Raw genomic sequence first — 115343 nt, 5'->3', positions numbered from 1 at the left:
TCCGGCTCTGCCAGCAGGATGTTGTCATGATGCTGTAACTCATAGGCTACCTTCAAGGGGTTCATGGAGTCGGGCGTAACGGCAACAATAAACGTTTCCTGTTTATTCCCGGCTGCATTTTCCTTTACCCTCGATGTTACGACCATCAGCTTGTAGGTGTCCAGGATGGCTTGTTTGGTGGCATCGTTGGTATCAGGAGTGAAGCGTAACGTGAGTTTACCGGTAGGGACATAAGGTACCTGGCTTTGGGGTGTATGATATACATGAGAGCCGGTGGCTATCATTTCATGTTCGCGCAACTGGTCCAGTGTTCTGTCGATATTTTCGGCGCCTTTGATATTGATCAGATGAAAGCCGCCGAGCTTTTTGTTGGTGTCGGACCATTCCAGGTCGCCACCCAGCGCGGGCATGGCAGCAGCCAGGTCCGTCGCTTTGTCCGGGCGTAATGCTATCTGGTCTTCGCTTTTATCAAGCTGAATAGTTGAGTTGCCTCTCTTTAATATAAAAGAATCCATGACCGTTGTTTGTTTAGAAATAACTTTTGCCTGCGGGTGATTCTCTTTTGGTAAACTCCTGCTGATAAGCGGGTTCGTAAAGATCAGTGATGATAAAAGTTCCGCTGGTCTCCCAGTCGTCTGCTTTCCAGTTGCCCTGCGCGTCCAGTTTTTTGTCGATGCGCTGTGACTGTATGTATATCTTTCCCCAGAACAACCATTTCCCGTTGATATACTGTACCAGGTATACCCGTACGGGATCGCTCTGGTAAATCCTCGCGCGTTCTTTTTTATAAAAGGAAAATATCTTTCCGCTTACCTGGTCAATGGTTACCGGCTCTTTTATATGTTTTCCCAGGTCGAGGACAGTATCCGGAAAGCCCTGCTCTGTGGAGATCACCAGGGTGTCGTTTATTTCTATCATGCTTCCCATAGGTCATTTATTTTTGTTTTAACCGCTGCAATGATGCTTCTCTGGCGGCTGTGATTTTTGCGATGTCCTGTAATTCGGGTATCTGCCAATGCTGCTGCCTGAGCTGGTCCCAGCTGAGGTCCAGCACGATCTGGTCGTTGTATAATACCTCGCCCTGTTCGTTCACTTCAAAAATAAACGCAGGTGCAACGATGTATAACACCTGGCATTGTTTGTCGCTGTTGTTGATCAATTGAAAAAAGGTGCCGGGCTGTGTCAGGACGGTCTCCCGTTCTTTTACTTCTATGTAATACATGTCGTTGCTGGCGGCATCTTTCATGCCTACCGTAAGAGTGCCGGACACCACCCAGGTAAGATGGGTGATAATGGGGTGAACATGCACATGCGATTTTTCGCCGGGGTCCAGCTCTCCGTAGGCAAGGCTTTCTGCATCTATGATGGGAAGCCTGGCCAGTTTGGATTGTATGGGGCCTATGATTTCATAAACAGTGGTGCCGTCTGGCACGACTACGCCATTTTCAATACGGTAAATTTTATTCATAAGGGTAAATTGTTATTCGTGATCACGATGCCATTCGAAGCTGGGGGCTGCATGACGTCCCTGAGGGTCGCCGGGAATAGGCAACTGTACAAGGTTGTAAGCCAGGGGGGATAGTTTATGCATGCCATTCAGGATAGCGGTATAAAAAGCCGCAGGATTGCCGTTAAAGCCTTCCTCCAGCTGAGAGAGCATGGTAGCGTAATTGGTGTTGAAGAGGTTGTTGAGATAACTGAGAGCCGGGAACTGTAGCAGATCACTGCTTTTACAACTGGTTTTAATGGGGAAGATAGCGTTATAGTCGATGTCTATAACATTCCCGGTAGGCGGAAGATGCGGATCGTCCTGCGGGGTGTACAACCGGCCGTGGTAGATTTCGTTGAAACGGAAATAGTGCGGCACCTCATCGGTGGTGGAGAAGTTAAAGGCTTTTACCGCAATGGGCTCGGTGGTGCCTTCCCCTTGTTCTATGATGAGGTCTATCGCGGCAGAAGCAGTACCGAGGCTCGTAATCACGATCGGGGTGCCGCCACCACGCCAGAAATATTCTTCTGATATCTGGTTTTCTTTTTTACCGGTAAATACGTTTTGTTCTCCATAGGTTTTACAGAGATCCATGAGGTCTTCTTTTATGCCCCGGTAAAACTCCCCGATAGTGAGACCGGGTACCGTGATTTTGTCAAATTCGAGTGGAGCGACTGCCCATCCGTCCGGCAGTTCTATCTGAAGGAACACGTTGATCGTGTCCTGGCTGAAGGCTGCCAGGTGTATATCGAACTGCCTGTTTTTAAACTGTTTCCCCTGAAATTCCATCTGAACGGGATATACAGGGATGTTATCCTTTCCCAGTTTCACATTGCCGCCTACAGCCGAAAGCAGGTTGCCTGCCAGCAGCATATGCAGCATTTCTTCCATGACCACACTCCTGATGATAGAAGAGGCCATGGCATTACTGCCGGGACGCATGCTGAATAAAGCGGTCAGGTAGGGGGGGATGGTGGCCAGTTCCAGCTCGATGGCCTTTTGCAGCTTTTCTTTGAGAGGTAACAGTTGGTCTTGCAGATTCATATGTAAAGAGGCCTAAGCATTTAATTGATGGAGTAAATGACTGCCGAGCCTTAAGGACAGGGCGGTAAGGGTGAGGGTAGGATTGACGGCGCCCAGTGAAGAAAAGACGGCATTGGAACACATGTATATGTTTGAAGTGCCGTGTACTCTCAGGTCGCGGTCTACTACGCCGTCTTCAGGAGTATGGCTCATCCTGGTGGTACAAGCCGCATGATCGGCCCGCCAGGAAATGGGGTTTTCTGTTCCGGGGTCTACTGCATTCATATGACCGAAGATGGTTTGAGCAACGGTAGCCACTTCTTTCATCCTGGTATCAAAATCTTTGCTTTTGGAGAAAGTAATTTTTGTCTCCCGCATGCCAAACCTGTTTTTCTTTTCTGTGTTTTCCACGCGGTTGCTGCGATCGCTGAAGACTTCTATCATGCCCTGTAGCTGAACGGTGGTATTGGTTTGAATGGATTTGATGATTTCCGCTCTTGTTTTGCCACTGGTAGCGGAGCGGACCAGGTTCACCTTAGGGGAAGTAGGGGGATTGATAAGGACGAATTTCCCTTTATGTTGTTCAGCCGGACTGTCGTAATGACGTGATACCAATGTAGGAAAACCCATTTCCGGCTGGAGCATTTGCGGGTTGCCGGGTAGTACCGCTTTGAAAAAAAAGTAGGGATGTGAAATGAGGAACCTGCCCACCAGGTCGTTGTCATTGCCGATCCCGTTTTTCCACCAGTTCAATGCGGAGCGTTGCAACAATTTGGGACCTTCGATAGCGCCGGAAGCATTGATGATAATGGTTGCCTGAATGGTTTCCCAGGCGCCTTTCTTTTTGTTGAGATACTTTACACCAGTAGCATGTGATTTGCTGTCCATCAGTATTTCATCTGCGATGACATTCGTCAGGACCTGGAGATGCGGATAGCGGGCAGATTGCACCAGGTCGTCGAGGTTGTTGGCTGCGGCAAACCGCGCCCCGAACGGACAGTATTTGCATAGCCCGGTAGTATGACAGGGGCCATGGCTGTTATTAGCGTGTGTATCGCCATAGCGGGCTATCGGCAAATGCGAATAACTGACTGGTTCAGCGAATTTTTTAAAGGCATCAATAAAAAGCCCGTCTTCCAGGGTAAATGGAAATGCCTGGAAAGGATACTTTCCGGACCTGGGCGTGGTGGCGTCTTCAGAATCGCCGGAAACGCCGATAAAGTGTTCCGCTTCGTGGTAATAAGGCTCCATTTCATGATAATCGACCGGCCAGTCGATCACATCTCCGGCGGTGACGCCTTTGTTTTCCAGGCTGGTACGCAGGTGGAAATCTTCCGGTTTTAAACGGAAAGCCCAGCCGCCCCAGTGTACAGTGGATCCTCCATACAGAAAGGCGCGGGCGCCTGTCATCGGAATTTCTGTGTCCCCTTCAAATTTATTTTCTCCTGGTCTGTCTCTGTCGGGATAAGACAGGTCATGGCAGGAGTCATAAATATTCTGGTTGTCGAAGGGAAGCTTGTTAGTGATCAGATAGTTTTGATAAAGCGCAAAATCACGCATCTTTATTTTCCCGCCTGCTTCCAGTACGGTAATGGCTGTATGGGGCCTGCCGGCCAATATTTTGGTTACCAGGGCGGTGGCGGCTACACCGGAGCCGATGACCACAATTTCTGTTTGCATGATTAATCTGCTATTGTACGATAAGGGGTATTATCTTTCAGGTTCATTCCTCCAATGTATCCGGGGTAGTTGATGGGTACGCCTTGCGCTACGGTAGGGTCACCAAAGGCTTTAAACCCGCCCAGGGCAAGGTTTAAGGCGATCAGTTCATTGACCACGAGCTGCTTCGCCCTGGCCAGGTTGGTAAAAGCGGGCGTTATATTGGCAGCGGCATCTGTAAACAGCCTTTGAAAGGCAGCTTCTTCTCCCAGTTCTTCCGTTAGCTCCCGGATCACATCTCCATAATTGACATATTCGGCCAGGTACCTGACATCGATCTCAATACGGTTGGAAATAAAGATCAGGAAGTCGGATTTCATCGCTTCCGGCGTATGGGTTGTCTGCCAGAATTGGCAGATTTGCGTAAACAGCTGCCAAAGGGTATCCAGCAGTGTATCATCCAGCTTACGTAAATTCTCCAGTACAAAGTACCTGGCTTCGAGGTTATACTTTGACATGTTGCAATTGTTTTTTGGTGTACCGGATAGCTGTAAAGATGAATGAGGCGTCTGTCTGAATAGTAATCATAGTGCGGGGTTGGTCAGGGCGGCAATTTATAAATTAAACATTATTGAAAATGTTAAGCAGGAGATTTTATCCGGGCATTATCATATCCCGGGCAGTCCTTTTTACTATCATTTTTATGATAGAATGCTACTATTTAAATTATTTTGATGATGTATTAAAGTGATGGAAATTTGCATCATTAATAATTAAAATTATAGAAATGAAGGTGTTCATTATCAACGCGGGACAAGTCTTCGCACACTCTGGCGGAAAGTTCAACGATTCGCTGACAGGCTGGACAATGGGGTTTCTGGACCGGAAAAGATTCGAATATCGCACCGTCAATATTAACGATGATTTTGATGCGATGGCTGAAGTGGAGAACTTTAAATGGGCAGATGTTATCATCTATCACACACCGATCTGGTGGTTCCAGGTACCTAATCAGTTAAAAAAATATATCGATGAAGTGTTCACTGCCGGTCATCAAAACGGAATGTATGCCAGCGACGGCAGAAGCCGGAAAAACCCGGCTATCAACTACGGGACAGGTGGATTGATGCAAGGTAAAAAATACATGGTCACCACTACCTGGAATGCACCGGAAACAGCCTTCACCCTGCCGGGCGAATTTTTTGAACAGAAATCAGTAGATGACGGGGTGCTGTTCGGTTTCCATAAGATGAACCAGTTTGTGGGCATGGACAGAATAGATGGTTTCCATTTTCATGACCTGGAAAAAAATGCCACACAGGAGCGGATTGAAAACTATCAGCAGGATTATCTGCTGCACCTGGAAAAAGTATTCACCTTTAAAAAACAATTGTCATGAGTATATATTTGATCGCTACTATCAAAGCTAAACCGGAACATCGCGATGAGGTGGCCGTTGTATTACAACGTATGGTAACGGAAACCAGGAAGGAAGAAGCGGCTATTCAATATGACCTTCACCAGGGGACAGCAGATGACAACCTGTTTGTATTCTATGAAATATGGAAGGACCAGGAAGGGCTTGATGCGCACAACCAACAGCCCTATATTCTTGAATTTGGCCGTCTGGCGGAAGGTAAATTACAGGAAGCGCCCACCATTCACCTGACCACGAAAATATAGGGAGTCTGATTGTTATTCAACAATCCGCGTAGCTATCTTCGCTGCAAATTCATCCAGACTGGCAGTCGCCGTATTACTAAGGATAATAATCGTGGAGCCTTCTTCCAGCACATGAAACAACATGGCCTGCGCGCCCATAATTGAGCCAGGCCTTTTAATGATAGTATAGTTCTTGTGGTGAATGTCATAATCCTTGTAAACCCATACGCCGTAGCCATATTCGCTCAGTCCGGAGGTGAACATCAGGTCGAGCGTGGCCTGTTTTAATAGTTTCTTTTCAAACAACGCATTGGCAAACTTCAGGATATCATCAACAGTGGAGTACATGGCGCCGGAGGCATACCAGTTTTCCATGTAAGCCGGAAGATCATTGACCATGGCTTTGATATCCTCCCGGTAGAAGTAGGTGTCCGCAAGGCGGGGGATCATCTTCTGCTGATAGGCGATGCCACTATTGGTCATCAGCAAGGGTTGCAGGATATTGGCTTGAAGATGCTCTTCAAAGGTTTTGCTGGTGATACGCTCAATTATTTTTCCTAGAATGATATAATCGGCGTTGTTGTAATCCCACACTTTGCCTGGTTCATTTTCCAGCTTGCCGCTGCCGTAGCGTGTCAGCATTTCATCGGAGGTATGCGGCAGTTGATACTGCGGCATGCCTTGTTTCAGCGCTGATTCGAGGGAGAGGTCAGCGTCCATGTTATGGATGCCGGAAGTCATATTCAGCAGCTGTACGACTGTTACCTTATTGGCTGCTTCTCCCTTATAATCGGGCAGGTAGGTACTGATGGTTTTATTTAAGTCAATTTTGCCTTGTTCGTAGAGCTGTAGGACCAATACGGCTGTAAAGGCTTTGGTGATGGAAGCGATTTTGTACCGGGTATCCGTGGTATTGGGTACCTGCTGCTGGAAGTTGGCTGAGCCGAAACTCTTTTTATACCAGGCTTTGTTCTTTTTGGCCAGCAGGATAGTGCCATTAAAATTGTTCTTCGTGACGAAGGAATCGATAAAAAGACCGGCTTTGGAAGACTGTCCCAAAACAGGACCTGTCACAAGGAAGAAGGCTACCAGGAAGAATACCTTTCTCATGATATAAGGAGTTGTGATAGAAAACGATTTCTTGGGAATGAAAATGTTGCCGTTACGTACAGCCGGAAATGTTAGATGATAAATATAGTTAATTTTTCCGACTGTCAAAATAACGGGTGAAATCGTATCTGTCAGGAGACTAAGGCAATACCTTTTCAAATGCCAGCCGTGACGCGCCACGGAAGAAAACTTCGCCGCAATACACATAGCCCAGTTTTTCGAAAATGCGCAGCATGCCTTTGTTGTCGTGGTTGGTATCTGCCCGGACGCTGTTGATATGGTTATTCATGGCGTAGTCTTCTACGTGCTTTAACATTTGTTGCGCCAATCCCTGGCCCAGGAAATCATCTGAAATGGCTACACGATGATACACTACAAAATCGCCGTCGGTCAGCCAGGTGCCTTTAATGTCGGCATAAGCTGGTTCGTCATTGATCAGCAGCGCAATATAGCCGGCTATTTTATCATCGGCGGCTAATACAAAGCCGTGGCTGTTTTCGATATCGCTGGCCACTACAGCGGGGTTGGGATACCCGTCCTGCCATTGGTCGCTTCCTTCTGCCTTCCTGCGTGCGATGGCTTTTTCCAATATGTTCCAAATCTGATCTGCATCTGCTGATGTCGCTTTTCTGAATTCCAATGCCATAATTCCGGGATATTTATAAATCAAAAGTACGAAACAAAAAAGAAACCGGCATTTACGCCGGTTTCCTTTTGACTTCAAACATTTTTTTCGATTAGAGTTTTTCCAGGGTCCAGCGTTGGTTATTACCGCCATTTGACAAGTACTGGATGATGCTGGCGCCGTTATCTGTAGAAGCGGCAGCTACGTCCAGTACTCTTCCGCTATTCCTGTTTTTAATGATAAAATTGCCAGTGCCATCCCAGGTCGAATATACTTGCCATTGCTGGTTATACCCTTCATGCCAGCTATATTGGATAAGGGGAATGCCGTCCGCCTGGGAGTTATTGTTAATGTCCAGTGATTTACCGCTGCCAATGTTGATGATACTGTAGTACCCGTTGCCCAGGTAATGAAAATACCATTGTTGGTTCTCGCCGCCGTTCCAGTCCCATTGTACAATGCTGCCTCCATCCTCTTTGGATGCGCCGTGTACGTCCATTACTTTGCCGCTGGATACGCTGGTGACTTTGTAGGTGCCATCGGGGATAGACTGCGTGCCTTGGCCACGGCCATACATAAACTGCAGTGCAGAGATATCATAAGAGGAGAATGGTCTGCTTTTTCCGGGTTCGATGCAGGCGAGCATCCAGCTGAAAGGGTCCTCACTGGTAGGGGTACCATAAATGGGAATAGCCCCTATGCCGGCATCGCCTTCATTGGGATCGGATGATGACCAGCCGCAACTAATGGCACGGTTGAAATAATCGGTGTGTCGGAAGCCGATGATATGGCCCAACTCATGTTCAATCACACTAGCCAGGTAATATTTCTCCGGATTGGTGCCCAGGCCATTGGCGTCTGAATTCATCCAGATAAGGTTGGGTGGGTTGCCGTTGGCATCCGGGAAACCGGAGGCCATGCCTAAAATACCGGTGCCCAGACTACGATAAGTGATGGTCACATTCGCGCCGGACGATACCCGCTGAAAGGTAAGCATCAGCCCCAATTGGTTGTAATGCTCAATAGCGATGTCTGTGGCCGTGGCGTAAACAGCCGGCAAGCCACTTACAGAAAGGGTAATCACACGCGGCAGGCGGGTGATGGCATAGTTGGTCCTGTACTGTTCTGTTTCGCCGGCACGCAGCGTTGGCGAATAGGCGTGTGTTTTGTCCAGGTCTGCATCAGACAGGAAGATATCGCCTTCCACAATATAACCGCTGTCTTGGCGGATAACGCCATGAGTACTGTATCCGAGCTTTTTAATTTTGGCTAAAGCTCCGGACGAAACGTCAACGGTGGTGTCTTTTGTTGGTTGTTGCTCTTCTTTTTTGCACGACAAGTTGAAGAGTAATGTCATGATGAACATGAGACAGCATAAGAGTTTCCGAGTTTTCATATAAAGTGGTTTGCGTAAAAAGGATAGCTGAAGTCGCCGCAAAGCTAGTCCGGTCCCCAGCGGCATATTCGCAGTGCGAAAAGCTTTTATTACTGGATAAAAAAAAGACGCAAAGTGATGAAAATCACTTTGCGTCTAAAAAACATATATACGTCGCCGTTAGTGTACGGACTCCTTGAAAATCCTGTTCAGCCAGCGTAGCATGAGGAAAATAATAGCGGCCGCACTTCCCAGCAACAGGAAGTTGACAAGGAAATAATTCGCTTTATTGTCATAAGTGTCCCATAACGTTGCCAGGATACCGGAGAGTTTGTTGCCGATAGACGTGGCGAGGAACCAGCCACCCATCATCAGGGAGGTGATCCGCGCGGGGCTCAGTTTGGACACGAGGGACAATCCCATCGGGCTAAGAAACAGTTCACCCACGGTAATGATGCCGTAACAACCGATCAGCCACCACGGCGATGCTTTGATGGCGCCGTTGCTGCATACATATACGGCGCCTACCATCATCAGGGTGGACAGGGCGGATATCAGCAGGCCCCAGGCTATTTTGGAAGGGGTGGAGGGTTCTTTGTCGCGTTTTCGTAACATGGCGAAGAACAGGACGATCAACGGCGTCAGCGTGATCACAAAAAAGGGATTAATGGACTGGAACAGCTCTGTATTATACAGGCTGATACTTTGTCCCTCGGCCGGCATTTTTTCCGGTGCCACGTTTTTGAAATAAGGGACCTTGTCCCATACTTTCTGTGGTTTGCCGGCAGCGTCGCGTACTACCCTGAACTCATCGTCATAGGCGGTCACGGAATCTGCTTTATTGACGACCGTTTCAGCCAGGTAGAGGCGCTGCGCCGGTTGCTGGATCGCGGAAGGAATTTCCCTGTCGGTATAGTATTGTGCCCAGGTGGTCAGCGCGGTACCGTTCTGTTTAAATACGGCCCAGAACACGATGGACACGGCGAAAATAGCCAGCAGCGCTGATAATGGCCTACGGTCTTTGGCATCTGCCTTGACCAGCAGCGATACAAAAAATAATAATATGGGGATGCAGGCAAAGATGAAGGCATCGGTGGAGTCGGAGCCGAAGATATTACCGGGAATAAACCATGCGCCCAAACCCACTACGATGGCCGGCAGGAACACGACGGAGAAAATTTTGCTCAGCGGCATATCACCTTCCTGTACGGGCTTGCGTACATCAGCGTGACGGTAATGTTTCATGCCGATAGTGAAAATCAGCACCCCGAGGAACATCCCTATACCGGCAGCGATAAAGGCTGCGCCCCAGCCGATGGTGTTACGCAGGAAGGCTGCAAAGAAGTTACAGATAAATGCGCCGATGTTGATCCCCATGTAAAAAATATTGTACCCGGTATCTTTCCGGCTACGGTATTTTTCGTCACTGTACACATTGCCCAGCAAGGTGGAAATATTCGGTTTAAAAAATCCATTACCAATGCAGATCAGCGCAAGGGACAGGTAAAAAACGGTGAGGTTATGTACTGCCAGCCCCATATAACCGATACCCATGAGTATCCCACCGATGATAATGGATTTGCTGTAGCCTAGTTTACGGTCGGCTATCAGTCCGCCAAGAAAAGGTGTCAGGTATACGAAAGCGATGAAAGTCCCGAAGATATCCGCAGCAGTAGCACGGTCCATGCCCCAGCCACCTTTCGCCGTGTCGGTCAGGTATAACTGGAAAATCCCGAGGATCAGATAAAAACCAAAGCGCTCCCACATCTCGGAGAGGAACAGGAAAGGCAATGCTGCCGGATGATTACTTGCTTTTTTCATGTAAAATCAAATGGTGTACGTGATATAGGTTATGCATGACAGCTCACTGCCAAACCGCTAAAATAAGGGAAAAGATGGGAATATCAGCGCACTGCGTGTTTCAGGCGGGTGGTGAATGGCATGCAGGGTGACGCTTGTTCAGGCCATAACAACAACCGTTTTGGGATGTTAAAAAAGCATCTGTTTGATACGGTTCTCTGAAGGCTTACTGAAGGGATATACGAAGGATAGGTGAGGGATAGGTGAAGGATACCACAACGATAGCTATACAAATGAATAATTATCAATGAGATATACGAATTTTATTAATTGTAATATGTTTGAGGTTGATGGTATTTTCTCCAAAAGTATAATTATGCGATAGCTGTTTCATTGTACTTATTACGATACTCCACCGGCGTTAAGCCGGTCAGCCGCTTAAATATCTCCCGGAAACTCTGGGTATCGGTATAACCCACTTCGTACATGACTTCGCTTATATTCTTACGGGTGGTTTCCAGCCGGCGTTTGGCGGCTTCTACTTTTACTCGTTGCACATATTCATTGACGGTGTTGTTGGTGGATTTCTGGAACCGGCGTTCAAAGTTGCGCCGGCCGATAGAGAATTTATTGGCGAGGAAATCGATGGTGATTTTCTCCGGGTAGTTTTCTTCGATGAACTCCTGTGCCATCCTGATTTCCGGGTCGTCGTGTGTTTTCTGTCCTTCAAAAATAATAAAGGGAGATTGGCTTTTCTTGTCTATATCTATGAGAAATCCTTTCGCGATGTCGATGGCCATTTCACGGCCGGCATATTTTTCAATCAGGTATACCAGCAGGTTCAGGTAAGCAAAGGCGCCGCCGCTGGTATAGATGCCGTCTTCGTCGGTAATGAGTTGAGAGGGCACCATTTTCGCTTCGGGGTACATTCGGGAGAACTGCTCCGCCAGCTGCCAGTGGGTGGTGCAGGGCCGGTTGTTCAGCAGGCCCGTGGCTGCCAGGAAAAAGGCGCCAATGCAAAGACAGGCGATTTCGGCACCCTGCTTGCGTTGCTCCAGTATCCACGGAATAAATTCCAGGTTGATTTCCGCTGCCCGCTGCTGGTCGCCCTGTAGGGAAGGGATAATGATCAGGTCTGTCTGATGTACCTCGCTGATCAATGCGTCCGGATTGATGGTGAACCGTCCGTTGCGCTGGCTGGTATTAGGGGAAAGCCCTACCAGCTGGATGTTGAATAACGGCGCCTCGCCTCTGGCCGCGCGGATGACATTGACTTCTGACAGTATTTGCAGGCTTCCTTCGATATTTACCAGGCTGCTTTGGCCTCTTGGTATCAGGATTGAAATGTGTTTCATACGGTTAGCTGTTGTCATAAACGGTGTTGTCGTTTTCGCCGTTCTTAATTGTCATTAAACCCTGCCGTAGGTTTTCCGGCGGCGGAGTAGTTTTGTGTCATCATCAAAAATAGGGAAATGATACAAATTAGCGCATACCTCACCTTTAACGGCAACTGTCGGGAAGCGATGAGCTTCTACCGGGAATGCCTGGGCGGTGACCTGAGCTTCCGGACAGCGGGGGAAGCGGAAGGGGGAGCGGTACTGCCGGAACCATTCAGGAGTGCGGTAGTACAGGCTACCCTGGTGAGTGGTGCGCTGGTGTTGACAGGCTCCGACATGGTAGGCGAGGAGGGGTTGATCAAAGGCAATGCAGTTTCGTTATTATTGCATTGTCATGGCGAAAAAGAAACGAGGGACTGTTACCGGAAACTGGCTGCCGGTGGCGTGGCGTCCCACCCGCTGCGGGACACAATCGCGGGAGGCCTGTTTGGGGTGCTGACGGACAAATACGGCCACCATTGGCTACTCAGCTGTAATGACATCTATCCAAAAAATATATAAACCACAAAAAACTGAAAAAATGAGAAAAGTAGTATTGTTCATGCACGTATCGCTCGATAATTATGTGTGCGACGTAAATGGTGGCCTGGGCTGGATCTCCTATGACAAGGAATTGCAGGAATATGCCGGACGGATAGTAGACACAGTAGGCATGCCGATGTACGGGCGCACCACTTATGATATGATGGCCGGCTATTGGCCTACCGTACTGGAAAAACCAGAGACCGCTGATGCACACAGCCTGCATCACGCCAGGTGGGTGCAGGAAATTCCCAAAGTGGTATTCTCCACCACCATGGAAAAAGCGGAATGGAATAATACCAGGTTGATCAAAAACAATATCGCTGAGGAAGTACAAAAGCTGAAAGCGGAGCCGGGGAAGGACCTGGTGATATTTGGCAGCCCCGGTCTGGCGCAGACTTTCGCGGACCTGGACCTGATCGACGAATTCCAGTTGACCATCCAGCCCGTGGTACTCGGCGCCGGCACCCGGATGTTTAAAGACCTGAAATCTCCTGTAAAGCTGCAGATGCTTAGCTCCACACAATTTAAATCCGGTGTCATCGGGGCGCATTATGAGGTAGTGAGAAAATAATGGTTTTAAACTGCTGTTCCGGTGCGGAAAGGACTGGCCTGTATTTAAAGTGCTTTTCTGCGGAGTGTCCGGCCGGATACAGCTTCTTTGATCCATTTGCGCCGGATAAAGAGCAGTCCTGCCCAAAAAGGTATGAAAAATATCATGGTCATGCCAAATATCAGATTGCTCCATTGTGTAAGGGCTGCTGCCAGCAGGACAGTGACTCCCCAGATGGCCGCCATGATCAGGTTGAACCGGATGGCGTATTTAGCTTCAAACCAGACCAACAATCCGGGGACCAGGTATATAGCCGCTACCAAGCCTTTCCCAATGAAGCTGCCAATCCAATAGGCTGCGTCTTTGATCTCGTTGGGATCGTCGTCCGGTGCAAAAAAGAATCCGTAGACAAAAACAAGTATCCCGATAAGAACAGTAAACCAGGTATAAACTTTCAGCCATGTCGGCATCAGTTCACGGCGGCGCGGTATTTCGGTACTATCAAAACTTTCGTCGAATATGGATGATTGTTCACTCATGATAACAGATACAGGATAAATAAAAATTAGGTTTTAAAATGTTTTTCAGCGGAATGTCTGACCGGATACACCATTCTTCCATTTCCGCAGGAGGGGGAACAGCCCTGCCCAAAAGGGAAGGAAAGGCACCATGCACCAGGCAAGGACCCAAAGTTTCGAATTCACAAGCAAAGAGCAATATAATGTGATGACCACCCAGGAGATAGCGATGATCAGGTTAAACAGAATAGCTTGTCTGATTTCCAGCCATACCAACAGGCCCGGTAAAACGTATATGCAGGAGACGACAATTTTTATGACCAGCCTGATAATCTGGTTATGCAGGCTGTTGCGGTCAGAAGATCCGCCTATATCATCAGGCGTCATGAAAAAGAGGTAACTGAAAACGTATATACCGAAACCGATGGCCACCCAGGTGTACACCTTTAACCATGCCGGCATCAGGTTGCGACGACGATGCGCCGGCTTATTGTCAAAACTTTTGTCAAAAATGGTAGACTGTTGCTCCATGGTATCAGGATATATAGGGGCCGCAAGGTAATAAATTCCGAAGCAAAATTGTTTATATTGGGCTGCCTTGATACCTTACAATAACGGCTATATGAATTTTAAAAATTGGATATTCCCGTTGACACTGCTGCTGGGAACAAATGTTAGCCTGGCGCAGTCAGCCCTGTCACGCCGGCAGGCGATAGCAGATATCGATGAATACACCCGCACGCTGGAGGCATCGCACTATGCGCCTTTTATGCATATCTCCCAGAAAGATTACAACGCCGGTGTGGACAGGATCAAGCGCTCCATCGGAGATTCGATCAGTACCCGCGACCTGGTATGGACATTCTACCGCATCACTGCACTGCTGGGCGATGCGCACTGTGCGCCGCAACTAGGGCAACCTTTTTTGAAAGACGAACTGAAAAAAGACCAGTTCTTCCCTTATAAACTGGTACAGGAAAACCACCGGTTGTATATTCCCGCTAAACTGGCGACTGATCTCAATATCCCGGCAGGGGCTGAAATTACAGATATCAATGGCAGGAAGATGACTGACCTTTACGAAGACATATTGAGCGGCATGGCCGGATTGCCAGCCTTCCGGGAAGAGGCGTCCAGCCGTTTGTTGAGCTACTTCCTGTTTTTAAAGGGAATACAACCGCCTTTTGTGTTAAGCTACAAAGACAATAAAGGTGTAACCGGTAAAACAACCATAGCCGCCGGAGTGGTGTTCGGACAGGCGCTTGCCGCCACTATGCCGCAAATCGTGCAGCCGTATACGTATGGTATATTGGACAATAAACTGGGTTACATCAGTGTTAATAGTCTGAGCGGCGACGTGAATATTTTCCGCACTTTCCTGGACAGCTGTTTCCGTGAATTAAAAACGACCAACATCCGTCACCTGGTGATTGATCTCCGGCAAAACAGCGGTGGCAACACGTTGCTGGGCGACCTGCTATTCAGTTACATCACCCATGAAAAATATTCCTGGGGACGGAAAAGCTGGAAAATCGGTCAGCCTTACAAAGATATGCTGACAGCCGGAGGGGATACCACCGACAGCTATCTGAAACATGCCAACGGCACCGTATGGGAAAGTGAAGACTGCATACCGGGAGACTGCCCTTTCAAAAGAGATACCGTATTTGACGGAAAAGTATATTTCCTCACGGGTCCGTTTACCTTCTCCAGCGCCATGTCCATTGCCGACGTGGTAAAAACCTATGAATTGGCCACTATCATCGGAGAACCTACCGGCGAAAATGTACAGGATTTCGGAGAGGCGTTCCCGATAGAGCTTCCTAACAGCAAGATGATGATACAGTCCACTACTTCCCTGAGCCACGGGGCGAATTGCAACAAAAAGAAAAACGGGCCTGTACTTCCGGATGTGATGATAAAACCTTCGTTGCAGGATAAAGTGTGGGATAAAGACCCGGTAATGGAGTATTTGATGAAAAATGCCCGGTGACCTTTCAAATAATAAAAGCTACTGTAAAAGAAACTTTTTTATATATTGACCGGCATTTAAAATTCCAGTTATACTATTACACAAGCAGTTAGCAATGACCAAACTTCCAATTGCGTTGGCCTGTTCTCTTACAGCGCTCATCGCAGTAAAACCATTTTCGGGGTATTCACAAACCACGCCCGCTGAATTAACCATCACACGATTTTCCGGTCCCGCTGTTACGCCCAGCCCGGCCTGCCTGGCGGTAGCGCCAACAGGAGAGGTGTTTGTCGGCGTAGATATGATTGGCTCTCTCGGCAAAGACCCGGGGAAAGGCCGGATATTGAAGCTGGTAGACAAGGACAATGATGGCAAAATGGACCAGCATACTGATTTTGCTGAGGTCGACAACCCACGCGGGATTATCGTGATGGGCAACCAGGTTTTTGTATTGCATACCACCTTTTCCAAGGAAACAGGGAAGGCCACAGGGATGGCCCTCGTAGTGTTTGAAGATAAAGATGGTGATGGTAAAGCTGATGGACCAGCTCAACCGCTTGTTGAGCATCTCAGCAATACCAAATACATCCAGGAGAGAGGAACAGACCACGCCACCAATGGTATCCGCATGGGTATTGATGGCTGGATTTATATCGCCGTGGGCGACTTTGGGTTCCATGATGCCACCGACCGTTCCGGTAAAAAGCTGACTATGTTGGGTGGCGGGATCGTGAGGGTACGTCCCGACGGTACAGAAATGGAAGTGTTCACCCATGGAACACGCAATGTATATGACGTGGCCATCGACCCGTACATGAATGTCTTCACCAGGGAAAATACCAATGATGGCGGTGGATGGAATGTACGGTTCTCCCACCACCTTCAATCCGGAGAATATGGATACCCCGTGTTGTTCCAGCATTTTACAGATGAAATAATACCAGCGCTGGCCGACCTTGGCGGCGGCTCCGGTACCGGTGCTTTGTTCATGGCTGAACCAGGCTGGCCGGAGAAGTATAACAATGTTCCGATGATGGCCGATTGGGGCAGGAGCATGCTGTATATTCACCGGGTAACGCCGGATGGACCAACGTTCACACAAAAAGAAGAAGATTTTATTGCGCTGCCGCAAATTACCGATTTGGATGTTGACGGATCAGGCAGGCTTTACCTCTCCGCATGGGATGGCGCCGGTTATTCCGGCAGCGATACCATCGGTTTTGTGGTGCGTGCAGTACCGAATAACTGGACTTATAAAGCATTTCCCGATCCGGCCAAAGCCTCTGTGGATGAACTGATTGGCATGCTGAAGTCAGCCAGTGCGGTGGCCCGGTTAAATGCCTCCCGCGAGTTGCTGCAGCGGAACGACCAGCAGGGAATTGCCGCTGCGTTGAAGATAGCATCCGATGCGCAGCAGCCGTTGTATGCCCGCGTGGCCGGCCTTTATACCTATGCACAGGCAGCAGGGAAAAACGGTATCGGCACTTTAGTGGAGCTGACAAAAGACGCGGCTATCAGGGAACATGCCCTGAGAGCGCTGGCGGATCGTAAAGGCTTGCTGGCGGATGTTCCGGAGCAACCTTTCCTGGATGGGCTGCAAGACGCTTCGCCCCGCGTACGTGCTGCAGCGATCGTAGGACTGGGCCGTTTAGGCCGTATGGATGCTGCCATTGCTTTGTTACAAACGAAAGTGCCGGCCTCATTTGTCGCGCCGGTGAAAGATAAGGAAGGCCCGCATGCTACGCCTAATGCCGCGATCGTATTGCCGCATCTCGCGGTGCGTGCGCTCGTGGAGCTTCATGCAGTAGATGCTGCGGTGGCAGCGATCAACGGCGCCAACGCTCCGCTTGCCTTATGGGCCCTGCGTTATATGCATGATGAGAAAGCGGTGAACGGGTTAATTGCTGCGTACCAGCAATCGAAAGACCTGAAACTGAAAAAACAGATCCTGACCACATTGGCCCGCCTGTATAAAAAAGAGGCTGCGTATGATGCGTCCTGGTGGTGGGGTACCCGCCCTGATTCCCATGGCCCGTACTACAAAGCGGTACTTTGGGCTGGATCACCGCTGATCGAAAAATTCCTGAAGAAGGAAGCGCTGAAAGCTGACCCGGCACGTATGGAACTTTTCAGGGACCTGGATGCCCGCCACAGAATGGAGATCGCTGCTTTTGCCCCGCTGAAAAAGACAGAACCCGTTGCGGCGAAAGAACCCAAGGTCGACCTGGAGAAAATAAAAAGCAAAAAAGGACAGGTGGGTAAATCATCGATCGAAGATGTGCTCCTGGCCGTGAAACAAATAAAAGGAGACCCTGCCAAAGGAAAGATACTGTTCGTCAACCAGGGATGTGTGGCCTGTCACAGCCTCAGCAGGGAAGAAAAGATGAAAGGGCCTTTTATGGGACAGATCGGTTCCATCATGAACCGTGAGCGGATCGCCGAATCTATCCTGAAGCCTAATGCATCTATTTCGCAGGGATTTGCAACGGTAACGGTTACGGCTAAAGGAAACAAAACCTATGTTGGGTTTATCACGGAAGAAACGGCCACTAAGGTGGTAATGAGAGATATCACCGGTGAAGTGTACACGGTTAAAACAGCGGATATTCTCAGCCGGAAAGAAATGAAAACGTCCATGATGCCGACAGGCCTCGCCAACGCGTTATCATACGAAGAGTTCGCGTCACTGGTCAACTTCCTGTCACAGCAAAAGAAATAAAGTATTACCATAAGATGCAACAGGGCTGGCTCAAAAAGTCAGCCCTGTTGCATTAATATCCCTTTTGCCATGAAAGAAATTGAACAACATCGTAGCCCAGGGCTTCAGCCCTGGGAACTGGGATTTGGATTGCGATTTTTGTTCCGTTTTGTACAATTCCCATCAGCAAAAGGAGATTATTTTTGACCCCGGACCGGATTTATTGTACCTTCCGGTACCTGCAATGGCCATGGAATACAAGGAAATAAAGCCGGGTGACAGGCTGAAACAGTATGTAAAGTGTTATTACACTTATGAATCAGATGCTGCCACAGCATTTAAAGACACTGTTTTCCCCAGCGGGAACATGGAAATCATCTTCAATCTCGGCACTGGTCACTGGCTGACCGATAATGGCGCCGGATTTACCACCACTCCTCCGGTGGAGTTGTGGGGCCAGATCACCAAACCGCTGCCGGTGCGTTCCGTTGGCCGTAACACCATGCTGGGCGTCCGCTTTTTTCCTCACGCCGCCGCTTTCTTTTTCCCCGAAAAAGTAGATCTCTTCAACGACCAGGTCAATGACTTCCGCGATGTATATGGCAAAGGCGTGGCCGCGCTACATGCTCGTTTGCAGGAAACGCCCACCTGGCGGGAACGCCTGCTGTTGCTGGAGGACTTTCTGTGGCAACAGATGTTGTGGTCCGAAAAGCGGCATACAAAAGTGACCATGCTTAATAGTGTGATGCATGAAATCCGCCAGCCTGGTTTTTTTGATAATATCGAGAATGTGGCTGCCCGCTATGGTATTACCTCCCGTTACCTGCAAAAACTATTTGTCCAATATACTGGTCTTACCCCCAAACTATACAGCAAAATCCATCGCTTTCAGAACAGCTTACAGCTGGTGATCAGGAATGAAGCGCCACTCACGGCCATTGCCTATGATTGTGGTTATTTCGATCAGTCACATTTTATCCGCGAATTCAAATCCTTCACCGGTCATACCCCTTCCGGTTATATGCCCGACCAGTCGCCTGTGACGCTGGCGGCATCCAACAGTTAAACTGTTCCGATCTGTACAATTTCACGCTTTCCTGCCGTCGTAGTTTTGTGTTGTCAAACAAACAACAATTATTTATTTCAAACGAACGACCATGTCATCAATGTTTAATGCATTTAAAGAACTACACCAGGAACGTTTATTGGTATTGCCTAATGTATGGAATCCGGAGAGCGCCCGCCGTTTCCAGGAGAAAGGTTTTCCGGCGGTAGCTACCTCCAGTGCGGCGGTGGCGGCAAGCCTGGGGTATGAAGACGGGGAAGGGATGCCTTTCGATGATTACCTGTTCATCGTGCGCCGCATGACGGCCATACTGCGTATACCCTTGTCCGTTGATATAGAAATGGGCTACGGTCATTCTCCCGAAGCGATCTATGCCAACATCTCCCGGTTACTGGAAGCAGGAGTGGTGGGCATCAACCTCGAAGACTCCACTATTGGCAGTACAGGCCGTGTATTGCAACCGGCAGCAACATTTGCGGCCACGCTTGAAAGTGTCCGTAACAGGCTGACAGCAGCAGGCGCTGATCTCTTTCTGAATGCCCGCACGGACACGTATTTACTCAATGTGGCCAATAAGGAAGCGGAGACGGAGCAACGGTTACGATTGTACGAAACATCCGGTGCAGATGGTATTTTCCTGCCTTGCATTACGGAGGAAGCGGCGATTACCACGGCGGTCAGTCAAACCAAATTGCCGCTTAACGTGATGTGTATGCCAGGCCTGCCGGCGCTGGACGTACTGGAAAAGCTCGGCGTGAAACGCGTCAGCATGGGGCCTTTCCTGTACAATAAAGTATATGACCACATTGGCCAACTGTCGGAGGCGATTACCACAGCGGGCAGTTTTGATCCTGTTTTTATCTAAACACCTTAAAAATCCTAACATGCAGTTACCAAAAAGGGCAGAAGATGTGCACGCCGCACTGGCGGCGGCTTTTAACACCGGCGACATCAATACGGTGTTCACCATTTATGATTATAACGGTGTCATTGTGCCGGAACCGGGGAAAGTAGTGTCCGGCAAGGAACAGTTTGAAGAGGCCGTGAAAGGCATCCTGGCTGTGAAAGGAACGATGGAAATCAAAACAGTGTATTGCCTGCAGACGGGTGATGTGGCGGTAGGCCGCTCTGAATGGAACATCACCGATGGCGGGGAGGTAAAAATCAGTGCCAAAGGGATAGAGGTAATGCGGCGTCAGGCAGACGGTACCTGGAAGATCGTGATAGACCATGCTTTCGGTGCCCTGGACACCCTGAAAGCATAATCACAAAGCTTCACTGGTTTCAAAACAATAGAATCCGTAAATTTGGCTGTTTTGAAACCAGTGAAGCCATGTTGTCCAACGATGCCGAATTTGTATTGCTGAAAAATAATGAATGCCTGAAAGCCGGTCAGCCGGTGAAGAATGACTATTACACCCTGATGCTGGGGCTACAGGGGGAGATGGACGTCACCGTCGGCTATCATAGTTTTACGCTGGGACCCGGCCATATGGCCATTATATCGCCCAAACAGATTTTTTCGGTGGACCGGATCACGCCTGATTTTGCCACGCAACAGTTGTTGTTTACCCAAAGTTTTTTATACAAGAGCCATATCAAGGAGCAGGTCATCGATGAGCTGCTGTACCTGAACCCTGAGTATCCGCCGGTATTTGAGCTGGAGGATAATGCGCTGCCTGGCGTGCACCGTAAGTTTAAGACACTCGCCGAAGAATATGGCGGCAGCCGGCCGTTTCATTTTGATGTCATACGCCTCGTGCTCACGGAACTGCTATACGATTACAACAGGGCCTGCGAATATTGCCTGCTGCGGTTCCGGAAAAATATGAACCGGCAGTATCAACTCACGTTTCAATTCAAGAAACTGGTAGAGGAGCAGTTCATTGAACTGCGGACCATCGCGGAGTATGCAGTGTTGCTGGGTATTACGGCCAAACATCTCAGTGAAACGGTGAAAGAGGAAACCGGCAAGACCGCCCTCGAAGTTATCCATGAAAGATTGTTGCTCGAAATCCAGTACCAGTTGAAGTATGCCTCTCTGTCTGTAAAGGAGGTGGCTGACTATTTTAAGTTTGACAATGCTTCCCATTTTACCCGCTTCTTTAAACTGAAAACCGGCCTTACCCCCAAAGAGTACCGGCAGCTTCCGTAAAATTGGTTGTTCTTTCCGCTGTTTGGAGATTGATGCCGCCTGAAAAACGACCGACTTTTGTAAACAAATCTGAATATACACAGTATGGATACAAAAGTACAGACAGCAGCAAATGCCGGTTGGGCCGATTTGTTTGCCGGGAATAATAAATACAAAGCCATTGCGCTTGCGTTGGGTGTTTTATTGCATGTGACCAACATTTATATTGTGGCCACCATTATGCCTTCTATTGTCCGGGAGATAGGTGGGCTTGCCTATTACGCCTGGAATACCACCATATTTGTGGTGGCTTCTATTATTGGTTCGGTAGTGTCGACACGATTATTATCGGTCAGCGGTCCCCGCAAGGCTTACCGCTGGGCTATTTTGCTCTTCGTGACCGGAGCGGTCATCTCCATGGCGGCGCCAACGATGTACGTTTTGCTGATGGCAAGAGCGGTGCAGGGACTGGGCGGTGGACTATTGTTTGCCCTTTCCTATGGAATGATCAGGATCATCTTTGAGTCACGGTTGTGGGCCAAGGCGATGGCCCTCGTATCGGGCATGTGGGGCGTGGGCGCTTTTGTCGGTCCCTTTGTAGGCGGCATTTTTGCCGAGTATGGCAATTGGCGTACAGCCTTTGCCGTTATCCTGGTCATTGGCGTGTTGCTGCTGGTGTTTACAGAATTTATTCTGCCCGCCAAACACGCGGTTGGCGCTAAAACGCCCGTTGCGGTCGGGAAGCTGGTATTGTTGTTATTTTCTGCGCTCGCGGTATCCATCGGCAGTGTCATGGAAAGCCTGGCGTATAACCTGGCTGGTTTGGTGATAGCGCTGTTACTGATCGTGTTGCTGGTAAGATCGGAGAGAGGAAGCAGCGTGAGACTGCTGCCTACCGGCGCTTACCGGTTATCTTCTCCGCTGGGCATGGTCTATCTGGTGATTGTGCTGCTGGCATTGGTAGCCGCCGTGGAAATATTTATCCCTTACTTCGAACAAACCATCCATGGTTTTACCGCATTGGAAGCTGGTTACCTGACGGTACTGGTGGCGCTGGGATGGTCGGCCGCTTCTATGGCTTTCTCCGGCGTGAATGCTGCTGCAGTGATGAAACTGTCGCTCATCGGCGCTTTACTGATGGTCGCCGGACTGGCAGGAATGGCCTGGCTTTCCGGTATGGCATACAATACCTATGTGCTGGCAGGCCTCTGCGTTTCCTTACTGTTGATAGGCGCCGGTATCGGGCTGCCATGGCCTCACCTGGTGGTACGGGTATTCTCACTGGCACCACCCAACGAAATAGAACTGACTTCCACGTCTATCACCACCGTACAACTGATGGCCATGACATTTGGCGCAGCGCTGTCCGGCCTGATTGCCAATGCCGGTGGCATGACGCATCCGGGCGGTGTGGCTGGCGCTATGAATGCCGCTACCTGGTTGTACGGCTGTTTCATTATCCCGCCTGCATTGGCCGTGGTAATGCTGCTGACAAAGATAAGCGTGCGGAAACCAGGGGTAGTGAGACAGGAGATGGCAGAAGCGGAGGTGGCGTAAAAATATATTTCCTCAACTAATCGTACCTTGCTGTTCCTGATTTAAAATGAGTAGCATGGAAAATTATTTTGAAAGCCCTTTTCGTGGCAAGTTATTATCAGAACAGGTTACCAATCCTAACATTATTGTAGGCGCCTATAGTTATTATTCCGGTTATTATCATGGTCACTCTTTTGATGATTGTGCGAAATACCTGATGCCCGACAGAACGGATGTAGATAAATTGATCATCGGAAGTTATTGTTCCATTGGTACCGGCGCGGCGTTTATTATGGCTGGCAATCAAGGCCACCGGCATGACTGGGTGTCGAGCTTCCCGTTCTTTTATATGCCGGAAGTAGCGGCCTTTGAAGGTAGTATTGACGGCTTCAGGCCTGCGGGTGATACGGTAATAGGCAATGATGTATGGATTGGCACGGAAGCGGTGATCATGCCGGGCGTGAAGATAGGCCATGGCGCCATTATCGGCAGCAGGGCGCTGATCACCAAAGATGTGGCGCCTTACAGCGTCATGGGTGGCAACCCGGGCAAAGAAATCCGGAAGCGTTTCGCGGAGGAAGACATTGCCCGTTTACTGGAAATGGAATGGTGGAACTGGTCCGACGATAAGCTGAAAGCAGCGATGCCTTTGCTTTGCAGCAGTGATATCAAAGCATTATATGATTTTTATAAAGCGCAGTCACGATGAAAAGGACAGCATGGTTCGACCGGTCATTTCCGGTCATCACAGACAATGGCGTTATGCCGGATATCATTGAACGCCTCGCGGGCACACCTGCCCGGTTGGAAGAGCTGACCCGCGGCATAGCGGAAGCGGTGCTGGTCAACAAATCCGGCGAACAATGGTCTATCAAGGAAGAAGCCGGGCACCTCTCTGATATGGAGCCGTTATGGTCCGGCCGGTTCGATGATTTTGTCAACGGACAGCCGGAGCTGCGTGTGGCAGACCTTACGAACCAACGCACCCATCAGGCGAATCATAACGCTGCCGCACTCCCGGAATTGCTGCAGCGTTTCCGGGAACTGCGGACGTTGCTGGTGAAAAAATTGCTGGCGCTGGAGGAGGCACAGCTGGATAAAACCGCGCTGCACCCACGTTTGAAGACGCCGATGCGCATCATTGACCTGGCTTACTTTGTGGCCGAACATGATGATCATCACCTGGCGGGTATCCGGGAGAAGGCATCAGCCTAAAAATTCCTCCACGGTGGCATCGATGAATACGAGCTTTAGCTCCATTTCATCGTCATACCAAACACCGGTAGTGGTAAATCCCAGTTGCTGATAAAACGGCAGGGGACTGGCTTCGCCTTCGCCACAGCTGGTATACAGCTCGTAAATTTTACGGGCGGCGAGGTTGCGCAATACCAGCCCGATGGCTTTTTTGCCATATCCTTTCCCCTGGTGCGGGCCGGCGATCATGAAACGCCAGAGGAACATACCTGGAAAATTGATGCCGTCGCTCCAACAGGCGCCGGTATGCAGCAGGATAAAACCCACAGGCTCTTCACCGGCATAGATGGCCCTGAACCAGGCGTCTTCGGAATAATGGGCTACCGCAATGGATTCACCGTTGTCGGCTACTTTATTGCGTTGTGCAGGGCTGAGGGTTTTGCTTAAATCGCAGATGTCTTCTACGTTGTCTACAGTAATACGGCGGAGGGTTACTTCCAGTTGCATGGTTTTCTTTTCGTTAAAATGCTACGCCGCGAATATAGGGAAGATACAGCAGAGCTGACCGGCAAGGCCAGCTCTGGATAATTTCAGATGGCCTGCGCTGCCTTGCTGATGAAGCCGGCAATCTCCACCGGTCGTGTGGCCAGCGAAGCGTGACTGGCATCGAGGGTGATGGTCTCTGCCTTCATGCGGTCTGCCATAAACCGCTGGGCATCGGGTGGTATCATACGGTCTTCGGAAGATACCTGGTACCATACCGGGAAATGTTTCCATCCGGTGTTGGTAGGCTTGTCTTCAAAACAACGGCCGGCGATAGGCCGCTGGGCGGAGGCCATTACCAGGGCTTCTTCGGCGGTGGCATCCTGGCAAAAACTTTCCCTGAACTTGTCTCTTTTGATCCACAGAAAACCAAACTCGTCTGGATAAATATTAGCGCCACCAGGTGCTGGTTGTCCCTTCTGTAACAGGCCGGCGAGGTTTTCTGTTTCATCCGGCGCAAAAGCGGCGATGTACACCAGACCTGCGGTACCCGGTATTTTACCGGCTGCTTCGGTAATGATGGCGCCACCATAGGAATGGCCTGCCAGCAGTGATTTGCCTTCCAGTTGACTGGCTGCGCGGCGTACGGTTTCGGCGTCATCTGCCAGTGATGTCAGCGGGCACTGGACTGCCACCACATTATGGCCTTCGGCTGCCAATAAAGGAATTACTTTGTTCCAATGCATGCCTTCGCCCCAGGCGCCATGCACAAGGAGAATATTCACTTTGTTAGCCATCTGTTTTAATTTTTAGGGTAATGAAAAATATTGGGAGAAAGGGGGATGATGATCACATGACTTCCTAATGCCTGTCGGGTGTAACTACCCTTACAATTTACACCAATCCCGCCAAATAATGTATCTTGACGCCTGATAATAAAAAAGAAGCAACATGTCTGAATCAACAGCCCTGTCCGCGAAGGACCTTATCGCACAATATGGCGGTATAGCACTGGATAAACAGAATGACCTGTCCGCCGTTATCGGCGATAACAACTGGACCGCTGACCTCAACGAAGGAGTGATCAGCTTCGGTGATCAGCTGACGTTTCCTATCCAGATCATGGGCACTTTCTCCCATTCGTCTGAAACCTTCCTCTGGGGTTGGGCCAATACCCAGTCCGATCTCCCGGAAAACCTCCTGCAAGAGGCCGCACAGCTGAAAGCCTATGGTGAACAGCATCAGTTGCCCTTGTTCACTACCGGCCAGTTCGACGGTTCTGTGAACGATGTACATTATATTGGCCTGATCGCTTCCGGTATGTTTGGCTCCAGCGCCTACTATGTGGCGGACTATGGCAGCGGCGCGCTGCTGGTGACCATCAAAAGTGACGTAATAGACAAAGTACGGACCGACAGCCCGCAACGGGTGCTGACCGTTTTTCCGCAACTGATCTCTTTGTTTGAAATGGACCATCAACAGGCATTGGCCAGTTACCTCAAAGCCAAAGCATTTGAAGTAAGCATGAAAGACAAGGAACTGTCTGCCACCTACAACGGCAGTACCATTGTAGCTACCTTCGACGAGCTACACCGGCTCGCCAGTCTCAACGGCCAACTCTCCTAAACATATGGGTCCGGGAAAATTCCCGGACTTTTTTTATACTGACATAAGGGTATTATTCCATCATCGTGTATTAGTGACAGTTAGTTAACAAACAGTAGCCCCGCGCAGGCTGTATCACGAATATTTTATGATGATGGAACGTGCTTTTTATTATGCCATACTATGCTGGAAGGCTGCTGTCAGGCTCCTGTTCTTACCATGGTACCTGTTAGTGGTGACCGTGAAATTTTTAGGGAGATGTCTGCCGTTTGTCAACAGGAATAGTGCTGGAAGAAAGTGATGATTCCGCTTAGCTATTTCTGCCATGACAGACAAAAAAACAGCGATTATTATAGGCGCAGGCCCGGCGGGACTGACAGCGGCCTACGAACTGCTTACCCGTACAGACATTAAGCCCATCATCCTGGAAGCATCCGGCGATATTGGTGGTATTTCCAAAACCGTCCGCTACAAAGGCAACCGTATAGACATCGGTGGTCACCGGTTCTTTTCGAAATCCGACCGCGTGATGGACTGGTGGCTGCAAATCATGCCTATCGGCGCTCCGTCCGAACAGGTACGCATTAGCTACCAGCGCCAGGAACGGACGCTTTCTGTAGCGGCTAAACAAAACACACAGCAAAATCCCGACCTGGTGATGCTGATCCGTGACCGTTTGTCCCGAATCTATTATCAACGTAAACTCTTCCTGTACCCGCTCACCATGTCGATGAGCACTATCTCAAAGCTGGGCCTGTTCCGGCTTTGCAGGATCATGGTTTCGTACGGGTATACCCGTGTCTTCTACCGGAAACAGGAAAAGACGCTGGAAGATTTTTTTATCAAACGTTTCGGTAAAGTACTGTACAAAACTTTCTTCAAAGACTATACGGAGAAAGTATGGGGAAAGCCATGTAATGAAATAGACGCCGAATGGGGACATCAGCGAATTAAAAAACTGTCGGTGTCTAAAACCATCAAACACGCCCTGCAAAAAATGACAGCGCGCAAAAAGCCGGCAGACATCCACCAGAAACAAACAGAAACCAGTCTGATAGAACGTTTCCTGTATCCAAAATACGGACCGGGACAACTCTGGGAAGAAGTGGCGGAGCGTGTTAAAGCGATGGGCGGGGAAATACTGATGCAGCAGGAAGTAAAGGGCATTCAAATGAAAGATGGCCGTGTAACCAGCGTGGAAACAGCCGGACAACATTTTCAGGGCGACTACTTCTTTTCCACGATGCCGGTAAAAGACCTGGTGGCAGCCATGAACGGCCCTGTGCCGCAACGGGTGCGGGATATCGCGGCAGGCCTGGAATACCGCGACTTTGTGACGGTAGGCTTGCTGCTCGATAAATTGGTAGTCGAACAGGAACACGGCCTTATCAAAGACAACTGGATTTACATACAGGAAAACGATGTAAAAGTAGGCCGGTTGCAGATCTTTAATAACTGGAGCCCGTTTATGGTCAGTGACCCGGACCGTGTATGGATAGGACTGGAATACTTCTGCAACGAAGGTGATGAATTGTGGAGCATGGAAGACCAGCACTTTATTAACTTTGGTATCGATGAGCTTCAGAAAATCGGTATCATCCGAAGGGAGCATGTCAGAGACAGCACCATCGTGCGCATGAAGAAAACCTATCCGGCTTATTTTGGTACCTATCAGCAGTTTGATGAATTACGGGAATACACGGATACGATCAGTAATCTGTTCCTCGTTGGCCGCAACGGCATGCATAAATACAACAATGCAGATCACTCCATGCTGACAGCCATGACGGCGGTGGATAACATCATCCACGGGGTCACCGGCCGGGACAATATCTGGGACATCAACACAGAACAGGAATATCACGAAGAAAAACAGGCAGTATGAAAAAATGGAAACAATACGATTATCTGATCTGCGCGCTGGTATTTGTGGTCGTCTCCCTGGTATGGTCGCAGCTCTCCAATTACACCTGGGACGATGATGCTATCAGCCGCTTCCTGAACGTACAGGACGCTGGTAAACATCCGAAGGAGTTCTTTTCTTCGTGGAACAGGCCATTGTTTGTGGTGCTGTTTTATTTGCCGGTACAGCTTTTCGGCAGGATGGGTATTGTGGTGACCATGGTGTTGCTGACAGCGGGGTCGGGTATTTTACTGTACAAGGCGCTCAAACATAAAGGTGTGCCGCATGCGCTGGTGGTCATGGTTTTCCTGTTGTTCCAGACATTTCTGTTTGGCATTTCAAGAGATGCGATGACAGAGCCGCTGGCATCTTTTTTAGTCTGTCTGGGCATTTATTTTTTCTACCGCAAACAGTTTGGCTGGTTTGCGCTGGTAGGAGGCCTGCTGCCACTGGCCCGTCCGGAAGGCGTGCTGTTCCTGCCTTTCTGGTTATTCCCTTTGATACAGCAACGGATGTACCGGTACGTTCCATTACTGGGCGTAGGTCTGGTTGCGTGGGGCCTGGGATTGTTCGCCTATACCGGTCAACCGCTGGCGCTGGTGCAGGAAGTGCTGGCCAGTGGCGAGAAGAAGAACCGCTACGGGCATGTCAGTCTCACCCACCATATTGGCAAGTACGTGTATGTATTGGGACCGGTGGCTTTTTTCTTTTTTCTCTGGGGATATATGGAGAATCTTAAGAAAATACTCGCAGATTATTTTATCGTTTTGCAGTTCACCGTTGGATTTCTGATCTATGTCGCCTTTGCCGTGTTTATGGATTTGGGGCAGTCAGGCGGCGCCTTGCGTAACCTGATCACGCTGGCGCCTTTTGCCGCAGTGATCTGTGTGTATGGCTTTAACTATTGGTGGGAGATGTTTACCGGACCTGCTGTTAGTAAAAAGAATGCCAAGCCGGTCAAGTCCCGCGATCGCAGGGAGCTGTGGATATTTGTCGTGTTTATTATCCTCGTGGCATGGCTGAGTTTTACCAACGAGTTGCATCTGCGGCAGACTTACAACCCTGACAAGAAAGACTATACGATATTTAATGCCTTGGTGGTATGCTGTCTGCTGGCTGTTTTGCCGGCGTTTTCAAAAAAGGGTAAGGCGCCGTATGGCATAGCAGCAGCGTTGTTGGTATGGCAGGTGTTGTTTACGCTTTACTACGAAAATCCGGGTAGTCATGGTAATGAAGAAAGATGGGGCATGAATGGGATGACCGCCTTTGTGGCCAAGGGACCGTTGCAGCAGCAGAAGGTCTATTGTAATCACCCGTGGTATTTCTGGGCTGCCGGGCGCCATCCCAATGATACCGTGCGCACCGGAGGGATATCGGCCAGCAGTAAAACGGTGATGCAGCCGGGGCAGCTGGTCATCTGGGAGTCGCACTATACCGGTGAGAACTATACGAATATGCCGATCGCTGCTTTTCTGAATGACAGCACTTTTGCACCCGTGTATGTCATACAAAACCGGGAAAGAGAAGCGCTGGCGGTATTGTTTGTGAAGCTCTGGCCACAGTCGGCGGACAATGACCGTTTCTTCGCCTCGCTGATGCAGGCCTATCCGAAAGACGAGCGGCTGTTGTATTTCAAAGGCGTGTACGAGCGTGACAGGAAGAAAAATATACGGCAGTCGATTGCTGACTTTACAGCAGCCCTGGCGCTGAAACCTGCTGAGGCAGATGTGTACCTGGGCCGCGGCGTGAGCTGGTTGATGCTGAATGACCGTCCCAAAGCTTGCCAGGACCTGCAACAGGCCGCGATACTGGGATCGCAGCAGGCCCCACAGCTGCTGAAGACTTATTGTAAGTAGCAGATAATGCAAACTGGACTACCGCTCCATTTGACAGTGGACTACTACTTACATTGGTGAGACTGCTATTTTTGTGGTCTTATCTAGACACATGGAACAAGAAGAGAAACATATTATCGGAAACCTGTTTGAACATTGGGCGTACGTAGGAGAGCGGGCAGGCCTGCTCACTACGGCGCCTTCCTTTAAAGCCATTATGCCTGAAGGGTCTGATTGGCCCCGGCGTGTATTTGATGTACAGGACGCAGCAGCACTGGCGGAAATATCCACACAAATAAAAGAAGGGCTGTTGCCCGATGCAGTCACTTTTACAGCGTCTGTAGCGGAAGCTTTTGAGCCACAGCTGACAGCAATGGGCTTTCAGCCTAAACTGACGTTGCAAGGCATGATCATCTACCTGCGGGAAAATCCTCCGGGGGAGTGTTCTGACAAGATCATTTTCCGGTTGGCAGAAAGTGAGGCGGATGCTTACACCTTCGCCACCATTGCGGCAGGTTCTTTTAATTATCGTGTAGACGGCGCCGTAGTGGCCTGTTTGCTTGGACAGGAAAATAAAATAAAAGTCTTTATCGGTACCGTTGACGGCGCCCCTGCATGCAGCGGGCTGATATTTTACGATGAAGCCGGTAATGCCGGTCTGCATTTTATCGGTACGCTACCGGAATTCCGGGGGAAAGGACTGGCCGCTGCGATGACAACGCGGTTGCTGAAGGAATGTGTGGAAGATGGCAAACGTTATTGTGTGCTGCATGCTTCCAAGGCGGGGTTGCCAATTTATACCCGCCTGGGCTTTGAACCGGTGAAAGAGGTGATTACTTACGCGCATACTATATAAACCAATAATAAAATGAAGGCTTCCCCCGTCTGAGGGAAGCCATTATCTGAATGGGTTAGTAAGTCATTTATTTAGCGGAAGAACCGCCATCAATCACATACTGGGCGCCGGAGATAAACTGGCTGTCGTCTGAGCCGAGGAACAGGACCAACTTAGCGATTTCCAATGGTTTAGCATAACGGCCCAAAGGAATGCCGGCCGCAAACATTTTCTGCATCTCTTCCCCTTTGCCGGGTTCATAACCTTCTTCAATGGAACGCATCATCCGGTTGTCTACCGGTGACGGGTGTATGCTGTTAACACGTATCTTACGGGGAGCGGCTTCCAGCGCGGCTGTTTTCATGATGCCAAGGGTGGCGTGTTTGCTGGTCGTATAGGCCACAAAGTTAGGCGATGCGCCAAGGCCGGCCACAGAAGAAGTGATGATCATACTGGCTCCGTCGTTCATCTGCGGCAGCACGTATTTACAGCCCAGGAAAACACCTTTTACGTTCACGGCCATCACTTTGTCAAACACATCTTCAGGAAACTCGGTGATAGGTTTTACCACGCCTTCGATACCGGCGTTGTTAAAGAAGATATCAATCTTTCCGAATTTTTTGACGGCTTCCTGGGCATATCGCGCTACATCAGCCGCCACAGTGACATCGGCCGCTATATAGGCTGCGTCTGGCCCCAGCTCAGCTGCTGCCTTCTTTAAAGCGGATTCGTCGAGGTCAACAAGCATTACTTTAGCACCTTCTTCAATGAATAATTTTGCGGTCGTCTGGCCAATGCTTCCTGCCCCGCCCGTGATAAGGGCTACTTTGTTTTCCAATCGTTTCATGACAATATATTTTTAAAGTAATACAATCTCAACAAAGAACAACAACAGTAGCCCAGGGCTTTAGCCCTGGGGGCATTTATAGATTTAGGCGTTTATAGATTGGTGATTTGTTCCACGCATTTTTCGATGGGTCAAATATACGACTTAATGCCAGGGGCGCCTGACCATTTACAGGAGTTTTAACGTTTTTGTAAGATATGTAAAGAATAGTCTATGGTAATAGTCAATAGTTCTTTCTTATCTTAGTACAAAACCTATTTGAACATGAAATACAAAGCAATGTTGTGCCTACTGTTGATGACAGCCGGTCTGGCTGCGGTAGCACAGCCCCCCAAAGGAAAAGCAACCCTCAATACCACTTACGGTGCCGGTACTACGGCAGCCGGTGCTGTAGATGCAGCCAAACTCCCTTCCCTGTTGAAGAATGACACTGGTAAAGTTGCGGTGAAAATCAAAGCACAGGTACTGGACGTGTGTCCTAAAAAAGGATGCTGGATGCAACTGAAAGTGAATGACAGTACCACGGCGTTTGTGAAGATGAAAAATTATGGATTCTTTGTTCCGCTCGATATCAAAGGGAAAACCATTGTGCTGGACGGTGAAGCTTATCAGAATATTACTTCGGTAGAAGAGTTGCAGCACTATGCAAAAGATGCCCGGAAACCGCAGGAAGTCATCGATGCCATTACAGCACCCAAAAGGGAAATAAGATACACTGCCAGCGGCATACGGGTAGTGGAATAAGAACAACTGCCGGTGGTATACACGGGTGGTGGAATAAAAAACAATTAGTTATATGCAGGACAAAGCCTCCAAAAGGGCCACCATGCCAAAAGGAACGTCCATCATTCTGGACGACAGAACATTACAAAGTAGTTACGCGACATTACTGCCATTGCTGAAACCCGGTATGCATGTACTGGACGTAGGCTGTGGCACCGGCGCTATTACCGCCGGGATAGCAGATATAGTAGGAGAGCAGGGCAGCGCTACGGGTATCGATAGCAGTGAGCACCTGATCGCTAAAGGACTGGAAGATCAACAAGATGTGCCCAACCTGCAACTGATCACTGCTGACCTGTACACCTGGCAGCCCAACAGAAAATATGACGTGATTGTTTCAGCACGGGTATTACAATGGCTCAATGATCCACTGGCAGCCCTGTTGCGCTTCCGCGAATTGTTAGTGCCAGGCGGCCACGTGTCTATCCTGGACTATAACCATACGAAACTGGAATGGGACCCGGTTCCGCCAGCCAGTATGCTGCGCTTCTACGAGGCCTTCCTCCAATGGCGCGCAGATGCCGGTATGGACAATGAAATAGCAGACAACCTGCCGGCCCTTTTTGAAAAGGCAGGTTATCGTAACATACAGTCCTTTAATGCGGACGAAAAATACAGCAGGGCAGAAGCCGGCTTTACCAATAAAGCCGCTATCTGGTCAAAGGTAGCGGAACTGAGAGGCCCGCAGGTGGTGGAACACGGTTTCATCACGGAGGCCGAAAGACTACAGGCAATAGAAGAATACGATGCCTGGACACTACAGTCCGCACAGTCCATGACCATGAAGCTGAAAGACATACAAGCCTGCCTTTAATAAGGCCATCACAAATAGTAACGGTCCCCGGTTTTACCCGGCGGACCGTTATTATTTTTATCTACTGGTTTCCCGGTATTTTTGGGGCAGGCCCTTCTCCATGTAAGGATATTGTAGCATTTTTACAGAAACTGTAGTGCCCATGTCGCTGATGAATGACAATATCGTACTCGCCATTGTTGATGATCATCCTATTGTGATCGAAGGACTGAGGACCCTCCTGAAGGAAGAACCGCAGATATCCATTGCGGGCAGCTTTACGCGTGGAAAGGACTTTATGGATTTTTTGCAACACAACAAAGTGGACCTGGTATTGCTGGACATTATGCTGCCAGACACCAGCGGAATGGACCTGTGCAGGGACATCAAAAAATTATCTCCCGACACGGTCGTGCTGGCATTAAGCAACCATACCGAACGCAGTATTATCCTCCAGATATTACAGAATGGGGCCAGCGGCTACCTGGTCAAAAATGTTTCCTCCACTGAATTGCTTAACTGCCTGAAAGAAGCGCTGAAAGGGGAAATCGCGTTCAGCAAGGAAGTAAAGGAAATCATTACCCGTCCCTCACAACATGAATTCAAACAGGTGCCCACGTTAACCAAACGGGAAAAACAGATATTGCAGTTGGTATCGCAAGGCAAAACCACGCCTGTGATGGCACAGGAACTGAATGTGAGCCCGTTGACCATCGAAACACACCGTCGTAACCTGCTACAGAAATTTGACGTGAAAAATGTAGCGGAACTTATCATGGCCGCCGTTCAGCATAAAATGATCACCGGTTTCTGAAAACGGGTTATCCCATTTTGACGCAGGTCCAGGAAGCTTCCATCACTGGTTCGTCATTGCAGTAGGCGATTCCGGACTGCTTGATGAGCTTCTCGCTCACGCGGATATTTTTGATCACATAACGCACCGGTGTATTATAATCGGCTCCTTTCAAAAACCGGGCGGTTTCTATGGCAGCCAGCGCGAAGAGGCCGTCTGCCAATCCCATTAACTTAATACCGGCACCGCCACATTGCGCCATGGATTCTATCAATATGGTGCCCGGAACAAAATGATGCGCCGGAAAACTACCACGCAGAAAAGCATTGTCGTCACTAAAGGTTTTCTCTCCAACAATTTCCGCTGTTGTGGCCGAAACAATTCTGTCGGCAAACAAAAAAGGAGCCCTGTGCGGAATGAGATCTTCTACTGAATCAGCAGTATGCATAACTGAATTTTTTTTCTACTTTGTATGATCTGAAATAAATGTATGAAGATATTCCCGACATTATCCGGGAACGCGTGGTATATGACGGCGTTCCTGTTATTGTGTTTTCCCGCCATAATATGGGCGCAACGTTATGTATCGCTGGATGGCCTGCCTTTACAGCAGGGGAACCCTGTTGAAAAAGATGACCTCGTCCATCTTGTCAAGCAACCATTATTGCAGTTGTTCCCTGCCAGCCACCGACCGGCGAAAGGCACTGTATTACTGTTCCCCGGCGGCGGATATGAGGTGCTGGCCGTCAAGTCAGAAGGCAACATGACCGCCGCTTTCCTCAATAAAATGGGATACGATGTGGCTATGCTGGAATACCGCGTGTCTGCCGGTCCGGATACACGCAAGCTCGCGCTGGCAGATGCCTTGAAGGCCTGGCAGCTGTTGCAGGACAAAGCCGGTAAGTTGGGGCTGCACAACAAAACACTGAGCATCATGGGATTTTCCGCCGGCGGGCATCTGGCAGCGCGTACTATACAGCAATTGCCGCTGGCAGCGCAACCGGCCAATCTGATGCTGATATATCCGGCCTATCTTCACGAAACCAGCCCCGGCTCCGTATATCCGGCGGTGTTACCGCCACCGGTATTGCGTGCACGGCTCTTTACCCTCATCGCCAAAGACGACCGGCAGGAATGGGTTAACAGCTGCATACAATACGGTAAGGTCTGGAAAGGCTACGACGGGAAAGGCAGCTATGCGCTGTTGCCCGACGGAGGCCACGGCTTCGGCATGGAAAAACCATTGCGCGGCGCTGCGGCAAATTGGCCGGCACTGTTGCAGTCCTTCCTCGAAAAACCAGACACGCTGTCATCCGGCGTGAACACGGCGGCTGTGCCTGCAGAAGGGGGTAACCGCAAACGTCATGACCAGAAACTGAACGAAGCCGCCGCTCAACAGTACGATCTGATCATGATCGGCAATTCCATCACTCATAACTTTGAAAAGCCGGCTTATCAACCGGTATGGAACCAGTTCTTTGCGCCCCGCAAAGCGCTGAACCTGGGCTTCAGCGGCTACCGTACGGAGAATATCCTTTGGAACCTGGAACATTGTGAACTGAAAGGCCAGTCCCCTAAAGTAGTGACGCTGGAAATAGGCACCAACAACGTTGACGAAAAGAATTACCCGGTGCGTCATACCGCGGGCCAGCTGGCAGGTGGCATCAAAGCTATCGTGCAGCTGCTGCGTGAAAAACTGCCGGACACGAAGATCATCCTGCTGCGCTGTTTCCCCGGCAGCTATGATGGGCCCAATCCCACCTCACACCGGATGATACTGGACCGGGCATCGGAACTGGTATCCAAACTGGCAGACAACGAGCATGTGTTCTATTGTGATGTAAACCATGTATTCCTGCATCTCGACGGTACCATCCGGCAGGACCAGATGCCCGACTGGCTGCATCCCAGTCCCGCTGGCGCGCTGGCCTGGGCTAAAGCCATGGAACCGCTGCTGTCTCAATTGATGAATGATCATAGCCGGGATACCGCCTTACCGGCCAATACGGCCATCATCCCGGTACCTAAACTGGAAAATGATAGCTACGACTGGTGGGCCAGGCATGCGGAGGTGTTACGCATAAAGGATTCCATCGATCCGGAAATTATCATGGTCGGTAATTCCATCACCCATTTCTTTGGCGGCTATCCGTTGTTACGATCTGCCGACGGGCAGCTGCGCAAAGCCAATGGCCCGGAAGCCTGGACCGCATTATATGGCAATCACCGGGTGCTCAACCTGGGCTTTGGGTGGGACCGGACGCAGAATGTACTGTGGCGGCTGGACCACGGACAGCTGGATGGACTGCATCCCCGTACGGTGGTAGTATTGATTGGTACCAATAACACCAGCCAGACCAACAATGCCCGCGCCAACACGCCGTCAGAAATTGTGGAGGGCATTGCCGCCGTCTGTGGCCGTATCCGTTCCAAAGTGCCACAGGCTAAAATTGTGCTGATGGCTGTTTTCCCGCGTGAGCAAAAGCCCGATCATCCCCGCAGGGTGGTCATCAATGAAACCAACCGTTTGCTGGCAGCATTCGCGGCAAAAGAAAATATCCGTCTCGTGGATATCGGTCCGAAAATGCTCACACCGGAAGGAGTCCTGCTGAAGGAAACCATGTATGACTTCGTTCATCCGACAGAGAAAGGTTACCAGATATGGGCAGAAGCTTTAAAACAAGAGGTGTTTTAATGGCGGACACGACAACTTCGGGCACGTTAATTGTTGCGGCATAAAACACCGATAACATATTAAGAAATTGATTATGAAGAGAATAGTTGCCCTGATTGTTGTCCTGCTTTATGGTTATACCGGTTTTGCCCAGTTTAGTGACTCCACGCACTACCTGTTCAAATATGCATCCACCGGGTCTATTAACCGCACCAACGACGGTAACTCGTACCTGTTGAACAATAATTTCGGGTTTAAAGTCAGCAAGAAAAGGGCTACGCTGAATGCCGGCGCCAGTTATGTTTACGGAAAAAATAATGCATCGCTGACCAATAATGACGTATCGGCAGCGGTGGATTTTAACCTGTATACCGATACCGCCCAGATCTATTACTGGGGACTGGCCAACTATGACAAGAGTTATTCCCTGAAGATCAATAACCGCTTCCAGGGCGGCGTGGGGGTTGGTTATGACCTGGTACGCCGGCCCAATGCCATACTTAATATCACAGACGGGTTGCTGTTTGAAAACAGCAACCTGTTCCTGCATGACACCATTCCCGACATCTACAGCACCGTACGTAATTCCTTCCGGGTGCAGTACAAGTGGACCATTCGCAACATGGTGGTGTTTGAAGGCAGCAACTACTTTCAGAATTCACTGATACACGGGGATGACTATATGATCCGTTGTGTGAACAGCATGTCTGTCAAACTACGCAGCTGGCTGAGCCTCACCGCCGCTATGACGTACAATAAACTGAACCGTACCGACAGGGAAAACCTGTTGTTCAATTACGGCGTCACTTTTGAAAAGTATTTCTAGCAGGCTAAAATACCAGCATCCTTCAGCAATTTGCTATCAACAATTGACCGTTAACCGGGATATCTTGGTGTTATTCAGTAAATACCCAGCTGTATGAAACACCTTATTTCCATGTTATGTATCGGCCTGTGTGCTCTTACTCACCTGTACGCCTATACGGATGATAAAGATACCGTTACTGTCAATTATGCTGCTATCGCGGGCGCTGCGGACCTGGACTATGTCCGTCCGGTGTTGCGTTCCGAAGAAGGAATGCCGGTCGGCAACGGCCGTATGGGCACGCTGGTATGGACAGTACCTTCCTCTCTCAAATTTCAGTTGAACCGGGTAGATGTATTCGGCAACAGTTCGGCTTCCAACAGTTTTTATGAAAGGAACACGGACTACTGCGGTGGCACCGGCTATATGGACGTGGATTTCGGGCAGGACGTGTTTACTGCGCCGGCATTTCATCAGCATTTGTCCTGTTATGATGGACTGACCACCATTTCCGGGAGGAACGTATCTGCCCGGGGGCTGATATGGGAGCAGGAAGATGTGCTGGCACTGGAGATCAATGACCGGCGTGGCGCATCACTGCCGGTGACAACAGAACTGCGTATGTTACGTATGCCCGTTACCCGCCGGGGGAGCCATGTAGCCACGTGCAAACTGCGGCAGGAGGGAGATTACATCATACTCACACAGGAATTCCGGGAAGATGGTTATTACTGCAGCAGCGCACTGGTGGCTGCCGTCAGCAACCGGTCGGTGGAAGCGGAGCAGAACGCGGCTACTTCCATCAGACTGAGGACGCTGCCCGGTAGCCCGGAGTTCACCGTATATGCCGCCACTGCGGCCAGTTTTGATCCTTCGGAAGATGTGGTGAAAGCCGCAATCGGTAAACTGGAAGCGGCAAGGAAAAAAGGCTTCACAGCGTTGCTGAATGATAATCGCGACTGGTGGCGGAAATTCTGGCAGCGTTCCTACATACAACTACACAGTGATGACGGGCAGGCAGATTACGTGGCGCAGCATTATGCCTGGTACCTGTATATCATGGGCAGCAGTTCCCGCGGAAAATACCCCGTTAAATTCAACGGCATGTTATGGTCTACCAATGGCGATGAGCGGAAATGGGGACACCTGTATTGGGGCGCTAATCAAAGTTGCCTGTACAATGCTTTGTTCCAGACCAATCATCCCGAACTGCTGGACCCTATGTTTGATATGTACAGCAGGGCCTATGATTCTTATGCAGTGGCTGCACGGCAGCAGTGGGGCAGCGCGGGCATCTACATCCCGGAAACAACCGGCTTTGACAATACGCCGGTATTACCGGACAGTATAGCAGCAGAAATGCGGGACCTCTACCTGGTTAGGAAACCCTGGGAGCAGCGCTCACAGGCCTTTAAAGATTATGCCTATACGCAGATGCCGTTCCTGAGCCGCTGGAACTGGAAAAAGGATGAAGGCTGGAAGGACGGCCGTTGGCGTACCGGTACCAAAAGCAACAGCACCTTTGGGCATGTAAGCCACATTTTTTCCCGTGGCGCTAAAATAGCTTATCAGTATTGGTTGCGTTATGAATATACGCAGGACACCGCCTGGCTGCGGCAACGGGCTTACCCGATGCTGAAAGGCGTAGCGGAGTTTTACCGCAATTTCCCGAACGTCCGAAAGGAAAAGGACGGCCGGTATCATATCTATCATATCAACGACAACGAATCCATATGGGACGGGCACAATACGGTGGAAGAGATATCCGCAATGCGTGGTATTTTCCCGGTAGTGATAAAAGCTGCGCGGCTGTTGCACACAGACAGCGACATGCTGCCTGTGTGGCGGGAGTTCCTGGATCATTTATCACCGCTGCCGGAGCAGAAAGAGAACGGTAAAACCACCTGGTGCCGCTCCTTGTTGCCCGTGCTACAGGGCAATCCGTCCTGGCATCCGGATGGTAATACCATGCCGGTTTGGTTCTTTGACCTTTGTACCCTGGAAAGCAGCCGCGACATACAGCAAACCGGTAACGATACCTACGATACTTATTTTGATAACGGTATCGACAGTACGGCGGGCATATATGTACTCTCCAAACTACCGTCCACAGGGGCGTTGCTGGGAAGACCGGAAGCGGTACAGTACCTGGTGACTAACCAGTTGCGCCGCCGTAAAAACGAAGAGGTGCTGGCCAATCGTATGGACCTTAGTGAAGGTTATCAGACTACTAACGTGCAACGGCTGGGAAGAGCCGCAGAGGCGCTGCAGCTGGCATTGTGCCAGAGCGTGCCCGCAGGGCCCGGACAGGAAAATGTGATCCATGTGTTTCCTGCCTGGCCTAAAACATGGGATGCGCAGTATGCCTTATTGTGCAGGGGAGGCTTTGTGGTGACCTCCGCCATGCGGCAGGGGAATATTCCTTTTGTGAAGCTGGAGGCCACACAGGGAGGGGTATGCAAAGTACATAATCCCTGGAATGGCGCAGTGGCGCTGTATCGCAATGGTAAAAAAACACAGGTGCTGAAAGGCGTACTACTGTCCTTTGCCACCACAAAAGGGGAGCAGTTGACATTGCAACAGGAACAGTAGTACGAAAAATGCTTATTCTGATCGGAGGCTTTGCCGGATTATGATTGGCTGCAACAGGTGCTGAACAATACGACAAAACTGCTTTTTAATTAAATGGATTTGAGCGCCCGTTTCACTGCCTCTGCATAGGGCAGGTTGGAGTTGTAGGTATAGATGAACATACCACCTTTTTTCCCTTGTACTGGAATCCATTTGGCGGTTACCACGTCTTTGCTCTGACTGGAGCCACCTTCTGCATAAGCGCCAAACAATATTCTGTTGGCCGCTATTTTTTTGGAATCTACCAGGTACTTCATGGTAATACGCAGCCTGTTGGTGTCTGCATTGTAGGTTTGTAATCCCACATAGTTGAATTTGCTGCCATAGTTTTTCATAACAGGTCCCCAGGCATATACGTCCACACCGGAAGCGATTTGCAGTTGTTGTGTGGTGCCCACGCCAAAGTACCTGGCGAGTGAACCTATTACCGCGAGGTATGGTGTATTGGCGGCCATGCTGGCGCTATACCAGTTGTAGTAGCCTGTGATGTTGTAACCCGGGAACGGCGGTATGGGACTGGGTTTGGCGCCGGAGTGTTCTACATCCAGGCTGATACCGTCCAGTTTCATTCTGTCTATCAACAAGGCTTTCAGCGTGTCCCCAAAAGCGTTGGCAGAAGCAAAACCGCCGGGCGTATTGGTTTGCCAGCTCTGCTCATCATCTATGTTCTGTATTACCTTGATACCTCTCGCCTGTAGCTGTTTGATTTGCGTATACAGGTCCTGGTATGATGTGAAATTGGCCATCATGCCGGTACCGGCAGCCAATTGGGTAGTGTCGCGGAGCGACCAGTACTTCAGCCCGAAAAGCACCACCATGTCTACACTGTCGGGCATGTCCTTCAGTTTAAATCCGGGGTTTCTGCCATCTGTGATGTAATACGCGATACATACCTGCGATGGCGCCAGTTCCGTAGATGCCTGCTGTTGGGTTTTCGTTTGTTTGGAAAGATCATTGGTGTTGGGTTTCTTACAGGCGAACAAACTTAAGAGCAACAAGCTGCCTGCCCATACGGGTGCGAGTAAAGAAGACTTCTGCATAGATTAGACTTTTTAGTGCTTAGGAAATGTGGAATCGGGTTTGAAACATGAAAAGAATAAACAAACAATGGAAATACAACCGCAGGGAATAATTGTTTGAAAATTTATCGGTATAAATTATTGATAATGATATAATATATTGATTGTCATATGTTGTATTCTGTTTTTAAATAAATAATATTAATAAATTAAAATAAAATATATATTTGAGTAGAAATAACTAAGCCCTATCCCTATACCCATGTGTAAAAAGCACTGTTGCCTGGCAGCATTGTCTGTCCTGTTGTTGCTGTTAACTTCTACTGTCGCACTGTCACAAGCCCTGGACCAACTGGGCGTGAAAAAGGGAGTGACCATGAGTGGCTCCATCAGTGCCAGTACTACCACGTACACTGCCAGTGGCATCGACAGCCGCCGTGATCCGTTTGCCTGGTATCTTAACGGTAATCTCAACATCAACCTGTTTGGTTATGATATGCCCTTTTCCTTTAGCTACAGTAATCAGGGCCGTAACTATTCCCAGCCTTTTAACCAATTCCGTTTTGCGCCTTCCTATAAATGGGCACGGGCTTACTTCGGCACTACCAGCATGCAGTTCAGCAACTATACCCTGGCAGGGCATATGTTCGATGGCGTAGGGGTGGAGCTGACACCCGGCAAATGGCGCGTATCGGCCATGTACGGTAAACTGCTGAAAGCAGTGCCCTATGATGTGCTGAACCCCGAGAGTTATAACCGCGCGGCTTTTGAACGTATAGGCTATGGCGTGAAGATGGGATATGAAGATAACGGCAACGCCTATAGTGTATCACTCTTCAAAGCAAAAGACAAAGCTTCTTCTATTCCCTATATCCCGGACGATGCCACCATCACGCCGCGTGAAAACCTGGCCATGGCTTTTAACGTCCGCCAGAATCTCCTGAAACGCATCTTCGTGGATGTAGAGTATTCTGTATCCGCCCTCAACCGCGACACCCGTTCTGAAAAGAACGCGATCGACAGCAGCAGAGGCACTTCCAACTTCCTCGGTAAGTTCCTGGCCCCCACAGGCAGCACCCGCTACTTTGATGCGATACAGGCCGGACTGGGCTACACCGGAAATTTTTATACGATACAACTGCGTTACGAAAGGGTGGCACCAGACTATGTTACACTGGGCGCTTACAATGTGGTGAATGATATGCGCAATATCACCGTGGCGCCAACTTTTCAGCTCTTCGGCGGTAAAGTGAATATCGCCGCCAACGCCGGGATGCAGGTCAATAATTTGGACAATAGCAAAAACAGTGATGCACAACGGCTCGTAGCCAACATCAACGCGAACATTGTACCGAATGAACACTGGGCCATCAACGGCGGTTATTCCAACTTCAGCAATTATACCCGCGTACGGCCGCTGATAGATCCTTACTTCACCAATCCGTTGGACACACTGGATTTTTACCAGGTCAACAACAGCTACAACGGTATGGTGATGTACCGTACCGGCACCAAACAGGTACAGCATACCATCTCCCTGAATTCTTCCTATCAGTATGCCAGCGATAAAAGCACGGCCAAAGATGCTGCTGAAAACTTAAGCAAATTTTTTACGTCCAACCTGAGCTACTCCTATAGCCTGCAACCACGGGCGCTGTCACTCAGTGGCGCGTTGAATTATTACCGTAATACCGCCGCCGGACTGAATACCACCTTCATGGGGCCCAGTGTGAGCGCCAACAAACAATACCTGGATAAAACACTGCGTACAGGCGTGACCGCTACCTATAACATGACACAGGCTTCTTCCCAAAATACCGGCGTAACCACCAACAGTAACAGCAGTGTGTTCAATACCGGTCTGACAGTCAACTATTCTCCCAAACCCAAATCCCAAAACGAAGCCGTGAGCACGGACAATAAACGGAGATTGTTGAACAACAAACGGACCCACAACGTTGGCGCATCTGTGATCTGGCTGTTGCGCAGCACGAGTGGCACGCAACCCGGATACAATGAGTTGACCAGCACACTTAACTATACCTATTCATTTTGATAACGGAAACCGCCTCTGCTCATGAGAAAGTTCTACCAATACCTTTTTTTTAATGCCTTCTTCCTGGTGCTGTGCCAGTCAGTGTACAGTCAAATCAACGAGAACGTGTTATTGCCCCAGCCGGTTACGTATTATCTCAATGTCAGTAATACAACGCCGGTTAATGGTGTACTGAAGCTGGGTATTCCTACTAAACCGGAGCGATATGATGTATGGGGCAATTCTCCCATCGGTAGTGGTGCCAGTACTTACAAGGGAGAAACAAATTATACGCCTCAGCTGGATTTCTATATTAATGGTGCCACTTCGGACGCGTTTTCACTGGAGATCTGTTATCCGGTAGATCAGACATGGGTCCAATCGGGACGGGACTTCCCGCAGAATTTTGTAAGCAAGAACGGATATCAGGTGAAACTGATGTATGTGATGATTGCACCCAATGCGGTGGAAGCCGCCTCCAATAATATCTGTGGTGATGCATTGACCAGTATCACATCGCCCGGTAACTGGGACTTGTTTCCCATTTCTAACGGTGAAATGGCTGTGGAATGGCAATACAGCCTTGGCGCTCCCAATGACTGGAAAGACTTACCTCCCTCAGAATATGGCTTTACTACTTATTACGAATACCGGTTCATCCCGGTAAAGTTGTTCCCGCAAATTGCTGCCGGAACTACTAACATCACCTTCCGCTGCCGTGCCAGAATCAGGTATGGCAGCGTTTATTGTTATTCTCCTTATTCCCCGGGCACGAAGGTGATCACTTTCCAGCCACCGGCGCCTAAGGTAGATGCCAGCCAGTTGACCGTTGTACCTAACTGTCCCGGGCAAATGAATGGTACTGTTACACTGCCTTACACCGCCATTACGAGCGGTTTTACAGAGATGCGCTGGATATTGCGCAAAGGCAACAGCAGCACTCCCTGTGATCCGGGTTTGCCCGGCCCGGTGTCCAACTGCGGCGACCAGCAGCAGTGGAGCAACGGGATAGTACCGGTGGCAGGGGGTATATCCATCACCAGTATCCCTAAAGGCGATTACACGTTATGGGTGATCAATCCTTCCGCTAACGCCGGTAACTGTTTTACTCCTTTGCCTGTATCGATGACCGAATTAAATGAGTTGTCTGAGACCCTGGGCACCACTACGAATGTCAGCTGTTTCGGCGGCAGCGACGGTACTATTGCGGTAACGGCTGCCGAAGGCAACGGCGCTAAGACCGGGTATTTTTTCACCCTGAGAAAAGACGGTAATATTTTCCGTGCGGAACAGCGTGCTGCAGGCAATGCCATGAGCTGGACCGGATTGCCGGCCGGTTCCTATGTGGCAGAGGTGAGAGATGGTACCTGTAACGCCATTAAAACCGTTCCAACCACCATTACCCAACCGCCGCAGGTAAAAGGGCAACTGACACCTCAGGACCCTACCTGTGTCTCCCCGGGCAATGGCAGTATCAGTATCGTGGCCGATCCGGGTGTCACCAACTATCAGTACAAACTGTATAAAGGCGCTGCATTGCTGCAACAGAGCGCTGTCACCACTTCCCGGAACTATACTTTTTCCGGCTTAGGGAATGGCGATTACTCCGTGGAAATACTCAACATGGATTATCCTTCCTGTACGGGGTGGACCGGGACCGTGAGCCTGAACGCTGTACCTCCATTGACGTTGACACAGGACGCGCGCAACCTGGTTACCTGTTTCGGCGGAAATGACGGCTCGCTGAAATACTCCGCTGGCGGCGGTTCCGGCAGTTACACGTTTCTGCTGCAACGTACCGGTATGCCTACCCTGAGCAACAGCACCGGTGTTTTTAACGGGTTGCAGGCCGGCACCTATACCATTGCAGTACAAAACAATGTGGCCGGCTGTACTGATGTCACCTCTCAACCAGTGACCATCACCGAGCCACCGGTGCTGCAGGTCAGCCTGCAACCCACCAATATCAGCTGCAACGGGGCACAGGACGGCGTCGTAAAAGCGATAGCCAGCGGCGGTTCCGGGTTCTATACCTACAAATGGGAACAGCTGAAAGGTGGCGTCTGGACCACCAACCCTTTCTGGTTTGATAGTGATACTAAAATCGATGCACTGAGTGCAGGTACCTATCGTGTAACCGTTTCAGATAGTAAATCCACCAACTGCTCAGTACTATCCGGTGCGGTAACGATCACGGAACTACCGGCGTTACAGTCCGGCGGGGTGACGATCACGCCGGCGGTTTGCCTCGCTGATGGCGCTACTATTAATATCTCCGCCAGTGGAGGGGATAATACCTATACTTATTTCTTTACCCTGAACGGCACGGACTATACGGCATTTACGCCGGGCAGCAAGGTACATACAGCTGGCAGCTACCATTTCCGTATCAAAGACGGCAAAGGTTGTACCGTTGACCTGCCGAATGCCTATGATGTGAGCCTGCCGGCCGCAGCATTGAGTTTTACCACACAATTGTCGGCCTACAACGGATTCCAGGTATCCTGTAACGGCGCGGCAGATGGTAAAATCACGATACTGGCAGCGGGGGGTAACGGTGGCACCTATACGGGTTATCAGTATAAACTGAATAACGGTACGTATCAATCGTCAAACATATTCCCTGGTTTAACTGCCGGTACTTATGCCCTCAGTGTAAAAGACGCCCGTGGCTGTGAGACCTCGGGCAGCGTGACATTGGTACAGCCACAAATGAGCATTAACGCCACAAAGCAGGACGTGACCTGCTTCGGCCAGTCTACCGGCAGCATCACCACCAATATCATGGGTGGCGCTGCGCCTTACCGGTGGCAGCTCAACGGCGCTACTATCACCGGCGCCACGGCAGCAAACCTGCCCGCCGGCAATTATACACTGCATATCACGGATGCCAACGGCTGCACAAAAGATACCACACTGACGATCGTTCATAGCTATCCGGCGCTGGCCTTCACGGCTGCTACGGTGACGGACATACAGTGTTTCAGCACTACCGGCAGCATCGCCATGACCGCTACAGGTGGTGACGGAAACTATCAATACAGCTTAAGCACAGATAACTGGACTACCTCCAAACCCTATTCCAGCGGAGCTGCACTGGGTGCCGGGGGGTATGCATTGAAAGTGACAGACAACCATGGCTGTAGCCTGAATTATAACAAACAGCTTACTATTACAACACCGTCAGCACCGTTGTTGCTCTCCGGTGTATTCTCAGACTACAACGGATACAACATTTCCTGCGCCGGTGGCGATAACGGCTCCGTGCAGCTGACCGCTACAGGTGGTAATGGCGCTACCTACAACGGCTATACGTATGCGATGGACAATGGCGCCTTTGGCCCTTCTTCCCTGATCACAGGTATCAAAGCAGGCATGCACCAGTTCACCGTAAAAGATGGCCGGGGCTGTACCGCCACCCTGAATTTCAGGTTTACCGAATCCGCACAGGCACTGACCATACAGCTGGTGAGCAAACAGGATGTTCGTTGCGCGGCTATTCCGGGCGGCAGCATCACGGTAACCGGCAGCGGCGGTACCGGCGCCTTACAATACAGCCTGAATGGCATTGATTGGCAGTCCGGCCCGGTATTTTCCGGTCTTACTGCCGGTAACTACACCGTCACCGTACGGGATGCCAATAGCTGCGGCAATACGCTGGCTGTACAGGTACTTTCTGTGAACCCGGCTATTGCCGTTGATAATATTACCAGGAACGATATTATTTGCTTCGGCACGCCTGGCACTATTCAGGTGCAGGCGCATGGCGGCAGCGGCCAACTGACAAATGAATATGCGCTGAACGGTGGTGCCTATACGTCTTTTACCAATACAACGCCATTGAGCGCGGGTAACTATACCATCCGGGTAAAAGATGCCATCGGGTGTTATTCTTCCGTGAGCAATATGGTGTCCATTACCGCACCGGCGGCGCCGTTAGCTGCTACGGCCATTACTTCAGACTTCCACGGAAAGCAGATATCCTGTTATGGTTTATCAGATGGCGCTTTCAGTTTTACTACCACTGGTGGTAACGATGGCGGTTATCAGGGGTATTTGTACAGTGTTAATGGTGGCGGCTATACAGGAACATCTCAATATACCGGTATGGTGGCAGGCAATTACGCGGTGAAAATAAAAGACGGTCGTGGTTGTGAAATCACTAAAAACATCGTGTTACAGCAACCGGCAGCACCGGTCTCTATCACGGTATCCGACATCACCCATCTGGCCTGTGGTGGTATCCCTACCGGCAGCATCACGCTGCAAACGGCCGGTGGTACTACGCCCTATGCCTATACGATGAATAACGGAACAGCCCAGGCATCACCAACATTTGGCTCCCTGCTGGTGGGCAACTACACCCTGGCGGTAAAAGATGTGAACGGTTGCGGGGCAACGGTTGTCACTACGGTGAAAGAAATGTACCCGTCGGTAACAGCCACGGCTACGGTGACGCCGGTACGCTGTTACGGCGAAGCCAATGGCGCTATCGTGTTGCAGCCCGCCGGTGGCGATGGTAATTATAACTATCAATGGAGCAACGCCGGGGTGAGCGGCGCGCAGGCGCAGAACATTACCGCCGGCAATTATACTGTCAAAGTCACCGACGGCAAAGGCTGCGGGCAGTCTTACAGCTACGAGGTAGCGCAGCCGGCAGCACTGGGCCTGACCGTCACCGGTTCACAGGTATGCGACGGGACAGATGATGGCACGGTGGAAGCTACCGTGCAGGGCGGTACCCAGCCTTACCAGTATGCCCTGAACAACGGCGCATGGGCTGCCGGCAACAGTTTTGCGGACCTTACAGCAGGGGAGTACGCCCTGAAAGTACGGGATGCCCGCGGTTGTGGCGCTAACGGTACAACGACCATCACTAAACGAAATATAAAACCGGATGTGAATTTCCTCGTGGCTTCCCGGAAAAATGCGCTGGATACGCTGGTGATCAAGGAAATCAGTCTCCCGGCGCCGGACCTGGTAAGCTGGACATTCGACCCGCAGGCTATCCTGCTCGGTTATGACCGTGGCACGCCACTGATCAGGTTTACGGCGGCAGGTTCCTACTGGGTGGCCATGAAAGCCACTTTCGGAGAATGTACTTATCAGCTGCGCAAAGACATTCAGATCAACGCGTACGATCCACTCGCCGGTCCGTCGTTCAGTGTGCCCGTCTCCGTGATAGATACGGTGATGTTGTCGCCTAATCCGAATGACGGCAATTTCCGTTTCCAGATAAAACTGAAACGCAAACAGCAGATGATGGTGACCGTTTTCGACCTGAACGGACGTATCCTCGCTAAAAAGCCTTACAGCCCTGCCTTACAGACGGACGACCGTATTGCGCTGGGAAGTGTCAACAATGGCATCTTCATCCTGCGGGTGGTCACCGAAAATGAGAGCAGGGACGTACGGTTCATCATCAGTCATTAAAACATTTTATCAACTATTATAATCAGCATCCGCGGTATGCCCAACCTATTCCGTTACTTATTGAGTTATCTGTTGTTGATCTGTATCAGTCAGACGGCGGCAGCACAGCAGTACCCTGTTACTGCCAGTACACAGATTATCCCGCCGTACAGTGTTTACCTTCCGGACTACGTAGTGCCGGGAAGTGACAAGTTGCGGGTGATTCTGGTGCAGAACGACCTGACCAAACCGTCCTATGATGTGAGACTGCAGATGACAGTGGAACGAAATGGCACGCTGATCATGCGTACGGCACCGGCTTTCACGCCGCGGCCGCTCACCCTGAGCGCAGGGGTGCCTACCATCATCAGTGGCACCGACCTGGCCGATTATCTTAATACCAGCAATATTGAATTCAGCGGGGGATTTAGCCGCGATAGCTATGAACGTACCCGTTCCCTGCCGGAAGGGTCTTACCGCATCACCTTCACGGCATTCGATTATCGCCGGCCAACGGTACAGGTGAGTAATACCGGCGCCAATATCTTTTTCTTCCAGAAAAATGATCCTCCCTTGCTGAACCTGCCTATCTGTGGCAGCCGTGTGGAGAAAAGAGATCCACAGTTCCTCACCTTCAGCTGGAGTAGCCGTAATACGCCCAATCCGCTGGAAGGAGGTGGTACGGAGTATATCTTCTCCCTTTATGAGATCAAACCGAAAAACAGTAATCCGGATTATATCGTACGCAGTACCCGGCCAATTTATACCATCACCACAGATAATACCACGATCCCTTATGGCCCCGGTGAACCGGCGCTGACAGACAGTATGGAATACGTCTGGATAGTGCAGGCGCGTGATAAAAGCGGCCGCGATATGTTCAGTAATCAGGGTCTAAGCCAGAGCTGCCGCTTTACTTATCTGGGTAACAACCCCTTCGAGACGAATAAAATCAGCAAACCGAAATTGTCTGGCGAAGCCACGGGAGAAAGGACGATGAAGCTGCAATGGGCGGCAGCACCGGCCAGTGCGGCTTACCGGGTGGAGACTTACCGGGTGCAATATCGCGCTGTCAAAAAAGACGGCGTGGAATACGATTGGCAAACCTCGGAATCACCAACGGATACCGCGCTCAACGTACATAGCCTGGAGCCGGGCCGCAGCTACGAGGCCCGCCTGCAATGGCGGGTAACCGGCGTTTATGGCCCCTTCAGTGATGTGGTAACGGTAACGACTAAACCGTTGCGTACATTCACCTGCGGCGACCCTGCATTGTTACAGGCGCCGCAAAACAATACGCCGCTGCCTTCTGCCGCCCGCGGCGCTATTTTCCGCATCGGGCATTTTGATGTACTGGTAAGCGACATCTCCGGTGGCGACGGCGTATATAGCGGTCGGGGTAAGGTAGTCACTCCCGGATTTGGCGGTGGTATGCTGGTGCAGTTCAAACAAATCAGCGTCAATACAGACATGGTGGTGACCCGCGGAGAGATGCAGGCCGTGACGGAAGGCATCGATAAGTTCATCAGCGATGAACAGAAAAACCAACGTGGAGGCGACGATGTAGGCCAGGTGAAAACAGGCGATGTGGTACCGGACATCGTTACCAAACTGCACCTGTTCACCAAGGAAAGCATCAAAGTCAATACAGAAGACGGTACTATCACGTTTACCGACTCCAATACCGGTCAGTCTGAAACCGTTAACTATAAAGACAAAGGTAAAGGCCTGCCGCTGGTGATAGAAGACACGGATGGTAACCTTTACAACGTAGATAAAAATGGCAAGGTAACGTCAGCGGGTACACGGGATAAGAGTCTCGCCGGCAACCCGGGTGCACTGGCAGCGCTCAATACGCTGGACCTGAGCAATGGTATGTTTACCTTCTCCGGCAAAAACAGCAAATATGCTTTCGATGCCTGGAAGGACAATTATTACGGCAAACCGGTACTCGACAGCAGCTATGAGAAACTGGCGGACGGCCGTTACCGTGTAGCTGCCAAGGCTATCCTGCCAGGAGAACAGGACCAGGTGATCGCTACGTTGTCAGGAGGAAAAGACATCGATACCAGCAAAATCAAATTTGTAAGTGGTAAAGGCATTGTGTACCCGTCTTCCCCATCACCGGAAGGTTTTGTCATTACCCTTACGGGCGGCCCTGCGGGCGATGCACAGGAAATATATGCGGTGTACGCCAAAGGTGGTAAAAACATCAGCATGGGCAAGCTGCTGGTGGCCAGCTACGCGCCCAAACAAAAACAGGTAATGCTCATCCCTGTAGGCAAAGCCACTATACAGCAGGAAGCCGTGGAAAAAGCGCTGAAAGATGCCTATGAAAAAATAGGCGTTACCTATACCGTGACAGTTGATGAGAGTTTCCGCGATAACAGAGCCTGGGACCTGAACAAGGACAGCCTGTTGCAGGACAGCCACAGTTCCTTCCTGGGTAATGGCTTTACCGGTGAGGAGAAAGCCATGCGCAAGGCTTACAGTAAAGATCATAAGATAGATAATAATACCAGCTATCTGTTTGTGGTAAATGAGGCCGCGTTGAATGATGGTGACCTTCAAGGTAAAATGCCGCGCCAGAGCCAGTTCGGTTTCATCTTTGCCAAAGGCGCTTCGGTTGAAAGCATTGGCCGTACAGTGGCTCACGAAACCGGTCACGGCGCCTATACGCTGGAGCATACGTTCAGCGCCGGCATCGGGCTGGACATACGCTCCACCGATAACCTGATGGATTACAGCAACGGCTACTCGCTGTTGAAATACCAGTGGGACGTGGTGCATGATCCGGGCCACGTATGGGGCATTTTTGAAAATGACCAGGAACAACAGCAGGTGTCATTCGGCAGTGTGAAGGTGTTTGAGAAATTCATCAACAAACCTTCCAATACCTATACCTTCCTGACACCGGCGGGAACTAAAGTTACATTGCCGGAGGATGCTGCCAATCTCTCGTTCTCCACGCTCGACCGGACCTTCTATAAGGTCAAAGATAAAGTGGACACAAATCAACCGACGGAAGACCTGGTGCCGCTGGGTGCACTGTTGTCCTTCGATGTTAAACAGGTGCGCTATGCCGTTAATTTCAGCGCTAACAGGTTTAATGGTTATTTGAATGCGGAAGGCAGCGTATACAAGGACGATGTTTCCAAGACATTGGGTGCAGACACTGGTATCGCGGTATTCCTTGGTGTAAAGGAAGGCAAGTTTATTACCTATGCTTCCCGCTTTAAACCGAAATCTCCTGTTAACGTAAGTGACTTCTCCGTTGTTGACCTCAACTTCCTGTTGGACGAAAACAGTATGAGAGAAGTATTGGAGAGAAAGAAAGTGGCTGGTGAACTGATGGAGCTGGATGCTTTCGGTCTGGCGTTTAGCAGTGGTACCGTAGCATTCCGCTACAAGGGCAAAGACGGAGGTTCAATCAGTAGCTTCTTGCTGGATGTACTGAATGAAAAGAGCCCGGTGAAGGATTATATGACCTTCTACACTATTGCCAACCTGAAGAAGGAAGACCTGTTGGCTTTTGCAGACTGTTTGGGAGAACAATGGGACATGTCCCTGGCGGAAGCGTCGCTCCGGAAGGTAGTTTATGGTCCTACACAGGGAATGGACGGTGGATATAAACTGTATCAGACCATCAGAGAGAAGACGCTGGCTGAAATGGCGAAAATTGCCGATGGGAAATCGATGTTGTTGGACGTTGTACATAAAGCCGTGCAGGCCAAGGCAACGGCTGAGGTTATCCGCGATCTGATTAAAAAGAACTATTCACCATGCGCATTGATGCAACTGAGTCTGTCAGACAGGTCGTATATTCTCAATCAGCTGTTGTCACCAGGCATGAATAACGATTATTGGTATACTGATCCTGCCTGGTACACCTCTGATGATGGTCATTTTATTCTGCTGGACCTGTTCAAAACAACACCGAAAACTGACAGGGGAGCTTTGCTGAAAAATGGTCTCATGACCAATAACTATCAATGGTTACGCACATTGTGGGAACAGGCACTGAAGAAATTTAACGGTGTAGGATATGAAGATGTGCGGGATGTATTTGACGAAATCAACCCGTGGATCGCGGAGAATTTCGCGAGCCTGGGTATCAAGCCTCAGGTCAAACAACATTATACGGGCATGTTTGGTCTCGATTCCATTCCATATTGCCCTGGCGAACAGGAATATCTGGTCGGCTTTGGTTCCAATTCCAATCCTGTACTGCATTATTATGAATATTCGGTGAAACGGGAAGGGGACGCAACTTTGTCTTCCAATGGTAAAATCCTCCTGACACAGGATTATACCATGCGTAATGTCTACCCGACCTTCTCTGCAGCCGGCAGCGGTTACTACAGCCCTGAAATTCCGGTGTCATACGATGAGGTGATGGACCCGTTTGAACCGATGACGATGATGGCTGTGTCCAACTATCATGAACTTGGTATCACTGCTGGGGACAAATACATCCTGCCTGCCTATATGGCCGTGGTATATAATAAAGACATATCACGTACCACAAACGATCGCAGGCTCCGGCAGGTGTGCGACGCTATGACGGTGGCGGCGGCAATATTGCTGGCGCCCGAATCCGGCGGCTCTTCCCTGTCCATGATCGCTACGGCTGCCGCCAGGGCTACGCAGGTAGTATCCAGGGTAAGCGCTATTGTGTCTGCCGCAGACTTCGCGATACAGGTGGAGAAAAATAACCTGACCCCGCAGGCATATGCGTTGAACAGGGATTTCTATGAAGCGTGGGATAAATTAAAAGCTACCGTGGACTATGCCGCATTGGGACTGGACGGCTATAATCTTTCTGTATGGGGTACTGGGAAGCTCAAACAATTGAGTCGTCTCAGCGCTACCGGCAATAGCGTCCGGGGTACGCTGGACCTCACAGCATCGTCGCTGAAAAACCTGGCGAATACCTGGCAGCAGCTGAAAACGCTGACCGTGGCCCAGGCTTCCAAACTGACTTTTTCTATTAAGAACTCGAAGTTGTTTAATAAAGTAACTAAAGCTGCGCTGCAGGACAATGGACTCGAAGCAGCAGCCGATGTTACCAATATTGCTGAGGAGTCTATCGGGGCCGCCTTTAAAATGGGCATGGAAAACGGCAGTTTTGAAAGTGACTTCATCGTGTATACCCCAAAACCGTCTCCGCCCAAAATACCCGGCTACTCAGCTGCCACCACAGCCGTATTGGTCAAACAAGAAGGTGTCGACCTCACGAGGAGATTGGCGGCTGAAGGTATTCTTCATGCTGCTACCAGCGATGCACAGATATCAGCCAAGGCATTGGAGGCGGAGTTTGGCCTGGTGGCAAAAATGAAGCCTGCGGAATTTACTGAGAAGCTATCGGTCCGTGTTTACGTGTCAGCAGCGAAAGCAGCGGTGAATGCAGAAGCAGAGCCCGAAGTAATGACCGCCGTTATGCCGGATGGCCAGGAAAGGATCATCTACGTAACACCGGGTACAGCTGTCGATATCCTGAACCGGAGAGAATGTAAACTCTGTACAAGACATAGTCAGGAAGTCTGCAGGAAATTTGAACGGCTGCTGGCCAAAGCGCCGTTACGCGGAGCTGGCGTTGATAAGTTGTGCAGGGAGCTGCCGGCTGCCAAGGTTAATGAAGTGCTGAATTATCTGCTGGACGATAAAATGAATGCAGCTGACCTGGATGTTTTCCTCGACGAAATCGTGGCTACTTCAGAAAAACAGGCGCATATAACCTCTCATGTGAGGGACCTCAATGCAGGTATAATGGCTGCCTGGAAACTGGTACGTCAGGCCAAAAGCAGCACGTCCAAAAACTATGAGGTGGACTACCCCGCGCTGGATGCGCTCCGGACCGCATGGACTGATACAAATTTCCAGACCAATGTGGGTGGTGAGAGCGGATTAAAGACTGCCTTGTTTGCCAACAAAGGATTGCCGTGCGGTACCTGTGATAATAAACCAGGAGCGTTTATACAGCCGCTGAAAGAATATATCCTGGATTTCAAATATTTTTCGGATAATTATAATTTCGCAGGGCTGTGGGCAGACCTGAAACAGGTTAACGCGATCAGGACAGTGTATGGAGCTGCTTACCAGCTACGCATTCTGAGAGCGCTGCAGGGTCGTTTTGCCGGTACGCTGAGATTTGACAGGAAACTGGACGGACCAGATGAGGACGAAGCGGAAGAAGATGCGCTGGCAGTAGAAGAGGTGGCGCAAGGAACAAGGACCAAATGCAAGTACGATATCAAGGTAATGGGAGCCGCCGGCGATCATTATTTTGAATTCAAAAGCTGGGGGGAGACAACCGTGCGGAATTTCTTTAATGGCGGGGCCAGCAAGCGCAAGGCTTTTGGAAGACAGATGGGGGCGTATTTAAGGAAGGTCCAAACGCTGGACCATCTTAACTATATGTTCGATGGCAGGAGAATGACCCACACCAAAGCGAAAGAAATTATCAGGCTGACGCTGAGGGAACATTTCAGAAAATGGTATGGCAGCACAGAGGATAACGACGGCCTCGGCGCAGCCAGGATGCAGGCTTTGTTTGGCCTGAATGAAGATGATTTTGCGGATGCTGTGGAGGATCTTAACAGCCCGGTTTATAATTTTGTTAAAGCAGAATAATGTTTAGACTAACAGCACAATTGCCCGGTATTAATATTATCAGTGACAGTGCGGAATGCCTGTACATCTACAAGGAAGGGGCATTATGGGAGATGAATAAAACAGACCTGACACAACGCAGGCTCATTGGTGATGTACAGGATTGCCATCCTGTTTTTACATCCGGGAATAACCGGATATTAAACTGCAACGGTTCCCTGACGGTATTGCAGCCCGATGGTACGCTACAGATAATAGGAGGGAGGCTTTTCCCGGACGTGCAACTTGGGGAAGACTTATTGATTACGGACAGAAGCCAGCGGCCTAACCAACTGATACGGTTAAACGCTGCGGGGAAGGAAGTCTGGCGAAAAGATATCGCGCTGGGCAACCAGCACCTGATAGTGGGAGACAAGCTGTATTACCTGCGAAAAGACAGCTATAATGTCCGCTTTAATATCATCAACCGGTTATCACTGGCAACAGGAGAGCACGATGAGTTAATAGATTTTGATCCCGGTTATCTGGACAAAGTACCGGACAAAGAGCGATATAAAAACGCTTTCTACTACCTGTTGATGGCCAATGAGGAGGTCATTGTCGCGTTGGTTAACAACAACAGGATAGTAGCGGTGGATATTCATACCGGTGCTGTAAAATGGGAGATAACCGTAGTGACAGATGCAAAAGGGCATGCTGCCGTGTTTCCATTCGCGGGGCCTGTCTGGGGCGGTATGTTCGATGGAAAGAGATACGTGCTGCAGGGACGGGCGTTCAGTTATATAGACCCCATTTCCCAAAGCGCTGTAGTGTTGCAATATCCGTTGCTCGACAATACAGGCCGGGAGCTGAATGTTTTTGCCAGCCGCAAGGAGGGAGAACAGCTGTTATACACCGCCAGCGTGGGCGGAAAAGATCTTAACTGCATCGGTGTTTTTGATGTGCATCAGGAGGCTGTTATCTGGCAGGAAGAGGTGCCCATCGCTCCCCGGGCAACGTTGCGGGACGCGCCACTGGCTGGTAGCCGTTACCTGTTTGTGGCAGACAGCAACAATGTGCTCTATATCTACGAACAGGGCTAAACTCTTATAAATCACGTAACTTTAAGCCGGCTTTGATACAAAGCCGGCTTTATTTTTGCCCTGCAAACACAAACTGTTACTCATGAAAAAGATCCTTTACCCGGCAGCTGCCTTGCTGGTAATGCTGATGGCTGCTTTTACCTTTATCACCACCCAGAACTGGAAAATCAGCAGCGGATATTCCATTAAATTCACCGGCAAGTATGCGGATGGCGCCTTTGAATCCATGAAAGGCACGGTGGTATTTGATGAAAAGGACCCTGCTTCCGCAAAGTTAGATGTGCTGGTCGATGTGTCTTCCATCAATACCGGTAACGGCCTTAAAAACCGCCACGCCCGTGGTGAGAAATGGTTTGATGTGGACAAGTACCCCTATATTCACTTTGTTTCTTCCGAGGTAGTGAAAACCGCTACCGGCTACGATGCTAAAGGCACCCTCGATATGCACGGCATTAAAAAACCGTTCACCATTCCTTTTACTTTCACACGTAACGGCGATAAGGGCGTATTTCAGGGATCGTTTAAAGTCAATAGGGGCGACTTTGGTATTACCACTCCCCGGGGCGACGAATCAGATTATACCCATCTTACAGTAACCGTTCCCGTTACCGCCAGGTAATATGCGGCCAGTACTTTTTTGGTGTGGCATCGCCACTGGCCTGATCGCGGCAGCACTGTCCGTGGGGTATGCTGTCTTTTACCAGGCGGCGCTGGGAGTGGATTTCTCCCGGGTGGCGCCGGTAACGGCCATCATCAGCGCTAATATGGGGGGCGCCATGGTGATCATGCTGGCCTGCTGGCTGTTGGAGCGTTGGAAAGGACAGGTGCCCCGCAGTTTCAACGGTTGGCTGGTGGTATTTTCAGTACTCAGTGCCGGTATTCCTTTCGGGGTAAGCCTGCCGCTGGACATACCCGCGCCGGAGCTGTTCCCCGGCCTGACAGCGCCCATGCACCTGTTGCCCGCACTGATCTGGCTGGTCTTACAGCCCTGGTGGACCGTTAAAAAATAACTTTTGATGTTCCATGGGTATTCCTATCTTCGCTATTGAACTTTGTTTGTGTACCGATAAGACTATAGAATGGACCTGATTATTAATGCCAGGCAAGCTGGCAGAAAACATGCACTGATAGAGAAACAAAAGATTGTCATAGATGATTTGCCCGTTAACCCGTCACTCCGCGCCTTGCTGGCAGCTGTTGTCAAACAACAGGTGACTGCCTATAACGACAAACCTTTAGAGAAAAATCTTTTGCCCTTTCTCTCCAAAGAACAAATTGCCGACCAGGCCGGCACCGGAAAGGTGGGTTTTGGCAGTATTTACAATGAAAATAAAGCCGATCTGGCCAAAGCGCAGGAGACAGCCATGCTGGCCTACGAAGATGGCCTGTACGCTGTTTTTGCCGATGAGGAGGAGTTACAGGGGCTTGATCGTACCTTTGTACTACATCCCGAAACCGTGATCACCTTCATCCGGCTGACCTTCCTCGCCGGTAGTTTCTGGTAAAAATCACTTATGCCGACATTCATTTTTTAACCCGATTACCATACCTTAATTTGTTTGACCATGGACGTTAAAGAATTCCTGAAGACCAGGACTAAACCCCATTACATCGAAAATCTGGCCACAGACCTGAAAGCCGTTTACAATGGCGAAACCACGCATCCGCTGCTGACAAAGGACGCAGCCGAAATAGTGTTGATCATGCTCAATGAACTACTGGAGCATGAAAAGAGAAATGGCTATGCTCAGACATTTGCAATTACCTATAAAGACAAAAAATATATCCGGCTGGAGGAACTGCTGAAAAATGGTTTCTGGGACACCACGGAAGGTGCCAATCTGTTGGAATACCTGTTCGGTAAGGAAATTGGCGCCTATGTTAAACATGCATGGGAGCAGACACCTCACCTGATGTACCAGACCGGTTATGCCCGTCGCTCTTTCCGGGCGCCGAGCGACCCGGAAGTGTATTTCGTTTTGCAGCTGGAATTCCTGCGGCAGGCAATCCCGTATGCACATCAGTTTTCATATTATCCCAAGACGGAGTTTACCTGTTTTGACCTGAGCCTGGAAGAACAGGTACGTTGTGAGGGCCATCTTTTTGGCGTAGTGATATACCGCATATGGTCTGCTGCCATCGACCTGGGCAATGAGTCCCTGTTTAAGGCATGTGAAGATATTATCTATAATAAAGACCCGGAAGGGAAGGTGAGCCGCGCACTCATCAAAGCCCTGCTGACCAGCAACAAACAGGCGGCGTGGGAACTGGTGGAGAAGCTGCTCCTCGCTGCACAGCGGCAGGAAGGGCTGCGGCAAACCATCATGGAAGCGCTGGACGAAACTTCCGTAGGCGCGCTGAAATACATGCTGAAGGTAGTACTGGACAATAAGCTGACCCGCTTCTCGTCCGTTGTCCGGGCACTGGACGTATGGGCCGGCCTCTTCTGGGAAGCAGAAAAAGAAACCACTGTCCGCACTTTCCTGGAGAAAGGGCTGGAATACCTCGAAGCCCCCAACACGATTCCGGCGGCCATGAAGAGTAAGAACAATACGGACGTATACATGGCGCTATGGGCGCTGGGCGTACTCGACGTAATGGCTACACGCCCGCTGGTATTTCAACTGCTGGAAGATAAGAGTGCAGAAAAACGCTCCCTGGCACTGAAGTTCGCCGTGGAAACCAGTTACTATAACGTGGACATGCCGGCTGCCTATGAAGGCCTGCTGGACACAGACCTGGCCGTAATAGCCAGAGCGGTGGTGATCATCAACAACAAGGTCCAGTTTAATGCAGCCCACTACGATACCTACTTCCCTGAGATGTTCGACAGGCTCCATGCGATCATTCAGAAGGTAAAGGAAAAGGAAAAAACATTTGAAGGAAATATTTTTTCATGGTTGACGATCAAATACGAACGCAATAATGTGTTCAACGCGATGATCAAAATGATCAATGACCGGGAAGACAGGCTGGAAATTGTGTTGGGGTATTTTGATGAAATGAATGTCTCCCTGCGCGAACAACTGTCCCGTAGCCTGCTGAAAGGTTATTCGCCATATAGTTACCATGACCAGGAGAAAGAAGGACCACTGACACCGTTCCAGCGGAATTTCGCGCTGCGTCTGCTGAAGGACAGAGGCGAATATGTGGTGTCCATCGCATTTAATGCCCTCCATGGCCAGCAGTTTACCCTGCAGGAAATGGAAACGTTTACGGATATACTAAAACGTAAAGGGGCCTCTGTCAGAAGCAAAACGATCGACATGGTGCTCAGTCAACAGGACGATATCGTGACAGCGGTAACAGAAAAGCTCCTGCAGGGCGATGTCGAACAACGCCTCGGTGGACTGGACATCGCGCTGCGCTTACAGAAAAGCAATCGTCTCGCTACGCAACGTACCGGCTGGGTCACATCCTTCAGAGAGCGGAAAAGCGTCTCCCAGAAAGAAGAAATATTATTATCACAACTCTCGGAAGACAATAATGTGTTGTCTTACTCCGCAGAGAATGGCTACGGATTGTACGACCCTGCTGTTATTTCACCGGTGATATTGCCACCGGTAGATCCTAATGACTACTACGGTAAATGCATCGCAGAAGGGCCTTACGGCTTCTCCATGCCGATGGAGGCGTTGCATGAGCAATTCATTAAACTCAATGACCTGTTTCAGCAACATGCCACTTACGAATATGAAGTAGAGAATTACGACAACTCCAAATCCATGGTGTTGCTGGGTAACAGCTTTCAGAACTGTAAGATATACACCTATAAATTCGCTTCCAACGAAGAGCAATATGCACATTTCCCGCTGCCGGAAGTATGGGAGGGATGGTACCAGGAAAGCGGCTTTACGCCACGGGATATTTTCATACTGACTTCCCTGATGGTTGACATGTATGACACGGAAGATGAAATGAAGGGAGGAAGCATCATGAAGCCTTATCAACCGACTTATGAAGAAGTGATACCAGTGGCGCTGAGAGGAGACCGTCGTTATAAATACAATGACCCGGTACTGAAAGTGACGAATGCCCTTCAGCTCATTCACCCGTTTGAACAACGGGCCGAGTTCCTGCTGGGTGGCTGCAAACGCGTGTTTAATGCACTGACGCCGGAAATGCTGCAATTCCAGCAAAAAGGGTACTACGGTTTGACGGGGTGGCAAAGCAGTACGCAGCTCGAACGCTTTCTGTCATTCCTCTATACGGTCCCCACGGAAAAACAGCCATTGGAAGACTGCTGGAATCTTTACCACTGGCGACAGTTCTCCGGCCTGCCAGAACTGGCCGCAAGGTACCTGCCACCATTACCGGTATTTATCAACGCGTTTGAAGCCGGAATCATATCTGAAAGTGAGATGTACCGCGGTCTGATCAGTGTAGAAAATATGCGCACCCTGTCCGGCAGCCGCAAAGGCAAAAACAAGGACAACTACTTTGAACAGCATCCATTTCTCGAAAAAATGTTCGTCAAAGTCAGGGAACATTTCCTGGACATTGAACTGAAAAGGGGAGACTCCGGTACGCCGGTAACCAACATGGTACAGGTGCTGGGAGCCATTTACGGCGTTAAACGCTTCGGTGAAATATGGGCCGGCCTTGGGAAAACAACGCTCAATCGTGGTTATATCTATACCTATAATACCGACGCTATGAGCAAACAGAAAATATTCAGCCTGTTGCTGAAATGCTGTTTCCCGCTGCCGGAAGACACACAGGAACTGTTCGATGAAACCGTAAAGAAAGTCAAGCTCACGGAAGCGCAACTGATAGAAGCGGCCGTATATGCGCCACAGTGGCAGAAGTTTGTCAGCCAGCATCTTGACTGGAAAGGCCTGGACTCCGCCATCTGGTGGATGCATGCCCATACCAAATCAGCCGGCAACGAACAAAATGCGGAAGCAGAAAGCGAAATTGCCCGTTACTCCGCAGTGGATTTACAGGACTTCAAAGATGGCGCGGTAGACAAAGACTGGTTCGTGAAAGCCTATAAAGAACTGGGCAAACAACGCTGGCCTATCGTATACGAAGCGGCTAAATTTATCAGCGATGGCAATGCTCACCGTCGCGCGCGTTTATACGCTGACGTTATCACCGGTGATCTCAAGATCAAGGAGGTGACACAGAAGGTAAAGGAAAAGCGCGACCAGGACTACCTGCGTCTTTATGGCCTGATACCCTTGAGCAAAACCAATCCGGAAAAAGATGTGCTGGCCCGCTACGAATATCTTCAGCAGTTTAAAAAAGAAAGCCGTCAGTTTGGCGCCCAGAAACAATCCAGCGAAGCACTGGCCCTGCGGATTGCCATGGAAAACCTTGCGCGTAACGCGGGATATGCTGACCCGCAACGACTGACGTGGGCCATGGAAACCCGGCAGGTGCAGGGTATCCTGTCTAAAGAAACACAGGTGCAGTACGACGATGTGACGATAGGACTGGTGATAGACGAGGAAGGTCAGGCCGATGTGGTGGCCTTCAAAGGGGATAAACAGCTGAAAGCCGTTCCGCCGAAATACAAAAAGGATAAGAAAATAGAAGAGCTGAACGAGTACAGGAAAACGCTGCGTGAACAGTTCCGTCGCTCCCGCAAAGGGCTGGAAGATGCCATGGTACGCGGTGACGTGTTTTCCTTTGAGGAAATATCCACGCTGTTCGATCACCCGGTGATTGCCAAACATCTGGAAAAGCTGGTGTTCATCACAGATAAAGCGAACGGTTTCTATCACAGCGGCAGCCTGGTAGATGCCAAAGGAAAAGCGACGAAGCTGACAGCCAAAGACGCCATCCGCATTGCCCACAGCAGCGACCTGCATCGGGCGGGCGTGTGGAGCGATTATCAGCGTTATTGCTTTGAGAAGTCTGTCCAGCAACCGTTCAAGCAGATCTTCCGTGAGCTGTATGTGCCGATGGAAGATGAACTGAAGGAGGTATCTGTGTCCCGCCGTTATGCCGGTCATCAGGTACAGCCTACACAGACAGCCGCCCTGCTTAAAACCAGGGGCTGGAAAGTGGACTACGAAGAAGGTTTACAGAAAGTATTCCACAAGGAAGGTTTTGTGGCTAAAATATATGCTATGGCCGACTGGTTCTCACCAGCGGAAGTGGAAAGCCCGACGCTGGAGACCATTAAGTTCCACGATCTTAAAACGTATACACCGGTAGCGTTTAAAGATATTTCCCCGCTGATCTTCAGTGAGGTGATGCGTGACCTGGACCTCGTCGTGAGCGTGGCCCACGTGGGTGGGGTAGACCCTGAAGCCAGCCATTCTTCTATCGAAATGAGAAAAGTGCTGCTGGAAGAAACCCTCCGCCTGTTTAAGCTCTCCAATGTGAAAGTGAACGGCAATCATGCTACGATCAAAGGTAAGCTGGGTGAATACAGCATACACCTGGGAAGTGCCGTGGTGCATCAGTTGCCGGGAAGATACATTTCCATTCTGCCGGTGCATTCGCAGCACAGAGGCCGGATTTTCCTCCCGTTTGTGGACGAAGACCCGAAGTCTGCTGAGCTGATCTCCAAGGTGCTGTTACTGGCAAGAGACCATGAAATACAAGACCCGACAGTATTGGAGCAACTTTCTCGAAATTAAACGAACAAATTGTAGCCCCGGGCTTTAGCCCGGGGTTTTTTAATGATCGTTTTTTTATCAGTAATATTCTGTATGTTTGGTTTTTACCAGTCAGGATGTAAGCCTAATACTGTCTGCTATGCAGGAACTACAGGATGTTTCCAACGAGTTGATGAACCTTTTTTCGCTAATGCTGGAATATGTAGCAGGTTTTAAAAATAACCATGCCGCATCCCTGAGCCCTGTCCTGCTGCTGGTGAACGCCGGAGGTCAGCAGATGGAGGAGGCGCCCGGCCTGGCAACAGCGGACGATTGGTTTGATCAACGCCTCCGGGAAAACGATCCCCTGTATGCTGTTTATGTAAAAGACGCCCTTTACACCGATGATAAAATACAGATCTCGGGAGAAGCGTTTATGTTCGTCCTCTACGATAAAAACTACCAGCACCGGGTTATATTGGCCCAACCTTATGCCGGTATGCCGTTTCAATGGACCGGTACGCCTGTGATGCTGGGCGTGTTGTCCAACGAACTGCTGTATACACAATCACCTACCTTGCCCCGCCCTGAGCCGCCTCCAGGAAAGCCTTTATGGAAATTCCGTTGAATTGTGGCAATTTGCAGCCACATGACGCACCGTTATTTTATTATTTATAAACCATATGATATGGTCTCCCAGTTTATCAGTTCTGACAAAGAAAAGGTGAACCTGCTGGGTGACCTGGATTTTCAATTTCCCGAAGGGACACATGCCATCGGCCGGCTGGACAACCATTCGGAAGGATTGCTGCTGCTCACGACCAACAAGAAAATTACCCGGTTGCTGTTTCAGGGAGAACGGCCGCATCAGCGTACCTATCTCGTACGGGTCAAAGGCCATATGTTACCGGAGACGCTGCAACGGCTGCAAACAGGTGTCCGGATCCCGATCACCGGTCAACTGGAGTATATGGCGGTGCCTTATAAGGCGTCTATTGTGTCCCGGCCTGCCGGCCTGTTGCTCCGTCCTTCTGAAACACCGGAGCGGGCGCCGCATACCTGGTTGCTGATCACACTGACGGAAGGTAAGTACCACCAGGTGCGCAAAATGGTAGGCGCGCTGAATCACCGTTGCCAACGCCTTATCCGCGTGTCCATAGAAGATATGGAGCTGGGGGATATGCAGCCCGGCGAGGTAAAGGAACTGGATGAAGCCACCTTCTTTGAGCGCCTGAAATTAGCGACTGACCTATAAAATAAAACCCGAAAATGGGAATATCCCATTAGGAAGCGCCTTCTTTTCTTGTTAGGTTTGCTTGTTGGAAATCATGCTATAACAAGAATTTTTTATGAGAAGAGTTTTCGTTCTGACGCTGTCTTTGGCGTTGGGCATGGGGCTTCATTCCGCCCGTGCCCAGGAAAAACGTTACCCGATTATTCCTTATCCGCAGCAGTTGGTCCCGATGGAGGGAACCTTTACCATTACGGGCAGCACCCCGCTGGTATTACCTGCCAATGCACGCGCTTTTACCAATGAGGTGGCGCAATTGCAGGCACTGGTGAAGCAGGGGATTGGCACCACGCTCAAAACTGCTACCGCAGCTTCCGGCAACGCTATCGTGCTGAAACAGGACCTCACGCTGCCCGGGGAGGAAGACTATACGCTGCAGGTAACACCGCAACAGTTGCAGATTGGCGCTAAATCACCCACGGGTTTTTTCAGGGCCATCGTTACCCTGCGCCAGCTGATGCCGTCTGCCATCGAAGGCCGCACCACCGGCAACCTTCGTTCTGTGGCCATTCCGGCGATGCAGCTGAAAGATCATCCGGTATACGCCTGGCGCGGTATGCACCTCGACGTGTCCCGCCATTTTTTCTCTGTCAGCTATCTGAAGAAATTTATCGACCTGCTGGCGTTGTATAAGATGAACAAGCTGCACCTGCACCTGACAGATGATCAGGGCTGGCGCATTGAAATTAAAAAATACCCTTTGCTGACCACCGTGGGCGCCTGGAGAGAGTTGAACAACCAGGATTCTGTATGTATGCAGAAAGCGAAAGAGAACCCGGATATGGAGATTGATCAGGAGCATATCATTCATAAAGATGGTAAAACCCTCTATGGTGGCTTCTATACACAGGCCCAGATGAAAGATATCATCGCTTATGCGGCCGCCCGCCATATAGAGATCATCCCGGAAATAGATATGCCGGGCCATATGATGGCCGCCATCCGTGCGTATCCTTTCCTCACCTGCGACGGTAAGTCCGGCTGGGGCAAAGATTTCTCCACGCCTATCTGTCCTTGTAATGAAAGCACCTTCCGGTTTGCGGAAGACATCTATACGGAGATAGCAGCGCTTTTCCCATCCAAATACATGCACCTCGGCGCTGATGAAGTGGAAAAGACCAGCTGGAAGGCTTCTCCGCTCTGTGCGGAGGTGATGAAGGCCAACAACCTGAAGAACGTGGAAGAGCTGCAGAGCTACTTCGTTAAAAGAATGGAGAAATTCTTCCATTCCAAAGGCAAAGTGCTGATCGGCTGGGATGAAATCCTGGAAGGCGGTATCAGTCCTACGGCCATCCTCATGTACTGGCGCGCCTGGGTGCCTGACGCCCCGGTGAAGGCTGCCCGCCACGGCAACAAAGTGATCATGACGCCGGGCAACCCGCTGTATTTCGATGCTACGCCGGACAGGAACTCCCTCGGCAATGTATACCACTTTGAACCGGTGCCTAAAGGCCTCACCGCCGCGGAAGCGACCACCATCATGGGCGCACAGGCTAATATCTGGACGGAATATATCCCTTCTGAAAAGCGCGCTGATTATATGTTCATGCCCCGCATGACAGCCCTGGCGGAAGTATTATGGACACACCGGCAGGATTATGACAACTACCTCCAACGGTTAAACGAACAATTTGCCCGCCTCGATCAGCTGGGCGTTCATTACCGTTTACCTGATCTGGAAGGTTTTACAGAAGACAATGTATTCGTAGACAAAGGCATGCTGGAAGTAAAAGCACCTTTAACCAGCATGACTATACGTTATACGACTGACGGGGCTGTTCCCGGTCCGCAGTCACCTGTTTTGCCTGCTGCATTACCGGTAACAGCACCGCAGACCTTTAAGTTGGCGGCTTTCAGCCCGATGGGCAACCGTGGGGATATATACACCCTTCGTTACCGTCAGGAGGCTTATGCCAAAGCATTGGCCAATAAGCCGGCTACGACCGGCTTCCAGCTGGACTACTTCAAAGGCGCGTTTAAAACCACGGCTAAAATAAAAGCCACACCAGACAGCACACTGCACACTGATATGGTGGTCATCCCGGAAGGACTGGGCCATGGGGAAGCCTTTGGCGCCCGTTTGCAAGGTTACTTTTATGCGCCGGAAACAGCCATCTATAGTTTCTATCTCACCTGCGATGATGGTGGCATGCTTTATATCGACGACAAAACGATCGTCAACAATGACGGCTGGCATGCTCCATTGCAGAAAAGCGGCCAGGTAGCTTTGGAAAAAGGCTGGCACGCGCTGAAAGTGGACTTTGTGGAAGGCGGCGGCGGATACACGCTGAAACTGGAATACAGCGTGAAAGGTAGTCCGCTCCAAAAATTATAGTTATTATGATCGTGATACCCGGGGTTGAAGCCCCGGGTCACGTTGATGCGCGGTTCTACTGTCGTTTGTTTATATTGCAGGATGTTTCTGCAAGAAAATGAAATGTATGAGTATTAGCTGTAGGCTTCGATCAGCAGTAATCATGGTCATCATTGTTATGTTAACCTGTTCTGCATACGCCCAAACCAGGGATTATGACCTCGCACAGACCTTGTCGGGGCTTTCTGTTTCCCAAAAGAAATTATTGTATCAATACGGTACGTTACAGACGTACGCCGGTCAGCCTGTGGCTGACAGTTTCTGGCAGCAGCATGCGCAGGAGCTGAAAGCAGTAGGCCACGAGGAGGCGGGCATACTGGCAAAGGAGTTATTAATTAATACAGAGCTTGTATATAAGGTAAAGCAACCTTCCCGCTTACAGGCGTTGCGTGGGGTATTTACCGCCTCCCGGATGCTGATAGGGCTGGCAGGGCTCATTGCGGCCTATTCCCTGATTCATTTGCTGAGCCGTTACTGGAGCCGGATATATGGTTGGTTATATGCAAAGCTGTATCGTTTGTTCCGCCGTATTTTCTCACCGCGCATGCTCACATGGGAGCTGCTGCTGCTTAGTGTGGCAGGTATCTATTGGGGTGTGCTGATCGGGGACCAGATGCTGCGGACCGTGATTTTACAGGTCTCCGTTTTCACCTTGTGGGCACAGCTAACGGCGGTGGCTACACGGCAGGACCTGATCAAACGTTATTTAGAGCATGTAGTGGACACCCTGGAGAGGCGCAGCACAGCTAAGAAAGCCATCGTTGAGGTGGGACTGCCGGCATTGGGAGCCACGCTGGCGTTGGGGTGGCTGATGTTCCGCGCTCCGGAGGACTGGTACGCTTATGAAGTGATGGTGCCTGGCATGGTGGCCTTGTTTACACTACCGCCTGTTATCTATCTGCATAAAGTACTGAGACGGCTGGTATTGCCGTTCCCGGTACAGTCGCTGCGGGCGGATAAACTGCTGGCGGTGTATACCGCCGCGACCCTGTTGTTATGGATCGTGCTGGTATTGTTGCCGGCCGTGCGGCCGGAGCTATTGATCGCGGTGTCGGTGCTGCTGGCATGCATGCTGCTGCCCATGTCCATCGAAGAGGTGACCAGGTGCGGGACGAAGAACTACATCTGGCTGCAGTTGCTGACGGTGGGCTGGTTATGTGCCTGTGTACTGGCTGGCGGGCAACGGACAATTCCCATGCTCAACTGGACCGGTCTTGGTGGGCTGCTGCTGTATGTGATCACCAAATATTGGGAGGTGCCGGTATTATTAGGTTACTCCTGGAAAAACCGTAAGGCGCTGGGCAGTTTGGGCATGGCCGTGCTTATCTGGGCTGTCGCCAGCCTGATACGCTGGCAGCCACAGTGGTTTATCTGGTTTTAATTGAAAATTTATTTTAATTGTTTATTTTTGCGCTCCGAATAATCTGACTCAAGATACGCGCAGATCTGAATAACGTACTAAAAAGGCTTCTCAGGGCCTCCAAGGCGTTTGCAGGGTCTGCGTTTTTTTGTGCCGGTATTTGTTATGCCCGACATATCCCCCCGTAATTCATGCCGTATGCATCCCGGAACGCATCCCGGAATCCCAGGGCTGAAGCCCTGGGCTACGATGTTCTTCAGGCTTGTTTAAAGGAAGGTTGCATCCGGAATATGTGGAGCATGTGAGGCCGTGTTATTCCGTAGACCCATATATTGAAGGATGTTATCCGGAATGAGTAGGGCATATTGCCCTGCGCGATAATATGTCTTCTCTGACAGCACACTCTCAAGCATGCTGTTTAATATCAGCCAAGTATTGTAATCTTCGCACTGATTTCTGATCTATTAGTTTTAATATATACCAATAAGATGCTTTGGTATCTACACCGCTCTTCGCTATCAGGCGAATCAGTAGTAATCATGGCCATCATAGTTACCGATCATCACTTTTCTGATTGGTTCCTCAAAAAGGTTACTATTTTTCATAACTGTAAAAAATACGCTTAATATTCCCGTTATGAAGAGAATCCTGGTCCTTTTATGTATAGGTATCACCGGATACCATGCCCAAGCCCAGCAGAAAGCGCCCGCTTATCCGCTGATAACCCACGACCCGTACTTCAGCGTCTGGTCCAATACCGATGCGCTTAATCAGTCTGCTACTGTTCATTGGACAGGAGCGCAGCAGGCATTGTCTGGCCTGGTGAAAGTGGACGGTGTGACTTACCGGGTATTGGGCGCCCCTGACGATGGGGCGGAGACAGGCATTGTGCCCGCAGAACAGACCGATGTGGCGGTCCATGCCACCCAGACAGTTTACCAGTTCCGGTGCGGACAGGTAGCCCTTACATTGACCTTTACATCGCCGTTGCTGGTGCGTGATCTTATGTTGATGTCCAGGCCGGTATCTTATATCTCTTACTGTGTACATGCGACCGACGACCGGCAGCATGCTGTGGAGGTATATTTTGGCGCCTCCACCGACCTGGCGGTCAACGGGCCGTCGCAGCCGGTCACTACGAAGCAGTTCACGAGCGGACAGTTGTCGCTGTTGAAAGCGGGCACCGTGCTGCAACCGGTATTGCAGAAAAAGGGCGATGACCTGCGTATTGACTGGGGCTACTTGTATGTGGGCGTTCCCTTATCGGCGAAAGCTACCCAGTACATCAGTTCCCCTGTCGAAGCGGTGCAGCGCTTTGCGCATAAGAAAGCCAGTCCGGTCAAAGGTGACCGCCACCAGGTGCTGAGCACCAGCGTGTCTTTAGGCATGGTGGGCACGGCGCCGAAAGAACAGCTGTTCCTGATCGGGTATGATGATCTTTATGCCATTCAGTATTTCAATACCAATCTGAAAGCGTGGTGGAAAGATACCCCGGCTGCCACTATCGAAAATGCGCTCAATACGGCGCTGAAAGACTATGCCTCCGTGCAGCAGCAGTGCGAAGCATTTGACCGGGAGCTGCGTACCGACGCCATCGCTGCCGGTGGGGAACAGTATGCCGCTTTGTGTGAACTGGCCTACCGCCAGAGCGTGGCGGCCCACAAACTGGTGAGAGGCCCTAAAGGAGAGTTGTTGTTTCTCTCAAAAGAAAATTTCAGCAATGGCTGTATTAATACGGTAGACGTTACCTATCCTTCGGCTCCTCTTTTCCTCCTATATAACCCTGACCTGCTGAAAGGCATGATGACCGGCATCTTTGAATATTCCGAAAGCGGACGTTACACCAAACCATTTGCAGCACATGACCTGGGTACTTACCCGTTGGCTAACGGGCAGGTATATGGGGAAGATATGCCCGTGGAGGAATCCGGTAATATGCTGATCCTGGCAGGGGCTATTGCGGTGGTCGAAGGCAATGCTGGTTACGCCAAGGCGCATTGGAAAACACTGACCACCTGGGCCGACTACCTGTTGCAGGCAGGCTTTGATCCGGCCAACCAGCTATGTACCGATGACTTTGCCGGACATCTTGCGCGTAATGCCAACCTTTCGCTGAAAGCTATCATGGGTATTAAGTCATATGCTATGCTGGCTGGCATGCTGGGAGAAACGGCAACGGCTACACGATATAACGATCAGGCGCGTGATATGGCTAAAAGATGGCTGGACCTCGCTGCTGACGGTGACCACTATACGCTGGCCTTCGGCAAGCCTGGCACCTGGAGCCAGAAGTATAATATGGTATGGGACAAAGTGCTTGATTATCATCTCTTTCCGAAGGCTGTTTACAGTAAGGAGATAAGCTACTACCTCGGAAAACAGCAACCTTTCGGCTTGCCACTCGACAGCCGGAAGACGTACACAAAATCTGACTGGATCATGTGGACGGCAGTGTTGGGGGATGATATGGCACCCTTCGTACAACCGCTGTATAAGTATATAACTGAAACGCCTACACGAGTTCCTTTGAGCGACTGGCATGAATCGGTAGATGGTAAAAAAGTAGGGTTTCAGGCGAGGAGTGTGGTCGGTGGATACTTTATGAAGATGCTGGACGTGAAGCTGCACAAAGGCAAATAGCAGCGGCAATTCAAAGTCAATAATCTAATTTGACACCGAAGCCCTGGAAACGGGGGAATGGAAAACGTAATCATACATTGCCCAACGTATAATAAAACGGCCCGGAATTTCCGGGCCGTTTTTTATATGAACACTGGTTCTATTTTCCTTTACGGTGTTCACCATGTTTCTTAGGTGTTTCGATGGGTTGTTCCCGATTCTGCGGGTTCTGTTCGGATGTCGGGTTATTGATCCGTTCATCCGGTTCGTGATGAGAACGGCTACGGTTCATTTTAGCTGTTCTGCTGTGACGGTTGCGTTTCATAAAAACGGATTTTTAGATATAGCCGGGAAAAACATGCCGAAATAAAAGTGATTGAAAATGAATTGTTTACAAAGGTTGATGCTACCAATACTGATGCAATTATTTCACACAACGCTGTCTACAGTTCCCGCTTTTATACTGCCTGGGATGCCTCCTGGCTACTACCCAGGGAAGCCAGGTATCCGGTCCCCACACAGATCACCACCGCTACTGCGGGGTACAGGAAAAAGTTGATAGTCGTATACCGTTGCACAAAATAGAGGCTTACTGCGCTGATGGTAAAGCCGATGATAATTCCCCGTGCATTCACCTTCGGAATAAAGATCCCTGCGAGGAACATCCCTGCCAGGCATCCGCCAAACAGCCCGATGATTTTCAGGTACTGGTCCCAGATAGAAGTGTTGTGCAACGACACCAGGTAGAGCGCAATGCCACAGCCCAGGGCACCCAGCATCACGGTCATCCGGCGGGCGAATATAAATCGCTGTCTGTCATCGGCCGAAGGCCTGAACAAAGGATAAAAGTCAGTGGTGATCACCGTGGCGATGGCATTCATACTGGAGCTGATAGTGGACATGGTAGCGGCAAAAAGGCCGGCTATCACGAGCCCGGCAAGTCCTGCCGGCAGCTGCTGGGAGATATACCATGGAAACACATCGTCGGTATTGCCATGTGGGTTCAGGTTGGCCGGATGATGCCGGAAGTACACCCAGAGCGCGGTGCCCACGAGGAAAAAGATAAGCGAAGCCGGGACCACCAGGAGGGCGTTGGTATAGATAGACTGGCGGGCCTCCTTCTCTGTGGAGGTGGTCAGGTAACGCTGTACCACCACCTGATCAGACGAGTAGGTGACCAGCTGTGTCAGGAAGCCGCCTACAAAGATCACCCAAAGCACCGGCTGTGTAATGTCCCACTGCAAAATGGCCAGCCGGAACTTGCCATTGGCTGCGGCTTCGGTAAACAGTTGCCCGAAACCGCCATCCAGCGAGCGGGAGATAAAAACAAGACTGAGCAGGGCACCCCCCAGTAACACGCCCACCTGCATCACTTCGGTCCAGATAACGGCCTCTATGCCGCCGGAAGCGCTATAGGCGGTGGTTATGGCACTGGTGGCCACGATACAGATGATGATGTTTACCCCGGTAACGGCGCTTAAAACCAGCGCAGGCAAGTATATCACAATGCCCAACCGGCTGAGCTGGAATACCAGGAAAGTAAAGCTGCCTAATAGTTTTACACCGGGACTGAAACGGATGGCCAGGTATTCGTAAACACTGGTGAGTTTCAGCTTGCGGAAATACGGCAGGTAAAAATAGACGATGAGCGGGGCTACCACCACGATCATCATATTATTAAGAAAGTACACCCAATCAGTGGCGAAGGCTTTGGCCGGAATGGCGATGAACGTGAGGGCACTAAGCTTGGAGCCAAATATACTGAGGCCGGCAGCCCACCATGGTATTTTGCCACCACCCAGGAAGAAGTCGCTGGTGGTGTTTTGCATGTTGCGGGACACGACCACACTGATGCCCACCACAAGCAGGAAATACAATCCCACTACCAGCCAGTCGGTCAACCGGAAGCCGCTGGGCGGCTGTGTAGGCGTAGCCGTTAGTACCCGTGGTGTCCTGGTGGCGGGTCTTACTTCTCCACCGGGAATGATCAGTTGTCCCTGCCAAACCACCGTCGGTGTGGTCACTGGCGCCCACGTACTGCCGTTTGGGTTAGTGACGCTGTCACCGGCTTTTTGTACCGGCATACCGCCGGTAACAGCCCAGCTGTCGGTGATGGTGTTGTAGCCTAGTATGTCATGGGAGAAACCCGGATGCTGTTCTTTTAGCTGACTGCTTTGCTCAAAATACCGCCCATCATCGCCGCCGAAGATCAGCAGCTGCGACTGGCCCGCCGTGAAAGCCGGGCTGGGTGCGGCTGCAACCGGATGAGGCAACGGCGCAATACTGCGCCAGCCTTTACCCGGTTCATAACACCAGGCATCTGTGAGGAAGGTGCGGTGTATGGTAACGTCACCGGGTAACGTATACGTATGTACGCCGCTGAACAGGTAAAAGTGATGTTGTTGCACTCCCGCTACCGCCAGCATACGCGCTGGCCCGGGAAAGGGAGGGAGCGTTTGCCAGCGGCGGCTCACAGCAGGCTGCGAAAGATCTATGGACCAAAAGTACCTGGTGGCAGTGGTATCGGAAGGTGCTGCCGTGCCGCCGGCAACATACAGGATGTCGCCATCCATCGCGCCGCTGGCATTGGCGCTGGGAACAGGGAGGTCCGGCAACGGTTCCGTTTGTACCTGACCGTTAGTATAACGAAGGAGGAACGCTTTCGTGGTATGGCCGTCCTGATTACTGCCACCCACGCATACCAGGGCATCCCGCCAGGTGGCGGACACGCCGTAGCCCAGCGGCACCGGCAGTTTACCCACCTGTTTCCATTGCCCGTCGGGCTTTTCCAGTACCCATACCTGGTCATACCATTGTTTAATGCCGCCGTTCCAGGGTGCGCGCCCATCGGGGAAATTAGCGCCGCCGGCCACCAGCAATGCATTGTTGGACACGCCGGCAAAAGACCCGGCAAAGCCATGATCATCCGGCAGGGCTGGGAGCTGTCCCCAGGAGAAATAGCCCGCCGGTGGCTTCTGGCCACGGCTGACGGCAGTGCGGAAAGACATACCCAATATCAATAATAAAGGAAGAATCAGTTTTTTCATGACGTGTATTTTACGCTGGTCATGGTATCCAGCTATTGGCCTGCATCCAGTGCAGGCATCGCTCAAACCAGTCGTCCTGCGTGGTTTTGTTGTACAGCCCGAAACCATGCGCGCCGTTTTGATAAAGATGCATCTCTGCCTTTACACCGGCATTGACCAGCGCATTGTAGAACAGCAGGCTGTTTTGCACCGGTACTACTTTATCGTCCTGTGCGTGCAGCAGGAAGGTGGGCGGTGTATTGGCGGTTACCTGTAGTTCGTTGCTGTACAGTTTTATCAGGGCTCTGTCGGGTTTTTCTCCCAGCAGGGCCTTCCTGGAACCGGCATGCATATACGAAGTAAAGCTGATCACCGGATACACGAGTATCATAAAATCCGGGCGGAGATTGAGCTGCGCGGGATTGTCGATCACCGGTTGTGCGAAATGCGTACCTACGGTAGAAGCAAGGTGGCCACCGGCCGAAAAACCGATGATGCCGGTCTTGCCGGGCTGCAGGCCCCATTCAGCCGCATGTTGCCGTACAATTTGTAAAGCACGTTGCGCGTCCTGCAGCGGACCTTTGGACTTATCCGGCATAATCCGGTCGTCCGGCAGACGGTATTTGACGATGAAAGCGGAGATACCTGCTTCCTGGAAACGCCGTGCGATGGCATACCCCTCGCGGCCTATCACCACACTGCCGTAGCCGCCGCCAGGACAGATCACTACTGCTGCGCCGGTGGCTTTACCGGCAGGTGCGGGAAAAGGAATCAGCTCCGGCCGGGTGACCATCCGCGCACGGTTGCTGTCGCTGTCTTCCTGGTAGTCTGCCGGCGCAGGTTTGGAATTAGGTACGCCTTCCGGGTACAAGGGGATGGGTTTGCCCTGTTGGGCTTGCGCGATATAGGCACCGGTTGTCAGCATGCTGATCAAAAGAAACTTTTTCATGAACGTGGATTTTATGGTTTGGTAACCCGGGTACACCAGTCGAAGAAACCGATGGCGCGCAGGTCTTTTTCCATGGAAATATACTCGTTCTCTTCAAAAGGTTGCAGCGGTAATCTAACGTTGCCGCAGTCGAGGCCTATCATGTGCATCATGGCTTTCTGGGCGCGCAGTCCGCCATATTTGACGATGAGGCGCACCATTTCCACGGAGCGCAACTGGCACTGCTGCGCTTTCTGTAGCTGCCCGTCAGCGAAAGCCTGTATCAGATCGTTGTATAGCGGGGCAGCGAAGTTATAGGTGCTGCCGATGAAGCCATGGGAACCGGTGGCGAGCGCGCTCAGGAGCATTTCGTCGGTGCCGTAGAGCAGTTCGTACCGTCCTTCACTGGCATGCATACACGCCTGGAAATCGTGAATAAAAGGCGCGGTGTATTTAATACCGGCAAGGGTAGGCAGTTTGCCGGCGGCCTGTTCGAGGAACGCCACCATGTCGAGCGAGATGCCGGTGAGCGCCGGAATGTTATAATAGAACAGCGGCAGCTTAGGTGCGCCCGCCGCAATGGTAGCCAGGCTGTCGATCAGGCCCTGTATGGTCTGTATCTTAAAATAGGTGGGCAGCGTGGCGGAAATGAAATCGGCACCGTGTTCCTGTGCGTGGGCTGCCAGCTGTTGGGCCTCCTGCAGACTGTTATGCCCCACGTGTACAAATACTTTCAGTTTTTTATCTGCTGCGCGGATGAAAGCCGCGGCGGTTTCCATTCTTTCGGCCGTGGTCATGGAAGGGCCTTCACCGGTGCTGCCGCAGACGAACATCCCTTTGATGCCGTTGCTGATCAGTGTTTGTACTATTTCGTGTATCCGTTCGGTATGGATACGTCCGTCGGCGTGCATGGGTGTAAATGGTGCGGCCACCAGTCCCTGGATACGTGTTGCTGTCATGTCGTTCATATGTTCGTTGTGCTTATTGTTGATGGATATGGCTGATGATTTTTTTGTTGATTTTTTGGAAGATGAGATGGCTGTAGGCGCTTTTATCCCCGGCTTCATACAGGCAGGCGATGTCACCATTGGGCAATATGGCCAGTGAGGAATAGGCTGCCGGCCCGGCATGCAGCACGCGTAGCGGTTGCCAGCTGTGCCCGTCGTCGGTGCTGGCTTTGAGCGTCATGTTCATCCTTTTGTCGCTGGACGGATTGAGGAACAGCAGGATGCCGCTGTGTTTACGGGAGGGCCAGCGGTAACGGATGATGCTGGCCTGGCAGATAGGGTCTGTCAGGGAAGGTACGTCAGCAGGAGCGCTCCAGCTAAAGCCTCCGTCGTGGCTGACGGACTGGGAACGCAGCCCACGGCCGAAATAGGAGCGCAGGTTCATGAGCAGGCCACCCTGGCCGTCGGCCAGTTCGGTCAACTGGCACTCGTTCACTTTAGGGTGGATATTGCCGCCTCGTTGCCATGACTTCCCGTGGTCGTCACTATAAATAATGTGGGAGCCGTATTCATATGGCCCTTTGGCCACGTGGCCGCTGCTGTCATCATAGCTGTGGTCACAGGGAACAACGAGCCTGCCTTTATGTGGACCGTGTTGCAGCTGAATACCGATACCCGGCCCGGTGGCATACCAGCCCCACGAAGGGTCTTTGGTGGTGGCGGTAATGTCGTCCGGCTTTGACCAGGTGGCGCCGTTGTCGTCACTTTTACAGATCCGGACGGTGCGTGTATGCGTAGCCGTTTTATGAATGATGTCGTGTTCTTTGTCCAGCCCATCGTTGCGGGTGAGCAACAGCCAGATGGTGCCGGTAGCGGCATCTACCACTGGGCAGGGATTGCCGCAGGTGTGAGCGTTATCGTCCCATACCACCTGCGTGGCTGACCATGTCAGGCCACCATCGGCGGAGCGTTTCAACAGGATATCGATATCCCCTGCGTCGGCGGCGCTTTCTTTCCTGCCTTCGCAGAAGGCCAGCAGGTGGCCATTGGGGGCGGTCAGGAGTACCGGGATACGGTAACTCCTGTAACCGTCGGCACCCGCGTTGAACAGTACCATGCTATCGTGCTGGCCCAGCAGCATCTTCGGGAAAAACAACATCCATAACAGGCAGGCATATACGGTAGTCTTCATATCTCTCTATTTAAAATCGGTGACAGGTATTACTTTGTAGGCAATGCCTTCATATGGTTTTTTATAGCCAGCTTCATAGAAGATAGCGATCTCTGTGTCTGACAGCATCACGATATCGGAGTAGGCCGAAGGGCCGCTGTATATTTTACAGGACTTGCTCCAGTTGTTGCCGTCATCGGTGCTGAGCCGGATGGTCATGTTCTCCCGGGCCGTGCTGGCCGGGTTGGAGAAGAACAGCCATTGTTTGTAGGAGAGCAGGCTGCCCTGGCAGATGGGTTCCACCAGCGTATAGTCAGCCCGGACCGGCAGCCAGGAGGCGCCACCATCGGTGCTGTTGGCCACCAGTCTGGCGCCGCCGGCGCTGTTGCGGATATTGAGCATGAGCTGTCCGTTTGATAGTTCCGCTACTGTGCTCTCCGCGCCACGGTCTTTATTGGCGACGCCGCCCAGTTTCCAGCTCTGGCCATGGTCATCGGAATAGATGACATGGGCTGAGTCACGGGAAGGGCTATCCGTTGTTTTGAGCGACATATAATCACAGGGGATGACGAGCCTGCCGGCATAGGTGCCGCGTTTGAGCTGTATCCCATGGCAAGGCCCGGTGCCGTACCATGCCCATCCGGGTTTCTTCACGTCTTTCGTGATTTCTTTGGCAGACGCCCAGGTAAGACCTTCATCGTCGCTGCTGGTGACGAACACGCGACGGGTGTCTTTACTGGTGCCGGCATTGATGGCGCCGATATTGTCTTCGCCCAGGTTCCAGGTCATCACCAGGTGAAGGCGACCGGTTTGTTCATCGAGTACCGGTACCGGATTGCCGCAGGTATTGGCGCCGTCGTCCCATACCATAATGGGATTGCTCCAGGTCTTACCGCCGTCGGTAGAGCGTTTTACCAGCAGGTCGATATCGCCTTCGTCCTTGCAGTTGTTTTTGCGTGCTTCCGCAAAAGCCAGTAGTACGCCGGTTTTAGTTCTAACGATGGCGGGTATACGATAACAGCTATAGCCGCCGGTCTTCTCCCGGAAAATAAACGGGATGCTATCGTTGGTATTGCCGCCATTGTTGCCGGGCGGTGGCGCTGGCGTTACGTTTTCGCTGCCGCCGCCTTTACAGGAGGCCAGCAGGAAAAGGCTGGCAGTGAGTAATAGTAATGTTTTACAGGTTGTCCGTTTCATGGTGAACTGTTTATTGGTAGCCGGCAGTTTGTTTCAGGTTCGGGTTCAGGTCTATCTGTGCTTTCGGAATAGGAAAATACAGTGGTACGTTTTTCCCGTTCAGGTTTGGCACTTCCGTGTATACGTTGATGGTGCCCGCATAATGGAAACGCAGCAGGTCGGGCCATCTTTTCTGTTCCAGCCACAGTTCCCGGAAGCGTTCATTCAGTATCTCTTTTTCCACGCTCGTTTTGTCCGCGGGACCGGCGTAGTTGCCGATGCCGGCCCTTGTCCGGGTGCGGTTCAATGCGGTAACGGCATCGGATACACGGCCCAGGGCGGCCAATGCTTCCGCTTTCAGCAGGAATATTTCCGCGAAGCGGTAGATGACGATATCGGCATCATAGAACCAGTCCGTGTCTTTGGTGCCCCTGAACTTGTTGTCGAAGACACCGATCAGTTTATTGTTAGGGCCGATAGCTTTGATAAAAGAGGCATTTTTTCTTTTGTCGGCCGCGTCGGTGAACATGGATTCAAACTTCGGGCTGGGCATATACTGGCTACGGGCGCCGTTTTTGGCTGCTGCAATGTCATTTTTGTTGACGGCGTCCTGCACAAAGATATCCCGTGGTTTCAGTTGACTGCCATACATATCGCTTCGTTCATCTTTCTTAAAATAAACAGAAAAAATGATTTCTGCATTTGCCCGGTTGTTGGTGGCGAAGACGGAAGCAAAATTGTCGAGCAGGGTAAGCCCGGCAGTACTTTCCACCTGCTGCAGCGCCGTCAGCGCATCCTGTAAGTCGGCGTCGTTGCCTTTGAGCACTTTGAACTTCCAGAGCAGGGCATCGGCTTTCAGCGTGAAGGTAGCGGGCCTGGAGGCCCGGCTTTTGTTGACGAAAGTGCCTTCGGGAAACAGCGCTATGGCGGCATCGATGTCCTTTAGTATCTGAGCCATGATGTCTGTGGCGGCGGCCCGGGAGGGCTGTTGCTGGTTGCTGCTGGCCACCGGTTCCAGCATCAGCGGCACATCGCCCCAGGAACGTATCAGCCAGAAATACGTATAGGCGCGAATGAAATAGGTCTCGGCCATCGCGCGGTCACGGTCGGTGCTGTTAGGGAAATTGATGCCTGGCGCATTTTTCAGCAGCAGGTTGCAGTGGTAGATAATATTGTAATAGTTAAGCCAGTTGGGCGCATTGGCATTGTTAAGGTTCTGTTGCCAGGCGGTAGACATACCCCCTTCAAGGCCGGCGATAAAGGCATCGCTGCGGTCTTCCATATAATAAGTGGTGTTGAAATAGTTTTTATCGTTGACAGTGCCGCGCAGCAAGGAGTAGATACCCGTCAGGTAACCGGTCACGTCGCCGGGTGATTTCCAGTAGCTGGCGTTGGTGATGTCTGAGACGGTTTTTACATCCAGCACCTTGTTACAGGAGAAGGCTGGTAGTAAAGCGATCAGGCAGCTGTATACCAGGAAGCGTTTATTCATGATCGTTAGATTACGGTTAGAAATTGACTTTTGCACCGAGGTTGTACTGACGGGGACGTGGGTACAGGCCAGGGTCTGCGCCGGTGAATACTTCGGGCGACAAGCCATCGTATTTGGTGAAGTAGCAGATGTTGTAGATACCGCCAAACACATCAATGCTGCTGATGCTGGCCTTTTGCAACAGTGCAGCGCGGATACTATAGCTCAGCGATATTTCACGGAGCGCGAGGTAGTCGCCTTTTTTGTAGTAGAGGGAGTTGTTGCTCGCTGTTCCATCATTGCCCAGGCCATTGGTGGCGCGGTTATGGTTTTTGAAATTATAATCATAATCGCTTTGCACGGTGTATTTGGGAATGCTGGCATGGTCGCCCTGTTGTTTCCAAATATCATCGCTGATGACATCTGTGAGCGCCTGGTTATTGTTGCGCGAGCTGCCATTGGCTTTCCCTCTGAAACCGTTGTCAATCACATGGCCCAGGGCATAGTCAGCCACGATGCGGAGGCTGATGCCTTTGTAGGTGAGGGTATTGACGATGGCGCCTTGTTTATCAGGACGGATGTAACCCATAAACGTCATATCGCGGTAGTCGATGGTATCGTTTTTATCGAAGTCGTGCCAGATGGCATCGCCACCAGTTTTCTTACGGCCGTTGGCTTCCACGTCGAAAGGTGCGCCGGCAGCGTCTTTATCGGTGGAGTATACACCATCGAGCTGGTACGCCCATCTGCCGCCGAAACGTTCGCCTTCAGCGAGGCCGCCTACTTTTGTGTATTGACCGGTATTAGCGTCGAAGATGTAGTTGCCGCCAATCCTGTTCTTTGCTTCGCCGTTGCCGGGCAGGGAAACCACAGTGCTGCGGTTAAACGCGAAGGTGATACCGGTATTCCAGGTGAAGTTGCGCGTTTTAACGGGGGTAGCGTTTAGTTCCACTTCGATGCCACGGTTGCGGATGGTGCCGTAATTGCTGCGGATTTTACTGAAGCCGGTAGTAGCGTCCAGCGGTTTATCGAACAGGCGGTTGTCGGTGATTTTATTGTAGAAATCCAACAGGATCGTTATGCGGTCTTTCAGTAAACCGATATCCAGACCAGCGTCCACGGAGGTAGTGGTTTCCCATACCAGGTCATTGTTGGGCAGCGTGGTATTGAGGATGCCGGTGTTGCCCATATAACTCAGCAGGTTGCTGTTCAGGGAAGTGCTGTATTGGCCTTGTGAGTCGAAGATAGAGAGCGCGTTATTGCCTGCCTGGCCCCAGCTGCCCCTGATCTTGAACAGTGATATGATTGGTTGCAGCGGTTCCCAGAAATTTTCGTGGTGCAGGTTCCATCCGGCGGATACGCCCGGGAAGGCCGCCCAGCGGTGGTTGCTGGAGAAGCGGGAGGAGCCGTCGCTGCGGATGCTGGCGGAGAACAGGTATTTGTTGTCGAAATCGTAGTTCAACCTGCCGAAGTAACTCATCAGTATTTCCGTTGATTCGGAAGTGGAGGTGCGTTGCGTTTCCACTTTGGTGGCATTGAGGGTGGGAATGTTATCATTCGGCGCACCATAGCCGCTGCCGCTCATGTTGTAATCGTAGTCGTTGATATAACTGGTGCCGGCCATAGCATTGAAGTGATGGTGGCTGCCGATGGTTTTGTCGTAATTGAGCACCGCGTCCGCCTGCGTATGCCTGTTAAGGTTATGTGCGGCAGAAGCGTTCCTGTTGGGATTGGTTTCATTGTATGCCTCAAATTTGTTTTCCTTTCCTTCTGTCGTGAACCAGGCAAAAGAAGGGGAGAAGCGCAGTCCCGGCAGGATGTCCCAGTCGGCGCCCAGCTGGAAGGTGGTGCGGTACACTTTGATATCGGTGTAACGTTCCTTGTAATAGATTTCGTGCAGGCGGCTGCGGAAGGAGGCGATGCCTTCCCCTGGCGCCGGGATACCGTCTTCATAATAGAGGCGGTAGGTAGGCGGCATGGTGACGGAGCGGCTCAATACGTTGTTGTCGTTATTGGGTGAATTGGAATAACGCACCTGGTAACTCATATTGGTATTGAGTGTCCATTTGTTGCTCAGCTTATAGGTACCGTTGAACAGGCCATTGTAGTTTTTATAGAACGTACCTGCGATGATACCATCCTGGTTGGTGTGACCGAGACCAAGGTAGTAGGTGCCTTTGTCGCTGCCACCGCTTACGCTGACATCGTATTGTTTTTTATGGCCGTTGTTGAAAGTGATATCCTGGTAATCGGTGCCTTTGAACAGGAGTTGTTTCCCGGTGACCGGGTCTGCCATGGTTTCCCAGCCTTCTTCTTGCAGGAGGCGGTCCACATAGGCCTGACCGTAGTTTTGTATATAGGTGTCGAGGAATTCCAGTGTATTTTTTGAATTGCGTGGATTGCCGGTAGACATGCCATAGCGGCCGCCGGTAAGATAAAAGTCAGGATTGGTTTTATTATAGTCCATCGTGTTTTTGCGGCTTACGTAGATGTAATCGCGTGCACTGAGGAACTTGTATTTTTGTGCCTGTTGTTCCAGGCCATAGTTGAAACCGAAGCTGACGCGTGGTTTGCCGGCTTTGCCGGATTTTGTTTTGATGATGATGATACCGTTGGCCGCGCGTGCACCATAGATGGCCGTGGAGGCCGCGTCTTTGAGCACCTGTACCGATTCAATGTCATCGGTGTTCATGTCCGAGATGCTGCGCATGCCCTGGGAGATCATCCCGTCGATGATCAGCAGGGGAGCGTCTTTTTCCGGTGAGGTGGTAGTGCCGCCGCGGAGGAATATTTGTGGATCGGCGCCAGGCTGGCCACTGTTGACCTGTAAGGTAAGTCCTGGTACTTTGCCCTGCATTTGCAGCAGTGGATTTTGTCCGGGTGCGTGTTCAAACTCTTTGGAATTCACGCGGGAGATAGCCGTGGTGAGGGTTGCGCGGGATTGTTTACCATAGCCGATGGCCACCACTTCATTGAGGGCAGTGGATTTTTCACTGAGTGACACCGATAGCTGCGGGCGGCCGTTGACAGGCATCTCGCGGGTGTCCATGCCGATGATGCTGAACAGCAGGGTAGCATCCGCGGGCACCTGCAGGCGATAGTTGCCAGTTGCGTCGGTGATGACGCCGTTCTGTGTGCCTTTCTGGATGACTGTCACACCGGGCATAGGGCGGTTGGCAGCATCGGTGACCCTACCGGTGACGGATATATTTTTTCTGGTGGAAGATTCCTGTGGTGGTTGTTGTCTTGCCGCTACCGGTAAGAAAGAAAACCAGGTAAGGGCTACCAGCAACCAGCTTCCCGGCCAGTGTAAACGTGGTAGATGTTGTTTTTTCATAACCGTGAATATTTAGATGTTGGTTGGGTTGTTCACTTTAGATATTACATATGCTGCAGCAGGAACTATAAACAGGCTGTTTTGGCAATTCCTTTGTATTATGTAGTACTTAAAGTTGAAAACTGACGAAATATTAGCCTTATTTCGTTCTAAAAGTATATAAATTAATTTATTTGTAGTACATAATAATGAAAATTAATACCTTTATTGGTAGAAAATTGTCTGTGATTCAGCAAAAAGATTATTTTTAGGATCAATTAAAAACAATAAATACTACTTAATCGATGCAAAAGGACCTTACCCTGGCGGAGCAGATTGAAAGGAAAATACTGAAGTATATCTCGGAGAAAGGCTATCAGCTGGGTGATTCGCTGCCTAAGGAGAACGAGTTGGCGGAAATACTGGGCGTGAGCCGGGTAGTATTGCGGGAAGCATTGAGCCGGCTGCGCATCCTGGGCTTTATCGAAACAAAGCGCAAACGGGGCACCGTGCTCACGTCGCCGAATATATTCTATGGGTTCAAGACCATCCTCTCATCCGGCACGCTGGACAAAGACTCGCTGAAAGATCTGTATGAAGTGCGCCTGATGCTGGAAATAGGAATGGCCGATTTCCTGTTCCTGCATAAAGAGGAACGTTACCTTGATGACCTGCAGCGTATCATCGAAGAAGAGAACATGACGGTGGACTCAGAGCAACTAACGAAACTGGATATACGTTTTCACAGCACATTATATAAAATGTCCGGCAACAAATCGTTGTACGCTTTCCAGAACCTGTTGAATACGTTGTTTGCTACTTATGCTCCCCGCCGTAAAGACTGGAAAGTGAAACAGATCATCTCACATGAATCCTTGCTGGAAATCCTCAAATGCGGCACAGCAGACGCTTTCCGTACAGCTATGCGCTTACATCTGAATACCCGGTTTGAAAATATGGGGACGTTGTTCCCGGAGAAAACAGTCAAGGCAGTGATAGAGGAAGAAGAAGGCGAGGAGTAAGGTGTGTGCTGCTACTCGACAAATATTTTTATTAAGTAGTTGCAAAATATGTTGTTATATATTTGGTTGGAATAAATAATTTTCTATCTTTGCACTCCCTTCAGAAAAGGGAATGATTCCGTAGCTCAGTTGGTAGAGCAATACACTTTTAATGTATGGGCCCTGGGTTCGAGTCCCAGCGGGATCACCACCAAGAGTAAAAAGAAATACTCTTATGTAATTAAAGCCTTGTAGAATCTGATTCTACAAGGCTTTTCTGTTTTTTGTCGTAAAGTTTTGTAAAGTTAAATAAGGATAGAAAAGTGAGCGTTGAGGTTAGCAACAGAATGATTAAATTGTGCTAACCGTCACTGGCCTTAAATGCTATACTGTATTGCGTTTGACCAATGTTAAGTGATGTCAGGATAAGTGAAGTTGAAACAATTTTGGTTAACTTAAAACAAGTGTTGTATGACCAGTTTTTCTGTTCTTTTCTGGCTTAATAAAAGCCGCTCTAAAAACAGCAAGCCCGCTATTTATCTACGTCTCAGCGTAGGCGGCAAACGTGCAGAACTTTCCACGTATCAGTATGTAACCCCGTCGTTATGGAATGCCTCCGGCCAATGCGTTAAAGGAAGTTCCGAAGAAGCGCAGGCGATTAACCGCCAGTTGGTAACCCTGAAAGCCAATCTACACAAACATTACAGCCATTTAGTTACATCCGGAGAACCGGTAACCGCTTGTTCTGTTAAAAATTCTTTTGCAGGAATTACGGAACACTCGCGGACATTATGCGAGGTGATTGACTTCCATAACCGCCGGTTTGCAGAGAAGGTGAAAGCCGGGATGAAGTCCGGACGCACGCTGAAACGCTTTGAGATTACGAAAGAGAAGGTTATTGCTTTTCTTAAAGCTCATTTCCATGTTTCAGATAAGCCGCTTTCTGAAATCAGGTTTTCTTTTGCCCCGGATTTTGAATACTTCCTCACGACCGTGCAGGGGATGGGATCTAATACCGCAATGAAGTATGTGAAGATTTTAAAACAGATGCTCAAATTGGCCGTAGATCAGGGTTGGCTAGTCGTTAGCCCACTAAGCGGATTTAAATGCAGCTACGAAGAACCGCAACGGGAGAGGCTTACAATGGATGAAATTATGTCTTTGTATAATAAAGAGCTGATTCCGCGATTGGCAGAGGTGAGAGATATTTATTTATTCTGCTGCTTTACTGGGTATGCTTACACAGATGTACTCCATCTTACCCCGGATAACCTTGTCATTGGTATTGATGGCGAAAGATGGATCATGAAAGACAGGATGAAAACCCACACAGCCGAACGTGTACCACTTTTGCCGATTGCATTGGAGATAATAGACCGATACAAAGAAAGCCTGTATTGCAAGGCATATGGCCGTTTATTGCCCGTTAATAGCAACCAGAGGTATAATGCCTATCTACAAGAAATAGCCGTTCTATGCGGCATTTAAAAGCATTTAACCACACATACCGCCCGGCATACTTTTGCTACCACAGTGACCCTTGAAAATGATGTGCCGATTGAAACGGTGAGCCAGATGTTAGGGCATAAATGTATCCGTACAACGCAGATTTACGCCAAGATCACGCAGCAGAAGGTTAGCAATAATATGCGGGCGTTGCGTGACCGGTTGACTGCTCCTGTAGTGGGATTGCAGCGGACCGTTTAACCTGGTATCGCTGCCGCGGGCTGGTGCCTTATAAACAGATGTTTTTTGCAACAGTGGTTCTCTATTGGGCCGCATCGGAAAAAACATCTGCTCATAAGGCACTTGTTTTTTGTGGGATGCCTATTTTTTCTTTTCACCGGCAGACCGCGATAAACTATATTTACTGGGAGGACAGCCAATTTTAATGGATTGGACCTACAACACAATCAAAATAGGCATATATGAGTTTTATTAGTTATCAAGGTTTATTAAAGAAACTGGGGGACGCAAAACCATCTTACAAGGAGTTGCTTCTGACAGTGGAATGGAGGGCTTTTCGAGAAAGAATTATTGATAGAGATAATATTACTTGCCAGAAATGTAAGATAAAAGCCTACCCTTCAAGTGGTACTGATAGATATTACACCAAAATGGACCCTAACGAATATGAACAATTGCTAAAAGAAAGGACCGAAGAAATTAAGAAGAATCCTTTTATTGATCTTTTACCGGAAATGGAAGGAGGCTTCCACATAAAGAACAATCTTCCGTATCCTGCAAATGAGATAGATGTCGAAATTCATGTACATCATACTTATTATGTTTTAAATAATTTACCGTGGGAATATGATACAGGCTCTCTAATCACTGTATGTTCTGATTGTCATAAAGCAATTCATAAAAATGAGATTATCTATGTTTATCGGGATAAACAACTTTCATCTTCTGTAAAACTTATTTCTTGTACTAAGTGCGAAGGAACTGGATATCTTCCAGCTTACGATTATTTTGAAAACGGAATCTGTTTTGCATGTGGTGGTTCAGGTAGTCTAAATTTGGAGATAAACGGATAGCTCCGCTACCCGTTGCGAAAAATCAGGACACGGTAGCTTCGCTACCTGTCCTGCGAAGATTAAACGGGCGGCGTTGCCACCCGTCTGCGAAGGTTGAACGGTTCTACGCTCCGTTAGCGAGCGGTGTTTTTGCTGCGCAAAAACCGCTCGCCCCTCGCTCCCGATGGTCGCAAGGGGGGAAATGCAGCGAAGATTTAGGGCGAGATCGGAAGACTAGATCATAATATCTAATGAGGCTATCTTTTCTATGCAAATGCGTTCTGTAATCATTTGCAACTGTTTTACCTTCTCAATAAGAATCGCGACTTCGTCCTCCGTTATTTGGTAGTTCCTTTTGTAACGTGCGTCTATGTAAGCCTTCTTTAAGATAGTGAATAAGGCATTTTCTTTACTGTCATTGGTTTGGAAAACACTTGCCAGTTTCTGGTGAGAAATCTTTACATAAGCGTACTAGTCTACCTAAGTTATGTGTACGTGGCCGGTAACCTGTAAGTACTAAAATTGCCGCGCTGTAGGTTCGTTCGGCAGCTTGATGCAACATAAAGGCGGCCATATTAAGATCGTTTTCTTTGAAGTAAAGATCGACTCCTTTTAGAAATTTAACCGCAGTTGTAAACCAATGTTCAAAGTCCTCTTTAGCTATATCATGCCTTTCTCTTGCTGACAATTCTTTAAGTTCGGCAAGTGGGATATTACCACCATCATACAATAAAATACCTTCTCTTTTTATATCAGAAAAGAAATATTGGCCTTCAGAGAGCCGTATATTTACAAAGTCAATGCTATGGACAATAACTGTTACAGGAATACGAAAGTGGCAACGGGCTTCTATTTTATCTTGTAATTCATGTTCATGTCTATCATCCCCCTTTGAAGTAACAACTAAAATATCATAGTCACTTACATATTCATGCAAGGTACCGCCTTCCATATGCTGTTCGTCAACCCATTTGCCCCTTGCATAACTTCCAAAGAGAATAATCTTTTCCGGTGAGACGGATTCCACTATGATTTGAACAATTAGTGCGAGTTGTTCTTGTTTGTCTTTGGGCAAGTGGTCAAGGGTTGTTTTCAAAATGATTAATTTTTGATTTACCTAAAAATAGGCAAATTATGTGAATGTATTAAATTTTAATAATAAAACTTATCGAATAATAATAACTATTCTTTCGTTTTTGTTGGCACTAAAAGCTCCCTGACATCAACATTTAAAACATAGGCTATATCTCTCAATAATTTAATACTAGGCTGGGAATTGTTGTTACAATAGTTAGTAACAACTACATAACTTTTTTCAATCTTGTCCGCTAGCCATGTCTGTGTACGGCCTTGTTCCTTTAAGACTTCCTTTATTCGATTCATGCGCTCACTCTGGGACATAATAAGGTTATAAAGAATTATGATATAAATAAATATTGTTCTGATTTACATTTTATTATACTTTATAAAAGTAAAATTTTAGTTGTTTTTTGAAAATATTGAATATTGATATATTTTTATACTGAATTATGATATAATCATACCTTGATCTAATGGCCTTGGTGCCTGCAAAAACAAGGTATATGCAAAAAGATATTAAATACAAGCTCAGTAAAAAGCTTAAGAAGGAGCTCAAAATATTTCTTGAAGATCATCCCGCAAAACGGGTTAATCGTAATCTACGCGAAGTTTTTATGACCTTCGTGGCTCATTGTTTACATGTTAGTCCCCTTAACATGAAAGATATTATTTGGGATATGACTTGCCTGATGGAATTATTTGATTTGGCAGAAGATGAAACAGTTGATTGGCCGGAACAATGATTGTCGGGGTACAAAAGCATGAGTATAGCCAGTTAGTTTTGGTATTACCCAAACATAGCTGGCAATTTCTTATTTCTTCTTAAATTTCGATTTTAAAAATAGTTATCTATAAAATTTTATTTTTGTTTTTAAATTCTGTTTACCTATGAATTCTGGAATTGACATGAAATATGTACAAGAGAGATATGAGAAAATGTCTAATAATGAGCTAATCTACCTTGTTACTCAGAATGCGGGAGGGCTGACCGCGGAAGCATTGGATATTGCAAAGAATGAAATAAGAAAGCGCGGTTTAAACCCTCGTTTTTCTAAAGCACTAGATGTACAGAATAAGACATATACTATCGAAGAAATCGATTCCTACTGTAACCTGATCAATAATTTGAATTGCCCAATATGTGATAGTGTTTCTGAGAAATTAAACGCTACTTTAACAGCAGAAGTAATGAGTTTTATCATCATTACTCAATATAAAAAGAAAATCCATGTTGGTTGTCCAGATTGTCTAGACGAATTGAACAATTCGGCTTTGAATAAAACGATTGCGTTAGGCTGGTGGGGTTTTCCATGGGGAATAATACGATCGATCCAAGCAATTACCTTGAATATAAAGAGTAAGCGTAGTAATCACATGGATTCCCCAAATCAATTTTTAAGGAGTTTCATCTTATCCAATATTGGGCAATTAGAAGTCCACAAAGGAGATCGAACTAACCTTCGGCACGTGATAGCTAAAGTATTAGAATAGAGCTTCATGCTTATTCCGTTCGCTGAATTTTATTTTAATTTACATATATTTGCTCATCACTACTCCTGACTATATCGGTTATACGTAATCAGGTTAGCGTTATGGTTAGCAAAAGTGCTCACCACTATCAAATACAGATTTTACAAGGCATTGCGAAGATAAAGGTGTTCCCAGCGGGATCACTGGAGAAACTTGAAACCTGCGCGTAGCGTGGGTTTTTTGTTTTTGGTCGGGAGTTTAGTTGAGTTCCTTGTGTATGGTGTAAAATTGTTGAAAGATTTTGTAAACCAATCACTCCAATCTTGTGGTTCTGTAGGTTGTATTTTGAAATACCGCATTTACTCTTCCTTTTGACCTTTATTATATTTTCTTTGGCTATCATTCCACTCGATAAGTGATTTTGCCTTTGGGATATCTGGATCATCTTCACCTGATATTCAGTCAATTCGTTTAAAGATTGATTAATTCCAGGAAAGCTTACAACCCTCTACAAATCGGGTTAACGGATACCGTTGTCTCGATCTTTGAAAAAAGTTGTAGCATATTTTGCAAAGTCTTTTATTTGTAAAAGCTTATCACGTAGGGAATTTATTTTTTGAAAATCTTTAGATTTTGTCAAGACACCAAATGCACAATGTCTGATATTTTCATCTTCCTCTTCGTTTTCAACGGTGTCCATACAATAGTCAATAACATCAGGAAAGTTGCTAAAATTCCAAGTCAAAGCATTGAAACCATATTCTTTAACCATGTCATCTGTTTCCACTTTTAACGCTTGTAAAATTCTATTTTTTATGTCCGTTATATCAAGACTGGTAAGATCTGCAATTTCAAGAATCTTGTAGACGTTCACTTTGATAAGATCATAAACTTCCCTATTTTCAATTAAAGGCAATAAAAAATCCCACTTGTTATTGTCTGAGAGAAAATCAAAGTCAGCGCTGATAATTTCTGCTTTTTCGTCATCGTCAGTCGCCGCTTGGTATTTGTCTATAAGTTGCTCAAATAATGTCATAAATACAGTGTCTATAATTATAAACTAATGCTCGACGATTGTGTCATTTAAATAGTATACAAATATACCTATTGAAGGTTTTTCCCTCGACAAAAGGATACATGACGGATATTTTAATTAAGCCTTTTTTATTAATACTTATGTTGTGTTTTTTAGATTCCCCAAGTCGTCTTTCTTAACTAAATGCAACCAAACAAGTGGTTAAAAGCAAGTTTTAACTTCATGATTAGTTGGCTTTAAGGTCAACCGCAAGGCGTGAAGACTTACGCAATTTATCTAAATGTACTATTTCTGCTAATTTGCGCAAATCGGATATAAAAAGGTTCGAGTTTTGTACCATAGGGATCACTGGAAAGTTTCAAAGCTCGCGCTAGTCGCGGGCTTTGTTGTTTTGGTCTGTTTGTTAGTCTATCAAAGTGCGGATTCGCTGTTCTTGTTTACTGCAGATATCACCTTAAATCTGGGATAACCAACAACCCCACGAGGTTTATGAACATACTTCGACTAAGTGAAAACTTTCAAAATATTTCCTATAAGGAAATAGGTAAGGGCCTTCCTTAAATCTAAATCTTTTTTACTAATCGGAACAACTTGTAAAAATTCATTGCGCGCAAATCAAAAAAACAATCTTCCCTGGCAACGCACAAAAGAGAGGACCATAGTCCCCTCTTATTAAACCTTATAGTACTGCTCCCAGCCTTTCCTTGGTGGAGGACCTATCAGCAATTCATTTGCATGTTTGTTATTAGTAATGATCTTCTTTTCCCGATCGAACTGTAATTTCTCACCTGTCCATTGCGCCAGTACACCAAGACAGAATACCTGACTGAGTGGACCTGCAATGGCGAATGGAGATCGTGTTTGCTCCTCGCCTTTACAAGCCAGCAGGAAGTTCTTAAAGTGGTTAGACGGACTTACCGGTACTACTGGCAGTTTACCCGCCATTTCTTTTGCATTTTCTTCAGGAATGATAGAGAGCGTACTACCATGCGAGCCTCCTTTAAATGTAAGATCCTTACTGTAGATAATCTTACCAGGATTCAGTTTAGAAGGTGCGACAGGACCATTGCTTGGAGCTGGAATATTAGGATCGAGCCCCGATATACCGTATCCGGCAGGAATCGGTGGCAGGTTATCCACTCCATCGTACCAGGTGATATCCAGTGCGGGCATATTTCCTCTTTTAGGGAATTTGAATGCCAGTGTGGAAGACATTGGGTAGAAGAAGTTATTGTGACCCGTGAGCTTGATCGGATCAATTTCGTATGGTAAGCCAAGATCGAGGAACTGGTGGGCTGTATCGATGATATGTGCGCCCCAGTCGCCCAGTGCACCCATACCGAAGTCGAACCAGCAGCGCCACTGGCCGTTTACAAAATCTTTGTTATAGGAGTGCCCCTGCGTTGTCATCTGCCAGATATTCCAGTCGAGGGTAGCAGGTGCCTGCTCTGCTGCCGGGAATGAGGTTATATTTGGGTTCCAGCCATGCCAGCGCCGTGGAGAGTTCATATGGGCGGTAATGGCTGTTACATCTTTGATGATACCGGCTTCTGTCCAGGCTTTAAACTGGAAGTAATTAGCTTCCGAATGTCCCTGGTTGCCCATTTGAGTCACCACTTTCGGATGCTTCCGGGCAGCCTTCATCATCAGTTCCACCTCGTTGAATGTGCGTGCCATTGGCTTTTCTACATATACATGTTTGCCCAGGCCTATTGCCATCATCGTGATCGCGAAATGCGAGAAGTCAGGTACGCCGATGGACACAGCATCAATCTGGTTGTCCATTTTATCAAACATCTGGCGGAAATCCTGGAAACGAGGTACGTTAGGGAACATTTTCATTACCTCCAGGGTATGCGGTGCGCCCATGTCTACGTCGCAGAGTGCTACAATGTTTGCCAACCCTGTCTTGTAGAGCGCCTGGGCGATCTCTCCGCCTCTGTTGCCTATACCAATGAAGGCGAGGTTTACTTTTTCGTTAGGCCCGATTTTACGGGTATATGGCTTCGCTGCGGCCATCAGCAGGCCTGGAGTAGCGGTGGCTAGGGTGGCTAGCGCCGCCTGCTTCAGAAAGCTCCGTCTTGAATTATCGTGATTCATTGCGTGGGTTGTTGATTATTTATTTCAAATGTATAAAAATGAAATTGCAATCGAAATCATAAACAGTAAAAAGCTGAAAATTTTACATGAGTGGTAAAATAATACAAGTGTTGCCCCAAATAAAAAAACCTGCGGTTCCGGGAAATCCAACTGTATTAGATGCTGAGGGCGTGAGAGACTATAATTATCGTTTATCGCCATGAATTTACACTCAAGTGTAGGGTTTTATAAGGAAAAAGTCTGGATTTTTGGCGGAAATCCAGATTATGAACCTATCAAGTGCTGACACTAATGATCTATTGAAAAGAAAAAGCCGTATTCAGGGAATGCTAGCAGGATTCCTGGTACTGTGTATGATAATGATCGTATGTGTGCTGATGATTAAAGAAAAGAAGGTGGTGTATATCGCCCCGATGTTTTCATTGTCGCTGGTCTTTTTCCCTTTATTTCAACAGCTGAAAGCTATTAAAAAAGAGCTGCAATCCCGTGCAGCTGCTTCCGCTAAATAATTTTTTACTATGAATTGCAAGTCATGTAATGCGGCTGTTACTGATAAGTTTTGCGGACACTGCGGCAATCCGATAGCATTGAAGCGAGTGGATAGCCATTATATCATTCATGAGGTGCAGCACGTGCTGCATTTTGAGAAGGGAATATTGTATACGATCAAGGAGCTGTTGATACGCCCCGGAGTAAATATCAGGAGGTTCCTTACAGAAGACAGGAGCCGACTGGTGAAACCGGTCATTTTCCTTGTCATATGTTCGCTGCTGTATACGCTGATTACCCATTTCTTTCATATCGAGAATGACCATTACGTAGACGGGTCCATACGGTACGAAACCTTTGCTGCCCTCACCACATGGATAGAAGGGCATTACGGCTATGCCAATATCATCATGGGCCTTTTTATCGGCGCCTGGTTGAAATTGTTTATGCGCAAAAGCGCGTACAATTATTATGAGGTACTAATCATGTTATGTTTCGTGATTGGTACGGGGATGTTGATATATACGTTGTTTGCACTGGTGCAGGGAATCAGCGGGAAAAATATGAAGCTGGCATCGGAAGTGGTATCGCTGTTATACAGTATGTGGGCCATTGGTCAGATATTGGGTGGGAAGAAGATAAAGGGATATGTTTTGTCACTGGTGGGTTATATATTAGGCATGGGATCGTTCTGGATGGCAGTAGAATTGTTGGCCTGGATAATAGATCGGTTCAATGATTAAGTATTGCGCAGTCACCTTGTTGTCTACCTCCAAACTCCATGAATTTTATCCGGATGAACTTCACGTTTTGCAACCAGACAAGCCGGTTTTGTTGTAAGTCAGCATATTTCAGCTAATTTTCGCAAATCAAACATAAAAAGGTTCGGGTTTTGTATTATAAGGATCACCACAAGATTATCAAAGAAAATTAAAGCCGCTTAAATCGTAGGATTTATGCGGCTTTTCTGCTTTTATCATAGAAAGGTAAACCCATAGGTTAGTTGGCAATAATGATCTTACCTTTTGCCAAACAAAAGCTGCTGAATGAACCTAAAACAGCAGCTTAAAAAAGCCCCCAAAAGTTAGATACTTTTGGGGGCTTAGCAATTGGAGACCCGTTTTATATTCTGATAACAAGACTATTTAATCAGAATCAGTTTTCCATTAATGGTCTGGTGGCCGTTTGATACCCTGTAGATGTAAACACCTTCAGGAAGAGATGTTCCATTTACTTCAGTTTTATACCAAACATTTCCTTTGACCTTCTTGTCAAACAGTGTCAAAATTTTGAATCCCTTTATGTCGTAAAGTTCAACCACAACATGTTCATTTGCATCGTGAGTTCGGAACTCTATTACTGCTTTTCCGTTAAATGGATTAGGATATGCTTTAGCTGCCATTTTATCTGAATTGACAGATAGTGGCGCGTCGCTTATCCAGGCTCCCTGTTTAGCAGTCTGATTTGTTGTATCTGGCGTAGCCTGCTTATCTGAATTGACAGATATTGGCGCATCGCTTATCCAGGTTTTCTGTTTTGCCGTCTGGTTTGTTGTATCTGGCGTAGCTCGCCTGGTTGTCATATAATGTGAGGTTATATACTTACTGGCGGTTGTGTTGCATCCGGCTGCATTGGTAACGGTAACGGTGTATATGCCGCCCTGTGTGACGTTAATACAACTTGTTGTTGCACCCGTGTTCCAGAGATATTTTGTGCAACCTAAAGGTGCGCAAAGCGGAATTGATTTTCCCGGCTCGCAAGAGACTGGACCGGTAATGATACAGTCAGATGGCACAAAAACAGTAACTGTTACACTGCAGGTACTGGTGCAACCTGCTGCATTGGTAGTGGTAACAGTATACGTTCCTGGGGTGCTTACATTAATACAGCTTGTTGTTGCTCCCGTACTCCAGAGATATTTTATACAACCTGCTGGTGCACAAAGTTTAGTGGTTTGACCCTGGCAAATTGTAGTATTACCGGTGATGGAACACATTGTCGGTGCAACAGTAACTGTTGTACTGCAGGTACTGGTGCAACCTGCTGCATTGGTGGTAGTAACAGTATATGTTCCTGGGGTGCTTACCGTAATGCAACTTGTTGTTGCTCCCGTACTCCAGAGATATTTTATACAACCTTCCGGTGCACAAAGTTTAGTTGTTTGACCCTGGCAAATTGAAGTGTTGCCGGTGATGGAACACATTGTCGGTGCAACAGTAACTGTTATACTGCAGGTACTGGTACAGCCTGCTGCATTGGTAACAGTAACGGTATACGTGCCTGGGGTGCTTACCGTAATGCAACTTGTTGTTGCTCCCGTACTCCAGAGATATTTTGTACAACCTGCCGGTGCACAAAGTTTAGTTGTTTGACCCTGGCAAATTGAAGTGTTGCCGGTGATGGAACACGCTATCGGTACAACAGTAACTGTTATACTGCAGGTACTGGTGCAACCTGCTGCATTGGTTATAGTAACAGTATATGTTCCTGGCGTGCTTACAGTAATGCAACTTGTTGTAGCTCCTGTACTCCAGAGATATTTTGTACAACCTGCCGGTGCACAAAGTTTAGTTGTTTGACCCTGGCAAATTGAAGTATTGCCGTAGATGTGACAAACTATAGGTGCACTAACAGTTACAGTTTTGCTGCAGGTGCTTACACATCCGCCCGCATTGGTAACAGTAACAGTATATGTTCCTGGTGTGCTAACTGTGATGCAATTTGTGGTGGCACCTGTGCTCCATAAATAAGAGGTGGCACCTGCGGGTACACACAGTTGTGTTGATTGGCCCTGGCAAATTGAACCACTGCCGGTGATCGTACATTCTGGTGTTGTGCTTGTGGTTACAGTTTTGCTGCAGGTGCTTACACATCCGCCTGCATTGGTAACAGTAACAGTATATGTTCCTGGTGTGCTAACCGTGATGCAATTTGTGGTGGCACCTGTGCTCCATAAATATGAGGTGGCGCCTGCGGGTACACACAGTTGTGTTGATTGACCCTGGCAAATTGTACCACTGCCGGTGATCGTACATACTGGCGTTGTGCCTACGGTTACAGTTTTTCTGCAGGTGCTTACACATCCGCCTACATCTGTAACAGCAACTACATATGTTCCTTGGCTGTTAACGGTGATACAATTTGTGGTGGCACCTGTGTTCCATGAATAAGAGGCTGCACCTGCTGGTACACACAGTTGTGTTGACTGGCCCCCGCAGATGGTATCACTACCGGTGATCAGACAACCTGGTGTTTGACTCACAGTGATTGTTTTACTACATGTGCTGGTACATCCGGCTGCATTGGTAACAGTAACGGTATATGTTCCTGCTGCGTTAACCGTGATACAATTTGTGGTGGCGCCTGTGCTCCATAAATAAGAAGCAGCGCCTGCGGGTACACAAAGTTGTGTTGACGAACCCGGGCAAATAGCACTATTGCCGGTGATCGTACATACTGGCAATGTGCTTGTGGTTACAGTTTTGCTGCAGGTGCTTACACATCCGCCTGCATTGGTAACAGTAACTGTATATGTTCCCGGTGTACTAACCGTGATACAATTTGTAGTGGCACCTGTGCTCCATAAATATGAAGTAGCGCCTGCAGGTACACACAGTTGTGTTGATTGACCCTCGCAAATTGTACCACTGCCGGTGATCGTACATTCTGGTGTCGTGCTTGTGATTACAGTTTTGCTGCAGGTGCTTACACATCCGCCTGCATCTGTAACAGTAACAGTATATGTTCCTGGCGTACTAACCGTGATGCAATTTGTGGTGGCACCTGTGCTCCATAAATATGAGATTGCACCTGCTGGCACACACAGTTGTGTTGACTGGCCCCCGCAGATAGTTCCACTACCGGTGATCAGACAACCTGGTGTTTGACTTACAGTGATTGTTTTACTACATGTGCTGGTACATCCGGCTGCATTGGTAACAGCAACAGTATATGTTCCTGCTGCGTTAACCGTGATACAATTTGTGGTGGCACCTGTGCTCCATAAATAAGAAGCAGCGCCTGCGGGTGCACAAAGTTGTGTTGACGCACCCGGGCAAATAGCACTATTGCCTTCGATCGTACATACTGGCAATGTGCTTGCGGTTACAGTTTTGCTGCAGGTGCTTACACATCCGCCTGCATTGGTAACAGTAACAGTATATGTTCCTGGTGTGTTAACCGTGATACAATTTGTGGTGGCACCTGTGCTCCATAAATAAGAAGTTGCACCTGCCGGCACACACAGTTGTGTTGATTGACCCGGGCAAATTGTACCACTGCCGGTGATCGTACATACTGGTGCCGTGCTTGTGGTTACAGTTTTGCTGCAAGTGCTTAGACATCCGGCGGCACTGGTAACAGCAACTATATATGTTCCTGCTGCGTTAACAGTGATACAATTTGTGGTGTCGCCTGTGTTCCATGAATAAGAAGCAGCGCCTGCGGGTGCACAAAGTTGTGTTGACGTACCCGGGCAAATAGCACTACTACCCGCGATCGTACATACAGGCAATGGGTTTACGGTAACTATAATATGATTAGAGATTACAGAGCCACATGCAGTCGTATTTGTTACAGAATAATCACCGGCCTGGGTAACCGTAATTGTTGGAGTTGTTGCTCCTGTACTCCATGTGCCGCCAACATTTCCTGAAAGGGTAACACTACCCCCGGCGCAAAATGTTGTTGGCCCACCTGCTGTAATTACCGATGCAGTAGGTTGAGCACTTATGTTAACTATATTATTATGTAAAGAGATTGCTCCTGCTGTTGAAAGAGCGCGGCCGTTCAATTGTGCACCATCCAGTAAATTGATCGCTCCATTTACCAGGAGTGTTCCCTGGAAAAGGGAGTTATTACCTAAATCAACCTCGCCATTTACCTGCCAGTAAACATTGCATATTGAAGCTGAATTCGTCAATATAATTCTGGAATTAACAGTGGTAGCCAAAGCCCCGTTTATTTTAAAAATAAACAGGGAATTGGGATTACCCTGTCCGTCTAAAATAAGATCTCCATTAACGGTAGACGCTGCTCCCAGGCAATAAACATTTGGAAGAAGTGTTTGTCCGCCTCCCATCGTTGTTGAAATTACACTGCCGCAGGTTATCGTACTCATCTCGCCATAGGCAAGATTCACATCCGTAGCAGCCTGTGCTGAGGCTGGATCTGCTATATGACGTTGGCCCACCAATACTCCGGGGGGAAATGCGCTAAACGCACCTACATTAGTCCCCACATCACCTGTTACAGTTGTTGAAGCACCAATATTACTGAACGCCCCCGTCGCTGTAAATAATGCAAAGCTGGCAGTGGAACGCAAGTTAGGGGGAGATTGCGCCAAAATGGTAAAGGGCAATAAAAATAGTAACAATGCGCATAATGCGCCGGGGAGTAGCTTTTTTCTCATTTTTAACATTTTTTAAAAGTGGGGCAATCGTTAAAATTAGACAGCCTGGAGAAAGCAATCGTTACTGGGGTTAGAATTAAAATGTTGTATAATTAAGCCAGTCTGGATAATATATTGTTCAATAGTAATGTTACCGGGGCTAGAATTAAAATGTTGTATAATTAAACCAGTCTGGATAATGTATTGTTCAATAGTAATTCCATTTATTTATGAAAAAGGATTGGGAATATATTGATGATAGCATAAAATAGTAATGTTTACGTAGTTTACGACATGATGAAATCAGAGGGTGTAAATCGGACGGTATCCTAACAATGAAAAATCCGTAAGAAATTGGCCGCCTATCTTAAAAAGAAGTTGGGTGCTCAAAGGGAGGGAGGAGGAATATTGGGGTTGAGCCTTAGTGGGGTGGGAAAGATTTGGTGGTCGTATAAGCACTGGGGACAACGTGCGATATCAGAAAAGAAACGTGATGTTCGGGTGGTAAGAAAATAAACGATGTACAATCGGCAGAAATAAGGAGATTGATTAAGGATGAGCTACCTGATCAAGATCGGTTTGTGCGCCTGCAAATCCCGCTGCTGATAATTTTTCTTTAATCTCTCCATATAAAGCAGATATTTTATAGAAGGTGCGTGATGAAAGGTCGAACTTTCAAACTGAAACAAACAGATGATCAATACACTTATTCAAACAGAGGCAGATTATATTTATTCTTTCCTGAGGATTATTGCGGGGATCATCATATTTCCCTATGGCATGCAAAAGCTTTTTGGTTGGTTTGATGATCTGGGAGGCGGTGTTGGTATTAAAGAAACCCTGATTCGTATGAAATCCAGGAATATTCCTGTAGTAGTTACCTGGTTAGTGGAAGTGTAAAAGTTGGTGAGCAAGTCATCAGTGCTGAACAGGCTGGCTGGATGCAGGCTTTATCGAAGCTTTCCGCCTGCTTTCACTTTGCAGGACCGCTGGATAATATCCCCTAAACCGATAGCTCGTGTTTGAAAGGGAAGGACATTATTTTACAGGTTCTTAACGAAAGAATAATATTGGTTAAATAAACCGCAGCCAGGTTGAAAAGAAGTGATCACGGCAGCCGTGTTCAGACAACGCTGTCTTTCGAAGATTGGTATCTGAAGTAGAAAAATAATTACTTTGCGGTAATTTTATGAGCGTCAGACGTACAACTGAAATAGGTGATACTGAACTTTTTATTGGTGTTCAACGCTCCGATATGGAGGCATTCAGTTTGTTGTACCATCAATACTGGCATCCGTTATTCAGTTTTGCCAATAAATTACTCCGGTCTTATGACGATGCGCAGGATATCGTGCAAACAGTATTCCTTTCCATATGGGAAAGGCGCGATGCCATTGTCATCCAACAATCCATTGAAAGTTATCTTCACCAGGCGGTACGGTTTCAATCACTCAAAAAACTGGAATCAATTTTAAGTTCCCCGGAACAAATTGACCGGATTCAGGAAGAACTGTTACCAGCCTTTAATGATATTCTGCACCGTTTGCAGGAACAAGATTTGGTTAAACAGCTGGAAAAGGAGATATCCGGTCTTCCTCCCCGTACACGGGAAATATTTCTGTTAAGCAGACAATACAAACTAAGTATTGCGGAAATAGCCCTGAAGTTGGGCATTTCAGAACAAACCGTTAAGAATCAACTGCATATTGCGCTAAAGGCGCTGCGACATAGCATCGCCGTAATGCTGATCATTGATTTGGTAACAATTCCTTAACCTGATTTTACCGGTACTACCCATTCTCTTTCAGAACATACTAATAGAGAATCATCTATTATGCATCTGCAGAGGTTAAAAAAAATTGTCGGCAATTATTTGTCCGGGCAGTCTTCAACAGAAGAAAAGGTCATTATCGAACAATGGTTTAAGGACGCCAGGGCGGCGGCTGATGAGGAAGTGGACCTGGGGCAATACGATGAAAGAAAAGCGCTTGTTTTCGGTAATATTAAAACCGTCATTGAGACCAATTCTATCAGGAAGACCGGTGGTTCACCCAGGTCCAAACTGCGCTATCTGCGGTGGGTTGCGGCAGCGTGCATACTCAGCGTTGTATTCCTGGCATACAGGTTCAGAAATGAACTAAGCGATATGATCGCTCCCCCGATGATGTATACCATTGTAACTGACCAGTACCAGATTAAAGAAGTTATATTACCCGATAGTTCGGTGGTTGTGTTGAATGTTAACAGCCGGCTTCGTTATCCCCGGGAATTCAATAGTAGCAGGAATGTAACGCTCAGCGGAGAAGCTTTTTTTGACATCAGAAAGAATCCGGATACCAGGTTTACCGTGAATGCCTCGCATCTGCGGGTTGATGTATTGGGAACATCGTTTGTCATATCGGATGCAGGTACCACTGAAACTGCCCGGGTAGGGGTTAAAACGGGGCGTGTACAGGTGAACATCCCCGACGAAGAGCAGGCGCGGCCTTCCATATTGTTACCACGCCAGCAATTTTCCTACACAGTGGGGAAGGAAGCGGGAAAAATAGAAGACAATGCCGCAATCAATACGGATTGGACTGCACAGTTGCTGGTATTCCGAAATACGCCTTTAGCGGAAGTATTCTCAGCTATAGCGGAAAGCCTGCATGTAAAGATCGTTTCCAATAATCATGAAATTAACAAACGGACTTTTACCGGCTCTTTCCTGAAAGAGGATGATATCACCGAAGTCCTAAAAATTCTTTCCCTCTCGTACGGATTGGAAATAAAACAAACCGGCGACCTGATTGAGGTAAACTAATTCCGATACATACAAAAAACGAATATTTTTTAAGTCATGATTAATGATGGAGGGAAACTTATGTCCATAACTAAACAAAAAAAAATGAAAAACGGGTCTATTCATCATGTTTACCGGATACTATTGAAAAGGAAGTGTTTTTTTCTGTCATCCCTGTTCCTGCTGTATGCAATTTTTGGTTTTTCACAGGATGGCATCAAAACCATAAAGTACAATATTTCATTTTCAGATAATTCCCTGGTGGAATGTATAGATGCGCTGCAAAAACAAAGCGGCGTGCGGATTTTTTACGATGCGGCTGAAGTAAATAAAGTAAAAAAACGTTATGCCAAAAGCTTTAACCAGGCTACGTTAAAGGTAATTACCGACTATTTGCTGGATGACACTCCATTGACCTATGACATCATGGACGATAAAAAAATAGTCATCCGGAGGCGGGCGCAAATGACGGACGCCTACCCACAAAACAAAACAGCCCTTTCCGATGAATTGTTTACCCTCAAAGGGCGGGTAGTGGATTTTGAAACTTCGGCGCCATTGCCAGGGGCTTCCGTTAAGCTGACCGGTGCTTCCCGGTCAGTCGCCAGTGACAGCAAAGGTTATTATGCTATCAGCGACGTAAAAGCCGGCGAATATACCCTGGAGGTAACCTACATCGGTTATTCCGCTTTTACAGAACCGGTCACGCTACATAACAGCCTTATTTTCGATGTACGCATGCTGGCGGGCGGCGGAGCATTGGGTGAAATTGTGGTAAGCGCTGCAGGAAGGAAAGTACACAATGTCACCCATGCCACAGACAGGAACGTGCTGGAGAGCATCAAAAGCGCCCAATCGGTGGTTTCGGGTATATCTTCCCAGCAGATCGCAATGAGCGCCGACCGTAACGTGGCTGAAGTGGTGAAGAGGATTTCCGGCGTTACGATCAAGGACGACAAATTTGTCATCATCCGTGGGATGAATGAGCGCTATAATCTAACTTATCTCAATGGCAATATCGCGCCCAGTACGGAGTTGTATTCCCGCGCCTTTTCACTGGACCTGCTTCCCAGCAGGATCATTGACAGGATCATGGTATACAAATCCCCTGCGCCTGACCTGATGGGTGACATGACGGGCGGCGCTGTAAAGATCTTTACCAAAGATGCGAAAGCGGTAAAACATTTTGATGTGGAGCTGCAGATGGGCTACCGGTCAGCTACCACCTTTAACGGCCAATTCATGACCTACCAGGGAAGCAACACTGATTTCCTCGGCTTTGACAACGGTGTGCGGAAGTTACCTTCCGTGGTGCCGGGTTATGGCGATTTTACAAGAGCTGGTATTTCTCAGAAAGATTACGTACAAAACTTCAGTCCTTATTTGCAATATGGTTATAAAACAGCATTACCCATGATGCAATTGACGGCCAACTATTATAATACGTTTAAAATTAGCGGTAAAAGCCTGGGGATGTTGAGTTCACTGAGCTATAAAACCGAAAGTCAGCAATTGAACATAGACCGTGCAGGCAGCTTTTGGGGCAGCGATGGTAATGGCAGGCGGACACATGAAACCGCCCGGGAATCGCAAAGCCTGGAAACCGTGCAACTGAATCTGTTACAGAACTTTACTTACAAGCTTCGGGACAGCAGCCGGTTGTTTTTTAAAAACTACCTGTTGCAACAAGGGCAGAGCACTACCGTCGTGCGTACCACCCGGAGCAACCAGTACGTAGTGGGGGATTCCACTACGGACCTTTCCCATCTTACAGGAATAAACTGGAAGGAACTCGTTTACGGCTATAACCCCTATGAGCGCAATATTATTTTAGGCTATACGCAACGGTTTTTATATGCCGGCAACCTGGGTGGAGAACATTACTTTACGAAGGGTAAACAACAACTGGAATGGAACCTGGGTTACACTTTCAGCCGTCAGCAGATACCTGACCAACGTGTGATCCGTTTTAACCAGAACCGGCAGGACGGAGGAGGGGTCCAGGGACTGGGGCAAACGCAGGACCTTGGCTGGGTGGCATCTTATCGGTACATAAAAGGACCTGATGACATCGAAAACAGGAACAATAACCTGGAGCGGGGGATGATATCCCGTACATGGTCGCGGAATAACGAACATGTCTATAACGGCGCTATTGACTATACCAATAAACTAACTTCCTGGATTACGCTTAAAGCAGGTACCTACCAGCAATGGAAGTCAAGAGTTTTGTTCCGCAGGGCATATACTGTTAATGAGGGGGACCTTAATTCTGCCGGCTACCCGGAAAATGAGAACGCCAACATTGGAAGCAATGGCCGATACATGGACTTCAATAAGGTGTTTTTTACAGAGCAGGACCTGGGCAAAGTCTGGAGCAACGACTATTTAAGGGACGATGGCAGCGCGCTCAAAGTATTTGACCGTACCAGTGGGAATGATGCCTATACCGCTACCGAACAACTCAACGCAGGGTATGCTGCTCTCAGCCTGCTGCCTTTTCAGGGTAAACTGGATATCTACGGCGGCCTTCGGCTGGAGTATGACCGCCAGAAAGTAGCCGGCGCTATACCCGGTTCTATCCCCGGCAGCATCAATCATCCGGTGCTGGTAGACAATAAAACCACCAACTACCTGCCTTCCGTTAATATCAGCTACCACCCATCCCGGCAATTCGTGGTACGCGCAGCTTATGGGAAAACGGTGAACCGGCCTGAGTTCCGGGAGTTGTCACCCTATCGGGAACTGGACCAGTTAAACAATCAGACAGTAGGGGGAAATCATCTCCTGAAACCTGCCAACGCTACCAACTATGATACGCGGATAGAGTGGTATCCCAAAAACAACGATAAGGCCGAAACCTTCAGTGTCGGTTTTTTTTATAAAGCACTAACCAATCCCATTGAGAGAATGATCACACGGGACCTTTTTTTTGGAGGCCCTGCCAGCATTAGTTTTGGTAATGCGGATAAAGCAACTATAAAAGGGCTGGAAATTGACCTACGTAAAAACCTTGGGTTTATACCGCTACCCTTTTTCAGAAATCTCTCCTTCATCGGTAATCTCAGTATCATTAAAAGTGAAGTGACTAAGCGCCTGGATACGTTGGTGCTCAAAAATCCGGACCCTGCTGTCAATCCGCATTATACCCGCCAGTTACAAGGACAGGCGCCCTATGCGGTGAACCTGGGCCTGTATTATGACAACGCTGGTACAGGGACAAAATTGGCGCTTTCCTGGAATAAAGTAGGGCCACGCATTTATGCGGCAGCCAACGGGGCGCCTTTCAGCGTAAAATACCAGGGCACGGTACCCGTGGTGATACAGGGTAATCAGGGAAGCCTTATTGAGCTGGAACGTGAGATGTTGGACCTGGCATTGACCCAGCGTATCATTAAAAGCCTGCAGGTAAAATTCAGTGCGCAGAACATCCTTAATCAGCCGCTCAGGATAGCAGAAGATGAAAACTTTACCTATAAATATGAAAAGGCTTTTATTAAACGAACAGGCGATGCGTATCAAAGTGATACCAACGGTGATATGATTAGCAGCGAATATAAAGCGGGGGCCCATTTTATTTTATCGATGACCTATTCCTTTTAACATTCAATTCCATTCAGATGAAATATAACATCATACATCAGTTGACAGTCCTGCTGTTGGGCAGTTGCCTATTTAGCTCCTGTTATAAGGCTGATAATTTTAAAAACACGCTGGACGCACTGCCGCAGGTGAGTTACCAAACAGGGTATAGCTATCGTACCAGCTATACCGTTGGTGATACCATGAAGATCACCGGCAGGCTGCAGCCCAACAATGGTCTTAAGATACGGATCGGTAATGAAGATGCTGTTATTGTAGCGGCTGATAGCCTTCATTTCAGGCCTTTTACCGGAGATACTGCTACGATTTTCATGGATTGGGTGAAGGTGTTGATAACCGGTAACATGGGCTCCGGCGCTGAGATACCGGTAACCATTACTTCCGGGGGGCGTACCATCAACGCCGCCAGCATTAATATCTTTGGCCAATATGGAGAGGGTAGTTTTAAGAAAAGCCTGGCACTTACAGCACATGCTGACATCACCAGTCCTTACAATATATTCCTGAACTGTATCAACGGAAAAGGAGATCTGTACTTTTATGAATATACTACCGGCAACCTGCAACACGTCAGAAAAGACGGTACCATTGAGACGCTGTTGACCCGGGAACAACTAACCGGAGGCGTTTATAATATTCAAACATTTATTGCCGGCGGTGTCAATCCGCAGGGTACCAAAGCCTGGATATCTGCACAGGCAGATACCACCTACGCCTTTGTGGAGCTCGACCTGGGGACTAAAAAAATTAAGGTGTTAAATCATACTAAAACCTACACCGCCCCTTACACAGGCGGAATCGGGCAGGTGAACGTGAAAGTTAAAGCTGTTTATCCTGATAGCAAAGGAAATGTTTTTCTTGTAACACCCGGAATGCAGTGGGGACAGGAGAAGGATTATAGTGCTGTTGCGAAATATAACGTTACAGATGGTATGATCAGCTATCAATTCCGGACAGCCGTGTCACCGGAGGGTTTGCCCGGGGTAGATATCACCGATCCCGATAACCCCTCTGTACTGAAGTTACCCCTTATATTGCCCGATGAATCCGTGATGTATCTGCCGGGTAGTAACAAGTTGACCGTATACGATCTGCAAAGTAGGGTAGTGATCAAAACCCTGAAAATACAGGCAGAGGCATGGGGTGTTTTGCCCAATAGTTATACTGGTAGCTTTAATGGCATTAAAATTAACTTCAATAGTTACATAGGGAATAATAGCACTCCGGAAACCGGCTTCGGCTTTTTACCCAGGCCAGGGCAAAAATTAATCTTCCTGCTATACCAATACCTGGATGGAAGGACACTAGGCATGGGGAATAATAATATAGCCCCGTTGGTGGGAGGCCCTAAATGGATGGCCTTTGATTTTGCTGAAAGCCGCACTTATCAATATGCACCGCAGGCAGATTTGTCAAACTTTGTTTTTGAACCATTTAATGCTCCTGGTAAGCCGGCAAGTATATTCTCTGATCAATTGCTGAATTATGATGAGGAAGGACATTTGTATGCCACTGCCAATGGACGTAAAAAAATAATAAGGACCATCTTAAAATAAAGTCATGAGAATGCGTTTATATAAACTCGTTTTATGCTGTGTTATGACAGGGATATTCGCCTGTAATAAAGACGTACAGCCGGCGATACCGGAAAAAGGGGACATCAGCAAAATAAATTTTTATTCCTCTTCTGATGTACTGGCGTTATATAATATGGGAGGCATCGGGTTGTTTATTGATTCACCGGTAAGCAAAAGAAGTGCATTCACGCCTTTTTTAAACCTGAGCTCCAAACCGCAGAAAATGGAATACCCTATGGTGTACAGTTCGATGCGCGGTATTGTCTATACGAGTATCCGCGCTGGTATGCATCAATTTCGGTTTAGCTATATGGTGCCGGATACTACTATCACGATGGAAGGTATAACGCCCTGCAGGATGCTGATGGATACTGCCTTTTCGGCCGACCGCGGGGTGGAAACGCTTCTTTGGCTGGCGGATAAACCGCTCGCCGCAGAAAACCAGGAACCGGCTTTTCAGCTGCTCAGCATACGACTGAACGAAACCGTCAAAATAGACACCAATACAGTTGCACTTTATATCCTGCACCAGGCTGCGGACGCAGGGCGCCTGCGTTGCAGCAGGGTGCTGCCGGACGGCAGACTGAGCACAGATCAGCTGCCTCAAAAGCTGCCTTACGGACAAGCCACGGATGTGATCCTGTTTAACATCAAAGAAGCATCAAATGGTCTTTTAGGATTACGCTTCTACGATACAGTTACGGGAGAGGAACTGGTGAATACTGCTATCCCGGCTAATGGTGGACATGGCTATGTGCTCGCTGTGCAGGGTTTTAGAAACGAACACCAGTTTAAGATACCGGTAAGCGTGAACGAAGATAAAACGGTTAACTACAGTACAAAAAGCCTGACCGCCAATTTACGCAGCAGCCTAAGGCAGCTATGGTAATGAAGCAATCGCGGGATACGCATTAATAAAAATGATATACATGAACAATATAAAATACAATAAACAATTGCCGGCGTTAGTCATGGTATTACTGTTGTTGGTAACAGCCTGTAGGAAGACGGATGCACCTGATCTTAGTCCTGCTGCCTTCGGTACCAAAACCATTAGTATCACCCAGTTAAAAGCCCTGAGTACGGCCGCAGAGGTACGCGTGCCGGATGGGGCTGAAGGGCGGCAAATAACAGGAGTGGTGATTTCTGACCGGGAAGCGAAAAACATCGGTCCGAAAACGTTTATTCTGCAAAGTGACGGAGCAGATACTGCCGGAATCGTGGTGCAATTGGATTCGATATCTCCTTTTTACCCCGGTGACTGGTTGGTGATCAACGCTTCCGGGCAGAAGCTGCAACAGCAGGACGGAGAAGTTGTATTGAAAGACATCCCTCTTTCCAGTATTGAGCATATAGGGAAGGGTGTCATAAAAGTAATATCTGTTTCAGTGGCGGAAGCAGTTGCCAATGCCGGCAGATGGAATGGTACCATGATCCGGTTTTATGACGGAAATCTAAGTGGCAGTAGCGGCAAATACAGTGGTGTCCTGAGCTTTAGGGAAGAGGACAGCAGCGCGGTTATCCAGGCGCCGATATTACCGGGTGCGGTGTTCGAAAACACAAACTATCCGGCAGGGCTCAGTACTTTTACCGGCATTTTAAGAGGCCGTGGCACCAATCCCTATGTACAAATCCGGAATACTGATGATGTAATCAGTTCAAGGGTAACCCGTGTGGTAACAGATGAAATGCATATCTATGGGATGACTAATCCGAGCCCTTATTGGGAGAACCCTAATATCATCTCGGGCAGTGCAACCCTTGAAACAGGAGTGTCCAGGTATTCCGTTGGGGATGTTGTAGGCAATGTGCCAGCCTTTACATCGGATGCTGGTTTGCTGCCGCCTAAAAGTAGTTACTGCTATCTTATACTGAGGAAGCCGGAATATGTCTGGGACTTTAAAAGCTCATTGGGTTTAACGACGCGGCCTGGTATTAAGGAAATCCGTGTAACCTTCATGGGTAGCCAGGTAACCGGTTTGATTACCAAAAGTAGTTATGGAGACGTTATAAAAGTAAATCCATTTAACCCGGCAACGGATAGTTTTAAACTGGCGTTGAATTACACTGTTGGCAGCTTTGTGGCTGATACCGTATCGGCTGCTTATGCTGAGACAGGCAAACTGTACACTGCTGTATTCCGGGTGCCCTCCAGGCGGGAATTATTGAAGACGGTATCGGCAATGGACCCTTATTTTTACAAAACCTCGGTCGACCAGTTTCTTGAAGAACCCAAGTTTAGCATCGTGAATTATTCGGACCGGGTTGACCCTGATATAGACCCATGGTCATTACCACCATCGGCCCCTGTGGTTATTACGAAAATTGAGTATGGTTATTAGCGACCTGGTAACTACTGCCGGTAACGATGATATAGACCAAATTAATTTTTATAAAGGATGGAAAGGGCTACTGGATGATGTAGAAGAACCGGATCCAGGAGGGGATTGGATTTTAAGGCGCTAAACAGAACAGCCGTGGGGAATCTGCCTGCGGCTGTTCTGTTTAGCTCACTTTAAATTCCATCGACAGGCTGCCTGGAAAAACAGGGCAGCATGATAATTTTGGTGTCTCCTGTTTCGTCTCAACGAGGGTAGTTATGGAAAAATCCTTTTCCAATGTTTCATTTATATATGACAACTCAATGAATGCAGGGCTTCTTCAAACCGTGCAGTACGCATCTGCTGCAAGGCCTCGTTCATCAGTGCTTTGCCATACATGAACTGTCCTTCATAGGTGGCGAGTGATAGTTTGCCGGAGCCGAGCAGCGGACCAACATCCTTCAGATACACGCCCTCCATATGCTGGTCATGTGCATAGTCCGCAGATTTAGCCTGAGCGGCGAGTTGCATCATCATCATAGCATAAATGATCCGGCTGATCTGGCGCATCACATAGAAGCGGGAAATTTTATAATCATTCACTTCGCCAAAATATGTCTTCAGGAATACAGCCTCCTGTTCGGGACTATGGATGAAAAAGTTTGCCACACCTGCCAGGTCTATGAACCTGTCATTAACGAAGGCAGTATCCCAGTCAATGATCCAGACGGCCTCTCCGTCACACAGAATGTTGGAAGGGTTCAGGTCATTATGACTGAACACTTTGTCTGTGTCCTGCCATGGATATAACGTCTTCACTTTTTCATATCGTTTCAGGCATTCGTCCGGTATAGGGCCGGACAGAATATTATTGTGACGGAACCCTGCCAGCATATGATCAATCGTTTCTTCCAGATTGCCGCCTGGTACAGCATGAGATATGGCATGTATCTTCTTCACTGCCTCTGCCAGTTTCACGGCGAGCACTTCGCCGCTGAAAATGCTCCTGATCGGCTTGTTTTCGACGAACTCACTAATGATAATACCTGCTTCTGCATTGCTGTAGCACAGCAAGGGAGCAATACCTGCTTCCGCCGCCCGGGCTACTTTCTCAAAGGGATCTGCCGCCGTATTGGCGTGGGGGAGATCGAGCTTTATCACATAAGGACGATTATCTGCAATGACCTTATATACAGAAGCAGAAGACAATCCACCTTTCAGTAGGGTCACTTCACTGATAACAGCGTTGCCGAATGTTTTCTCAAGGGCCGCAGTTGCCGCGGCTCTGCGATCAGCTGGAAATACTTCTGAATAATTTAATGACATAGGGGAAATATTGATACGGGTAGCAGCACCCGGCAACTTAAACAAAGCTGCCTGCGCTTTTGCCTGGGTCAAATATAAGTAACAAATATAAAATCATTAAAGGGTCTCGTCCTAAAAAAGGTTTACACCCCCTCGGATAGGAACCCGTCGGATGTTGGAGATGCTACAGCCAATTCTTGAGCAACATCAGATAAAAATGGGAAGAGACAAGCTCTTCGATCTGTTGGCATCCCATCGAGTAGGAATAAATATCATCTGTTGATTTTGAGAAGAATTGGAGAGTATTAATTCTATTTAGTGGTTTAAAAAATATCTCAGAAGGATATAAGCTCATTAGACATACATCACAAAATGGCAACGCGAAATAATGGATTGTCGCTCCCCGATAAGCTCTATCTGTTCGAATTAGTTCTATTCTACGGCTAACTTTATCAATTCTTCATAACAGATCAAATGCGCTTAAAGAATCATGAACATCTGCTGCTTACACTTATTGCTATCGGCAGACCTAAGCTATCGACCGCCGGGTACCTTTTCCATCCGTTTACATTCTTGCCTCCATCAATACCGACAAGCGCTTAGGTCCCAGCGCTTCGTGGGTTTTTATCAACTATCGGATTACTAAATCACTCTATTTCAGTGGTGCTTTCGGCACGATTTCAGGTTGAACAAGCCCCGCCTATTCTCCGCCTTCGGGATCAACTGGGGATTTGACAGCGAAAAAGTAAGTTTCTAAAGCTAGATAAGCGGGCACTCGCGTGCTTATCTAGCTTTAGAATTGTCATGAAATTGTCGGTGTGGAGCTTTTTTAATAATGCTATATAAACCAGGATAATGAAAAATTGACTGTCGAGCAGTGTAAATTCTACAATTTAAAAAACATAATCAATTAATTATTAGTAACTTATATTTCGTTATATTATCTTGTTTGGAAATCAACCCAAAAGTCAATTTTCCAACATGAATACCCAGCGTCTCTAAAAGAAATGTTAAGATTTATATTTTGTGCAATAGAGAGCATGTAGCGCAACCAGAATTGAAACAGTGAACAACAGGTAGCAAAAGTAAGAGAATTGAGTAGCAACGATAAGTAAAAGCATCTGTAATAATGGAGCCAGACAGCAATACGGATTCGTGTGCCGCCAATGTCGTGTAAATCAAAAATTGTACAGAGCATCAACCAAAGGGCTACAATTAGCCTGTAAACCATTTGTGAACAATTAAAAAACAAAAGCCTGTAAAAAGCTTGGAATGAAGTGAACAATAATACACCTGACAAAGTCGGGCTGTAAACCGATGACTTATCTCTAACAATTTCCATTTTATCTCAAACCAAAGATCATGCACAAGAAGCTACTGCTCATTGCGCTACTGGGATTGCTATGCCTATACGGCAGTGCCCAGGGGCAAAAAATTTCGGGAACAGTAAAGGACGACAAAGGAGTGGCCCTGCCAGGAGTTTCCATCCGCGAAGCAGGAACTACAAATGGTACCGCTACATCACCGGACGGTATTTTTACATTAACCTTGAAAGGTGCTTCCGGCAAACTGCTGGTATCCTTCATGGGGTTTGAACAGCAGAGCGTAACCGTAGGCACACAAACCAACTTACGCATCACACTGAAACCTGATGCCAAAGCACTGAAAGATGTAGTGGTGATCGGTTACCAGGAAGTAAAACGTACTAAAAGCACCGCCGCTGTTACCAGCATCATGGGCAAGGACATTGAGAACCTGCCTGCAGCAAGCGTGGACGTACTTCTCCAGGGTAAACTCTCTGGTGTAAACGTACAGAACTTTACCGGTCAGCCAGGCGTGAAAACCTCTCTGATGGTGCGTGGTAACACCAGACTGATGTCCAGCTCCAACTTTAATGGAGATGAAGCATTCAGTAATCCACTTTATGTAATCGATGGTATTCCCATCTCCGAAGATGAAGTAAAATCTTTCAACAGTACCGGTACTAACTTTCTCGCTTCTCTCAACCCGAACGATATTGAGTCTATCGACATTTTGAAAGATGCGTCTGCAGCTGCGATATATGGTTCCCGTGGTGCTAATGGTGTGATCATCATCAAAACCAAAAAGGGTACAACCGGTAAAGCAAGATTCAGCGCCAACGCATACTTTGGCCTGGTGCCCCAACCTGCAAAAGTAAGCACCGTAACCGGCGTGGAAGAACGCAGACGTAAACTGAATATGATTAAGAACTATGGTAACTACACGCAACTGGATGCTCAGGTACCGTTGATTCTTACAGACAGCCTGAACCCGATATTTAATAACAACAATAACTGGCAGGACTTGTTCTATCAAAATGGTCAGGTACAGAACTACGACATCGGTGTTAGTGGTGCAAATGAAAATGTGAACTACCGTGTGAGTATGGGTATGTACGATGAAAAAGGCGTTATCATCAACACCGGCTACAAACGCTACTCCCTGAACTCCAATCTCGGTTTCACTATCAATAAAAAACTGGAACTGCAAACTGCACTGCGCCTGTCCAAAGGTCTACGCCAGGTAGGTAAAGGCTCCGGACTGGATGCCAACAACCAGCTCAGAAATGTATTTACCGTGAATCCGGTGGATATGCCTACTTCACTCATTGCCCTGACAGACAAAGACAGAGATGCTATTGTAAATCCATATTCACGTACCCGTAACGACAACGTTAACAACGACATCAACGTGAATGTGCAGCTGATGTATCACATCCGTGAAAACCTTCACTGGACAACAAGAGGCGCTGTTACTTATTCCAATGCGAAATACGACTATGCATCACCGGCCGATCTTTCAGTATCCAGAACAGGTGAAGCCATGTCCGCTTTCACACAGTATACCAAATACCTGTTGACCAACCACCTCACCTGGAATAAGACCATCAACCGTATCCACAACTTCAACCTGTTTGCCGGTCAGGAATTTGAGCGTCGCCAGAGTGAATCACTGAAGGCATATGGCCGGGGTATTCCGAACGATAACATCCAGGTAGTATTGGGTAACTCCAAACTCAATGGTGGTGGATTTTCCGACTATATTACCTACGCGAAACTTTCCTACATGGCAAGTGCGCACTACGATTTCAAAGACAAATATCTCTTCGATGCATTCTGGAGAGCAGATGCTTCCTCCCGTTTCGGTACATCCAACAAATGGGGGTACTTCCCGTCAGTTTCACTCGGTTGGTTGCTGCATGAAGAATCATTCATTAGAGATCGTTTCCCTGTTATTAACTTCTTTAAACTGAGAGCAAGCTACGGTATAAACGGTGACGAGAGCAGCATCGGTGACGTGAGCAGATACAATGCATACAAAATCGGCGACCAGAATTACAACGGTAGCAGCGATGTGAACACATACGGAGGTCAGGTTCTCATCACACCAGACTTCAACCATATCACACGTAACGACGTTACCTGGGAACAATCCAAACAATTTGACCTGGGTACAGAACTGGAATTGTTCCAGGGACGTATTAGACTGGAAGCCGATTGGTATGTGAGAAACACTTCTGGCCAGCTCCTCAACGTATGGGTACCTGAAACCAGCGGTTTCCGCGAATCATTGACCAACGCAGCCGGCGTAAGAAACAGCGGTATCGAGATCAACCTCACCACCCGCAACTTTGCACCATCCAGCAAACTGCAGTGGACCACCTCCCTCAACGTTTCTTACAATAAAAACATGGTTACCAAATTACCTGATGGTAACCGCGACATGTACATCAGCAGCGACAATGGTACTGTATACGTAGTCGGCATGCCGGTGAATATGTACAGAATGTATATCACCGACGGTGTGATCAACAGCAGAGATCAGTTGCTGGTAAACCCGTACACCGGTGAAGTAGGCAAAACAAAATGGGGTACACTGGTGCCTGGTTATCCAAACTGGCGCGATATCAACGGTGACTTCATGATCTCCGATGCAACAGGAGCCAACGACGTTACCTTCTACGGCGATCCAAACCCGAAATTCACAGGTGGTTTGACCAACACTATCACCTACAAAAATTTCACACTGCAATTCCTCACCACTTATACTTTCGGCAGAACTATCGTAAACTCCACCCTGGCACGTAAACTCTCCAACGGCCTGTTCTACGGTAATGCTACTGACTTCGCCTTCTCCTCCCTTTCCGATGTGGAAAAATACCACTACTGGAAATACGATGGCGACCAGGCTACCTTCCCTGCACTGAATCCATTTATGGGCCTGTATGCATGGCGCGCAGGGCAGTCGCTCTTCGTAGAGCCAGGATGGTACATCCGTATCAAAAACGTGAACCTGGGTTACAACTTCGACCGTAAAACATGGCGCTTTGTGGATAATATGAGACTGAGCAGCCTGAGAGTATATGGTATGATGGATAACGTGGCCATGTTCCAGAAATTCTCCGGTATCGATGCAGAACGTGTGAATGCACAGGGCTACGACTTCGGTGACGGTTATCCGTTACCAACCAAATTCACCCTCGGTGCACGTGTTGAATTCTAGTAACTCCGTAAAAGCAAAGCAATGAAAAGAATCAAATTAAGCTTATATAGCCTCCTGCTCATCGGCATCTTAGGTTCCCTGAGCTCCTGTAAAAAGTACCTGGACAATGAAGTGAAAAACGGTACTTACGATAACGTATTCTGGAACAGCCAGCAAGACGTAGAAGGTGCTGTGAACGGTGCCTATGGTCTTTATCGTACCGCTATTCAAAATAAAAATACCTTCTTCATATGGGGCGATATGCCGGCTGGCATGTATACCACAGAAAGCTCCTACCTGAAACCAGTAGTAGAATCAGGTAGCTTTCAGACGCCGTATTATGAAGATGCCTGCCACGACTGGACCAACTGGTACCGCCTGATCAACCAATGTAACCTGATTATTGAAAAGGCCGGACAATTGCCATTGGAAAAATACAGAGGTACTACCTATTCTGCACAGCAGGTAAAGAATGCCTACATTGGTGAAGCATATTTCCTTCGCGCACTGGCCTACTTCACCATGGTGCGCGTTTGGGGCGATGTTCCGGTACAGAATACCGCGATTTCCGCCGCAGAACAGATTAAATTGATCGCAAGAAGTCCACAAGACTCTGTTATGAACCTGCTGACCGCCGACGCGCAAATGGCCAGCTCCATGCTCCAATGGAAGCAGGACAATACGGGTAAAAATATCATCCACGCTGGTAAAGGCGCTGCATTATCGCTGCTGACGCACGTTACAGCATGGCGTCATAAATATGATCAGTCGCTGGTGTATGCAGATTCTGTTATCAACCAGGGAATCTATTCACTGGAATCCAGTGCCACAATGGACCGTTTGTTCAAAGCTGGCAGCCAGTCTCCTGAATTGATTTTCGAAGTAACCAATAGTGATGCCGATGGAGAAAGTAATGCCGGCGCCGGTGGATTTGAGATCCCCATGGCACAGGCTACCGGTGCTATGTCACTGGACCAGACAGCTCCAGGGCTTTACTACTCCAATAGCGATGTGGTAACCAGCTTCTTCAAGAATAAAGAAGTAGATGATATCAATACTGATCTGCGATTCAAAACTTTCTTCTCACCAAAATCAAACGACCGATATGGCATTTTGAAGTATTCCAGTACAGTGGAGAAGAGCACCAGCTCATCCTACTATTTCAAAGACCAGTCGCCTACCGTTATATTCCGTCTTGCAGATATCCTGCTGCTGAAAGCCGAAGCCCAGGCCAACCTTGGCCAGGAAGGCGCAGCTTTAATCACCGCCAACCTGGTGAGGGCACGTGCGGGTGTACCGCCACTGGCCGACTATGCAGGTCAGTTACTGAAACGCGAACTGCTGGCAGAACGCTTCCGCGAACTCACCGGCGAAGGACAGAACTATTATGATCAGGTGCGTACCAAATTTTATCCTATCTGGCTCACCAGCGCCGATCGTATTTCCAAGCAGGGATGG

Annotated in this window: 84 protein-coding genes, 1 tRNA gene and 1 pseudogene (2 of these 86 cut by a window edge); 54 read left to right on the top strand and 32 right to left on the bottom strand. The window is 48.7% G+C overall.

Going from position 1 to position 115343, the window contains the following annotated elements; translation table 11 throughout:
* The 6 genes in view from HHL17_RS21000 to HHL17_RS20975 are tightly spaced (at most 13 nt apart) and all read right to left on the bottom strand, a layout consistent with a single transcriptional unit that may run on beyond the window.
* Positions 1-515, bottom strand: partial view of a S8 family peptidase gene (locus HHL17_RS21000; protein ID WP_169226752.1) — the 5' portion only. It extends 1102 nt beyond the left edge of the window; only the first 515 of its 1617 coding nucleotides appear in the window; the start codon lies at positions 513-515; its stop codon lies off the left edge, out of view.
* Between the two features lie 13 nt (positions 516-528).
* Positions 529-927, bottom strand: a complete 399-nt coding sequence (locus HHL17_RS20995; RefSeq protein ID WP_169226751.1) for a hypothetical protein — start codon at positions 925-927, stop codon at positions 529-531.
* Between the two features lie 7 nt (positions 928-934).
* On the bottom strand, positions 935-1468 hold the full coding sequence (locus HHL17_RS20990) for a cupin domain-containing protein (protein ID WP_169226750.1): 534 nt from the start codon (positions 1466-1468) through the stop codon (positions 935-937).
* 12 nt (positions 1469-1480) lie between these two features.
* The gene (locus HHL17_RS20985; RefSeq protein WP_169226749.1) at positions 1481-2533 is read right to left on the bottom strand and encodes a ferritin-like domain-containing protein; all 1053 of its coding nucleotides are present in this window, start codon (positions 2531-2533) and stop codon (positions 1481-1483) included.
* A 12-nt stretch (positions 2534-2545) separates the two neighbouring features.
* The gene (locus HHL17_RS20980; protein WP_169226748.1) at positions 2546-4192 is read right to left on the bottom strand and encodes a GMC oxidoreductase; all 1647 of its coding nucleotides are present in this window, start codon (positions 4190-4192) and stop codon (positions 2546-2548) included.
* Between the two features lie 2 nt (positions 4193-4194).
* On the bottom strand, positions 4195-4689 hold the full coding sequence (locus HHL17_RS20975) for a hypothetical protein (protein ID WP_169226747.1): 495 nt from the start codon (positions 4687-4689) through the stop codon (positions 4195-4197).
* Between the two features lie 269 nt (positions 4690-4958).
* Here HHL17_RS20975 and HHL17_RS20970 point away from each other — a divergent pair, with 269 nt between their 5' ends.
* Together HHL17_RS20970 and HHL17_RS20965 are read left to right on the top strand one after the other, a co-directional pair.
* On the top strand, positions 4959-5570 hold the full coding sequence (locus HHL17_RS20970) for an NAD(P)H-dependent oxidoreductase (protein WP_169226746.1): 612 nt from the start codon (positions 4959-4961) through the stop codon (positions 5568-5570).
* Positions 5567-5854, top strand: a complete 288-nt coding sequence (locus HHL17_RS20965; RefSeq protein WP_169226745.1) for a putative quinol monooxygenase — start codon at positions 5567-5569, stop codon at positions 5852-5854. The genes HHL17_RS20970 and HHL17_RS20965 overlap by 4 nt, the downstream gene beginning before the upstream one ends.
* Positions 5855-5866: 12 nt before the next feature.
* On the opposite strand, the gene HHL17_RS20960 is transcribed toward HHL17_RS20965, so the two are convergent.
* The 5 genes from HHL17_RS20960 to HHL17_RS20940 form a co-directional block, all read right to left on the bottom strand.
* Complete coding sequence (locus HHL17_RS20960; RefSeq protein ID WP_169226744.1) at positions 5867-6943, bottom strand: serine hydrolase domain-containing protein; 1077 nt, start codon at positions 6941-6943, stop codon at positions 5867-5869.
* A gap of 139 nt (positions 6944-7082) precedes the next feature.
* Positions 7083-7589, bottom strand: coding sequence for a GNAT family N-acetyltransferase (locus tag HHL17_RS20955; RefSeq protein ID WP_169226743.1), 507 nt, complete (start codon positions 7587-7589; stop codon positions 7083-7085).
* 91 nt (positions 7590-7680) lie between these two features.
* Positions 7681-8964 carry a M57 family metalloprotease gene (locus HHL17_RS20950; RefSeq protein WP_169226742.1) on the bottom strand — a complete coding sequence of 428 codons (1284 nt, stop codon included), beginning with the start codon at positions 8962-8964 and terminating at the stop codon, positions 7681-7683.
* Between the two features lie 159 nt (positions 8965-9123).
* A complete protein-coding gene (locus HHL17_RS20945; RefSeq protein WP_169226741.1) occupies positions 9124-10764 on the bottom strand; it encodes a peptide MFS transporter in 1641 nt (546 codons plus the stop codon).
* Between the two features lie 353 nt (positions 10765-11117).
* Positions 11118-12098 carry a GlxA family transcriptional regulator gene (locus HHL17_RS20940; RefSeq protein ID WP_169226740.1) on the bottom strand — a complete coding sequence of 327 codons (981 nt, stop codon included), beginning with the start codon at positions 12096-12098 and terminating at the stop codon, positions 11118-11120.
* Between the two features lie 117 nt (positions 12099-12215).
* On the opposite strand from HHL17_RS20940, the gene HHL17_RS20935 reads away from it, so the two are divergent.
* Both HHL17_RS20935 and HHL17_RS20930 read left to right on the top strand, forming a co-directional pair.
* Positions 12216-12641, top strand: coding sequence for a VOC family protein (locus tag HHL17_RS20935; protein ID WP_169226739.1), 426 nt, complete (start codon positions 12216-12218; stop codon positions 12639-12641).
* 19 nt (positions 12642-12660) lie between these two features.
* Entirely contained in the window at positions 12661-13236 is a 576-nt protein-coding gene (locus HHL17_RS20930) for a dihydrofolate reductase family protein (protein ID WP_169226738.1), read from the top strand.
* A gap of 44 nt (positions 13237-13280) precedes the next feature.
* Here the strand turns inward: HHL17_RS20930 and HHL17_RS20925 are convergent, their stop codons facing one another.
* Together HHL17_RS20925 and HHL17_RS20920 are read right to left on the bottom strand one after the other, a co-directional pair.
* On the bottom strand, positions 13281-13754 hold the full coding sequence (locus HHL17_RS20925; protein ID WP_169226737.1) for a hypothetical protein: 474 nt from the start codon (positions 13752-13754) through the stop codon (positions 13281-13283).
* A 45-nt stretch (positions 13755-13799) separates the two neighbouring features.
* Positions 13800-14264 (bottom strand): hypothetical protein, encoded by a 465-nt coding sequence (locus HHL17_RS20920; RefSeq protein WP_169226736.1) that lies wholly within the window; start codon positions 14262-14264, stop codon positions 13800-13802.
* A 91-nt stretch (positions 14265-14355) separates the two neighbouring features.
* On the opposite strand from HHL17_RS20920, the gene HHL17_RS20915 reads away from it, so the two are divergent.
* The 9 genes from HHL17_RS20915 to HHL17_RS20875 all read left to right on the top strand — a co-directional run bounded on the left by HHL17_RS20915 (position 14356) and on the right by HHL17_RS20875 (position 24354).
* Complete coding sequence (locus HHL17_RS20915) at positions 14356-15726, top strand: S41 family peptidase (RefSeq protein ID WP_169226735.1); 1371 nt, start codon at positions 14356-14358, stop codon at positions 15724-15726.
* 94 nt (positions 15727-15820) lie between these two features.
* A complete protein-coding gene (locus HHL17_RS20910) occupies positions 15821-18424 on the top strand; it encodes a DUF7133 domain-containing protein (RefSeq protein ID WP_169226734.1) in 2604 nt (867 codons plus the stop codon).
* A gap of 229 nt (positions 18425-18653) precedes the next feature.
* Positions 18654-19469: a helix-turn-helix transcriptional regulator gene (locus HHL17_RS20905; RefSeq protein WP_169226733.1), complete on the top strand. Its 816-nt coding sequence runs from the start codon at positions 18654-18656 to the stop codon at positions 19467-19469.
* A 91-nt stretch (positions 19470-19560) separates the two neighbouring features.
* On the top strand, positions 19561-20334 hold the full coding sequence (locus HHL17_RS20900) for an isocitrate lyase/PEP mutase family protein (protein ID WP_169226732.1): 774 nt from the start codon (positions 19561-19563) through the stop codon (positions 20332-20334).
* 19 nt (positions 20335-20353) lie between these two features.
* A complete protein-coding gene (locus tag HHL17_RS20895; RefSeq protein WP_169226731.1) occupies positions 20354-20734 on the top strand; it encodes a YybH family protein in 381 nt (126 codons plus the stop codon).
* A 68-nt stretch (positions 20735-20802) separates the two neighbouring features.
* Positions 20803-21624: a helix-turn-helix domain-containing protein gene (locus HHL17_RS20890; protein ID WP_169226730.1), complete on the top strand. Its 822-nt coding sequence runs from the start codon at positions 20803-20805 to the stop codon at positions 21622-21624.
* A gap of 84 nt (positions 21625-21708) precedes the next feature.
* The gene (locus HHL17_RS20885; RefSeq protein ID WP_169226729.1) at positions 21709-23160 is read left to right on the top strand and encodes an MFS transporter; all 1452 of its coding nucleotides are present in this window, start codon (positions 21709-21711) and stop codon (positions 23158-23160) included.
* A gap of 55 nt (positions 23161-23215) precedes the next feature.
* Positions 23216-23848 (top strand): type B chloramphenicol O-acetyltransferase, encoded by a 633-nt coding sequence (catB, locus tag HHL17_RS20880; RefSeq protein WP_169226728.1) that lies wholly within the window; start codon positions 23216-23218, stop codon positions 23846-23848.
* On the top strand, positions 23845-24354 hold the full coding sequence (locus HHL17_RS20875; protein ID WP_169226727.1) for a DinB family protein: 510 nt from the start codon (positions 23845-23847) through the stop codon (positions 24352-24354). Before catB ends, HHL17_RS20875 begins: the two co-directional genes overlap by 4 nt.
* Here the strand turns inward: HHL17_RS20875 and HHL17_RS20870 are convergent.
* Together HHL17_RS20870 and HHL17_RS20865 are read right to left on the bottom strand one after the other, a co-directional pair.
* Positions 24346-24840, bottom strand: a complete 495-nt coding sequence (locus HHL17_RS20870; RefSeq protein ID WP_169226726.1) for a GNAT family N-acetyltransferase — start codon at positions 24838-24840, stop codon at positions 24346-24348. The two genes, HHL17_RS20875 and HHL17_RS20870, sit on opposite strands and share 9 nt — an antisense overlap.
* A gap of 83 nt (positions 24841-24923) precedes the next feature.
* Positions 24924-25613: an alpha/beta hydrolase gene (locus HHL17_RS20865; protein ID WP_169226725.1), complete on the bottom strand. Its 690-nt coding sequence runs from the start codon at positions 25611-25613 to the stop codon at positions 24924-24926.
* Between the two features lie 154 nt (positions 25614-25767).
* Between HHL17_RS20865 and HHL17_RS20860 the strand changes: the two genes are divergently transcribed.
* The 4 genes from HHL17_RS20860 to HHL17_RS20845 all read left to right on the top strand — a co-directional run bounded on the left by HHL17_RS20860 (position 25768) and on the right by HHL17_RS20845 (position 31015).
* Positions 25768-26442, top strand: a complete 675-nt coding sequence (locus tag HHL17_RS20860; protein ID WP_169226724.1) for a DUF6882 domain-containing protein — start codon at positions 25768-25770, stop codon at positions 26440-26442.
* A gap of 304 nt (positions 26443-26746) precedes the next feature.
* Positions 26747-28306 (top strand): NAD(P)/FAD-dependent oxidoreductase, encoded by a 1560-nt coding sequence (locus HHL17_RS20855; protein ID WP_169226723.1) that lies wholly within the window; start codon positions 26747-26749, stop codon positions 28304-28306.
* Entirely contained in the window at positions 28303-30180 is a 1878-nt protein-coding gene (locus HHL17_RS20850; RefSeq protein WP_169226722.1) for a hypothetical protein, read from the top strand. The genes HHL17_RS20855 and HHL17_RS20850 overlap by 4 nt, the downstream gene beginning before the upstream one ends.
* Before the next feature lie 91 nt (positions 30181-30271).
* Positions 30272-31015, top strand: a complete 744-nt coding sequence (locus HHL17_RS20845; RefSeq protein WP_169226721.1) for a GNAT family N-acetyltransferase — start codon at positions 30272-30274, stop codon at positions 31013-31015.
* 67 nt (positions 31016-31082) lie between these two features.
* Here the strand turns inward: HHL17_RS20845 and HHL17_RS20840 are convergent, their stop codons facing one another.
* Complete coding sequence (locus tag HHL17_RS20840; RefSeq protein ID WP_169226720.1) at positions 31083-31841, bottom strand: SDR family NAD(P)-dependent oxidoreductase; 759 nt, start codon at positions 31839-31841, stop codon at positions 31083-31085.
* Between the two features lie 264 nt (positions 31842-32105).
* Between HHL17_RS20840 and HHL17_RS20835 the strand changes: the two genes are divergently transcribed.
* From HHL17_RS20835 to HHL17_RS20825, 3 genes are all read left to right on the top strand, one after another.
* A complete protein-coding gene (locus HHL17_RS20835) occupies positions 32106-32585 on the top strand; it encodes a DUF4920 domain-containing protein (RefSeq protein ID WP_169226719.1) in 480 nt (159 codons plus the stop codon).
* Positions 32586-32637: 52 nt separating this feature from the next.
* Positions 32638-33438 (top strand): methyltransferase domain-containing protein, encoded by an 801-nt coding sequence (locus HHL17_RS20830; protein WP_169226718.1) that lies wholly within the window; start codon positions 32638-32640, stop codon positions 33436-33438.
* A 142-nt stretch (positions 33439-33580) separates the two neighbouring features.
* Positions 33581-34231, top strand: coding sequence for a response regulator (locus tag HHL17_RS20825; protein ID WP_169226717.1), 651 nt, complete (start codon positions 33581-33583; stop codon positions 34229-34231).
* 7 nt (positions 34232-34238) lie between these two features.
* Here the strand turns inward: HHL17_RS20825 and HHL17_RS20820 are convergent, their stop codons facing one another.
* Positions 34239-34658 carry a 3-hydroxyacyl-ACP dehydratase FabZ family protein gene (locus HHL17_RS20820; protein WP_169226716.1) on the bottom strand — a complete coding sequence of 140 codons (420 nt, stop codon included), beginning with the start codon at positions 34656-34658 and terminating at the stop codon, positions 34239-34241.
* A gap of 42 nt (positions 34659-34700) precedes the next feature.
* Between HHL17_RS20820 and HHL17_RS20815 the strand changes: the two genes are divergently transcribed.
* From HHL17_RS20815 to HHL17_RS20805, 3 genes are all read left to right on the top strand, one after another.
* Positions 34701-36905, top strand: a complete 2205-nt coding sequence (locus HHL17_RS20815) for a GDSL-type esterase/lipase family protein (RefSeq protein ID WP_169226715.1) — start codon at positions 34701-34703, stop codon at positions 36903-36905.
* Between the two features lie 73 nt (positions 36906-36978).
* Entirely contained in the window at positions 36979-37710 is a 732-nt protein-coding gene (locus HHL17_RS20810) for a DUF481 domain-containing protein (RefSeq protein WP_169226714.1), read from the top strand.
* Between the two features lie 93 nt (positions 37711-37803).
* The gene (locus tag HHL17_RS20805) at positions 37804-40281 is read left to right on the top strand and encodes a glycosyl hydrolase family 95 catalytic domain-containing protein (protein ID WP_169226713.1); all 2478 of its coding nucleotides are present in this window, start codon (positions 37804-37806) and stop codon (positions 40279-40281) included.
* An 89-nt stretch (positions 40282-40370) separates the two neighbouring features.
* Here the strand turns inward: HHL17_RS20805 and endOF3 are convergent, their stop codons facing one another.
* A complete protein-coding gene (gene endOF3 / locus HHL17_RS20800) occupies positions 40371-41360 on the bottom strand; it encodes an endo-beta-N-acetylglucosaminidase F3 (RefSeq protein ID WP_169226712.1) in 990 nt (329 codons plus the stop codon).
* Between the two features lie 241 nt (positions 41361-41601).
* Here endOF3 and HHL17_RS20795 point away from each other — a divergent pair, with 241 nt between their 5' ends.
* From HHL17_RS20795 to HHL17_RS20735, 13 genes are all read left to right on the top strand, one after another.
* A complete protein-coding gene (locus tag HHL17_RS20795; protein WP_169226711.1) occupies positions 41602-43395 on the top strand; it encodes a hypothetical protein in 1794 nt (597 codons plus the stop codon).
* 21 nt (positions 43396-43416) lie between these two features.
* On the top strand, positions 43417-48807 hold the full coding sequence (locus HHL17_RS20790) for a T9SS type A sorting domain-containing protein (RefSeq protein WP_169226710.1): 5391 nt from the start codon (positions 43417-43419) through the stop codon (positions 48805-48807).
* Positions 48808-48843: 36 nt separating this feature from the next.
* The gene (locus HHL17_RS20785; RefSeq protein ID WP_169226709.1) at positions 48844-55419 is read left to right on the top strand and encodes a fibronectin type III domain-containing protein; all 6576 of its coding nucleotides are present in this window, start codon (positions 48844-48846) and stop codon (positions 55417-55419) included.
* Entirely contained in the window at positions 55419-56480 is a 1062-nt protein-coding gene (locus HHL17_RS20780) for a PQQ-binding-like beta-propeller repeat protein (protein WP_169226708.1), read from the top strand. Before HHL17_RS20785 ends, HHL17_RS20780 begins: the two co-directional genes overlap by 1 nt.
* An 82-nt stretch (positions 56481-56562) precedes the next feature.
* Positions 56563-57099 (top strand): YceI family protein, encoded by a 537-nt coding sequence (locus tag HHL17_RS20775; RefSeq protein ID WP_169226707.1) that lies wholly within the window; start codon positions 56563-56565, stop codon positions 57097-57099.
* Between the two features lies 1 nt (position 57100).
* Entirely contained in the window at positions 57101-57490 is a 390-nt protein-coding gene (locus HHL17_RS20770; protein WP_169226706.1) for a hypothetical protein, read from the top strand.
* A gap of 69 nt (positions 57491-57559) precedes the next feature.
* On the top strand, positions 57560-57985 hold the full coding sequence (locus HHL17_RS20765) for a hypothetical protein (protein WP_169226705.1): 426 nt from the start codon (positions 57560-57562) through the stop codon (positions 57983-57985).
* 60 nt (positions 57986-58045) lie between these two features.
* Positions 58046-63073: a DUF4132 domain-containing protein gene (locus HHL17_RS20760; RefSeq protein WP_169226704.1), complete on the top strand. Its 5028-nt coding sequence runs from the start codon at positions 58046-58048 to the stop codon at positions 63071-63073.
* A 118-nt stretch (positions 63074-63191) separates the two neighbouring features.
* Positions 63192-63659, top strand: a complete 468-nt coding sequence (locus tag HHL17_RS20755) for a hypothetical protein (RefSeq protein ID WP_169226703.1) — start codon at positions 63192-63194, stop codon at positions 63657-63659.
* Positions 63660-63680: 21 nt separating this feature from the next.
* A complete protein-coding gene (locus tag HHL17_RS20750) occupies positions 63681-64286 on the top strand; it encodes a pseudouridine synthase (RefSeq protein ID WP_169226702.1) in 606 nt (201 codons plus the stop codon).
* Positions 64287-64380: 94 nt separating this feature from the next.
* Positions 64381-66657, top strand: a complete 2277-nt coding sequence (locus HHL17_RS20745; protein WP_169226701.1) for a family 20 glycosylhydrolase — start codon at positions 64381-64383, stop codon at positions 66655-66657.
* 157 nt (positions 66658-66814) lie between these two features.
* Entirely contained in the window at positions 66815-68077 is a 1263-nt protein-coding gene (locus HHL17_RS20740; protein WP_169226700.1) for a hypothetical protein, read from the top strand.
* A 615-nt stretch (positions 68078-68692) separates the two neighbouring features.
* On the top strand, positions 68693-70696 hold the full coding sequence (locus HHL17_RS20735) for a glutaminase family protein (RefSeq protein ID WP_169226699.1): 2004 nt from the start codon (positions 68693-68695) through the stop codon (positions 70694-70696).
* Between the two features lie 139 nt (positions 70697-70835).
* Here the strand turns inward: HHL17_RS20735 and HHL17_RS20730 are convergent, their stop codons facing one another.
* The 8 genes from HHL17_RS20730 to HHL17_RS20695 form a co-directional block, all read right to left on the bottom strand.
* A complete protein-coding gene (locus HHL17_RS20730) occupies positions 70836-71000 on the bottom strand; it encodes a hypothetical protein (protein ID WP_169226698.1) in 165 nt (54 codons plus the stop codon).
* 133 nt (positions 71001-71133) lie between these two features.
* Positions 71134-73722, bottom strand: a complete 2589-nt coding sequence (locus tag HHL17_RS20725) for a sodium:solute symporter family transporter (protein WP_169226697.1) — start codon at positions 73720-73722, stop codon at positions 71134-71136.
* Positions 73723-73741: 19 nt separating this feature from the next.
* Positions 73742-74650, bottom strand: a complete 909-nt coding sequence (locus tag HHL17_RS20720; protein ID WP_169226696.1) for an alpha/beta hydrolase — start codon at positions 74648-74650, stop codon at positions 73742-73744.
* An 11-nt stretch (positions 74651-74661) separates the two neighbouring features.
* Positions 74662-75597 (bottom strand): dihydrodipicolinate synthase family protein, encoded by a 936-nt coding sequence (locus tag HHL17_RS20715; protein WP_240975926.1) that lies wholly within the window; start codon positions 75595-75597, stop codon positions 74662-74664.
* 13 nt (positions 75598-75610) lie between these two features.
* Entirely contained in the window at positions 75611-76768 is a 1158-nt protein-coding gene (locus HHL17_RS20710; RefSeq protein ID WP_169226694.1) for a sialidase family protein, read from the bottom strand.
* Positions 76769-76774: 6 nt separating this feature from the next.
* Entirely contained in the window at positions 76775-77944 is a 1170-nt protein-coding gene (locus tag HHL17_RS20705; RefSeq protein WP_169226693.1) for a sialidase family protein, read from the bottom strand.
* A 10-nt stretch (positions 77945-77954) separates the two neighbouring features.
* Positions 77955-79415 carry a RagB/SusD family nutrient uptake outer membrane protein gene (locus HHL17_RS20700; RefSeq protein ID WP_169226692.1) on the bottom strand — a complete coding sequence of 487 codons (1461 nt, stop codon included), beginning with the start codon at positions 79413-79415 and terminating at the stop codon, positions 77955-77957.
* Between the two features lie 16 nt (positions 79416-79431).
* The gene (locus tag HHL17_RS20695; RefSeq protein ID WP_169226691.1) at positions 79432-82731 is read right to left on the bottom strand and encodes a SusC/RagA family TonB-linked outer membrane protein; all 3300 of its coding nucleotides are present in this window, start codon (positions 82729-82731) and stop codon (positions 79432-79434) included.
* 284 nt (positions 82732-83015) lie between these two features.
* On the opposite strand from HHL17_RS20695, the gene HHL17_RS20690 reads away from it, so the two are divergent.
* The 5 genes and pseudogenes from HHL17_RS20690 (at position 83016) to HHL17_RS20670 (ending at position 86251) form a co-directional block, all read left to right on the top strand.
* Positions 83016-83732 (top strand): FadR/GntR family transcriptional regulator, encoded by a 717-nt coding sequence (locus HHL17_RS20690; RefSeq protein ID WP_169226690.1) that lies wholly within the window; start codon positions 83016-83018, stop codon positions 83730-83732.
* 114 nt (positions 83733-83846) lie between these two features.
* Positions 83847-83922: transfer RNA gene (locus HHL17_RS20685), tRNA-Lys, on the top strand.
* 260 nt (positions 83923-84182) lie between these two features.
* Positions 84183-85199 (top strand): site-specific integrase, encoded by a 1017-nt coding sequence (locus HHL17_RS20680; RefSeq protein WP_169226689.1) that lies wholly within the window; start codon positions 84183-84185, stop codon positions 85197-85199.
* A gap of 15 nt (positions 85200-85214) precedes the next feature.
* Positions 85215-85418: pseudogene (locus HHL17_RS20675) on the top strand (tyrosine-type recombinase/integrase); the annotation flags it as partial.
* Positions 85419-85639: 221 nt separating this feature from the next.
* Entirely contained in the window at positions 85640-86251 is a 612-nt protein-coding gene (locus HHL17_RS20670; RefSeq protein ID WP_169226688.1) for a hypothetical protein, read from the top strand.
* A 394-nt stretch (positions 86252-86645) separates the two neighbouring features.
* Here the strand turns inward: HHL17_RS20670 and HHL17_RS20665 are convergent, their stop codons facing one another.
* Together HHL17_RS20665 and HHL17_RS20660 are read right to left on the bottom strand one after the other, a co-directional pair.
* Positions 86646-87326: a HEPN domain-containing protein gene (locus HHL17_RS20665; RefSeq protein ID WP_169226687.1), complete on the bottom strand. Its 681-nt coding sequence runs from the start codon at positions 87324-87326 to the stop codon at positions 86646-86648.
* An 86-nt stretch (positions 87327-87412) separates the two neighbouring features.
* Positions 87413-87613: a helix-turn-helix transcriptional regulator gene (locus tag HHL17_RS20660; protein WP_169227222.1), complete on the bottom strand. Its 201-nt coding sequence runs from the start codon at positions 87611-87613 to the stop codon at positions 87413-87415.
* Positions 87614-87813: 200 nt separating this feature from the next.
* Here HHL17_RS20660 and HHL17_RS20655 point away from each other — a divergent pair, with 200 nt between their 5' ends.
* Complete coding sequence (locus tag HHL17_RS20655; RefSeq protein WP_169226686.1) at positions 87814-88053, top strand: hypothetical protein; 240 nt, start codon at positions 87814-87816, stop codon at positions 88051-88053.
* Between the two features lie 145 nt (positions 88054-88198).
* Positions 88199-88801, top strand: coding sequence for a hypothetical protein (locus HHL17_RS20650; RefSeq protein ID WP_169226685.1), 603 nt, complete (start codon positions 88199-88201; stop codon positions 88799-88801).
* Positions 88802-89300: 499 nt separating this feature from the next.
* Here the strand turns inward: HHL17_RS20650 and HHL17_RS20645 are convergent, their stop codons facing one another.
* Together HHL17_RS20645 and HHL17_RS20640 are read right to left on the bottom strand one after the other, a co-directional pair.
* Positions 89301-89816 carry a hypothetical protein gene (locus tag HHL17_RS20645; protein WP_169226684.1) on the bottom strand — a complete coding sequence of 172 codons (516 nt, stop codon included), beginning with the start codon at positions 89814-89816 and terminating at the stop codon, positions 89301-89303.
* A 672-nt stretch (positions 89817-90488) separates the two neighbouring features.
* Positions 90489-91916, bottom strand: a complete 1428-nt coding sequence (locus HHL17_RS20640) for a Gfo/Idh/MocA family protein (protein WP_169226683.1) — start codon at positions 91914-91916, stop codon at positions 90489-90491.
* 326 nt (positions 91917-92242) lie between these two features.
* On the opposite strand from HHL17_RS20640, the gene HHL17_RS20635 reads away from it, so the two are divergent.
* Positions 92243-92425, top strand: a complete 183-nt coding sequence (locus HHL17_RS20635) for a hypothetical protein (RefSeq protein ID WP_169226682.1) — start codon at positions 92243-92245, stop codon at positions 92423-92425.
* A gap of 9 nt (positions 92426-92434) precedes the next feature.
* Positions 92435-93148: a DUF3667 domain-containing protein gene (locus tag HHL17_RS20630; protein WP_169226681.1), complete on the top strand. Its 714-nt coding sequence runs from the start codon at positions 92435-92437 to the stop codon at positions 93146-93148.
* Between the two features lie 398 nt (positions 93149-93546).
* On the opposite strand, the gene HHL17_RS20625 is transcribed toward HHL17_RS20630, so the two are convergent.
* Entirely contained in the window at positions 93547-97815 is a 4269-nt protein-coding gene (locus HHL17_RS20625) for an ice-binding family protein (RefSeq protein WP_169226680.1), read from the bottom strand.
* A gap of 672 nt (positions 97816-98487) precedes the next feature.
* Here HHL17_RS20625 and HHL17_RS20620 point away from each other — a divergent pair.
* From HHL17_RS20620 to HHL17_RS20590, 7 genes are all read left to right on the top strand, one after another.
* Positions 98488-98694: a hypothetical protein gene (locus tag HHL17_RS20620; protein ID WP_169226679.1), complete on the top strand. Its 207-nt coding sequence runs from the start codon at positions 98488-98490 to the stop codon at positions 98692-98694.
* Between the two features lie 289 nt (positions 98695-98983).
* Positions 98984-99568, top strand: coding sequence for an RNA polymerase sigma factor (locus HHL17_RS20615; RefSeq protein WP_169226678.1), 585 nt, complete (start codon positions 98984-98986; stop codon positions 99566-99568).
* A 60-nt stretch (positions 99569-99628) separates the two neighbouring features.
* Positions 99629-100597, top strand: a complete 969-nt coding sequence (locus HHL17_RS20610) for a FecR family protein (protein ID WP_169226677.1) — start codon at positions 99629-99631, stop codon at positions 100595-100597.
* Between the two features lie 84 nt (positions 100598-100681).
* A complete protein-coding gene (locus HHL17_RS20605; RefSeq protein WP_169226676.1) occupies positions 100682-104179 on the top strand; it encodes a TonB-dependent receptor in 3498 nt (1165 codons plus the stop codon).
* Between the two features lie 17 nt (positions 104180-104196).
* Entirely contained in the window at positions 104197-105735 is a 1539-nt protein-coding gene (locus HHL17_RS20600; protein WP_169226675.1) for a hypothetical protein, read from the top strand.
* Positions 105736-105778: 43 nt separating this feature from the next.
* A complete protein-coding gene (locus HHL17_RS20595; RefSeq protein WP_169226674.1) occupies positions 105779-106645 on the top strand; it encodes a hypothetical protein in 867 nt (288 codons plus the stop codon).
* A gap of 40 nt (positions 106646-106685) precedes the next feature.
* On the top strand, positions 106686-108098 hold the full coding sequence (locus HHL17_RS20590) for a DUF5689 domain-containing protein (RefSeq protein WP_169226673.1): 1413 nt from the start codon (positions 106686-106688) through the stop codon (positions 108096-108098).
* A gap of 285 nt (positions 108099-108383) precedes the next feature.
* Here the strand turns inward: HHL17_RS20590 and HHL17_RS20585 are convergent, their stop codons facing one another.
* On the bottom strand, positions 108384-109403 hold the full coding sequence (locus HHL17_RS20585; protein ID WP_169226672.1) for a phosphotransferase family protein: 1020 nt from the start codon (positions 109401-109403) through the stop codon (positions 108384-108386).
* Positions 109404-110744: 1341 nt separating this feature from the next.
* On the opposite strand from HHL17_RS20585, the gene HHL17_RS20580 reads away from it, so the two are divergent.
* Together HHL17_RS20580 and HHL17_RS20575 are read left to right on the top strand one after the other, a co-directional pair.
* Complete coding sequence (locus tag HHL17_RS20580; protein WP_169226671.1) at positions 110745-113906, top strand: SusC/RagA family TonB-linked outer membrane protein; 3162 nt, start codon at positions 110745-110747, stop codon at positions 113904-113906.
* Positions 113907-113927: 21 nt separating this feature from the next.
* On the top strand, positions 113928-115343 hold the 5' portion of the coding sequence (locus tag HHL17_RS20575; protein ID WP_169226670.1) for a RagB/SusD family nutrient uptake outer membrane protein. It continues 78 nt past the right edge of the window; 1416 of the gene's 1494 nt are visible here — the first part of the coding sequence; its start codon is at positions 113928-113930; its stop codon lies beyond the right edge, outside the window.

The organism is Chitinophaga fulva (assembly GCF_012927205.1).
In the GTDB taxonomy this organism is placed as follows: domain Bacteria; phylum Bacteroidota; class Bacteroidia; order Chitinophagales; family Chitinophagaceae; genus Chitinophaga; species Chitinophaga fulva.
Note: the sequence above shows the minus strand (reverse complement) of the source record. Positions and strands in the feature narration are given on the sequence as shown.

Bases quoted from the DNA above. Each gene is read 5' to 3' on its own strand.
- HHL17_RS20995 (WP_169226751.1), bottom strand. From the start codon at position 927: ATGGGAAGCATGATAGAAATAAACGACACCCTGGTGATCTCCACAGAG.
- HHL17_RS20990 (WP_169226750.1), bottom strand. From the start codon at position 1,468: ATGAATAAAATTTACCGTATTGAAAATGGCGTAGTCGTGCCAGACGGC.
- HHL17_RS20985 (WP_169226749.1), bottom strand. From the start codon at position 2,533: ATGAATCTGCAAGACCAACTGTTACCTCTCAAAGAAAAGCTGCAAAAG.
- HHL17_RS20980 (WP_169226748.1), bottom strand. From the start codon at position 4,192: ATGCAAACAGAAATTGTGGTCATCGGCTCCGGTGTAGCCGCCACCGCC.
- HHL17_RS20975 (WP_169226747.1), bottom strand. From the start codon at position 4,689: ATGTCAAAGTATAACCTCGAAGCCAGGTACTTTGTACTGGAGAATTTA.
- HHL17_RS20970 (WP_169226746.1), top strand. From the start codon at position 4,959: ATGAAGGTGTTCATTATCAACGCGGGACAAGTCTTCGCACACTCTGGC.
- HHL17_RS20965 (WP_169226745.1), top strand. From the start codon at position 5,567: ATGAGTATATATTTGATCGCTACTATCAAAGCTAAACCGGAACATCGC.
- HHL17_RS20960 (WP_169226744.1), bottom strand. From the start codon at position 6,943: ATGAGAAAGGTATTCTTCCTGGTAGCCTTCTTCCTTGTGACAGGTCCT.
- HHL17_RS20955 (WP_169226743.1), bottom strand. From the start codon at position 7,589: ATGGCATTGGAATTCAGAAAAGCGACATCAGCAGATGCAGATCAGATT.
- HHL17_RS20950 (WP_169226742.1), bottom strand. From the start codon at position 8,964: ATGAAAACTCGGAAACTCTTATGCTGTCTCATGTTCATCATGACATTA.
- HHL17_RS20945 (WP_169226741.1), bottom strand. From the start codon at position 10,764: ATGAAAAAAGCAAGTAATCATCCGGCAGCATTGCCTTTCCTGTTCCTC.
- HHL17_RS20940 (WP_169226740.1), bottom strand. From the start codon at position 12,098: ATGAAACACATTTCAATCCTGATACCAAGAGGCCAAAGCAGCCTGGTA.
- HHL17_RS20935 (WP_169226739.1), top strand. From the start codon at position 12,216: ATGATACAAATTAGCGCATACCTCACCTTTAACGGCAACTGTCGGGAA.
- HHL17_RS20930 (WP_169226738.1), top strand. From the start codon at position 12,661: ATGAGAAAAGTAGTATTGTTCATGCACGTATCGCTCGATAATTATGTG.
- HHL17_RS20925 (WP_169226737.1), bottom strand. From the start codon at position 13,754: ATGAGTGAACAATCATCCATATTCGACGAAAGTTTTGATAGTACCGAA.
- HHL17_RS20920 (WP_169226736.1), bottom strand. From the start codon at position 14,264: ATGGAGCAACAGTCTACCATTTTTGACAAAAGTTTTGACAATAAGCCG.
- HHL17_RS20915 (WP_169226735.1), top strand. From the start codon at position 14,356: ATGAATTTTAAAAATTGGATATTCCCGTTGACACTGCTGCTGGGAACA.
- HHL17_RS20910 (WP_169226734.1), top strand. From the start codon at position 15,821: ATGACCAAACTTCCAATTGCGTTGGCCTGTTCTCTTACAGCGCTCATC.
- HHL17_RS20905 (WP_169226733.1), top strand. From the start codon at position 18,654: ATGGAATACAAGGAAATAAAGCCGGGTGACAGGCTGAAACAGTATGTA.
- HHL17_RS20900 (WP_169226732.1), top strand. From the start codon at position 19,561: ATGTCATCAATGTTTAATGCATTTAAAGAACTACACCAGGAACGTTTA.
- HHL17_RS20895 (WP_169226731.1), top strand. From the start codon at position 20,354: ATGCAGTTACCAAAAAGGGCAGAAGATGTGCACGCCGCACTGGCGGCG.
- HHL17_RS20890 (WP_169226730.1), top strand. From the start codon at position 20,803: ATGTTGTCCAACGATGCCGAATTTGTATTGCTGAAAAATAATGAATGC.
- HHL17_RS20885 (WP_169226729.1), top strand. From the start codon at position 21,709: ATGGATACAAAAGTACAGACAGCAGCAAATGCCGGTTGGGCCGATTTG.
- catB (WP_169226728.1), top strand. From the start codon at position 23,216: ATGGAAAATTATTTTGAAAGCCCTTTTCGTGGCAAGTTATTATCAGAA.
- HHL17_RS20875 (WP_169226727.1), top strand. From the start codon at position 23,845: ATGAAAAGGACAGCATGGTTCGACCGGTCATTTCCGGTCATCACAGAC.
- HHL17_RS20870 (WP_169226726.1), bottom strand. From the start codon at position 24,840: ATGCAACTGGAAGTAACCCTCCGCCGTATTACTGTAGACAACGTAGAA.
- HHL17_RS20865 (WP_169226725.1), bottom strand. From the start codon at position 25,613: ATGGCTAACAAAGTGAATATTCTCCTTGTGCATGGCGCCTGGGGCGAA.
- HHL17_RS20860 (WP_169226724.1), top strand. From the start codon at position 25,768: ATGTCTGAATCAACAGCCCTGTCCGCGAAGGACCTTATCGCACAATAT.
- HHL17_RS20855 (WP_169226723.1), top strand. From the start codon at position 26,747: ATGACAGACAAAAAAACAGCGATTATTATAGGCGCAGGCCCGGCGGGA.
- HHL17_RS20850 (WP_169226722.1), top strand. From the start codon at position 28,303: ATGAAAAAATGGAAACAATACGATTATCTGATCTGCGCGCTGGTATTT.
- HHL17_RS20845 (WP_169226721.1), top strand. From the start codon at position 30,272: ATGGAACAAGAAGAGAAACATATTATCGGAAACCTGTTTGAACATTGG.
- HHL17_RS20840 (WP_169226720.1), bottom strand. From the start codon at position 31,841: ATGAAACGATTGGAAAACAAAGTAGCCCTTATCACGGGCGGGGCAGGA.
- HHL17_RS20835 (WP_169226719.1), top strand. From the start codon at position 32,106: ATGAAATACAAAGCAATGTTGTGCCTACTGTTGATGACAGCCGGTCTG.
- HHL17_RS20830 (WP_169226718.1), top strand. From the start codon at position 32,638: ATGCAGGACAAAGCCTCCAAAAGGGCCACCATGCCAAAAGGAACGTCC.
- HHL17_RS20825 (WP_169226717.1), top strand. From the start codon at position 33,581: ATGTCGCTGATGAATGACAATATCGTACTCGCCATTGTTGATGATCAT.
- HHL17_RS20820 (WP_169226716.1), bottom strand. From the start codon at position 34,658: ATGCATACTGCTGATTCAGTAGAAGATCTCATTCCGCACAGGGCTCCT.
- HHL17_RS20815 (WP_169226715.1), top strand. From the start codon at position 34,701: ATGAAGATATTCCCGACATTATCCGGGAACGCGTGGTATATGACGGCG.
- HHL17_RS20810 (WP_169226714.1), top strand. From the start codon at position 36,979: ATGAAGAGAATAGTTGCCCTGATTGTTGTCCTGCTTTATGGTTATACC.
- HHL17_RS20805 (WP_169226713.1), top strand. From the start codon at position 37,804: ATGAAACACCTTATTTCCATGTTATGTATCGGCCTGTGTGCTCTTACT.
- endOF3 (WP_169226712.1), bottom strand. From the start codon at position 41,360: ATGCAGAAGTCTTCTTTACTCGCACCCGTATGGGCAGGCAGCTTGTTG.
- HHL17_RS20795 (WP_169226711.1), top strand. From the start codon at position 41,602: ATGTGTAAAAAGCACTGTTGCCTGGCAGCATTGTCTGTCCTGTTGTTG.
- HHL17_RS20790 (WP_169226710.1), top strand. From the start codon at position 43,417: ATGAGAAAGTTCTACCAATACCTTTTTTTTAATGCCTTCTTCCTGGTG.
- HHL17_RS20785 (WP_169226709.1), top strand. From the start codon at position 48,844: ATGCCCAACCTATTCCGTTACTTATTGAGTTATCTGTTGTTGATCTGT.
- HHL17_RS20780 (WP_169226708.1), top strand. From the start codon at position 55,419: ATGTTTAGACTAACAGCACAATTGCCCGGTATTAATATTATCAGTGAC.
- HHL17_RS20775 (WP_169226707.1), top strand. From the start codon at position 56,563: ATGAAAAAGATCCTTTACCCGGCAGCTGCCTTGCTGGTAATGCTGATG.
- HHL17_RS20770 (WP_169226706.1), top strand. From the start codon at position 57,101: ATGCGGCCAGTACTTTTTTGGTGTGGCATCGCCACTGGCCTGATCGCG.
- HHL17_RS20765 (WP_169226705.1), top strand. From the start codon at position 57,560: ATGGACCTGATTATTAATGCCAGGCAAGCTGGCAGAAAACATGCACTG.
- HHL17_RS20760 (WP_169226704.1), top strand. From the start codon at position 58,046: ATGGACGTTAAAGAATTCCTGAAGACCAGGACTAAACCCCATTACATC.
- HHL17_RS20755 (WP_169226703.1), top strand. From the start codon at position 63,192: ATGCAGGAACTACAGGATGTTTCCAACGAGTTGATGAACCTTTTTTCG.
- HHL17_RS20750 (WP_169226702.1), top strand. From the start codon at position 63,681: ATGACGCACCGTTATTTTATTATTTATAAACCATATGATATGGTCTCC.
- HHL17_RS20745 (WP_169226701.1), top strand. From the start codon at position 64,381: ATGAGAAGAGTTTTCGTTCTGACGCTGTCTTTGGCGTTGGGCATGGGG.
- HHL17_RS20740 (WP_169226700.1), top strand. From the start codon at position 66,815: ATGTTAACCTGTTCTGCATACGCCCAAACCAGGGATTATGACCTCGCA.
- HHL17_RS20735 (WP_169226699.1), top strand. From the start codon at position 68,693: ATGAAGAGAATCCTGGTCCTTTTATGTATAGGTATCACCGGATACCAT.
- HHL17_RS20730 (WP_169226698.1), bottom strand. From the start codon at position 71,000: ATGAAACGCAACCGTCACAGCAGAACAGCTAAAATGAACCGTAGCCGT.
- HHL17_RS20725 (WP_169226697.1), bottom strand. From the start codon at position 73,722: ATGAAAAAACTGATTCTTCCTTTATTATTGATATTGGGTATGTCTTTC.
- HHL17_RS20720 (WP_169226696.1), bottom strand. From the start codon at position 74,650: ATGAAAAAGTTTCTTTTGATCAGCATGCTGACAACCGGTGCCTATATC.
- HHL17_RS20715 (WP_240975926.1), bottom strand. From the start codon at position 75,597: ATGAACGACATGACAGCAACACGTATCCAGGGACTGGTGGCCGCACCA.
- HHL17_RS20710 (WP_169226694.1), bottom strand. From the start codon at position 76,768: ATGAAGACTACCGTATATGCCTGCCTGTTATGGATGTTGTTTTTCCCG.
- HHL17_RS20705 (WP_169226693.1), bottom strand. From the start codon at position 77,944: ATGAAACGGACAACCTGTAAAACATTACTATTACTCACTGCCAGCCTT.
- HHL17_RS20700 (WP_169226692.1), bottom strand. From the start codon at position 79,415: ATGAATAAACGCTTCCTGGTATACAGCTGCCTGATCGCTTTACTACCA.
- HHL17_RS20695 (WP_169226691.1), bottom strand. From the start codon at position 82,731: ATGAAAAAACAACATCTACCACGTTTACACTGGCCGGGAAGCTGGTTG.
- HHL17_RS20690 (WP_169226690.1), top strand. From the start codon at position 83,016: ATGCAAAAGGACCTTACCCTGGCGGAGCAGATTGAAAGGAAAATACTG.
- HHL17_RS20680 (WP_169226689.1), top strand. From the start codon at position 84,183: ATGACCAGTTTTTCTGTTCTTTTCTGGCTTAATAAAAGCCGCTCTAAA.
- HHL17_RS20670 (WP_169226688.1), top strand. From the start codon at position 85,640: ATGAGTTTTATTAGTTATCAAGGTTTATTAAAGAAACTGGGGGACGCA.
- HHL17_RS20660 (WP_169227222.1), bottom strand. From the start codon at position 87,613: ATGAATCGAATAAAGGAAGTCTTAAAGGAACAAGGCCGTACACAGACA.
- HHL17_RS20655 (WP_169226686.1), top strand. From the start codon at position 87,814: ATGCAAAAAGATATTAAATACAAGCTCAGTAAAAAGCTTAAGAAGGAG.
- HHL17_RS20650 (WP_169226685.1), top strand. From the start codon at position 88,199: ATGAATTCTGGAATTGACATGAAATATGTACAAGAGAGATATGAGAAA.
- HHL17_RS20645 (WP_169226684.1), bottom strand. From the start codon at position 89,816: ATGACATTATTTGAGCAACTTATAGACAAATACCAAGCGGCGACTGAC.
- HHL17_RS20640 (WP_169226683.1), bottom strand. From the start codon at position 91,916: ATGAATCACGATAATTCAAGACGGAGCTTTCTGAAGCAGGCGGCGCTA.
- HHL17_RS20635 (WP_169226682.1), top strand. From the start codon at position 92,243: ATGCTAGCAGGATTCCTGGTACTGTGTATGATAATGATCGTATGTGTG.
- HHL17_RS20630 (WP_169226681.1), top strand. From the start codon at position 92,435: ATGAATTGCAAGTCATGTAATGCGGCTGTTACTGATAAGTTTTGCGGA.
- HHL17_RS20625 (WP_169226680.1), bottom strand. From the start codon at position 97,815: ATGAGAAAAAAGCTACTCCCCGGCGCATTATGCGCATTGTTACTATTT.
- HHL17_RS20620 (WP_169226679.1), top strand. From the start codon at position 98,488: ATGATCAATACACTTATTCAAACAGAGGCAGATTATATTTATTCTTTC.
- HHL17_RS20615 (WP_169226678.1), top strand. From the start codon at position 98,984: ATGAGCGTCAGACGTACAACTGAAATAGGTGATACTGAACTTTTTATT.
- HHL17_RS20610 (WP_169226677.1), top strand. From the start codon at position 99,629: ATGCATCTGCAGAGGTTAAAAAAAATTGTCGGCAATTATTTGTCCGGG.
- HHL17_RS20605 (WP_169226676.1), top strand. From the start codon at position 100,682: ATGAAAAACGGGTCTATTCATCATGTTTACCGGATACTATTGAAAAGG.
- HHL17_RS20600 (WP_169226675.1), top strand. From the start codon at position 104,197: ATGAAATATAACATCATACATCAGTTGACAGTCCTGCTGTTGGGCAGT.
- HHL17_RS20595 (WP_169226674.1), top strand. From the start codon at position 105,779: ATGACAGGGATATTCGCCTGTAATAAAGACGTACAGCCGGCGATACCG.
- HHL17_RS20590 (WP_169226673.1), top strand. From the start codon at position 106,686: ATGAACAATATAAAATACAATAAACAATTGCCGGCGTTAGTCATGGTA.
- HHL17_RS20585 (WP_169226672.1), bottom strand. From the start codon at position 109,403: ATGTCATTAAATTATTCAGAAGTATTTCCAGCTGATCGCAGAGCCGCG.
- HHL17_RS20580 (WP_169226671.1), top strand. From the start codon at position 110,745: ATGCACAAGAAGCTACTGCTCATTGCGCTACTGGGATTGCTATGCCTA.